The sequence below is a fragment of the Streptomyces griseus subsp. griseus genome (assembly GCF_000720255.1).
In the GTDB taxonomy this organism is placed as follows: domain Bacteria; phylum Actinomycetota; class Actinomycetes; order Streptomycetales; family Streptomycetaceae; genus Streptomyces; species Streptomyces griseus_I.
Genome location: NZ_JOJE01000023.1, coordinates 1 through 115343 on the forward strand (window position 1 = coordinate 1; position 115343 = coordinate 115343).

Below are 115343 nucleotides of genomic sequence, written 5' to 3' on the forward strand. Positions count from 1 at the left end.
CCCCCTCGCGGAACTCCGGCTCGAACTTCCGTCGCTTCTCCGCCATGACTCCCAACTTCCCCTGCAGTCACGGTCTCTACGCTACGAGGGGAGGGACATACAGACACCCGGAAAGCAGGAACGAGGACATGGCAGCGGCCGAGTCCGGGCAGCGGATCGCCTTCTCGTACGAGGATCCCGCCCAGGCCGTACGACAGGCCCTTCTGGGCCCGCTGATCCGCTGCGCCCTTCCCGCGCTCATCAGCCTCGAAACGTTGGTCACGATGCTGACGAGAGTGCCCGGAGGCGACGTCACCCCCGAGGCGCTGCGGGAGGTCCGGGCCGTGCGCACGGCTGTCGAGTCGCTGCTCCCGGAGGGCGCGGTGAGCCCACAGGAGGCGGACACCTCCCCCCGCGCCCTCACCGGCTCCGTCTCCCTCGAACTCGCCACCAGCGACCCGGTGACCGCGCTGCGCCGCGACTTCGTGGAGCCGCTGCTGCGCGAACTGAGTGCGTCCCTCGCCAACATAGAGAAGGTGGCCGCCATGCTGGCCGCGGCCTCGGACGGCGAAGACGAGGCCCACCTGGAAGCGATCCGCACCGCACTGCACGGCATCCGCGCCCACCTGCCGAACCCGGCGCCCACCGGCAGGACGACCACCGCCACGGGCACGGCCACCGTCGTCGGCCCCGGCCGCCGCCCAGCCACCGCACCCAGCATCCGCGCCGCCGTGGAGGCGGCCGTGGCCACCTTCCCCGGCCCGTTCTCCGCCCGCGACGTCCTGCGGGCGCTACCCCCCGGCGTCTACGGCGACCCGTCGAAGACCATCAGCAACGTGCTGTCGGCCTTGGTGAAGTCAGGCCGCCTGCAGCGCCTGGCCCGCGGCACATACGCCCGCACCCTCGACGTCCCCGCCCTGGTCCTGCCCGAGCAGGACGAGGCGAAGAGCGCCTGAGCCGAGCCGGAAGGAACCCCGATGACCGAAGCGACCCCGTCCCCCGCCGCACCCGATGCCGCGGCCGACGCCCAGGTGCACGTCTTCTCCCCGAACGCCGGCCTGATCGACGGCGTCCCGGTCACCGCCCCGCCCTACGGCGACATCCAGGACGTCATCCTCTCGATCCTCCAACAACGCGCCCAACAACTCGGCGCCCCCACCCCCGCGACCATCAACGACAACCGCTACGGCGGCGCGATCCGCCTCCTGATCCACCCGGACGGGACGACGGAACAGCTGGGCTGAGCATCCTCCGCCGGGTCGGCTCCGCTTGGGACCGGTGATCGTCTCACCGATCACGAACCCCTTGGCGGGGCCCTCGGGAACAATCACCTCGGTGCCGTAGGGGACACAATGAATGTCCTCCCAGTCGGCCTTCTCCGGGCGGGGCCCGGTGAAGAGGGTGACGGCGCCCTGTCTACTACGTCATCACCGCCGTCGACAGCGCGGGCGCCGAGTCGGTGCCCTCCGCCGTGGCCGTCGCCGACCGGCGCGTCCCCGCCAACGGCACGGGACCGGCCCAGCCGCGCTTGACGTCGATCTCCTCGGGCTCCACGCGCTCTCCCATCGTCATCGGCGTCCAGCCCGGGGCCGGTGACTAAGGGCGGCTGCTCCAGGGCTTCACCTGGAACATCTCCGGTGCGTGCGGCGACAGTGGTCTGGGGCGTATGACGACCACGAACACCATCGAGTGGACCCCGCAGTACAACGGCTCCTGCGCGGTCAGCGTATTCGCGGTGGGGTACTACGGAAGCAGCGGGGAACGCGGCTCCTGGCTGGAGTTCACGGTCGGGCGCTGACGGACACGAAAGGGGCCCGGAGGTTCAGGTGAACCTCCGGGCCCCTCACGTCACTCACCAGCGCGTCAGTCCGATGCCTGCTGCCGCTTCGGCCGCCACACCACCAACGCGCTCGTCTGCTGCACTTCCTGATACGGCACCAGGTCCCGCCGGTAGGACGCGTGCACCGCCGCCTCGCGCTGCCGCATCGCCGCCGCCGCGCCGTCCAGGGCGGACTGGAGTTCGGCCATCCGCGACTGCAGCGCCGCGACCTGGTTCTCCAGTTCGATGATGCGCTTGATGCCGGCCAGGTTGATGCCCTCGTCCTGCGACAACTGCTGGACGGTGCGCAGCAGTTCGATGTCGCGGGCCGAGTAGCGGCGGCCCCGGCCGGGGGTGCGGTCGGGGGAGACCAGGCCCAGGCGGTCGTACTGGCGCAGCGTCTGCGGATGCAGGCCGGAGAGCTGGGCCGCGACCGAGATGACGTAGACCGGGGTTTCCTCGGTCAGTTCATACGGGTTTCGCCGACGGCCGTCCATCCCACTCAAGCTCCCTTCGCTGCCTCGAACAGCTCCGCCCGCGGGTCCTCGTCCGCGGTCGCCTCGCGATACGCCTCCAGTGCGTCACGAGCCTTCCCCGCCAGGTCCTTCGGAACACTCACCTCCACGGTGACCAGAAGGTCGCCGCGGGTGCCGTCCTTGCGGACCGCTCCCTTGCCGCGGGCGCGCATGGTGCGGCCGTTGGGGGTGCCGGGGGGCAGCTTCAGGGTGACGGGCGGGCCGCCCAGGGTCGGGACACGGACCTCGCCGCCGAGGGCGGCCTCCGTGAACGTCACCGGGACCGTCACCGTCAGGTTGTCGTCCCTGCGGCCGAACACCGGGTGGGTGCTGACGTGGACGACGACGTACAGGTCGCCGCCCGGGCCGCCCCGCTCGCCCGGCGCGCCCTTGCCGCGCAGGCGGATGCGCTGACCGTCCGTGACGCCCGCGGGGATGCGGACCTGCATCGTGCGGGACGACTTGGCACGGCCGCTGCCCTTGCAGTCCATGCAGGGGTGCTCGGCGATCAGGCCGCGGCCCTTGCAGTCCGGGCACGGGTCGGTGAGCGAGAAGCCGCCACCCGAGCCCCGCGCCACCTGCCCGGTGCCGACACAGGTCGGGCACACGCGCGGTGTGCCGTTCTTGTCGCCGGTGCCGGAGCAGGCCTTGCACGGTGACTGCGAGGACATCCGCAGCGGGACCGTCGCGCCCTCGATCGCCTCGGTGAAGCTGAGGGTGACCTCGGACTCGATGTCCTGGCCGCGCCGCGGCTGCGTGCGCGTGCCCGTGGTACCGCCGCCGCGGTTGAACAGGCCCCCGAAGACGTCACCGATTCCACCGCCGAAGCTTCCGGAACCCCCGCCGCCCTGGGCGCCGCCTCCGAAGAGGTCGCCCAGGTCGAAGTTGAACGAGCCGCCGCCCGCGCCCGGCCCCGGGCGGAACCCGCCGTTGCCGAAGAGGGCGCGCGCCTCGTCGTACTCCTTGCGCTTCTTGGGGTCACCGAGGATGTCGTTCGCCTCGGAGATCTCCTTGAAGCGCTCCTCAGCCTTGACGTTTCCCTTGTTGGCGTCCGGGTGGTACTCGCGGGCGAGCTTGCGGTACGCCTTCTTGATCTCGGCCTCGGTGGCGTCCTTGGGGACGCCGAGGACCTTGTAGTAGTCCTTCTCGATGAAGTCCTTGGTGCTCATCCTCGACGCCCCTCCTTCCTGATCGAGTGTCTCGTCGGTTCAACGTCAGCCCTCGTCCGGGCCACCGTTCTCCTTGTCGTCGCCGGCCGGCTTCTCGTCGCCGCCCTCGGCCTTGACCGTCTGCGCTCCCGGCTGCGGTTCGGCCACGGCCACCCGCGCGGGGCGGATGGTGCGCTCGCCGATTCGATACCCGGGCTGCAGAATCGCCACGCACGTCGTCTCGGTGACGTCCGGCGCGTAGCTGTGCATCAGCGCTTCGTGGATCGTCGGGTCGAAGGGCTCGCCCTCCTTGCCGAAGTGCTGGAGGCCCAGCTTCGCCGCGACGGTCTCCAGCGACTCCCCGACGGACTTGAAGCCGCCGACGAGCTCGCCGTGTTCCCGCGCGCGGCCGATGTCGTCGAGGACGGGCAGGAGCTCGGTCAGGAGGTTCGCGATGGCGATCTCCTTGACCGCGATCCGGTCGCGCTCGACCCGGCGGCGGTAGTTCTGGTACTCGGCCTGGAGGCGCTGGAGGTCCGCGGTGCGCTCACCGAGCGCGGTGCGCACCTGGTCCAGCTGGGCCACCAGCCCGGCTGTCTCGTTCGCGTCCCCGGCCGGGGCCGCCTCCTCCTCGGAAGCGGCGGCCTTCGGCTCGGCGTCTTCAGGGGTGGCGCCGGAGGGGACGTCGGGCTTCTCCTCGAAGCCCGGGGTCTCCTCCGTCACGCGGCACCGTCCTTGCGCTCGTCGTCCACGATCTCGGCGTCCACGACGTCGTCGTCGGCGGCCTTGGCACCACCGGCGGCGGCGCCCTCGGGACCACCCGCGGCCTGCCCGGCCTGGGCGTCGGCGTACATGGCCTGGCCGAGCTTCTGGGAGACGGCCGCGACCTTCTCGGTGGCGGTGCGGATCTCCGCGGTGTTCTCGCCCTCGGCGGACTCGCCGCCCTTGAGCTTCTCCTTCAGCTCCGCGACGGCTTCCTCGACCTCGGTCTTGATGTCGGCCGGGACCTTGTCCTCGTTGTCCTTGAGGAACTTCTCGGTCTGGTAGACGAGCTGCTCGCCCTGGTTGCGCGCTTCGGCGGCCTCGCGGCGGGCGTGGTCCTCCTCCGCGTACTTCTCGGCCTCTTCACGCATCCGGTTGACCTCGTCCTTCGGCAGCGAGGAGCCGCCGGTGACGGTCATCTTCTGCTCCTTGCCGGTGCCGAGGTCCTTCGCCGTGACGTGCATGATGCCGTTGGCGTCGATGTCGAAGGACACCTCGATCTGCGGGACGCCGCGGGGCGCCGGCGGCAGACCGGTCAGCTCGAACATGCCGAGCTTCTTGTTGTACGCCGCGATCTCGCGCTCGCCCTGGTAGACCTGGATCTGCACGGACGGCTGGTTGTCCTCGGCCGTGGTGAAGATCTCGGAGCGCTTCGTCGGGATCGTGGTGTTGCGCTCGATGAGCTTGGTCATGATGCCGCCCTTGGTCTCGATGCCGAGGGACAGCGGGGTCACGTCGAGGAGCAGGACGTCCTTGACCTCACCCTTGAGGACACCGGCCTGGAGCGAGGCGCCGATGGCGACGACCTCGTCCGGGTTCACACCCTTGTTGGCCTCCTTGCCGCCGGTCAGCTCCTTGACGAGCTCGGCGACGGCGGGCATACGGGTGGAGCCACCGACGAGGACGACGTGGTCGATCTCGTTGATGGAGATGCCGGCGTCCTTGATGACGTTGTGGAACGGCGTCTTGCAGCGCTCCAGCAGGTCGGCCGTCAGCTGCTGGAACTGGGCGCGCGTGAGCTTCTCGTCCAGGTGCAGCGGGCCCTCGGCGGACGCGGTGATGTACGGCAGGTTGATCGTGGTCTCGGTGGACGAGGACAGCTCGATCTTCGCCTTCTCAGCGGCCTCGCGGAGGCGCTGGAGGGCCATCTTGTCCTTGCCGAGGTCCACGCCGTGACCGCTGGCGAACTGCTTGACCAGGTAGTCGACGACGCGCTGGTCCCAGTCGTCACCACCGAGGTGGTTGTCACCGTTGGTGGCCTTCACCTCGACGACGCCGTCGCCGATCTCCAGGAGGGACACGTCGAAGGTGCCGCCACCGAGGTCGAAGACGAGGATCGTCTGGTCGTCCTTGTCGAGGCCGTAGGCGAGCGCGGCCGCGGTGGGCTCGTTGACGATACGAAGGACGTTGAGACCGGCGATCTCACCGGCTTCCTTCGTCGCCTGACGCTCGGAGTCGTTGAAGTACGCCGGGACGGTGATGACCGCGTCGGTCACCTTCTCGCCCAGGTAGGACTCGGCGTCCCGCTTCAGCTTCTGCAGGATGAACGCGGACATCTGCTGCGGGTTGAAGGGCTTCCCGTCGAGCTCGACCTTCCAGTCGGTGCCCATGTGACGCTTCACCGAGCGGATGGTCCGGTCCACGTTGGTGACCGCCTGGCGCTTGGCGACCTCGCCGACGAGCACCTCACCGTTCTTGGCGAAGGCGACGACGGACGGCGTGGTCCTGGCACCCTCGGCGTTGGTGATGACGGTGGGCTCGCCGCCCTCCAGAACGCTGACGACGGAGTTAGTCGTGCCCAGGTCGATGCCGACCGCACGTGCCATGGTGATCTTCCTCCAGCTGACTTGAGTGGAACGGACTCAAGTGTGCATGACGGCCACCGTGCGGTCAACAGAGCTGAGTCGAGCAGGCTCAACTCTTATCCGTTCCTTACACGCAAGGGCGGCCTGACCTGCGCCGACACCTGCCTCGAAACCTCTCTCGAAACCTGCCTCGGCGCCTGCCTCGGCGCCTGCCTCGTCACTTGCGTCGACACGCCCTGCCGCCGCCCGCGAGGGGGTCCGACCGGCACCCTCATCAACCCCAGGACGACCACCGGGGTCACGCCCGCCACCCACCACAGGGCCTGCGCCCCCACGCACCCCAGATGAACCAGGACCGCGACGAGTACCCCCGCGAAGGCCGCCATGCCCAGCAGTACCGCCGCCCCCTGCCCGGTGAGCCCGAGCCTCCGCAGCCGGTGCCCGAGGTGGTCCGGCGCCCGGCGCGGCAGCGGCCGCCCGCCCAGCCGCCGGGACAGCACCACGAGGACGACGTCGGCGCCCGCGACGGCGGTGAGCGCGAACAGCACTCCCGCGTTGACCGCGAGCCCGTGCCCCGCGCGGACGGTCACCGCCACCACGGCGAGCAGGAACCCCGCGAACAGGGCCCCGCAGCCCCCCAGCGCCACCCGCGCGGGAGGCCAGTTGTGCATCAGGAACCCGGTGAGGGCGGCGGCCAGCACACTGAGCAGCCCCGCCGGTCCGTCCATGACCTCGGCGGCGGCGCAGGCGGCCACCCCGAAGGCGGTGAGGACCCCCACGGTGCCGGCGAGCCCGTCGGCGTGGTCCAGGGACCGGAAGGCGAGGGCCACGAAGGTGACCCAGCCGACGGCCAGCACCCCGCCCAGTACCCCGAGATCGGCGTACGGAACGACCCAGGCCGCCGCCACCGCCGTACCGACGACGAGGAACCGCGCCTTCAGCCGCCACACGTCCGCGACCAGCCCGAGTACGGAGATCGCGGCGCCCGCGACGAGCAGGTCGCGGACCTCGTCGTCGAGCGGGTCGGCCCCCAGCCAGTCCGCGGCGGCCATGACCAGACAGGTGACGAGCACGACGGCCACTCCCCCGGACAGCGGTACGGGGCGCTGCCGCCGCCGGTCCACGAGCCCGACACGCAGGGCCGGGACGCGGAGCAGCGCGGCGAGCACCGCGGCGAGGAGGAGGGCGGTGGTGGCGGCTGCGATCCCGTAGAGCACGTCACCAAATTAAGACGGATGTAACGATATGCGGTGAATAACACGACCTGTTCGGCGTGCCGCGCCACAGCGGTACGGACGCGCCCGCCGAGTCCGGCCCCGACGCGCCACCAGGACCGGAACCCACGCGTCCACTGAGGGCTGCCTCAGTAGCACAGATCACCGCGCCGCTGACTACAGTGCGACGCAGAATGTGGGTAGTCTCAAGGGACTGCATAAGTTACCGCTTAGTAATCTCGCTCGAAGAAGCCTCGCAGGCCCGAGGAGCCCCCAAATGCAACTCGCCGCGATCATCGTGTCGCTGGTCCTGACCGTGGTCGGCGTCGCGCTGCTCGCCCGCGCCATCGGCCAGTTCGTCCGGTATTTCAAGCTCGGCCAGCCGGTGCCCGCGGGCACCCGGACCGACAACCCCTACCAGCGCAGTGTGACGCTGGTGCGGGAGTTCCTCGGCCACACGCGGATGAACCGCTGGGGCATCGTCGGTGTCGCCCACTGGTTCGTGGCGATCGGCTTCCTGACGCTGCCGCCGACCATCATCACCGCCTACGGCCAGCTCTTCGAGGCCGACTGGACGCTCCCGGTGATCGGCGGCTTCCTGCCGTACGAGCTGTACATCGAGTTCATCGCCGCGATGACCACCCTCGGCATCGCCACGCTGATGGCCATCCGCCTGCTGAACCTGCCCTCGCGGCCCGGCCGCAAGTCGCGGTTCGCCGGCTCGAAGATGGGCCAGGCCTACTTCGTCGAGTACGTCATCCTCACCATCGGCCTCGCCATCTACGTGCTGCGCGGCCTCGAGGGCGCGATCCACCACGTGGACCACTACGAGGCGGCCTACTTCGCCTCGTATCCGCTGGTCCTGGCCTTCAAGGGCCTGAGCGTGGCGACCCTGCAGAACCTGGTCTACCTGTTCGCGATGATCAAGCTGGGCACGACCATGATCTGGATGATCACGGTCTCGCTCAACACGAACATGGGTGTGGCCTGGCACCGCTTCCTGGCCTTCCCGAACATCTGGTTCAAGCGCGAGGCGACCGGCGGGACGGCCCTCGGCGGTCTCCAGCCGATGACCTCCGGCGGCAAGCCGATCGACTTCACCGACCCCGGTGACGACGACGTCTTCGGCGTCTCCCAGGTCGAGCAGTTCTCCTGGAAGGGCCTGCTCGACTTCTCCACCTGCACGGAGTGCGGCCGCTGCCAGTCGCAGTGCCCCGCCTGGAACACGGGCAAGCCGCTCTCCCCCAAGCTCCTGATCATGTCGCTGCGCGACCACGCGCACGCCAAGGCGCCGTACCTGCTGGCCGGTGGCGGCAAGACGATGGAGGGCGAGGAGAAGGCGTCCGAGGAGCAGCTGAAGGACGTCCCCGCGGCGGCTCTCGCCGAGGCCGAGCGGCCGCTGATCGGCACCGCGGAAGAGAACGGCGTCATCGACCCGGACGTCCTGTGGTCCTGCACCACCTGCGGTGCCTGCGTCGAGCAGTGCCCGGTGGACATCGAGCACGTCGACCACATCGTCGACATGCGCCGCTACCAGGTCATGATCGAGAGCTCCTTCCCGTCCGAGGCGGGCACGATGCTCAAGAACCTGGAGAAGAAGGGCAACCCCTGGGGCCTGGCCAAGAAGCAGCGGCTGGAGTGGACCAAGGAGGTCGACTTCGAGGTCCCGGTCGTCGGCAAGGACATCGAGGACCTCACCGAGGTCGAGTACCTGTACTGGGTCGGCTGCGCCGGCGCCCTGGAGGACCGCGCCAAGAAGACCACCAAGGCCTTCGCCGAGCTGCTCCACATGGCGGGCGTGAAGTTCGCGATCATGGGCGGCGACGAGAAGTGCACCGGTGACTCCGCCCGCCGTCTGGGCAACGAGCCCCTGTTCCAGGAGCTCGGCATGGAGAACGTCATGGCGCTGAACATGGCGTTCGGCGAGGAGACGGACGACGAGGGCAAGGTCGTTCCCGAGTCGGCGAAGCCCAGGTCGGCCAAGAAGATCGTCGCCACCTGCCCGCACTGCCTCAACACGCTCGGCAACGAGTACCCGCAGCTCGGCGGCGACTACGAGGTCATCCACCACACCCAGCTGCTCCAGCACCTGGTGGACGAGGGCAAGCTGATCCCGGTCACCCCGGTCGAGGGCATCATCACGTACCACGACCCCTGCTACCTGGGCCGCCACAACAAGATCTACACGCCCCCGCGCGAGATCATCGCCAACGTCCCGGGCCTGCGCAACGAGGAGATGCACCGCCACAAGGAGCGCGGCTTCTGCTGCGGCGCCGGTGGCGCGCGGATGTGGATGGAGGAGCGGATCGGCAAGCGCATCAACAACGAGCGCGTCGACGAGGCCCTCTCCCTCAACCCCGACATCGTCTCGACGGCCTGCCCCTTCTGCCTCGTCATGCTCACGGACTCCGTGAACGGCAAGAAGAACGACGGCAAGGCGAAGGAGTCCATCCAGGTGGTCGACGTGGCCCAGCTGCTGCTGGAGTCCGTGAAGACGCCGGTGACGGACGAGGACGAGCCCCCGGCGGGCACGTCCGACGCGGAGAGCGAGCCGGAGCCCGCGCCGGTGAAGTGACCGCGGCCCCCGCGCTCTTACGGTGCCCCCCGCCCCCTCGGGCGAGGGGCACCGTTGCCGTGTCGGGGACAACTCCGTGCCGTCCCTTAGGGGATGTCACAGGTCGGCCGCAAACCCCCCGTTGGGCGGCCTTGCCCCGCACGTCACTCGGCGGGACCAGGTACGTTCGAAGACGTGGCTGGATTCAGGATCGGACGCGGCGGCCGGGACGGCCGTACCCCGCAGACGCGACCCCAACAACCTCCGTACGGACAGCAGGCGCCCCAGGGCCCGTCGTACGGCTACCCGCCGGCGCCGCCGCAGCCGTCGTACGGCCGGCAGCGACCGAGGCAGCAGGGCGGCCAGCAGCCGCCGTACGGCGGTGGAGCCGGTACCCAGTGGCCGCAGGCGCAGGGCGGCGGCGAGCCGGAGTACTTCGGCGGCGACGACCCGTACGCCCCCGGCCCCGGCGTCCCGGACCCGTACGCGGCCAACAACCCGGGTCACACGCAGGCGTTCTCGGTCGACGACCACGCCCAGTACACGGACCCGCAGGGCTACACCCAGGGCGGGACGTACCAGGCGGGCGCCGCGGCCCCGGCGGGCCCGGTCGGCCCGCGCCTGCACTGGAAGGACCTGCTGAGGGGCATCGTCACGGCCCCCAGCCAGACGTTCCTCCGGATGCGCGACTACACGATGTGGGGCCCGGCCCTGATCGTGACGTTCCTCTACGGCCTGCTCGCCGTCTTCGGATTCGACGGCGCGCGCAAGGACGCGATAAACGCCACGCTGTCGAACGCGGTCCCGATCGTCCTGACGACGGCCGTCGCCATGGTGGTCTCGGCCTTCGTCCTGGGCGTGGTCACCCACACCCTGGCCCGCCAGCTCGGCGGCGACGGCGCCTGGCAGCCGACGGTCGGCCTCTCCATGCTGATCATGTCCCTCACGGACGCCCCTCGCCTCGTCTTCGCCATGTTCTTCGGCGGCGACGCGACGTTCGTCCAGGCCCTCGGCTGGGCCACCTGGGTCGCCGCGGGCGCCCTCCTCACCATCATGATCACCCGCTCCCACGACCTCCCCTGGCCGAAGGCGCTGGGCGCGTCCGCGATCCAGCTGATCGCGCTGCTGTCGATCGTGAAGCTGGGCACGTTCTGACGGCTGCCGCTGGACGGGCGGGTGGGCGGTACGAGCTGCTGTACGGCGTTACGACGAGAAGGGCTCCCGGCGAGAACCGGGGGCCCTTGTTGCTGTCGCGGTGTCGGCATTCACCTTGGGCGCCCACCGGAACAGCATCCGGCATACGCCGATGTTCATAGGCCCAGCACCTCTCGTTTCGTTACAGGATCTGAAAGACCTTGTAGGCGATGCCGCCTTCGACCAGATATCCCGACCCGACGCAGACTGTGCCGTTGAGCCATGTGTAGGGCTCTGCCCCCGTCTCGAAAAGCGGGTTGGTCCGGAAGTAGTAGTGGGCTGGGTCGATCCGGTACCGCTCATCGGGGTCGGCCAGGGCGTCGCGCACCTCGGGCGGGGTGACCCAGCGGCCGCCGTAGGTCATGTGCAGGAGGGCGTCGTCGTGGGTGCGCAGAGTCAGGCGTACGTCCAGGGTCATCGCTCCGTCGGGGGCGAACAGCGCCCAGTCTCCCCCGCCGGGGAGGACGTCGCCGCTCAGCCTGGGGCCGTGGAACGTGCCGCCTGCCGCACCGAAGAGGACGCGCCGGCCGAACGGGCCGCTGCCGATGGGCAGGCGGGGGTTCAGGTCGACGACCATGTCGAAGAGGTGCGCTGTCCGGATCTCGCCGACGTCCTTCACACGCGGGTCTGCCGTCATGCCGCGTCGCCTCCTGCGAGCGCGGGGAACAGCCTCTGTCGGACCGCGTCCGTCGAGACTCCCGACTGTGCGCACAGCGTCGCCAGGTCGAAGAAGAAGCGTTCTCCTGCGACCAGGTCGTCTTTGAAAGTGAAGTGGATGAACACCGGTATCTCAGCACGTTCGCCGTTGGGGACAGCACCGAACCGGTTGCCCGTCATGGTCAGCCGCGCTGTGCCCCAGCACACGAGCGTGTCGCCGTTGTTCGCGTGACCGTGCAGGACGACGTCGTAGTCGGGGAACGAGGCGAAGAACCGCCGTAACGCCTTCTCGTTCTCGGCCAGGCCCCGAGCCGTCGTACCGAAGGCCGGAGTCTCGAGGACCATGTCGGGATGGAAGAGCCGCAGGGCGGCTGGAACGTCCTGTCGGCTCTTGGCGACGGCGAGCGCGTGCGCCAGTTCGAGCCTGCGTTGTTCATGCATAGGTGCCTCCTTCACAACGTGTTTGCAAAGTAAACATACGATCGGTCGTATGCTTGAGGCAAGCGCATGACAGGATGAAGTCGATGAACGAGCACTCAGGGAGCCGAGGGCGACAAGTGGCTGTGTCCACAACGGAAGCAACAGGCGCGACGGTGGCGGACCAGCGCCTTGTCCGCGGTGCCCGGACCCGGCACAAGATCACGCGCCACGGCGTCGACGTCGCCTCCCTGGAAGGGCTCAACGGGCTCAGCATCGGCCGTCTGGCCACCGACCTGGGGCTGAGCAAGAGCGGCATCCAGACGCTCTTCAAGACCAAGGAGAACCTCCAGCTCGCGGTCTCGGAGTCGGCGCGCGAAGAGTTCACCGAAGCGGTCATCCGCCCCGCACAGACCGCTCAGCCCGGCACCGCCCGGCTGCGCGCACTGACGGAACGCTGGATCTCCTACATCGAGGCGCCGTTGTTCGCCGGAGGCTGCTTCTGGGCGGCCTGCCTCCCCGACTTCGACAGCCGGCCCGGGAAGGTCCGTGACACCCTGCTGCTCCACCGCCGCACATGGCTCGCTCTTCTCGCCGGCGAACTCGACTGCGCCGTGAACACCGGGGAGATCGCCCAACTGGACGTGGGCCTCACGGTCTTTCAGATCGACGCTGTACTCAACGCCGCAAACACCGCACTGCGCCTGGGTGAAAGTGACGCGGTCTCAAAGGTTCGCCGCGTGGTCGACGGGTTCCTTGCACCCCCGCACTGACAGGCGACCCCCGCACGAGAGGCGCCTCGACGGCCAATGCGTGGCATGTCACGGCAGGGCAGTTGCAAGTTCCGGGATTGCGTCGATCATCAGCGCCCAGCGGGAGTTGACGCAGCAACAGCACAGGCACGAGATCGTTGATCACCAGGGTGTCTATGCCAGCTGATCACATCGAGGTCCCGTGCCTGCCGCAGTATCTTCCCCTATCCCGCCGTCCTGCTGAAGGTGGGTCCGCTGGACGCGGACCGGGCCGCTGACCTGCGCCCCTACTTCGACGCGGTGCCCGATCCGCGCTCGCGGTGCGGCCGGTGGTACTCCCTGGGAGACCATGCGCTCCACGATTGCCGTCGTCGCGGCTACGGCATGCGAGATGCCTGCTCAGCCACACGCTGCAGTCGGCTTCGGTAGTCCGCCCACCACGCAGAGTCGCCCGATGCCATGCCGGCGTTGCGCTCGTTCATGCCCACGGCGCCGTCGACGTGTTCGCGAAGGATGTCGGCGTGTCCGGCGTGCCGGTGTGTGTCGGCGGTCACGCGCACCAGGGCGTGGTGCAGTGTGATCTCATTGCCGTTGCTCGGCCACCAAGGCACCTTGCCTATCGCGTCGAGCGCCAGCGCGTCGATGGTCGCGTCCGAGTGGGCCCACGCTCGGCGATAGCGCGCAACGATGTACTCGCGCGACTCGTCGGCGGTGGCCCACATATGAGCGTTGGGCTCAGAGCCCGCTCCGAACCAGGGCCGCCGTTCGCCGGACGGCCGTCCGAACGTGTCGCCCAGGTAGCCCAGCTCTACGCAGGACGCGTGCTTGACCAGGCCCAGGAGGTTGGTGCCGGTCGGCGTCAACGGGCGGCGAATGTCGTACTCGGAGAGCCCTTCCAGCTTCCAGAGCAGGGCATCACGGGCGTCCTGCAGATAGAGGCGCAGGTCCGCCTTGGGATCCGGTATCGGCATGCGGCCAGTCTGCCGCACGTACGCTCAGTCGCGCGCGTGCAGGCGTGCGGGGGCGGTGTTGCTCACCTGCTGGAAGATGACCGAGGTGCGGAAGCCGGTGATTTCGCCGCGCTTGCTGAGCCGGTCGGTGAGGAAGGCGTGCAGGTGGTCCAGATCCTGAACGGCGACGTGAAGGAGGAAGTCGTCGCCTCCTGAGAGCACGAAGACGTGGAGGACTTCTGTCAGGCCACTGGCGAAGACCTTGAAGGCGTCGATGACGGCGCGGCTGAGAGGGCGTACCTGAACCGACACGAGCGCCTGAACGCCGCGGTTGAGGGCCGCGGGATCGATGTCGGCGTGGTAGCCGCGGATGACGCCCCGGCGGTGGAGCGCCCGAACCCGCTCCAGGCAGGTCGAGGGGGCGATGCCGAGCTGCCGGGCGAGTTCGCGGTTGGACTGCCGTGCATCTGTCTGGAGAAGCCGGACGATCTCCGAATCAAGTTCATCCATGGTCGGCTACCGTACCCGATCTTCAGTCAAACGTTCGGCCGAGCACCTCATCCATGAGTCAGTCATCCAGTATGACGCCATCGAAGCGGACAACGAAGGGACTGGCGGACTCATGCTCGATCATGAACAGGTCGTGATCCACACCGGTCGGCGCTCGCGGCTGCCGGTAATCGTGGCTGTCCACTCGACGGCGCTCGGTCCGGCGGCCGGCGGCCTCCGGCTCTGGCACTACCCTCACTGGCGGGACGGCCTCACCGACGCCCTTCGCCTGTCGGCGGCGATGACCGCGAAGTTCGCTGTGGCCGGGCTGCCCAGTGGCGGCGGGAAGGCCGTCGTAGCCCTGCCGGAGGGGATGGAACTCGATGCCGTCCGACGCCGCGACGTGCTGCACGACGTGGCGGACGTCATCGCGTCGCTGGGTGGTGTGTACGCGACCGGGCCGGATGTCGGGACCAGCCCCGACGACATGGCGTCGATCGGGGAAACCACCCCCCATGTGTTCTGCCGACCGGCCCATCTGGGCGGCAGCGGCGACTCGTCCCCGCACACCGCGCGGGGGGCGCTTGCCGCGCTGCGGGCCGTCAACCGGCGGTTGTACGGCACCTCGAGCCTGAGCGGCCGCGCTCTCGCCGTGGTCGGGCTGGGCCGGGTCGGCGCCGACCTCGCCCGCCTCCTCGCGGCCGAAGGAGCCGCCCTGACGGTGACCGACATCGACCCGGACAAACAGAAGATCGGCGACGAGCTCGGCGCTGTCTGGCGGTCACCCGACGAGATCCTCGCTGCGGACGTGGACATCGTGGTCCCCGCAGCTCTCGGCTCCACCCTGACCAGGCGGACTGCGGCGGAGCTCCGCTGCCGTGCCGTGGTCGGACCGGCGAACAACCAGCTCGCCACGCCGGATGTCGCAGACCTGCTGCACCAGCGCAGCATCGTCTGGGTTCCGGACTATGTCGCAAGCGCGGGCGGAGTCATCAACGCCGTCAGCATCGAGCTGCACCACGTCAGTGCCGGCGAGGCCCGCGCACGAGTCCGCGCCATCGAGGAAACCGTCGATGACCTGCTGGACACCGCGCAGCGCCACGGCCAGAACCCGGCGCAAGCGGCGAGCGAGCTGGTCCGGCGCCGCCTGCGCGTCACGTCCGACCCCACCAGCGCACCCCCGATGTCGTTGCGGTTGCGGGCAGCAGGGCCCGACGACGCCGAAACACGGCACTGCTGAACACCGACAGCCGGCGTCGGCACTACCGCGGCTGGACGTCCGCCACGGCGCCGCAGACTCCAGGGGGATGCGGATCCTCCACGCCGGGAAGCCCTGACGGGCATTCATGGCTCTCGTGCGACACACCGGCGATGACCGTGGGGTGACGACCTTGCGGACGGCCGCGGTCTTGGCACGGTGCTTTCCCGGTTGGCGAAACAGCAGGTGCCCGACGTCGGCCAGAGGCGCTGGGCGGCGGCTTCACCATGCGGTACGTGACATGGCGTTCACGGCCGCGCGAACAGCGCGCACAGCGCGCACGGAAGGGCGGACATGAGCCATCCCACCAGAAGAGCCGAACTGTTCGGTGGCGCCGACAGCGATCGCCGGTTCACCGGGCCGACCACGGGCGACGAACGGCGCATGCTCATCGACGTCCTGAGCGCCCAGCGCGCCACGCTGCAGTTGAAGTGCTCCGACCTGGGCCCGGAGTTGTCCCTGCGGTCTGTGGAGCCGTCCACGCTTTCACTCCTCGGCCTGGTCCGGCACCTCGCCGATGTGGAACGCCGCTGGTTCCGGCGGGTCCTGGACGGGCAGGACCTGCCGGCCCTCTTCTCCTCGACTGTCGACCCCGACGGGGACTTCGACGGCGCCACGGACAACCCCAGGGTCGTCGCCGCGGCATGGGAGGCGTGGCAGAACGAGGTGGCCTTCGCCGAAAGGTTCGTAACCGAGGCCCCCGACCTCGACGTTGAAGGCGACGACTCCTGGCGCGGAAGGGTGTCGCTGCGCTGGGTACTCATCCACATGATCGAGGAGTACGCCCGCCATAACGGCCACGCCGACCTGCTCCGCGAGCGCATCGACGGAGCGGTCGGCGTGTGAGGAGTGAGGGGGCGTTTTGTTCTTTCCGCCCGCGCCGGCCCAGAGCCGCTGACAGGCTTGGGAGGATGGCGTCCATGACACAGGACGGTGGGGCGGTCGTTCCCAAAAGCTCCGAAGAGCCGGATTTCCTGGTGGTCGTGGCCGCTGCGATTGTCCAGGGAGGGCGTCTTTTGGTGGTGAGCAAGAAGGTGGCTCCCGAGGTCTTCTATCTGCCCGGCGGGAAGCCCGACGTGGGAGAGAGGCCGATGGAGGCTCTGGTCCGGGAGCTCGATGAGGAACTCGGGGTTTGCCCGTTGGATCCGCGGTTTCTGGCTGAAGTCGAAGCCCTCGCGGCTCTTGAGGGCGTGCCCATGAAGATGACGGTCTTCGAGGCGAGCATCAGCCAAGTCCCCCGGCCTGCAGCTGAGCTGGCGGACCTGCGATGGATCTCCGGTGCTGAACCAGGTGTGCAGCTGGCTCCGGCGGTGCGGGACCAGGTGCTGCCACTTCTCAGGCAGAACGGCCTGCTCGCCTGACAGCGGAGCCGACGGCAGCGCACGAAGGGTATCTGTGGGGTATCTGTGGCGACGCCGCTCAGGTCAGCTTTTGGTGTTGGGCTGTTGTGGGTTGGCCTCCGGGTCGGCCGGACTGAACGCAGGGCGGAGGAAGGTCCGGTCGAAGCGACGAATGCAGCCCGTTTGCTCGCTCAGCTGCCACAGCTGACTCGCTTGGGGGTCTTGCCGGATGGCCTCGCGGTAGGACTCGTAGGCTGCGAGGCTGGGGAACGAGAACAGCGCATAGGCGATGTCGTTGGCGCCTTCGTGCGGCAGGAAGCAGCCGTGGTGGGTGCCGCCCAGCCGGTTCACGATTGGTATCCACCCCGTCACATACCTCTCGAATGCGGAGATCTGCCGGGGATCGATTTGGTAGCGCAGGTGGCAGGTGATCACGGAGCCATTGTTCCTGGCCGGGCTGCCCTCTTCGTCCATCGGGGGAGGAGCGCTTGCGAGGTGCTCATCTCACCGCTCAGGACGAGGGCGTGAAGCCGGCGGACTGGTCGAGGTGGAAGGCGGAGCCGAGACCCGTCGGAGTCCACCCCTCACGCAGGGCCACGCGAACAGCCGCAGCGACAGTGGACGACAGCACAGGCTCAGCCTCGCGGCCGATCCAGTTGCTCGAATGCGGCCGTCTGGTGGTGACCACGAGCGTCGTGCCTGGCGTGTCCGCGTGCTCGACCGCGAATGTGCACGGCGACCAGGCCAGGCCCTGGGAGTACGTCGGCCTGCCTCGCAGCCGCCAGCGGTAGGCCCTGCCGTCGACAACGATCCGTCGTGATCCCTTGCGGACCAGCGCCATGACACCCCCCTGCAACAGCGAAGATGCTAGCTGTTGCACGTCAGGGCGTTGGTGACGGCGCATAGTGGTGGGCAAGATCGGTGGCGAGGTCGCGAAGGTGAGCCCTGGCTTCGGTGGGGCCGTGCACAGTGATGGCGCTCCCGAACGGCAGTAGTGCTCGCACGTCCTCCAGATGCAGGAAGCGGATGGTCACCTTGCGGCCGGTGGCGGATTCTTCATGGTCGTCCCGGACGAGTCGTAGGCCGAAGATCCGTTGCGCTCGCTCGAGCTGGGTCTGGTCGATGGTGGCGCTGACCTCTATCGCGTGATTGTGTTCCCACTGATCAATGAGCGCTGCGGCGACCTCTGACCCGGCTCCGCACCGGCCTCTACGGCGCTGGCGACGAGCCGACGTCCGCGACCGAGGGCGGTTGACGCGTGGCTCCCTTGACGGGCTGTCGCTTGTCCTCTGCCTCACCCGTAGAGGTGCGCGCGTAAGACCCGCAGGTCAGAGTGCTTCCCTGGACGGAGTAACCGGCTCCCCCGACTTACGTACCACGGGCAGAACACTCCACGGGAAGTTGATCCACTCGTCGGTGCGCTTCCAGACATACTCGCACTTCACGAGCGAGTGGGGCTTCTCATAGATGACGGCGCTGCGCACCTCGGCGACCGTGTCGAGGCAGAAGTCGCGCACCAGCTTGAGCGTCTTGCCGGTGTCGGCGACGTCGTCGGTGATGAGGACCTTCTTGTCGGAGAAGTCGATCACGTTGGGGACGGGCGCGAGCATGACGGGCATCTCGAGGGTCGTACCGACTCCGGTGTAGAACTCGACGTTCACGAGATGGATGTTCTTGCAGTCCAGGGCGTAGGCGAGCCCGCCCGCGACGAAGACGCCCCCGCGGGCGATGCTGAGCACGACGTCCGGCTCGTATCCGTCGTCGGCGATGGTCTGCGCCAGCTCCCGCACGGCGGTGCCGAACTGCTCGTAGCTGAGGTTCTCCCGGGTGGCGCCCATGCTCACACCTGGGTCCGGTGGAAGTTCAGGTAGGAGCGGGAGGCGGTGGGTCCGCGCTGGCCCTGGTAGCGGGAGCCGTAGCGCTCACTGCCGTAGGGGTGCTCGGCCGGCGAGCTCAAGCGGAACATGCACAGCTGGCCGATCTTCATCCCTGGCCAGAGCTTGATGGGGAGCGTCGCGAGGTTGGACAGCTCAAGGGTGACGTGCCCAGAGAACCCCGGGTCGATGAAACCCGCGGTGGAGTGGGTGACGAGCCCGAGCCGGCCGAGGGAGGACTTGCCTTCGAGCCGTGAGGCGAGGTCGTCGGGAAGAGTGATGACCTCGTAGGTGGAGGCCAGCACGAACTCCCCGGGGTGCAGGATGAACGGCTCGTCGCCGTCCGGCTCCACGAGCCGCGTCAGGTCGGTCTGCTCGACGGCGGGGTCGATATGGGGGTAGCGGTGATTCTCGAACACCCGGAAGTAGCGGTCGAGCCGCACATCGATGCTCGACGGCTGCACCATCGATTCGTCGTAGGGATCGATCCGTACCCGCCCGGCGTCGATCTCGGCCCGGATGTCCTTGTCTGAGAGAAGCACGTCCCGAGGATACGCAAGGCGCGCGGAGCCCCCACAATCAGGACGACTCCGCGCGCCAGGCCGTTTCTCTCCGTATCGCTACTGCTTCTGCAGGGTCACCGGTACCACGCTGCGAAGCCGCGCACACCGAGGGCACCGGACGAGCCGTCCGGGGCCGAGTCGCTCGGCCTGCTGCATCGGGAACGAAGCGGTGGTGAACACGTGCCCATCGGCACAGCGGACGACGGTGCGCTCCATCAAGTCCTAGAGTCCCTTCCCCAAAGAGGCGAGTCTGGCAGGGATGCCCTGACGACGAAAGCCACATTACGGGACGATCAGGACGACCCTCCAGGCGGCACTCCGTCCACGCCAGAGCCTCTCCCGGGGCCCCACCGTACGCCCCAACTCCGGTGCCGTGTACCCGGATCCCACCCCTGAAACGCACACGTCCCCACGGTCTCCAGCACCGGTGGCCGGCCATGAGGTAGAGTGACCAAGCGATCGAAACCGACTCCGGTCGGTGTCTTACGCGGGTGTAGTTTAATGGTAGAACATCAGCTTCCCAAGCTGAGAGCGCGAGTTCGATTCTCGTCACCCGCTCCAGAATGAAACCCCAGGTCAGCGGCCTGGGGTTTGTTTGTTGTCTGGTCCAATTTGGGGGTGGCGCGCCCCTGCGTGCCCTAAGCCGAAGCCGGGCGCTTACCCGGAAGGACTCCAGACCCCGGATCGAGGCCAGCAGCGCCAGACCGTCCCACATATTGAGGCGCATCTTCGGTCATCTGGGTCACAAGTCGAGCAAATGGCAGTTAAGTCGCCATAGCAAATGGCGAGTTCATGGTCGCCCACTAGCCGTGCTGCCCAGGCGGTGGTCCCCGAGCCCTGGCTGGCGGTCAGGGACGTTCGTGCAGTCTCGTCCGGCGCGACTGTCGCGGCCAATAGCGAGGCGGTTCCTTGGTGGGGTCAACAAGATCGAACCGCTGCTTGGTACCGGGGTTCAGCCCTTTGATGTGAACGAGCTGCTGACTTTCCGCCGTGTCGAGTTCACGGACGATCAGAGGCATGGCGGCGATCACAGCGCCCATGGCCAGACCCAGGCCCGTCATGCCCTTGTGGTCGTGGCTGAACCGAATGTGAATGCATGCCGGACTTCTTGATCGCAGCCGTCTCCGACGGGTCCTCCAGCTGACGCCCGTCCTTGGTGAGAAAGTTTGATCTCGCTGACGTGACGTACCTCGTGCCCAGGCAGCAGTCGCCTGAGCATTTCCAGCATCTGTACCGGGACGTTCTCGTCGATGAGGATTCGCATCAGGCAGAGCGCGGTCCCGGGCCCGTCCCTACGACTACGACCGGCGCCACGAATGAGGTGACCGCGGCGCCGGTCGCAGGAACTGATCACTGGCAGGGGCTGATCAGTACACGCGGATCGTGTTGTAGTCGTCCACGGCGATGTTGTCCGACCACGATCCCCACCGGTAGTTGCCGTCCCAGTAGTACTCGCGGCCGGGGAAGTTGGGGACGCCCTGATTGCGGACGGTGCACTGCTTCCCGTTGAGTCGGAAGGCGCCGACGAAGTCACCCTTGCGCCACCGGCGTACGACGACGTGCAGGGCCTGGGCGTGCTTGCCACGGGGGACATTGACCCCCGAGGTGAAGCTGACGGTCGAGGTGGTGGTGCGGCCGAAGCTGGGGAGGATCTGGAGCAGGGCGGTCGTGGGGTTGTTCTGGCCGCCGACGATGACGCCGACCGACCACTGCCAGGTCACCGACTTCGTCTTCGCCCATGAGTACGGGCACGGGCCGGCGCTTCCCCAGTCGCAGAAGTAGATGTCGGAGGAGCGCCAGACGTAGTCCTGCCAGGTGTTGTGGGCCTGCTGCGTGATCTCAGCCCGTGTGGTGTCGCCCTTTCGGACGTCGGGACCGCCCGTCCAGCAAAAGGTGGCCTGGGCGGAGGCGGGGGACGAGCCGGCCATGATCGTGAGCGGCACGAGAGCGGCGCAGGCCGCCATGGCGAGTCGCCTCTTCAGCCGGTGCCGGGGCCTCGATGGGACGATTTCGCCGGTCCTGTTCTCTTCGCCGGCCTGGCTGTGGGCTGATGAACGTACCCATCGTGGCATGTCGGCTCCTCCTGATTTCTCCAGAAAGTCCTGAACGTGTGGGCGGATGGATCTCGCCCCGATCCGGCCCGGCCCGTGACCGGTTCGGTGATTGCGCTCGAACAGCTTCACGAACGTTCTCCTGATCGTGCGCCGGGAGCGTGCGCCCGGCGTCTGACACCGAGATTCACCGCCCCGGAGTTGTTCGGACAGCCCCTCGCCTGGGAGCAATCAATCGCCTGGTCCTCATCTACGGCTTCGTTCACCCCGCACGCCGCTGGGCAATTGCGCACTGTCCCCCCGGCGGCGAGAGTCGGATCGACCCGGCCGGTTCGATGGACACCGGGAAGGGCATCCGGGCGTCGCCGGCGGGGGCCGACGCGCCAGGCGTACGGAGATGTATGCGGGCCTCGGTCGGGTCATGCCGGATCCCGGCAGAGCGAAGAGCGGCACGCGACTGCGGCGACGGTCGCGCAGCTCACCGCGCGGCCGCCTTACGGGCCGGATGAAGAGGCCCTCCGGTCCGCGGCGGACTGGCGCGGATGGCGGCGTCTCTCACGGCGGTGGCGGAGCACCTTCCGTGAAGGCGCCCGCAGCCGTGCAGGTCGCTCCCGCCCTGGCCCAATGTGGGGCGTGCTGGAAAATGCCTCATCCCTTGGCCGTCACCGCGTGCGGTCGGCAGTGTCAGGGGGATGACGCCTGTCTGCGTCCTGCTGCCGCAGGACGACTGCACGAGATCGATGAACCTGAGCAGCGGACGCCGACCGGGACGCGGCCCTGCGCCCGGTCAGCCTGGCGAGGCTCTGCGAGTCGGCCTTCGCATGCCGTTGGAAAGCGAGCGATGCCGCACAGAAGTTCGATACGACCTGACAGTTCGAAACAGCACCGCCGCGATGACGTGACCTTGCCATCCTCGACGGGCGTCAGGGAAGCCCGCAAAGCGCTCGGACAGCCGCTTGCCGAGATCCGGCAAGCAGCCGGATCTCGGCAAGTGAGCAACCGCTGCGGCTCCCCCGCTCAGCCGTGCTTGCAGCGATTGGCCGCGGTGCACGGGCGGGTCCACGGATTCGCCTGGCCTCCGGAGCCGTCCAGGTCGGTCTGGAAGTTGAAGTGGCCGTTCGGGTCGGAGGACGGGTTGTAAGACCACACGGGGCGCGACGTGGTTCGGGTTGTTGGCGTGACCGATGGACCGGAAGGTCAGCGTGCCGAAGTCGATGCGCCCGTTCGTCTCGTGCGCCGTCGTCTCGTAGATACGGACACCGCGGATCGCGTAGTTCGGGCTGTGGTGCACGTACGCCCACTCGTCCTGGTTCTGGTACGTCCGGACCATGTCCTGACGGCCCAGGGTCGCGAGCTGGCTGGGCACGTACATCGCGTTCCGCGCCCACCTGGTGTCGATCTCGTAGATGAAGGTCCGTGCGGTGACCGTGCCGTGGACACAGCTGGACAGCAGGTAGTTCCCGAGGCCCGGGATGAGAGCGTAGAAGGCCATGCGTGCGGTGGAGCAGCGCGGCTGGCCGGCGAGCCGGTCCAGGTTGCCCATGCCCGCGCGCCTCGCGAAGGTCTCGGACACGCCCAGCGTTCCCGTGGTCGAGATGTAGTTGCTGTCGCCGCCCTGCCCGTGCACATGGGCCACGAGATCGTCGTTGGAGCCGAACGCCGTGAAGCCGTGGCTGAAGATGTCCGACGGTGAGCGGCTGTCACCGCGGTACACCGTGAGCGGCATCGTCGGCTGGTTGCCGAGGAAGCGGTTGTGCAGGTTGGGGCAGGTTCCGCTGGATGAGGATCCTTCTCCCGAGTTGCTGCCTCCCGGGCAGGTGTTGCTGACCGCGTGAGCCGCGGACAGCGTGCCGAGCGGGCCACGCAGAGTGGCACACACCGCCAGCAGGAGGACGGAGAGGACCGACAGGATCGTCGGTCTGCGAGGGAGGGACCTTGCGGTTGTCTGCATGGGGGGGCTGTTCTCCAGCTGGTGAGGCACATGATCGGTGCCACGACCGAGGCTGTCGCGCAGCACGTTGATTGGCACCCCTCCCACCAGGGGCAAACAACCCGAATAGGTGTGTCGGGTCACCGTGCGCGGTGACCGCTTGCCTTTCCCCGACACACCCAGCGGCCACTGCGCGCGTCGCGCCGGGACACGGTTTTCGGCCGGGCAGGCCCCTCGACGCCGCAGAGTGGTGGCCCGGGATTCCGTCTCGTCCCGGGCCACGGGTTCAGGGTGGGCTTCCGCCGTCTGCCGCGGTGACGGACAGTCACTGCCGCTGCCGACGACCCGGGGGCGCGGAACCCGGCCGCCGGCTCCCGCCGTCGTCTCGAAGCCGGCCGACTCCGGCCGCTCGGCGAGCCTCCCCGCGCTGCGTGTTCGAACATCACGGGCCCCGTCCGCACCATGTTAAATCGTATTCGATACGGGTCGGATGCCCTGTCCCAGTCCGGGCAGGAGCCGGATCACGTTACCCGCGCGTCATCTTGGGGTCACCCAACCGTATCCGGGCCACTTGTAGATCAGCGCTTCCAACTCCACCCGATGACGCTTTAATCGGATGACTCGCCAGATGTACGGAGGTACGAGCGCATGGGGCGTCCCGAGCGACCCGTGGACCCGACGGCCGGTCCGGCGCAGCGGCTCGCCCATGAGCTGAGGGAGCTGCGCAAGGCCGCCGGCAACCCGTCGTACCGGCGCATGGCCGTGGTGGCCGGCTTCTCGGCAACAACGCTGTCGCAGGCCGCCGCCGGGGAACGGCTGCCGTCCCTCGCCGTCGTCCAGGGGTACGTGCGCGCCTGCGGGGGCGACCCGGACGAGTGGGAGCCGCGCTGGAGGGAGGCCGAGGCGGAGGCGAGCCGGGCGCCCGCCGAGGACGTCGAGGACGGGCCGGCGCCGTACCGGGGGCTCGCCCGGTTCGAGCCGGACGACCGGGACCTGTTCTTCGGCCGGCACCGGGTGATCTCCGAGGTCGGGAAGCTGGTGTGTGAGCATCGGTTCGCCGTGCTGTTCGGGCCTTCGGGGAGCGGGAAGTCCTCGCTGCTGCGGGCGGGACTGATTCCGAGGCTCCAGGAGGAGATCGTTGCGCGAGGCTGCCCCGCGCGGCTGCGGATCCTCACCCCGGGGCCCACGCCTGCCACCGCCTACGGCCATCTCCTCGTCCCGGCCGAGGACAAGCCGGAGGGCTGGGTGGTGGTGGACCAGTTCGAGGAGGTCTTCACCCTCTGCCGCGACCAGCGGGAGCGCTCCCGTTTCATCGACCTGCTGCTCACCGCCCGTGACCCGGACTCCCGACTCCGGGTGCTCGTCGCCGTACGCGCCGACTTCTACGCCCGCTGCGCCGAGCACCGGGGCCTCGCGGACGCCCTGCACGACGCCGGGCTGCTGCTCGGCCCGATGACGGCTGAGGAGCTGCGGGAGGCGGTGACCGGACCGGCGCGGGCGGCTGGGTACCTGGTGGAGCGCACGCTGACCGCGCGCCTGGTGGAGGAGGTCCAGGGCGAGCCCGGCGGGCTGCCGATGCTCTCGCACGTCCTGCTGGAGACCTGGCGCCGCCGCAAGGGCCGCGTGCTCACGCTCGCCGGTTACGAGGCGGCCGGCGGGGTGTGCGGCGCGATCGCGGCGACCGCGGAGGAGGTCTACGGCGGTCTGTCGGTGGGGCAGGCGCGCGCCGCGCGGCATCTGCTGCTGCGGATGGTCGTGCCGAACCAGGGCACCCCGGACACCCGGCGCCCGGTCAGCCTGAAGGAGCTGGCCGAGTGGGCGGACCCGGACGTGCCCGTCATCGTGGAGCGGCTGACCCGGGCCCGCCTGCTGACCGCCGACGAGGAGGGCGTCCAGCTCGCGCACGAGGCGCTCATCACCGGATGGCCCCGGTTACACGGCTGGATCGAGGAGGACCGGGAACGGCTGCGCCACCACCGGATGCTCGCGGACGCCGCCCGCACCTGGCTGGATCACGACCGCGACCCCGGTGCCCTGTACCGGGGCACACGCCTGGCCCGCGCCGAGGAACTGTTCCCGGACCACGCGGGGGACCCGGCGCTGACCGCGCCCGAACGGGTTTTCCTCGCCGCCGCACTGGAGGCCCGTGAGGCGGAGCGCCGAGCCGCCGCCCGGACCGCGCGTCGGCACCGGCGGCTGACGGTCGCCCTGTCCGCCGTCCTCGCGCTCGCGCTGCTGACGGCCTTCGGCGGCTGGTACGAGTACGACACCAACCAGCGCAAGCTCACCCAGGACGCGGCCCGCCGGATCGCCGACGTCGCCGACGCCCTGCGCACCACCGAACCCCGTACCGCGCTGATACTCGGCGTCGCCGCCTGGCAGATGGCCGAGCTGCCCGAGAGCCGCCGGGCCCTGCTCGGCTCCCTCGCCCAGCCGGAGACGGACACCTTCACCGACCCCGCGCCCGGCGACGGCCCCCGCCGAGTCCTCGCCCCCGGTGGCCACGTCCTGCTCAGCTCCAGCGGGACCACGTGGACCACCTGGGACGTCACCAGCCACCGCCGCACCGGCACCGGCCGACTCCCGACGGGCACCGCCACCGACATCGGCGCCGACGGCCGGGTCCTCACCGTGGCCGTCGCCGGCGGGACACGGCTGTGGGACACCGCCACCGGGCGCTGGACCGGCGCCGCCGCGCCGCTGCAGACCGACGACCTCCACATCACCGGCGACGGCCGCGCCGTGCTGGCCGCCGAGGGCGACCGGCTGCGGCTCCGCTCGGTCGCCGACGGCCACGTGCTGTTCGAGACCCCGGTCCAGAACCCGGCGGTGACCGCGCTGAGCGCGGACGGACGTCAGGCCGCCGTCTGCCCCACCGGGCAGGCCCCCCAACTGTGGGACACCGCCGGCCACCGCCGACTGCCCGGCGACTGGCAGCGGGTCCGCTTCTGCGGCGCCGAGACCGCACTCCTCGCGCTCGGCCCCGGCCGCATGGCCGTCGCCCAGGGCAGCCACGTCCTCGTCTGGGACACCACGACGGGCAAGCAGATCGCCGATCTCGACGCCTTGACCGCGCCGTACGTGTCCTTCAACCCGGACGGCGCTTTCGTGGCGACGGCCGACAGCGGCGAGATATGCGTGTGGCGGCTCACCGTCCCAGGGCAGCCCGTCTTCCGGCACTCACTGAACAACCAGTACCTCTACGGCGGCCTGCGCTGGGACCCGGACGGGCACACCCTGCGCTACCTGGAGGGCGGCACCGTCCACACGCTCGACCTCGGCCCGGCCGTCACCCACACCTGGACCTCCGCCGCGCTGGACGACGTCACGATCAGCCCCGACGGCCGCATCTACGCCACCGCCCAGCGCATTGGCGACCACTACCTCTTCCGGCTCCGTTCGACGGCGGACGACCGAGTCCTGCGCACCCTGCCCCCGGTCTCCGTCCCCGCCTCGGCTGATCCCGCCCAGCCGGTGGTGCCCGCCTACACCCTGTCGCTGGAGGCGTTCAGCCCCGACGGCACCCGGTTCGCCTACGGCGTCTCGGCACCCGGACGGGACGCGGTGCACCAGCGGTTCACGGTCTGGGACGTGCCACACGCACGCGCCGTGAACTCACTGGACCTGCCCGGCAGCGCGGCGATCGGGGCGGTGCTGGGCCCGCGAGGCCGCACCCTCTACGCCGCCCGCACTGCTGACACCGGCGACATCGTGGACGAGGCGTGGGACACCGCCCGCAAGCGGCGTACGACGGTGCTCACGGGCGTGACCGCCCAGCATCTGGCCGTCAGCCCGGACGGCTCCCTGCTGGTCGGCGACGGCCGCCTCGCCCGGCTGCCCTCCGGCCGGGCCGCCGCACACGACCTCGTGCAGGGCGAGCAGACCGGCGCGCTGGCGTTCGCCGCCGACGGCTCCCTGTTCGCGGCCGGCGACATGACGGGCCGGGTCGCCCTGTGGGACGGAAGGCTCGGACGGCGCCTGGGCATCCTGCGCAACGTCTTCCCCCGCCCGCTCGGCGCCGACCCGGAGGGCGTCAGCGCCCTCGCGTTCAGCCCCGACGGCCGCACGCTCGCGGTCGCCGGCAGCGCGGGCGGGCTGCAACTGTGGGACGTGGCCACCCAGCAGCGCCTGGGCGACGAACTGACTACACCCGGCGAGGACATCGAGTCGGTGGCCTTCAGCCCCGACGGCACGACCCTGTACGCGGGCAGCGCGCACGTCCCGCTCCAGGCTTACGTCGTCGATCCCGTCCGGGCCCTGACACGGGTGTGCGCACGGGCCGGCGGCACCGGCCTGACCCCGGACCAGTGGCACACCTACGTATCGGACGCCCCGTACCGGCAGGTGTGCGACCGGGCGGCGACGGCCCGGTGAACGCCTCAACGCCGGTCCTGCACGGCGCCTCGGCTCAGACCTTCTCCGCGCTCACGCGTGGATGCTCGGCGGTGAGCAGTCCGATGTCCTCTACGTCGGACGTCAGGATCGTCACCCGGCCGGGATGTTGCAGGGCGGTCGCGCACAGCATGGCGTCAATGGCGTACTTGTGGCCGTGCAGCCCCGCTGCGCGCAGCAAATCGGCAGCGGATTGCGCGACAGTTTGCGTCACCGGCTCGACACTCAGGCGAGACAGGGTCCACTTCAGTGCGGCTTCGTTGATCTTCGGGTGGATCACCTCGACCAGCACCGCAGCCGAGGTGACCACGGGCAGGTCCGCGTCGCGAGCCGCCGTCAGCCACTCGTGGATCTCCCGATCACGCTGTACGGCCTTCGCCAGGCCCTCACTGTCCAGGACCAGGGCACCGCTCACGCGGCCGCCCCGGCACTCGAAGCGCCGCCGGTCAGCCGGGCACGCTTGGCCGCCACGGCCTCGGGGTCGGCCGGGCCGTGCACCTTGTCGAAGTCCGCGATCAGCTCGTCCAGGTTGTCCCGCTCGATCTGCCGCTGGGCCGCCTTCTCCAGGTACGCCGAGACGCCCCTCTTGCCGACCCGGTCACGGATCGCCTGCAGGGTTCCGGCGGTCAGGGTGACGGAGATACCGCTGGTGGGGCCGTCGCCGGGCGGGAAGTCCACGTCGTCATCGGTCACGCTTCGAGTATGCCATTGAATATGGCATAGCGGGTGGCGGCGCGGGATTCCAACTGGATGGCGGAGAAAGCCAGCGCCGGAGGCTGGCGGGTGCTGTGCAGCCGCAACGCCGCTTCAGGCAGCTGGTCTGCGCACGGGGCCGCCCGTGCGCAGTTGCCTCCCGGCGGCGCCGACCTCCCCCTTCTGAGATTCCGTGCCCTCCGCGTGCCCGTAAGGGCGGAGAACCACGGTCGACAGCGGTGCAAACCGGCCCCCGCGACCACCCCAAGGTACAGCTATCTGTGCTGGTCAGAGCCATGGAGCCCGTTCAAGCGCCGTCGCTTCCCAAGCTGAGAGCGCGAGTTCGATTCTCGTCACCCGCTCCATGATGAAGGCCCAGGTCAGAGACCCGGGCCTTTGTGCTGTCCGCTGTGATCACCAGCCCCGTGCCAGATTCGTTTCAGAACGGTGATCGTCGGGGTCACCGGTGCCTTCGTCCGGCACGGCCGCCACTTCCGGCGTGCCTTCGCGTACGTCCACGTCGAACCGGCGGCGACTCCCCGTTGTCGGTCGCCGTCGGCGTGCCCGGAATCAGTGCGTGCCGCTCCTGAGTCTGCCACCGCATCCGGCTCGGCCCGCCGCACAGGTCCTGCGTCCCGTGGCACGCCGGAAGAGCCGGCGCGGCATCGCGCGGGTCACGCCGCGCCGTCACGGGGCGGCGGGGCGGTCGAGTTGCGTACGACGAGCTCCGTACCCACCTCCATGTGCTCCATGAGCAGCCGCTGCCCCTCGATGACGGACAGCAGCGCGCGGGCCGCCTTCTGGCCCATGTCGTGCAGCGGCTGGCGCACGGTGGTCAGGCCGGGAAAACTCTGCGCCGCCTGCGGGAGGTCGTCGAAGCCGACGACGGAGAAGTCGGTGGGCACGTTGAGGCCGCGCGCCCGGGCAGCGTCGATGGCGCCGAGCGCCATGAGGTCGGCACCGGCGACGACCGCCGTCGGACTGTGATCGTCGATCAGACGAGCCGTGGTGCGGAAGCCGCAGGCATAGGAGAAGTCGCACGAGGCGACCAGCCGCTCGTCGACCTCCAGTCCGGCGAGCCGCATCGCGTCCTCGAAGCCCTGGAAGCGGATGGACGTGCTTTCCAGATCCTCCTCACCGCGGAGGTAGGCGATCCGGGTGTGGCCCAGGTCGATGAGGTGCTGCGTGCCCTGACGCATGCCGTGGTAGTTGTCGACGCTCAGCCGGGGCAGCGGTACGTCCAGGTGCCGAGGGTCGATGATGACGCAGGGCAGTTTCTGCCGGCGCAGCAGTTCGACCGTCTCGTCCTCCAGGACCGGCGCGATCATGAGCACGCCGTCGACGAGGCCACGCGCCAGGAACTCGATCCGGTCCTTTTCCCGCACCGCGTCGTGGTAGGTGGCGTTGACGAGCAGTTCCTGCTCGGCACTGGCGAGTTCGTCGGCTACGCCGCGCAGGATCTCCAGTCCGTACTGACTGGTCAGGTCCAGTGCTATGAGGCCGATGAGCCCACTACGGCCGGCCTTGAGGTTGCGGGCCGAGACGTTCGGCCGGTAGCCGAGCCGCCCGGCCACCTCCAGGACACGGCGTCGGGTCTCCTCTGAGGCCCCCGGCTTGCCATTGATGACGTTGGACACGGTCATCGCGGAGACGCCGGCCTCCTCGGCCACCTGCGCGATCGTCGCCCGCCCTGCCACCCGAACTCCTTCTGTCTGCCGACTTCGGTCGAACGGTGTCCGCTCGTCGGATCCCCCGGCGGACGCCACCCCTGCGGTGCCGCGCCCCCTCGGCGCGAAGCCCGCTATGTGGAGCCAGAAGGGCGCGCACCCGCTCCCCTCACCCATGAACACACGCGGGAAACTGTAACGATAAGGCAGCAGGCGCGTCAACGGAACCGCCTACTGCCGCATGGTGCAAGCCCGACATTAACGGCAATAGCGGGACATTTAGCCTGCTGCTCCCGGGATCACGACCACGCCAACCAAGCCAATCGGCCACAGAAAGTTACGTATAGATGTCAGCTAAGTTTTGCGTTACAGTCCCCGCAATCGGCATGAACGATCGCCGCAAAGTCGGGTCGACCGGTCCCTTTCCGTATGTGTCAGCACATTCCCGACACGGAAACCGACCAGCCCGTTCAAACCCCTTCAGAGATGACAAGTCGGTCCGTACCGACGATGGGTGAGGTGTGCAATGAAGCGCTCTGGGAGACGTCTCGCGGTCGCCACCACGGTCGCCGCCATGGCGATGTCGCTGGCCGCGTGCGGAGGCGGGTCGTCCGGCGCCTCCAGCGACGGCACGGTGACCATCCACGTGCAGGCGTGGAAGGGAGGCGGCGCGGAGCCGGCGAACGTCGCGGAGATCAACAAGGCGTTCGAGAAGGCCCACCCGAAGATCAAGGTCGACTTCGAGTACATCACCGCGAACGACACCTACGTCCAGAAGCTCCAGCCCGAGCTGCTCGGTGGCAAGGCCGGCGACGTGATCATGGTCGACACGGACAAGATGAAGAAGTGGGGCGCCTCCGGCTACCTCGCCGACCTGTCCGGGGAGTCGTGGGCGAGCAGAATAGCCCCGGACGCCAAGCCCTTCGCGCAGGCCGACGGCAAGACCCTCGCGATGCCGATGGAGCTGATCGGCATCGGCCTGTACGCCAACATGGACCTGCTGAAGAAGGCGGGCATCACCGAAGTCCCCGCCGACTGGCCGACGTTCCTCGCGGACCTCGCCAAGGTCAAGAAGGCCGGCATCGACCCCATCGCGCTGCCCGACAAGAGCGGGTGGACCGGCAGCTCCGTCTTCCAGGCGAGCGGTTCGACCACCGTCTACCAGAAGAACAAGCAGTGGGACGCCGACTTCCTCGACGGCAAGGCGTCGTTCAACCCCGACTGGAAGGCGTCGCTGGAGCAATTGAAGACCCTGGAGGACAAGGGGTACGTCAACTGGAAGAACCAACTCGGCATCGACGAGTGGGCACAGGGCCCGCAGGACTTCAGCGCCGGCAAGAGCGCCTTCTGGTACCAGGGCGCATGGCAAATCTCCAACATCAAGAAGGCCGGCTTCCCGGTCTCCTTCGCTCCCTGGCCGGGCGGCGCCGAGGGCACCAAGCCCAACAGCATGCTGTTCGCCGGCACGATGTGGGGCGTCAACTCCCAGTCGCAGCAGGGTGACGCGGCACGCGAGTACGTCAAATTCTGGTCGCAGAACGAGAACCTCGCCAAGTTCCTGGAGGCCGAGAACGCGGAGTCTCCGTTCACGGACGGCACCACGCCGGAAGCCACCGCGACGACGGCCTTCACCACGGCCTTCAAGGACGGCCGTTACCGGATCCTCCCGTCAAACTCCTGGTACGCCGCGGCCGCAGAGACCGAGACCGGCTCCAAGATCCAGGCCTACCTGCTGGGCAAGGCGTCCGCCGCACAGACGCTGAAGGACATCCAGACCGCGGCGTCCGCCAAGTAACCGGCCACCCCTGGTCAGCCGTGGGGGGAGCGCGATCGGCGGCTCCCGATCGCCCCCCACCACGGCCCGTCCGGGCAAGAGGAGGACCCCCGTGTTCCACCGACGGCGTGCCACCATGGCCGCCTTCCTGCTTCCGGCGATCGTCATATACGGCGTGTTCATGCTGTATCCGCTGGCCCGCGGCGTCTATCTGAGCATGACCGACAGCCTCGGCGGACCGATCGCCAACTTCGTCGGCACGGAGCAGTACCGTGCCATGGCCGACGACCCGAAGGTCACCTCGGCCCTGTGGCACACCGTGCTGTACGCGGCGGTCGTCGTGGTCTCACAGAACGCCCTCGGTCTGCTCTTCGCGAGCCTGCTCTTCCGCCGGCCCAAGGTGCGCAAGGGGCTCAGCGTGGTGCTGCTGACCCCCACGCTCGTCTCCCCGGTGATGGCGGCCTTCATCTGGTCGTACCTGTTCGCCCCGGAGGGCGGCATCAACGCGCTGCTCGGCGTGTTCGGGCTCGACTCACTGCAGCACGTCTGGCTCGGGGACACCTCCACCGCCCTGTACGCGGTCGCCGCCGTCAACGTCTGGATGTTCGCGGGCTACTCCTGCGCCATCTTCCTCGCCGGCTACATGAGCGTGCCCACCGAACTGCTCGACGCGGCCGCGGTGGACGGCGCGAGCGGCTGGCAGCGATTCCGCAGCGTGGAGTGGCCGATGCTGGCTCCCGCGCTGACCGTGAACGTCACGCTCAGCCTCATCGGCTCGCTCAAGGTCTTCGAGTTCCCCCTCGTCCTCACCAACGGCGGCCCGGCCGGTGCCACGGACACCCTGACCATGCTCGTCTACCGGAACGTCTTCGGCGGCGGGAAGTTCGCCTTCGGCATCGCGGTCTCGGTCCTGCTCCTGGTGACCGTGGTCGTCCTGTCCAGCGCCACCTCCTCCCTGCTCCGGCTCCGCGAGCGACGAATCTGACGGACGGCAACCATGATCTCCACCCTCTGGCGCCGGACCTCCGGCACCCTCGGCACCGTGCTGCTGTGTCTCGGCACGCTGACGTTCGTCCTGCCGTTCCTCTTCACCGTCGTGACCTCGCTGCGCACCGCGGCGGATGTGGCGAGGTCCCCGCTGGGCTTCCCGCATTCCCTGACCCTGCACAACTTCACCGAGGCCTTCGGGCAGATCCACTACGGGCGCAGCGCGCTGAACACACTGCTCATCACGGGTCTGTCGTGTCTCAGCATCACCGTCATCGGCTCCCTGGCCAGCTACCCGCTGGCCCGCATCACCCAGAACTGGTCGACCTGGGTGTACCGGCTGTTCATCCTGGGCACCTCGGTACCGATCTTCGTGGTGGTGGCGCCCCTGTACCTGCTGATGCGGGACCTGAACCTGCTCGACAGCTACGCTGGCGTGGTCATCATCTACACGGCCATCAACCTCCCGGTCGCTGTGTTCTTCTACACCAGCTTCGTCCGCTCGATCCCCGTCGACCTGGAAGAGGCCGCCGCCCTGGACGGCTGCGGAGCGTTCCGCACCTTCTTCGTCATCATCCTGCCGCTGCTGCGCCCGATCACCAGCACGCTGCTGACCTTCGTCGCCCTCCAGGTCTGGAACGACCTGCTGGTTCCGCTGGTCTTCCTGCAGGACCCCGACAAACGCACCGTCATGGTGAACGCCTACTCCTTCATCGACCCGCACACCGTGCAGCCGACGACCCTGTTCCCGGCCGCCCTGCTCGGCGTGCTCCCGCTGCTGCTGATCTTCGTATTCCTGCAGCGGCACGTGGTCGCCGGGATGTCGGCCGGCGCCGTCAAGTCGTAGAGCCCGGCCCGGCCGCCGAGGCCCGAACACGAACACCGTCACCGTCCAGGGCACCCCCATGCCCCGACACCCGGCATCCCCGCCGTCCCGAACATTCCGGAAGGACCATCCACCGATGTACGTGGTCTCATACTTCACCGACACCGACGAGGCGCTCCACCTCGCCTACAGCCACGACGGTGAGGAATTCTCGGTGGTCAACGGCGGCCGGCCCGTCCTGCGGGGCACGGTCGGCACCGGCAGGCTGCGGGATCCGTTCATCGGGGTGGGCCCCGATGGCCTGTTCCATCTGCTGGCCACCGACGGCTGGACGAGCCCCTGCATCGTCCACGCCACCTCGGCCGACCTGCTCACCTGGTCGGACCAGGAACTCGTCCCGGTCATGGCCGGCGTGGACGGAGCCCACAACGCCTGGGCCCCGGAGTTCTTCCTGGACCGCGGGACCGGGCTGTACCACCTCATCTGGTCGTCGGTCGTCGAGTCCGGGAGCACGCCCGAGGGCCGCGACTACGAACATGTCGGCCAGGACCACCGCATCTGGCACTGCACCACCGAGGACTTCAGCACGTTCTCGGCCCCCGATGTCTTCTTCGACCCCGGTCACTCGGTCATCGACGCCACCGTGCGGCAGCTGGACGACGGCGGGTTCCTCATGGCCTTCAAGGACGAGCGAGGCACCAACGACCTCGCCACCGCGCACAAGGACATCCACCTGACCGCCTTCGAGACCCCCGGCGGTCCGTACACCGCCGGCACCGGACCGGTCACCCCCTCGGTGGTGGAGGGGCCGTCGATCTTCCGGCGCGGAGGCGAGCTGGTCATGATCTTCGACCACTACCTCGAAGGGCGATACGGGGCGGCTCGCAGCAAGGACGGCGTGGACTGGGAGCCCGTCTCCCTGGCGCTGCCGCCGGGCATGCGCCACGCCTCCGTCCTCGAAACGCCGCTCCCGCCCTCGATCGCGCCGTGCTGAGGCCCCCCGCCCCAGCCACAGATTCCGGACGTGCCCGCTTCGGCCGACCCGCCCGGTGCAGGAAGCCCCACGTCGCATCCCGCGGCGCGGAGAACACATTCACCCAGCAAGGAGCGTCGCAATGAAGCGTCGCAGATCGGACCGCCCGGGTCTGAAGACGTCCCGCGTCCTCACCCTGCTCGCCACGCTGGCGGGCGCTCTCCTCCTCCCGGCCCCCGCCGCCATGGCGGCGGGCAGCACCCACTACGTCGACTGCTCGGCCGCGACCAACGGCAACGGCACCCAGTCCAGCCCCTGGAACACCGTCACCAGCGTCAACAACGCCACTTTCGGCGCGGGAGACAGCATCCTCTTCGCCGCCGGAACCACCTGCACCGGCCAGCTCACCCCGCAAGGCTCGGGCGCCTCCGGCTCCCCCGTCACCATGGGCTCCTACGGCACCGGCGCCAAGCCGGTCATCAACGCGGGCGGCGCCACCGGCCCCGTCATCCACCTGCTCAACCAGCAGTACTGGGAGATCGGCGGCCTGGAACTCACCAACGCGGCCTCCTCCCCCGCCTACCGCTCCGGCGTCCTCGCCGAGAACAGCTCGGGCGGCGTCCTGCACCACATCCGGGTGCACGACATGAACATCCACCACATCAGCGGCTGGTCGGGCGGCTGGTACTCCACCAACGCGGGCGTCGGCGTCCAGACCGACCACACCGCAACCGTCTCCACCTGGGACGACGTGGTGATCGAGAACAACACCTTCGACCACGTGGACCGCATCGCCGTCGCCGTCACCCCGGACGGGGACGGCCAGGGCACCGGTCAGACCACGGGCACGGTCATCCGCAACAACACCATGACCTACGACGGCGCCGACGATGTCCTCGTCGTCAAGAACGACGGTGCCCTCATCGAGGGCAACAAGGCCGGCTACGGCGGCGCGAAGGCCACCTGCCCGCCCTCCGGTCAGTACTGCAACGGCGCCTCGGCCGGCATCTGGATGTCCGGCAGCAACGACACCGTCGTCCAGAACAACGAGGTGTACTGCCACGTCAACGGCGCCGACGGCACCGGCTTCGACGTCGACTGGGGCAACCACAACACCACGTTCCAGTACAACTACAGCCACCAGAACCTCGGCGGCTTCCTGCTGGTCATGCCGCCCTTCTCCATCGCCAACGAGCCGACGTCGACCATCGCCAGTGACGGCACGGTCGTCCGCTACAACATCAGCGAGAACGACGGCTCCAACGCCGGCTGCCCCGCCTCCGGCACCGCGTCCCACGGCTCCGGCGTCTTCCACTTCGTCGGCAACGTCCCCAACAGGAGCGGAAGTCCGGTCGCCGTCCCGCGGTTCTACAACAACAGCATCTACATCAACAAGAGCGGCCTGAACACCCCGATCCTGTACTCGCGCAAGGGCACCAGCATCACCGGCAACCTGTCCTTCCGCAACAACGCGGTGTTCAACTACGGCACCGGCGGCTACTTCTCCAGCGTCAACTCCACCTACAACAACAACCTCTTCTACGGCAACCACCCGTCCTCCGAACCGGCCGACGCGGCGAAGGTCGTGACCGACCCCGAGTTCCGCAACCCCGGCAACGCGAATACCTCCTCCTCGTACACCGGCACCGACGCCTACCAGGTCCACCCCTCGTCCCCGGTGATCCGGGCCGGAATGGTCATCAGCAACAACGGCGGCAAGGACGCCTTCGGCAACACGGTCTCCGCCACGGAGGCACCCAACATCGGCGCCGACAACGGCACCGGTGGCAACCTCGTCTCCAACGCCGGCTTCGAGACGGGCGCGATGAGCCCCTGGACCAACAGCGGCGCCGCCCCCTCCGTCACCTCCTCGGGCGCCCGCACCGGCGGATTCGCCCTCACCACCCAGGCGAGCGGCAGCGGCGCCAACCAGAGCATCACCGGCCTCACCCCCAACACCACCTACCTGCTCACGGGTTGAGCCAAGGTGGCGAACGCCGGGGAGACCCTCGCCATCGGCGTCAAGAACTACGGCGGCACCGAGACGTTCACCAACGTGGCCACGACGTCGTACTCCCAGGCCGCGGTGCTGTTCACCACGGGCAGCTCCAACACCTCGGCCCTGGTCTACTGCTGGAAGAACACCGGCGGCACCGGCACCGGCAACTGCGACGACCTCGCGGTGGAACGGATCTCCACCCCCTCCAACGTGCTGACCAACGCGGGCTTCGAGACCGGCTCCCTGAGCCCCTGGACCCGCAGCGGCAGCGGCGCGCAGTCCAACGTGGTCGCCTCCAACGCCCGCACCGGCACCTACTCCCTGCAGACCGGCGCCGCCACCAGCGGTGTCGAGCAGTCCGCCACCGGCCTCACCGCGGGCAGCACCTACCTGCTGGCCGGCTGGGCCAAGGTCGCGAACGGAAGTGAGCAGGTCGCCGTCGGTGTGAAGAGCTTCGGCGGCACCGAGACCTACCTGCGCACCTCCAGCACCGCCTACTCCCAGCAGCCGATCTTCTTCACCACCGGCAGCACCAACACCTCGGCCGCGGTCTACTGCTACAAGGACGCGGGCTCCTCGGCCGGCTATTGCGACGACTACACCCTGATCAAGCTCTCCTGACGGCACACGGCCCTCAAGGAGAATCCTTTCCCCACGGTGGGCGGGCCGGGATCACCCGGCCCGCCCACCCGACCCACGTCAGGAGCACCGGTACGGAGGGCCGACCATGCGGGACGTTCCGGCGGCGAGCAGTCCTCATCGCCGCCGTCACCGGCCAAGCACTGCAGTGGTACGGCCCGGGAACCGGCAAGTGAAACGAGGCCGAGCGCCGGCCGCTCCGAGGATGCGCGACATCCCTCCCCTGGCAGGCGCGCACTGCACCGGACGTCCTGTGCGCTCGCGAAGGTTCTCCGAGCTGGATCTCCGGCCCGGTCGAGCCGAACCCAGAGACCGTTTTCACGCGCAGTGCCTGCCGGCCCTTTCTCGAAGCCGTGCCCAGAGCGTGCCCGTAAGACCGGTCAACCACGGTCAGCAACGGTGCCATCCTGTGCGCTCGGGCGCCTGGCCATACCACATACGCCCAGGCCAGAAGGCATCCGGCTCTGCAAGCGCCGTCGCTTCCCAAGCTGAGAGCGCGAGTTCGATTCTCGTCACCCGCTCCATGATGAAACCCCAGGTCAGTGGCCTGGGGTTTGTTTGTTGTCTAGATCAATTTGAGGGTGACGTGCCCTTCGCGTGCCCTAAGTCGCAGCCAGGCGCCCCCAGCGGACCCCTCGGCCGCCAATTCACACAGGACAAACGCCAGACCATCTCAAATCCTGAGACTATTCTTCAGTGACCTGGGTCGGATTCCTCCGCTGGGACATCCGTGCCGGCCGCCTCCCCCGGATGGGGAATCTGATCCTCGTCCGAGCCCAGGCGGCTGAATGAAGCCAGCGACGGGATGTCGGGGGCAGGCCGGCGGAAGTGCGCGCCAATTCAGTCCTGGAGCGTGCGCGCCAGTCGCCCGGAGCTGGGGGTGATGTCCCGCTGAGAGGCGGTCATCCTGCTCAGGGCACGGAAGCTGACCGAGTCGGCCGTCAGATCGGCGACCTCCTCCGCGCCGAAGAAGGAAGGCGGGAACTCCAGCGCTGTCGCAAGCGCCTCCAACGACGGAGGGCTAGGAGTGGCCCGTCCGCTCTCGAAGTCGGACAGCCTGCGTGGCGTCGGGCCGGCCATCTGGGCGAGTCGGGTGACGGTCAGTCCTCGGCGCTTGCGCGCCAGGACTAGCCGGGATGCCATGTCAGGGCCAGCGGCTGCGCCCGGCGCCGGCTTCCGCGGTGCTTCGACATATCGAAGTCGACGGCTCACCGCCGGTTCGTGATCTGGTCCAGAGTCGGCGTCTTTGCCGGCCACTTGCCCTTCGGCATCCCGTTTCCCCAGGTCAGCTCCCCAGGTCAGCTCCGCGGTGGAGGTCACGCACCGAAGCGGAATATCCAGCACGGAGCTACCACTTGCGGACATGCGGTTCTCATCCGCGCCGTCCCGGAACGGTCCCCGCACGGGAGCGCGATCCCGGCGCAAGCGGACTCGGACGGCGGTGCCCCTGTGCCGGGTGTGTCACTCGGCCCTGATGTCGTCCACGTACACGATGCCCTTGGTCGCCGCGCCGCTCCCGTGGACGAGGTACAGATGGAACGCCGTCACCTTGGCGAGATGAGCCGCGTCAAGCACGGCTCCGGCGTTCGCAGTGTCCCAGGGAGCGGGCCCGAACTCGCTGAAGGGTGCCCTGACCTCCTGCCCGCTCGTGTCGGACAGCGGAACCTGGTACCAGAAATCAACTCCGTCGGCGACGATCTGGAGCGCCCCGCCGTTTGCGGAACCGTCGCCCCGCAGCCACAGCGCAAGGGACGTGAAGGCGGACCAGTCCGCGTCGACCGGCTTGCCTGTGCCGGTGTACTCGGCGCCCGTGAAGTCGTACGCGTAGGCCAGTCCGTAGGAGCCCGAGGACTTGTGGTCGGCCGAGAGGCTGAGGGTGTGGGAGTTGACGTGGATGTACGCCTCGCTCAGGGCTACGTCGTCTCCGGCGTATCCCTCGAAGTCGTCGACCCAGCCGACCGGCAGCGGGGCGACCTCACCGAGGAGGACCACGGCCGAATCGGTGAGCGTCTTGCCGTCCACCCGCGCGCTCACGGTGAGGGTCACGGAGCGCTTGTTCCGCAAGGCCGGGGCGATCGACCAGTCGCCCGAGTAGAAGCCGTCGGCGTCGAGGCACAGCGCTCTGGCGCGTCCGCCGTTCACGGAGTAGGTGACGCGGCTCGCCCTCGCGGGCGTGACACGCACCCGGACGGTGGTCTCGGAGGCCGTCACGCGCTGTCGGTCCGTGGGGGTCACGAGGTGTATGAACGGGGCGTTCCTGACAGCGGTGGTGCGAGCGGAGTACACCCCTCGGAGATCGGCGGCGAACAGGGTGTAGGGATCCTGGTGGTAGGCGACGAAGTCCGGCAGCAGGACGTGGCCCGGGTACGGCACATAAGCGCGCTTGGTGCCTCCGAAGTTGGCCCAGGTGAGCATGTACGTCATCTGACGGGCCAGCGGGTCCGCCTGGATGGCCTGCGACAGCCGGGTGAACCACTGCGGGTCGCGGGCCTCGGTACCGCCCTCTCCGAACTCGGTGAAGGCCGGCACCTTGCCCCGCTCGTTCGCCAGCCGGACCACCATCGCCAGGTCCTTCACCAGCCCGTCCAGCCACGGGGTCGGCCCGGCGTTCTCGTCGTAGGAGTCGTAGCCGAGGATGTCGACGAAACGGTCGCCCGGATAGGTCTTCAGGTAGCCGGTCGGGTCGCCTCCGAAATTTGAGTTGGGCGAGTAGGCGTAGAGCAGGTTGTGGACGCCTCTGGTGTCGCGCAGGTACTCGACGGTGTAGCGGAACAGCTCGATGAAGTCGGCCGAGGTGGTGTGGCCGGCGCCCCACCAGAACCAGCCTCCGTTGTTCTCGTGGAAGGGGCGGAAAATGACCGGGATCGCGGTGCCGTCCGGCCGCCGCGCGCCCTTGACCGCCTTCGCGATGCGGTCGAGGAAGGCGTTGAAGTTTGCGTGCTTCGCACCTCCGGGGAGGATCTGGCCGGCCACCCGGCCCGTTGTGTCGTAGAAGTTCCCGCCGGTGACGAAGTTCGGCATGTGGGCGCTGAGGGTGTTGATCCCGCCGCGTGCGTCCCCCTGCCGGATGCACCGGCTGAGCGCGGCGATGTTCTCGGCTTCGGTTCCGTCCTGGACGCCGGGGCGTTCGTCGCCGTCGAGGATGAGGGTGTCCCAGCCGAAGACCGCGGGGTAGTCGCCCACCGCCGCCCTGGTGTCGGACGCCTGGCCGTCGGGAGTGGTGAAGGTGAAGCCGTAGGTGAGGTCGTGCTGGTGACCGAACAGGATGCCCTCGCCCTGCTGTCGCTTCAGGTACGCGAACAGCGCGCGGGTGGCGGGGGTCGCCTTGTCGTCGACGATCCGGACCGGCGTCGGCGTGCCGGCGGGCGCCGTGGGGGAGGTCGCCGCGGAGGCCACCGGTATTCCGGCGCCCGCTGCCATGGCGACCGTGGCGCCGATGAGGACGAAGGTGCGACGGTCCATGGGAGGGTTGGGCATGTACGTCTCCTTTGACGTGGCGATCTCTCACCAGGGGGAGCGGCTCACTGGGGTCACGTGCACCGCTCCAGGGCGGGTGTCATGGGCCGGGAGCCCCCGTCGGCTGCGCCGCGCGCCGACGGGCATGGTGGCGGTCGCCGGGTCGGCTGCGGGCCAAAGGGGCGTCCTGGTCAGGGACCTCCGCAACGCACGACACTCGTGTGATTCAAGTGACGCTACTTGACTGGAGATTCAGGAGGAAGGAAAGAGCCTGGCCCTGTCTCGACCAAGTCGCCTCATGCGGACGGAGGTTGATGATCGACCACCCGGATCCGTTCGCCGATTCACCAGGCGGGCAAGCAACAAAGGTTGGGGCCGACAGGTCAACAGGCGCTTCTTGTCTGCCATGCCTCGCGAGCACCTCGCTGCGCGCCTGGCGGGACTTCGCGGAGCCACGCGCGCACCTCGGCGCGATGCCTTGGGCCAGCCTCCGCTGGTGCTTCGCCGTAGAGTGCAGATAGATCAGCTGGGCCCGCTCCGACGACTGACCGGCGCGGACCATGGGGTCCTTCAAGCTTGGCGCCCGTGTCGGCGGCCACGGTGTTGCCGGTGTGGAGCGGGCCGCGCCCTCCGGTGACCCGCTCGACTGCAAGGCCCGTTGCCGGAGGGTGTCGTCGCCACCTCGGGCTCACCTTCTCGGGGTGCCCGCCCGACCATCGGTGTCCTGAAAGACAGTGTGCTCGCGCGAAGGCGCCCCGAGCCGGACATTCCCACGAGCCGAGCTGGGCTCAGAGCCCGTTCGCGCAAGGGCCCTGCCGGACGCTTCCTGAAGCCGTGCCCACAGCGTGCCCGTAAGAGTGGACAACAACGGTCAACAGCGGTGCGATCCGACGACAAGACCGCCCCAGCGGAACGCCATCCGCGCCGGTCAGAGCCGTAAGGCCCATTCAAGCGCCGGCGCTTCCCAAGCTGAGAGCGCGAGTTCGATTCTCGTCACCCGCTCCACGAATAAGGCCCAGGTCAGAGACCTGGGCCTTATTGCTGTCCGTCGCGATCAGCGATCGTGTGCCAGATTCGTGTCAGAACGCTGATCGCCGGGGCTGGCGGCTGGCTCTTCCGGCACGGCAGCAGCTTCCTGCTGGCGCCGGCGGCGTCCCTGCGGCGAAGGCCGGCCGGCTCTTCCGGCCGCATCGGACCGTACGCGCCGAGGGAGGCACGCCGCGACTGACAAGACGACGACGTCAACCGGCACCTGGGTGGCATGATCACCGCGTTGGACCTCCGCTACCCCATGAGCGACGACCACCCGCTGACCGGCCGCCGGGTCCCCGACGTCGATCTGAAGACCGGTGACGGCCGGCGCCGCGTCTTCGAACTGCTGCGCACCGCGCGCCCCGTGCTGCTCGACCTCCGCGGTGACACCGCACTGGCGGCCACGGCCGAGAGCTGGGCCGATTGCGTCGACCTCGTCGAGGCCCGGTCCACGACCGACCACTGGCCCGTGCGGCCGTGGATCACCTCGACCAGCACCGCCGCCGAGGTGATCACGGGCAGGTCCGCGTCACGAGCCGCCGTCAGCCACTCGCGGATTCCCCGATCACGCTGTACGGCCTTCGCCAGGCCCCCGCTGTCCAGGACCAGGGCACCGCTCACGCGGCCGCCCCGGCAAATCTGGCGACGACCCGTCCCGCGCCCCTCAGAAGACGTGGATCGGGATTTCGGCGGGGGCGTCGAGGAGTTCGGAGATCTCGTCGTCCAGGCGGACCAGGGTGATGGAGGCACCGGCCATGTCGAGCGAGGTGCAGTACTCGCCCACATAGCTGCGGTCGATCTCGATGCCTCGCTCGGCCAGCTGTTTGTGGGCCCGGCCGTACACGAGGTACAGCTCGCCGATCGGCGTGCCGCCGAGGCCGTTGACCATCAGCGCGACGTGGTCCCCCGAGGAGTACGGCAGGTCGTCCACGACCGCGCTGACGAGCTCGCTCACCATCGTGTCCGCCGACTGGAGTTTCTCCCGCTTCCGGCCCGGCTCGCCGTGGATGCCCACGCCCATCTCGATCGCGTCGTCCGGCAGGTCGAAGAGCGGGGAGCCCTTCGCCGGGGGTGTGCAGGCGGTCAGTGCCATGCCCATGGAGCGGGCGACGGAGTTGACCTTCTCGCCGATCCGCTGGACCTCGTCCAGATCCGCGCCCCGCTCGGCGGCCGCGCCGACCGCCTTCATCACGAAGAAGTTGCCCGCCACGCCTCGTCGGCCGACGGTGAACGTCGAGTCCTGTACGGCCACGTCGTCATCGATGAAGAGGGTACGGACGTTCAGCCCGTCGGCCTCGGACAGCTCCTCGGCCATCTCGAAGGCCATCCGGTCCCCGGTGTAGTTGTTGACCAGGAGCAGAACGCCCTTGGGGGAGGCGACCAGCTTGACTGTCTCGTAGACCGAGTCGGCCGGCGGCGCGGCGAACACGTCGCCGGGGCAGGCCGCATCGAGCATTCCCCTGCCGACGCTCATCACATGCGCCGGCTCGTGACCGGACCCGGAGCCCTGGACGATGGAGACCTTGTTCTCCTGCGGGGTGTCGGCACGCATGATCAGGTTGTGCTCGGGGACGTACTTCAGCGTGTCCGGGTTGGCCAGGGCCAGCCCTTCCAGCATCTGCGGAACGTAGTCCTGCGGGTCGTTGACGAACTTCTTCATGGCGTCGCTCCTTCGCGTCGCTCGTGTGCGTCCCACTCGTCGGCGATGCGCTCCGCCATGACCGCAACGGCCACCGCGCCAGGGTCCGGCGAACCGATGCTGCGCTCGCCCGTGTAGCTCTGGCGTCCGCGTCGGGCCTGCATGGGTGTCGTCGCGTCGGCCGCGGTACGGGCCGTCACGGCGGCCAGCCGGGCGAGTTCCGCCGGGCCGGACCCCGGTCCGCCCTCGGCCAACCGCTGTTCCAGGGCGTCGGTCATCGGTATCAGCGCGTCCAGCAGCGTCTTGTCTCCGAGGTCGGACCTGCCGCGCGCCTTGATGCCCTCGGCCGCGGCCCGCAGCATCGCGACCGCGTCCGTGGCGACCAAGTCCGTCCGGTCCTTCACAGCCCCGGACGCCCGCAGCAGGGCGGTGCCCCAGAGCGGCCCTGATGTGCCGCCGACACGCTTGGAGACCACCAGGGCGACCTTCTTCAGGAACTCCGCCGGCGAGTCGGACACGAGGGTGTCCCAGTCGGCGAGCACGATCTCGAAGCCGCGGGCAAGCGAGTACCCGAAGTCCCCGTCACCCGCGACGGCGTCGAGGTCACCGAAGGCCCTTTCGTTGTCCACCGCGGTCTGTGCGATGGTCCGGACGACGAAGGCGAGGTCACCCGTGGATGTCGATGGCGATGTCATGGTTCTCCTGACTTCGACGACAATGACTTCGGCGGCATCAGTCCGTACGGGAGGCCGGGCCTGCGGACGCGGTGAGCAGGGCGGCCAGGTCCGCGAGGACCACCCAGCGCCCCGGGCGGGCGCCGAGCGGATCGCTCAGCACCCTGGCGGGAACCTCCCGCGGTGCCGGATCGCCGAGCGACGTGACCACCAGCGAGGCCCCGGTGAAATCCTCCTCCCCGGTGTAGGCGCTGGTCGTGACTGCGCAGGTAAGCCCGGCGCCCAGAGCGGCCAGCAGGCCGTTGCGGCTGTCCTCGATCACGACGGCGTGCTCAGGATCGAGGCTGAGCCGGTCGACGGCGAAGGCGTAGATGTCCGGGGCCGGCTTCTTCCGCTGGACCACATCCCCGGCGAAGACGCTGAAGCCGGCGGTCAGCTCGGGTCCCATGGCGAGTTCGAGCACGCTGCGGACGGACGGCTCCGCGGAGGTGGAGGCGACCGCGAGCGTCCACCCGGCCTCGTGGGCCTCCTCGGCGACCCGCCGCACACCGGGCCTGGGCGGGATGTCCCCGTCTCGGATGATCCCGGTGTAGATCTCGGTCTTGCGGCGGTGCCAGCGGGCGACCTGCTCGTCGAGTGCCTCCTGGTCGGTGGGCAGACCGGCCGCGGCGACAAAGTCGGGGGTCAGCAGGGTCCGCATCCGTTCCTTGCCGCCGCCGACCTTCAACTTTTCCGCGTACTCCGCGTCGCTCCACCGTACGGGCAGGCCGAATTCCTCGAAGGTCTGGTTGAACGCGGGCAGGTGTCCGTCGCGTTCGGTGTCGGCGAGGACGCCGTCGCAGTCGAAGATGAGCCCGGGCATGTCTCAGCCCGCCCGCCCGGCGCTGCCGAAGAGCCTCATAAGGGAACCGGCCAACTCGATGACGTCCTGGCGGACGGCCCGGAAGAGCGACGGCGGATCCCACTTCTGCCGCTGCGCCGCCGTTTCGAGGAAGGCCAGGTTCGACTTCATGTACGTCTCCTTGAGGGCGGTCGAGATGTTGACCTTCGCGCATCCCCGGGAGATCAGGTCGTGGAACTGCTCGTCGGACAGTCCGCTGCCGCCGTGCAGCGCGATCGGCACGGGATGGGCCGCCACGATGTCGGACACGCGCTGGGCGTCGAGCACCGGCGCCCGCTTGTACGACCCGTGGGCGTTCCCGATCGCCGGTGCGAACACGTCGACCCTGGTGGTCCGCAGGAAGTCCAGCGCGACCGCGAGGTCCTGCCGCTCGGCGGCGGTGTCGGTGCCGACGCCGTCCTCCACGCCAATGATCGACTCGATCTCGCCCTCCACCGCGGCCCCGTGGGCGCGGGCTTCCGCGACGACCTCGACGGTCTGCCGCATGTTCTCCTCGACCGGGAGGGTGGAGGCGTCGAAGAGCACCGAGTTCCATCCGCGTCGCAGGCACTCGGTGATGACCTCGCGTTCCGGGCAGTGGTCGAGGTGCAGGGTGACGGGCACCTCGATGCCTGCGGTCATCGCGGTCCACATGGCGTAGAGCACGTCGCTGCCGATGGACCTGACCGTCTTCACGGAGGTCTGCACGATCAGCGGCGACGCGTTCTCCACCGCGGCCGCGAGCACGGCCTCCAGCGTCAGGTCGTTGAACACGTTGATCGCCGGTACGGCGTAGCGCTCGTCGAAGGGCGCGGAGAGAATCTCGGTCAGCGGTGTCACACCCACGGGCGCCTCCACGTTTTCCGCCCCTTCTCCATTTCACGCCCGAGGTCCGAGCCCCGCCACTTGTCACCGGAGTGCCCGCGGCCCCGACGGGACCTGTTCGGCCCGGCCCTGCTCAGCGGTGTCCGGGTGACACCTCCCCAGCCGCTCCGGAGGGGCTCAGAGCGCCTTCAGGAGGTCCTCGCGTGAGGCCGGCCACTGGTCGAAGGTGAGCCGCCCGGGGTTGATCGAGCTGACCACGTCGAGGTCCCGGCCGCAAACACCTCCAGCGCCCTCTTCTCCCAGTTCGGGGCCACGACATCGGCGGCAGCGATCAGCACCACAGGTACGCCCTCGCCGAGCTGGGCGTAGTTTCACCGACGACTATGTGCTCGAGATGCCCTACGCCAAGCCCCAGCCCCGGCGGATCGAGGGCCGAGCGGCCGCGACGGAATTCGCACGCCAGGCGTTCCGCGTGTTCCGGATCGAGATGACGATCACCGACGTGCACGAGCTGGCCGACGGGGATCTGATCGCCAACCTCGACCTCTGAGTGCCGGCACCCGGCATGTGCAGTCGCGACGTACATTCCAGATCAGCTTTTTGTTGCGAGACGGGAACAGGAGCATCCATCTCTCGCAGGGCCCCCTCCCGAGCGAGTGAAGCCGAGCGTCGGGGGAGTCGGCGGCCGACGACAACGCCGCTGGGGGTGCTCCTTTTCGAGGGGAGTGCAGGTCAGTGCCCGCAACGCCGAGGTGATCGTGCTGACACCCCCCTGACGGCGCCAGGGGCGAACCTCTCGCCCCCGGCGCTCACGGCCCGTCAGTCGTATCCGGCGTCGGCGCCTGCCGTCCCATCGTGCTCGCCCGCGGGATGAGCCGGTACGGCGCCCGGATCTCCATGCCGGGGACCGGTGTCGAGCTGCCGATCCGCTTGAGCAGGCGCTCCACGGCCGTCTCGGCTATCACGTCCTTGGCCGGCGAGATCGTGGTGACGGGCGGGTTCGAATAACGGGCGTCCTCGATGTCGTCGTAGCCGACGATCGCGACGTCCTCCGGGACGCGCAGTCCGCGTGCGGCCAACGTGTGCAGGGCGCCAAGGGCGATCAGGTCGCTGTAGCAGAAGACCGCGTCCGGCGGTTCCTCGAGGTCGAGCAGGTGTGCCATGGCGGTGGCGCCGTCGGAGCGGTTGAAGCGGGGGGTGCATATGACGTACTCCTCGCGCACGGGCACGCCGGCGCGCTCATGGGCCAGGCGGAAGCCCAGGGTGCGCAGCTGGGCGGCCTCGCCGGTGCGGTACGGCTGGTCGCCGATCGCGGCGACGCGGCGCCTGCCGAGGCCGAGCAGGTGCTCGGTGGCCTCTCGGGAGGCGGCGACGTCGTCGATGCCGATGTGGTCGAAGCCGCCGTCGCTGACCCGCTCACCGAGCACGACGAGCGGGAGGCTCGCGTCGCGCTCGGACAGGTCGGGCTGGGCCAGGCCCAGCGGGCTGAAGATGACGCCGTCGAAGAGCAGCTGCTGGGAGCCACGGGTCAGGAACGCCTTCTCGTGTTCCGCGTCGCCGTCGGTCTGGTCGATCAGGACGTTGTAGCCCTGCACCCTGGCCGCACGGATGATGCCCTGCAGCAGTTCGGCGAAGTAGGGCGTGTCCAGGTACGGAACCACCACCGCGATCTGGCCCGAGCGCCCGGAGGCGAGGTTGCGGGCCAGCACGTTGGGCCGGTAGCCGAGCTCGTCGACGGCCTGCTGCACCCGCGCGCGAGTGGCCTCGGAGACCGGCGCATAGCCGTTGACCACGTTGGACACGGTGCGGCTCGAGACCCCGGCCAGCGCCGCGACGTCGCGGAGTGTGACGCCATTCGCCATACGGTCACCTTCGTTCCGGAGGGGCAATGTGGAAAGTTTCGCTGAAGCTCTTGCAGCGTGGCAATCCCTCGGTTAACACTTTTGCAGCGCTGCAGAGCCTAGCAGGGGTGGCCCGAGTGGATGATCGGGTACTGCTCCCTCTCGCGATGGGGCGCAGTCCGTCGACGGCTGTGCCGTGCCCGGTCAAGGGTGCGTCATCGCCGGAGCCGGGCGCAGGTCCGAGGTGGCGCCGCGCCACGGACCGGATCCCCGGGAGTACTCGCGGGGAACGATCAGCAGGAGCCGCAGTGACACCAGTGACCGCTTCCCGTTCGGCAGCCGTCCTCCCCCGGACAGGGCGCCCGTCCTTACTCGCCGTACTCTGACGGCGCCCGTCTCTTTGTGTCCGGCATCTCGAACTCCGTTCGGGATACGCCGTGTTCCCGTGCGGGCCCACGGTGCCTGCCGACCCGGGCCGTACCGGCCCCTCCCCACTCCCCTCGTCGTCACGTACGCCCACCCCGCCGCGTCCGCCGACGTCCGCCCGCCCGGATCCCGGGCGGACACCACCTGAGTCCCGTCCGCCAGGCGATCGGCGGCGGCCCGCACCCAGCCGCCGCACCCGCCGGCGGCCAACGCCCCGACGCCCGGGCCTTCGTACCGCGCCGCCGTTCCCCTGCTCCGAGCCCCGCTCTTCACTCGGGAGGGCGGTACCTCCCCATACCTCCCTCTTCTGCCTGCTCTCAGGCACCTCACCCAGGAGAAAGCCATGTCGTCCACCAGAAAGCCCCGTTCCCTGCGCCGTACCGCGGTCGCGGCCACCTCCGCCGCCCTCGCCGGCGTTCTCCTCGCGGCCTGCGGCTCCGGCGGCACCAGCGGCTCCGGCGGCACGCAGAGCGGCCCCGTGCACATCAAGGTCTGGGCCTGGTACCCGCAGTTCAAGCAGGTCGTGGACCAGTTCAACAAGACGCACAAGGACGTCCAGGTCGACTGGGTGCAGGCCGGTGTGGGCCAGGACGAGTACACCAAGCTGAAGACCACGCTGAAGGCGGGCCAGGGCGCCCCGGACGTCGTGATGCTGGAGTTCCAGGAGCTGCCGACCATCCAGCTCAGCAAGGGCCTGCTGGACATGGGCAAGTACGGCGCGAACGCCGACAAGGGCAACTACGTGGACTGGGCCTGGAACCAGGCTTCCGACGGCGACCACGTGTACGCCATCCCGGTCGACGGCGGCCCGATGGCGATGATGTACCGGGCCGACCTCTTCAAGAAGTACCACCTGAAGGTCCCCACGACCTGGGCGGAGTACAAGGAGGAGGCCGCCAAGCTGCACAAGGCCGACCCGAAGGCGTTCATGACCGACTTCGGCAGCGACGAGACGGCCGGCGGCTGGCGCCAGGGCCTGATGTGGCAGGCGGGCTCCCGCCCCTACACCTACTCGGCCAGCAAGCTGCCGAACATCGGGGTCAACCTGAACGACGCCGGGGCCAAGAAGGTGTACGACTACTGGGGCGACCTGGTGAAGAACAAGCTGGTCGACACCCAGTCGTACGCCACCACGGACTTCTACAACGGCCTCAGCACCGGCAAGTACGCCACCTACATCGCGGCCGGCTGGGGTCCGGGTTACCTCTCCAGCGTCGCCAAGAAGACCTCCGGCAAGTGGCGGGTGGCCCCGCTGCCGCAGTGGACGGCGGGTGGCAACGCCCAGGGTGACTGGGGTGGTTCGAGCTTCTCGGTGACCTCGCAGACCAAGCACCCCAAGGAGGCCACCGAGGTCGCCCGGGAGCTCTTCGGCACCTCGCAGGCGGCCTGGAAGATCGGCATCGACCAGGCCTACCTCTTCCCGCTGTCCAAGCCGATCCTCAACGGCTCGTACTTCGGCGACAAGAAGTACGACTTCTTCGGCGGCCAGCAGATCAACAAGGTGTTCGTGCCCGCCGCGAACGGAATCGGGACCTTCGACTGGAGCCCGTTCCAGGACTTCGCCTACAACACCGACACCAGTGAGGTGGGCAAGGCCCTCCAGGGCCAGACCGACTGGTCCGCCGTGAACGACAACGTCCAGAGCCAGGTGACCTCCTACGCGGCCAAGCAGGGATTCAAGGTCAGCAAGTAACCGGCCCGAGTCCCCCAGTCACCACCGCCCCCGCCGGCGCCCCGCGCCTGGCACGTCCGCCGCCGGCGGGGGCCGCACGACCGCAAGGAGATGTGATGAGCCTGCTCCGACAGCAGGGATCCACCGTGACGGCGCCGCCAAGTACCGCCCCCGCGAAGGGGCTTCACGCCCCCGCTGGGGGTCGGCGCACCGGCGGGCTGTCCGCCCGCACCCGGCACAAGGGCATGGGCCTGCTGCTGATCAGCCCGTTCCTCCTGCTCTTCCTGGCCTTCCTGGTGGCCCCGCTGAGCTACGCCTTCTGGCTCAGCCTCAGGACCTCCACCCTGGTCGGCGGCGACCACTTCAGCTGGTTCGCCAACTACCAGCAGACCTTCACCGACCCGCACTTCCTCTCCGGCGTGCGCCGGGTGGCCGTCTTCGGTGTGGTGCAGATCCCGGTGATGCTCGGCTTCGCCCTGCTCGGCGCGCTGATCATCGACGAGGTCACCAGCCGCCTCGCCAAGGTCTTCCGGATGACCCTGTTCATGCCGTACGCCGTGCCCGCGGTGATCGGCGCGCTGATGTGGGGCTTCCTGTACAGCCCGACCTTCGGCCCGGTGAACTCGATCAGCAACTCGCTGGGGCTGGGCAAGGTCGACCTGCTTTCGCACACTCTGATGCTGACCTCGCTCGGCAACATCGTGACCTGGCAGTGGACCGGCTACAACATGATCGTCCTGTACGCCGCTCTCCAGGGCCTGCCCCGCGAGGTGTACGAGGCGGCGAAGCTCGACGGCGCCGGCCAGGTGCAGACGGCCCTGCGCATCAAGATCCCGATGATCTCCTCGGCGATGGTGCTCGCGCTGATGTTCACCATCATCGGCACCCTGCAGTTCTTCACCGAGCCGCGGGTCCTGGAGAAGACCGCCTCCTCGGTGATCACGCCGGACTACACGCCCAACCTCTACGCCTACAACCTGGCGTTCCAGTACTCGGAGTTCAACTACTCCGCCGCCATCTCCTTCTCCCTCGGAGCGGTGGTCTTCATCGGCTCCTACTTCTTCCTGTTCGCCACACGCAAGAGGAGCGGACTGAAGTGACGACCGCCGCAGCCCCCGCCCCCGCCGTCACCGCCCCGGCCGCCCGCCGCGAGTCCGGCGCCCGTGGACGCGTCACCGTCAACGTGGTGATGGTGGCGATGATCCTCTACTTCCTGATGCCGTTCTGGTGGCTGGTCGTCGCCGCCACCAAGGACAACGACGCGCTGTTCTCCACCGCGGCCCTGTGGTTCCACTCACCGGGCTCCTTCTTCACCAACCTCCAGCAGCTGTTCACCTACAACGACGGCGAGTACCTGCGCTGGATGGGCAACACCGCCGTCTACGCCGGCGTGAGCGGGGTGGGTGCCACCGCCGTGGCGACCCTCGCGGGCTATGCCTTCGCCAAGTACCGCTTCCCCGGCCGGAACCTGCTCTTCTCCAGCCTCCTCGGCGCCATCATGGTGCCCGCCACCGCGCTGGCCATCCCCACCTATCTGCTGCTGAGCAAGGTCGAGCTGACCAACACCATGTGGGCGGTCATCCTGCCCCAGCTGCTCAACCCGTTCGGCGTCTACCTGGTGCGGGTGTACGTGCAGGAGTCCCTGCCGGACGAGCTGCTGGAGGCGGCCCGCATGGACGGAGCCGGCGAGATGCGCGTGCTGTGGTCGGTGGCGCTGCCGACCCTGAAGCCGGCGCTCGTCACCGTGCTGCTGTTCTCCATGGTCGGCACCTGGAACAACTTCTTCCTGCCGCTGGTGATGCTCAACAACGACAAGCTGTTCCCGCTCACCGTCGGCCTGCAGTCCTGGTACGAGGGCGCGATGATCCAGTCCGGCGCCAACGCGCTGTTCACCCTCGTCATCGCGGGTTCCCTGGTGGCGATCCTGCCGCTCATCGTCACCTTCCTCCTCCTCCAGCGGTACTGGCGCGGCGGGTTGACCGTCGGAAGCCTCAAGTGAGCCCAGCCTTCCCCTTCTTCTCGCCCACCTCCCGGAGCGACCTTCATGCTGCACGCCTCCCTGACCGTCGACCCCGCCTTCCGCGTCGCCGACGTGCAACCCCGTACCTTCGGCTCGTTCGTCGAGCACATGGGCCGCTGCGTCTACACCGGCATCTACGAGCCCGGCCACCCGTACGCCGATGAGGACGGCCTGCGCCGTGACGTCCTGGACCTGGTGCGCGAGCTGGGGGTGACCAGCGTGCGCTATCCCGGCGGCAACTTCGTCTCCGGCTTCCGCTGGGAGGACAGCGTCGGCCCGGCGGCCGAGCGCCCCACCCGCCTCGACCTCGCCTGGCACAGCACCGAAACCAACGCCTTCGGTCTGCACGAGTTCCACCGCTGGGCCGAGAAGGCCGGCGTCGAGCCCATGATGGCCGTCAACCTCGGCACCCGGGGCGTCGCGGAGGCCCTGGACCTGCTGGAGTACTGCAACCACCCGGGCGGGACCGCGTGGTCCGACCAGCGGATCAAGAACGGCGCCCCCGACCCCTTCGGCATCCGCATGTGGTGCCTGGGCAATGAGATGGACGGCCCCTGGCAGACCGGCCACAAGACCGCCGCCGAGTACGGCCGCCTCGCCGCCGAGACCGCCCGGGCCATGCGCATGGTCGACCCCGGGCTGGAACTGGTCGCCTGCGGCAGCTCCAGCTCCTCGATGCCGACCTTCGGCGCCTGGGAGGCCACCGTCCTGGAGGAGGCCTACGACCAGGTCGACTACATCTCCTGTCACGCCTACTACGAGGAGCTCGACGGCGATATCGGCAGCTTCCTGGCCTCCGGCGTCGACATGGACCACTTCGTGGAGTCGGTCGTCGCCACTGCCGACCACGTACGGGCCAAGCTGGGCCGCAAGAAGCGGATCAACCTCTCCTTCGACGAGTGGAACGTCTGGTACAACACCCGTTTCGAGGCGCAGGGAAAGCCTGCCGATTGGGCCGTGGCCCCGCGGGTCATCGAGGACCAGTACAACGTCGCCGACGCCGTGGTGGTCGGCGGGCTGCTGATCAGCCTGCTGCGGCACAGCGACCGGGTCACCGCCGCCTGCCTGGCCCAGCTCGTCAACGTCATCGCGCCCATCCGCAGCGAACCCGGCGGCCCGAGCTGGCGGCAGACCACGTTCCACCCCTTCGCCCAGGCGGCCCGCCACGCGCGCGGGACCGTTCTGCGGGTCGAGCCGGTCGCGCCGACGTATGAGACGAAACGTTTCGGCGGGGTCTCGGTCGTCGACGCCGTGGCTACGCACCTCGCGGAGGCGGACGGCGCCGACGAACTCACCGTCTTCGCCGTCAACCGTCACCAGAGCGAGGACGTCGAACTCGCCCTCGACCTGAGGGCGTTCCCCGGCTACGCGCCCGTCGAGCACTCGGTGCTGAGCGACCCGGACACCCGCGCCGTCAACACCCAGGCCGACCCCGACCGGGTCCGCCCGTACGCCGCCGAGACGGGGCTCGTCACCGACGGCCTTTTCGCCGCGACCCTGCCGCCCGTCTCCTGGAACGTCATCCGGCTGCGCCGCGCCGGCTGACACCCCCGAAGCCCCGCCGCTCCCACCCCCTCCCCCAGGAGCGGCGGAGCCCGCACCACCCCCTCTTCCGGACATTCGTTGGGAGCCGCCCATGTCCACCACCAGGGAAGGCGCCATGCACCGCGCCGCCCCCCGCACCCAGGCGATCACCCTGCTGCTGGCCCTGCTCGCAGCCGCCGTCGCCCTCGTCCTGCCCGCCTCCGGCCAGGCGCACGCGATATCGCGCGCGTCCCAGACGATGTACACCTCACCGTCGACCGCCCCGTCGCCCGGCGCGCTCTACCCGCGCGCCGTGCGCCTGCAGTACAGCGGTGCGTCCAACGGCAACCTGCTGGCCACGTTCGAGCAGTACAGCTCGGGCACCCCGGTCTTCCCGATCTATCGCAGCACCGACAACGGCAACAGCTGGACGCAGATCTCCAGCATCACCGACACCCACAACGGCTTCGGCATGCGCTACCAGCCGCAGCTGTACGAACTGCCCACGCAGATCGGCAACTTCCCGGCCGGCACGATCCTCGCCGCGGGCAACTCCATCCCTAACGACCTGTCCTCGACCGAGCTGGACCTGTACGCCAGCACCGACCACGGCATGACCTGGTCGTTCGTCAGCGCCATCGCCCAGGGCGGCAGGGCCGACGTCACCAACGGCGAGACCCCGGTGTGGGAGCCGTTCCTGATGGTGTCCGGCTCCAAGCTGATCGTGTACTACTCCGACCAGCGTGACCCCAACCACGCCCAGAAGATCGTCCACCAGACCACCACCGACGGCATCACCTGGTCCTCGGTCGTGGACGACGTGGCCATGCCGACCTACACCAACCGCCCCGGCATGCCGGTCGTCGCGCAACTGCCCAACGGCAACTACGTGATGACGTACGAGTACGGGGGCGCGCCCGAAGCCAACTTCGCGGTCTACTACAAGATCTCCTCCGACCCCGAGGCGTTCGGCTCCGTCACCGGCACCGTCCTGAGGTCCACCGACGGGTACGTGCCCACCAGCGCGCCGTTCATCACCTGGCTTCCCACCGGCGGTCCCAACGGCACCCTGGCGGTCAGCGGCCAGAGCACCACCGACCTCTTCCTGAACACGCAGAACGGCGCGGCGGGCGCCTGGACGCGCATCGCCTCCACCGTCCCCCGCGGCTACAGCCGCGGCATGGTACCCCTCGCCGACGGCCACAGCCTGGAAATCTTCAGCGCGGGCGTGGTCAGCAACACCGTCGAGAACCCGGTCACCTACGGCACGATCGACCTGGGCGGCGGCATCTCCGACGGTGCCACCTACACCATGTCCAACGCCAACAGCCACCTGATGCTGACCATCGTGGGCGGCTCCACCACCAACGGCGTCAACGCCACCCAGCAGAACGCCGACAACGCCACCGACCAGAAGTGGAAGTTCGTCCAGCAGCCATCGGGCTACTTCAAGATCTTCAACGTGGCCAGCGGCAAGCTCCTGGGCGTGCAGAACGCGTCCACCGCCAACGGCGCCAAGGTCCTGCAGTGGGACGACAACGGCACCCTCGACCACGAGTGGGCCGTCGCCCCGAACCCGGCGGGCGGCTTCACCGCCACCAACCGGAACAGTGGCAAGTTCCTGGAGATCCCCAGCGCGTCCACGACCGTCGGCACCGCCGCCGGGCAGTGGTCCGACACCGGCTGCGCCTGCCAGCGCTGGAACCTCACCCAGACCGCTCTGCCGAACCTGGCCACCGGTCAGTACCGCCTGATCAACAAGAACAGCGGCAAGTTCCTGGAGATCCCCGGCGCATCCACCGCCACGGGCAAGCAGGCCGGCCAGTGGGTGAACACCGCCAACAACTGCCAGCTGTGGACCTTCACGGCGCAGAGCGGCGGGGCGTGGACCGTGAAGAACGTCAACAGCGGTCTGTTCCTCGACAACAACGGCTCGACCTCGTCCGGTGCGGCCATCGTGCAGAACTCGTCCTCCGGCGCGAGTTCCCAGAAGTGGACGCTCACGGACGCCGGCAACGGCTACTACAAGCTGGTCGACTCCGGCAGCGGACTGGTCGCGGACGTCGCCTCCGCCTCCACCGCCAACGGCGCGCTGATCGTCCAGTCCACGGACACCGGCGCCGATGACGAACTCTGGCAGATCGTCCGGGTCAACTGACCTGTTCCCGGGGGCCCGGTTACGGCCGGGCCCCCATTCTTCCGTCCAGTATTTCGAACGATGACTGTCATACCGAACAAGAGAGGTGGGGCGTCGTGCCTGAAGAACCCTGCGTTGTGGGTGTCGACTTCGGAACCCTGTCCGGCCGTGCCGTGGTCGTCCGTGTCCGCGACGGCGCCGAGCTCGCATCGGCGGAGCATGTCTATCCGCACGCGGTGCTGGACCGTGAACTGCCCGACGGCACCCGGCTGCCTCCCGACTGGGCGCTGCAGGTGCCTTCCGACTACGTCGACGTGCTGCGCAACGCCGTACCGGAGGCGCTCGCCCGCGCGGGTGTCCAGAGCGGACAAGTCATCGGCATCGGCACGGACTTCACCGCCTGCACGGTCCTACCGACGCTCTCCGACGGCACCCCGCTGTGCGAACTCCCCGAGTACACCGGCCGTCCGCACGCCTACGTCAAGCTGTGGCGCCACCACGCCGCGCAGGGCCAGGCCGACCGGATCAACGCGCTGGCCGCCGAGCTCGAGGAGCCGTGGCTGGAGCGGTACGGCGGGAAGATCTCCTCGGAGTGGGAGTTCGCCAAGGCGCTGCAGGTGCTGGAGGAGGACCCGGAGATCTACCGGCGCACCGAGCGGTGGCTGGAGGCGGCCGACTGGATCGTGTGGCAGCTGTGCGGGACGTACGTCCGCAACGCCTGCACCGCCGGCTACAAGGGGCAGTACCAGGAGGGCGTCTACCCCTCCCGCGACCACCTCGCCGCTCTGCACCCGGACTTCGCCGACTTCGTCGCCGACAAGCTGGACCAGCCGATCGGTCAACTCGGGCACGAGGCTGGTCGGTTGACGGCCGAGGCCGCCGACTGGACGGGACTGCCGGAGGGCATCACGGTCTGTGTCGGCAACGTCGACGCCCATGTGACCGCCCCGGCGGCCTCGGCGGTGGAACCGGGCCGGATGGTCGCCATCATGGGCACGTCCACCTGCCACGTCATGAGCTCGGACCAGTACGGCGTCGTGCCCGGCATGTGCGGTGTCGTGGACGGCGGCATCCTGCCCGGGATGTGGGGCTACGAGGCCGGGCAGAGCGGTGTCGGTGACATCTTCGCCTGGTTCGTACGGACCGGGCTGCCCGCCGAGTACGCCGAGCGGGCCGCCGCCGCGGGCCTGACCCCGCACGAGTACCTGACCGCCCTCGCGGCCGAGCAGAAGGTCGGCGAACACGGCCTCATCGCCCTGGACTGGCACAGCGGCAACCGGTCCGTCCTGGTCGACCACGACCTCAGCGGCGTGCTGATCGGCCAGACGCTCTCCACCCGCCCCGAGGACATCTACCGCGCCCTGCTGGAGGCCACCGCCTTCGGCACCCGCACCATCATCGACGCCTTCGAGTCCGCCGCCGTACCGGTACGGGAGCTGATCATCGCGGGCGGCCTGACCAAGAACGCCCTGCTCATGCAGATCTACGCCGACGTCACCCGCCGCCCGCTGAGCATCATCGGCTCCGCCCAGGGCCCGGCCCTCGGCGCCGCGATGCACGCCGCCGTCGCCGCAGGCGCGTACCCCGACATCCGCGCCGCGGCCCACGCCATGGGCAAGGTCCACCGCCGGGTCTACCTGCCTGACCCCCGGCGAGCGGCCGCCTACGAGCGCCTTTACGCCGAATACCGCGCGCTGCACGACTACTTCGGCCGCGGCGCCAACGACGTCATGCACCGCCTGCGCCGCATCCGCGCCGAAGCCTCCGCCTGAGCCGAACCCCTGTGAACCCCCGTGAAGAAAGGCCCCCTGTCATGACGACGTCGACACTGCCCCTCACCGGCCAGGAGATCTGGTTCCTCACCGGAAGCCAGGGCCTGTACGGCGAGGACACGCTGCGCCAGGTCGCTTTCCAGTCCCAGCAGATCGCCGAACGGCTCGACGCCGCCGACAAGATCCCGCTGCGCATCGTCTGGAAGCCGGTCCTCACCGACGCCGAGTCGATCCGCCGCCTGTGCCTCGAGGCCACCGCCTCCGACACCTGCGTCGGCGTGATCGTATGGATGCACACCTTCTCCCCGGCGAAGATGTGGATCGCCGGACTCAGCGCGCTCGACCGGCCGGTCCTGCACCTGCACACCCAGTACAACCTGTCGCTGCCCTGGTCGAGCATCGACATGGACTTCATGAACCTCAACCAGGCCGCCCACGGTGACCGCGAGTTCGCGCACATCGAGGCGCGGGTCGGAGTCAACCGCAAGATCGTCGCCGGGCACGCCACCGACCCCCGGGTCGTCCGGCGCGTCGCGGCCTGGACCCGGGCCGCCGCCGGCCGCCACGCCGCCCGCACGCTGCGGCTGGCCCGTTTCGGCGACAACATGCGTGACGTCGCCGTCACCGAGGGCGACAAGGTGGAGGCGCAACTGCGCTTCGGCTTCTCGGTCAACACCTACGGTGTCAACGACCTGGTGGCCGTCGTCGACGAGATCCAGGACAAGGACGCCGCCGAACTCGCGGCCGAGTACGTCGAGTCGTACGACGTCGTGCCGGCCCTGCGCCCCGGCGGCATCCGCCACGACTCGCTGCTCTACGCGGCCCGCCAGGAACTCGGCCTGCGCACCTTCCTCTCCGAGGGCGGCTTCACCGCCTTCACCACCAACTTCGAGGACCTGGGAGGACTGCGCCAGCTCCCCGGTCTGGCCGTCCAGCGGCTGATGGCCGACGGGTACGGCTTCGGTGGTGAGGGCGACTGGAAGACGTCCGCCCTGCTGCGCACGATGAAGGTCATGGGCGCGGGAGAGCCTGGCGGCACCACTTTCATGGAGGACTACACCTACCACCTCGGCCCGGGCACCCCCCGCATCCTCGGCGCGCACATGCTGGAGGTCTGCCCCTCGGTGGCCGCCGCCCGCCCCCGCTGCGAGATCCACACCCTCGGCATCGGGAACCGCGAGGACCCCGTGCGCCTGGTCTTCGACGCGGCGCCCGGCCCCGCCGTCGTCGTCGGCCTCTCCGACCTCGGCGACCGCTTCCGGCTCACCGCGAACGCCGTGGATGTCGTCGCCCCCAGCCAACCACTGCCCCACCTCCCGGTCGCCCGGGCCGTGTGGAAGCCGCGCCCCTCGCTCGCGGCGTCCGCCGAGAGCTGGCTGCTCGCCGGAGCGCCGCACCACACGGTGCTGAGCTCGGCCGTGGGCACCGAGACGCTGAGCGACTTCGCGGCCATGACGGACGTGGAACTGCTGACGATCGACGAGAACACGACCACCGACCGACTGGCCAAGGAGATCCGCTGGAACGCGGCCTACCACCGCCTGGCCCAGGCACTCTGAAGCTCTCCGGAAAAGGAAACGATCATGACAGCAAATGTCCGGGCGGGCCTGCGCCACGAGGTGCTGGAGGCGAACCTCGCCATCCCTCAGGTCGGTCTCGCGACCCTGACCTGGGGCAATGTGAGCGGAGTCGACCGCGGGGCGGGGGTCTTCGTCATCAAGCCGTCGGGCGTACCGTACGAGGACCTCACGGCCGGTGACCTGGTGACGGTACGGCTGTCCGACGGTGCGGTGGTGGACGGTGACCTGCGGCCGTCCACCGACACCGAGACGCATCGCTGCCTCTACCTGGCGTTTCCGTCGATCGGCGGGGTGACCCACACCCACTCCACGCACGCCGTCGCCTTCGCCCAGGCCCGTCGGGACATCCCCGTCCTCGGCACCACGCACGCGGACACCTTCAACGGGCCCATCCCCGTCACCCGCGACCTCACCCCCGAGGAGTGCGCGGCGGACTACGAGTACAACACCGGCCACGTGATCGTCGACCTGCTCGCGGGCGACGACCAGCGGGCCGTCGAGGTGCCCGCCGCGCTCGTCGCCGGCCACGGCCCCTTCACCTGGGGCGCGTCGGCCCGCAAGTCCCTGGAGCACGCGATCATCTGCGAGGCCGTCGCCGACATCGCCCTCCACACCCTGTCCCTCTCACCGACCGCCCCACCCCCACCCCACCTCCTGAACCGCCACTACACGCGCAAGCACGGCCCAGGCGCCTACTACGGCAATCCGGACACCGCCGTCGCCGCCCACTGAGCAGCTGGAACGCGGACGGCACCCCGGCCGTCCTCGGTACGTCGCCGGCGGAACCGTCCGGCGAGACCGGGACCCCCCGGCGACGTACGCGCTCGTCAACAAGCACAGCGGCGAGTGCCGGGTGGTCTGCGGTGTCAGCACCGCCTGCGGCGACGGCCACTTCCTCGCCCAGTCCGTGCTGTCCACGCCCGCCGGGACCGGCACGCAGCAGTCCTGGGTGCCGCTGCTCATGTACGTCCTCGGGGCGATCGTGTTCGCCACGGTCTGGTCCCGCTTCTTCCGCCGCGGCCCCCTGGAGCACCTGCTCAACACCGCCACCAAGCCCGCCAAGTACGTCCGGTGAGATCCGGCCGGTGTGCCTCGGCTTCCCGCCCCATCCCGGCCTGACCTGGCCGGTCCGCCCAGCCCGCAAGAGGATCGCCCTTGCGGGCTTCGGCCGTGGTCCTTGGCCGACTGATGTCAGCTCCACCCGGCACCGACCGGCCGGGGGCGGTGGCTGTGCGCTCGCGTCGGCCTGGGCCGACTGTCGGTACGAGGAGGGCGCGCAGGGAGCGTCGTGGTGTGACGGACCCGCAGGCCGAGCTCGGTGAGGATGCGCACGCGACATCAGATCGCCGGGCTGCATCCGGTCCACCTTCGCCGGCCGCAGCCGCAGCCGCAGCAACCGTCCGATGAGGCTGCGGCGGGCGGCGAGCACCACCGACTCCGCCGGCGGGTGCGGTGTTCACAGGATTCCTTTCCTACGTGGTCGGCCGCGCACCGCGTCAGCGGCGGCAGCACGGAGAGGGACCGACCGGGCGGGTGAGGCGGGACCGCCGGCGGAGAGATCCGCGCCGGTTCAGTGGACCAGTGAGGCCGCCCGCGTGGCGACGATGTGCACCCCTGCCTCGTACCACTCGGGACGGACGACGAACAGGACAGCGGCGCCCGCCACCAGCGTCAGGCCGAGAAGTTCCCGCGGCCCTCCCCTGCCGGGTGTGACGCCGCGGCCCGGCATGCCGGTGTCGGCCGACGCCCCGAGGGTGGTCTCGGGCTCCTTGTCACGAACGTGCTGTGTCATGCCTCCACCCTGGACGCCGGGCCGCGCTGCGCACATCCGGCGACTGTCGGGTCCGCCCCCGCCGAGTGGCTGGAGAAGACCGGCCTGGGGTAGGAGCCGTCAGGGCCGCGCCACCGCGAGACACGCGGCACCGCCGGGCACGTCAACTCCGCACGGCGACGTCCGGTGAGTCCGACGCGTCGGTCCCCGGGGAGCCGGGGCCGTCGGCCGCCGACGGGGGCGGGCCGGTCAGGGACCGGGCGATGGCCACCGAACCGGCGCCGTGGAGCAGAACGCTGCCGAGCACCGCCAGGGTCATGGCGTACAGGGCGGTGTCGGCGTACAGCCCGTCCGGCAGAGCGTTGAACGCGAGCAGGCCGAACACGATGGAGGTGGTGCCGCGTGGTCCGAGCGCGCCGACCATGAGCCTCTCTCGCCAGGTGAACCTCGACCCGAGGAAGGCGAGCATGATCGGAAGGATGCGTACGACGGTGAGCGCGGCGACGCAGAGCACGACGGTGGGCCAGTGGACGCCCTCGCCCATGGCGAGCACCACGGCGTTGCCGAAGAAGAACCACATGCACATCGTCGCCATCGAGTTGGTGTCCTCGATGAGCTGGAAGTCCGAGGCGTGGGGAGCCGAAGCGCCCCGTCGGCGGACCGGCGCCTGCCTGACGTAGCGGAAGGCGATCCCGCACACGAACGAGGCCACGAAGCCGTTGCCTTCCATCGCCGTGGTCACGGTGTAGGCAAGCAGCGGTGTGACCAGCACGACGATCCGCCGGGACTGCTCCGTCATCCACTCCGCGCGGTCGGCCAGATTGATCAGCCACGCCACCAGCGCCCCCACCACGAAGCCGGCCACGAGGGCCTTCAGCGCGAACGGCACGGCCGTGCCGAGGGCCTCCATGGGCGTTCGGGTGACGGAGTCGGTCCCGACGAGGATCAGGGCGAACAGGAAGAGGGGCGAGACGATGCCGTCGTTGTAGCCGCTCTCCACGTTGAGCACGCTGCGCACCCTGGCCGGGATGCGCCGGTCACGGACCAGCGTCTCGGCCGGGGCGAAGTCGGTCGGGACGACGATGCACGCGATGAGCAGCAGCAGCGCCACCGGCAGCCCGGGCAGCAGCAGCGTACCCAGCAGCACCATCGTGATCAGGCTCAGCGGCAGGGCCACCAGCAGTGCCCGGGCGGCGGAGCCGGGGTCGTTGCCGAACAGTCGCCCGCCCGGCAACTCGGTGGCGTCGACGAACAGCAGGACGGCCAGGATGACCTCGGCCACGTGCTGAGCTACTTCGGAGTTCAGGGTGACCGCGATATGGCTGTGGGTGAACACGCCCGTGACCACGCCCGCGAGCACCAGCACCAGAGGAGCCCGCACATGCCGTTGCTCCAGCCAGCCGGCGACCAGCGACCACCCGGCCACCACCGTGGTGATCACAATCAGGACAGGGATCATGTGCATCCGCTTCAGAACTCGTAACAGGCCGGCGGCCGCCCCACCGGGGCCATCCGCAAGGGCGTCGACCGGTACGAGCGCAGGCAGACCGTACAACGGACGAGACCCGGCAAACAGCACAGGGCCCTTACCGCGGTCAGAGGCGGCGGGCCCCGCGCAGCCCTTGGGCGTAGTAGCCGTCACCGTCGAGCCGTGAGGTGCCGCCCTTGTCGCCCATGGTGGGGCCGTCCGCGTTCTTCCGGCTGGAGATGAAGCGCGGGGGCACGGAGTCTCGGGTGGTGGCCGCAGACCCAACGGCCCCGGCCTTGGAAGCTACCGTTGACCTGCGGCTCAGCGGTTCACGTTCCGCACGAACCCCTCAGTCCACTCGTCTTCATCAAGTGCGTGCGCGTCTATGACGAAGCAGTCCGGCTCGTCGGAGAAGCCGGGAAGGAGCCGCGCTCGGCGCATGCGCTCCTCGGCCTTGTCCTGGGTGGAGTAGACGCCGAGCATCTTGACGTCGTCGCCGTCCTGCTCGTCGACGTACACCGTCTCCCCGTCGACGTGCAGGGTGGCACCCTCGGCACCGGCTTCGTTCTGGTGCCCGATGTGCCACAGCAGATAGACCGTCATGCGCTGGAGGCTACGGCAGAACCCAGTGCGGGGCGGTGGCATCATCGTGGGCCTTGCCCCGCGGCCGGCGCCGACCGTCGAGGTCGCCGGTGAGACGCTTCAGCTCTTTGCAGGAAGACGGGAGTACGACGACACGGGCGCCCGCGTCGGACGTGGTCGGTCCGGGAGCGTGCTTGCCGTAGGTCCGCTCGGGCTCGGCGAGGCGAACGCGGATGTCCGCAACGCTGTTGTCGTGACCGCTGCCGTCCACTGAGAGTCCCACCGCGCCCGTGGCGCCACCGAGTTCGGAGTTCCGGCAGTGTTTTTCGACGTCACCCGCAGCGAACTCGTCGACATCTTCGGCGAGGACCGGCTCGCGACCCTGCCCGCCACCGCCTTCCCGACTTCCCTCGCGGACACCGAGGGCGCCCGCCTCCTGCAGACCGTCGGCGTCCCCGCCGGGACGCTCCGGTTGCGTGAGCCCGACGAGGGCTCCGGCCGGCTTCCCCTCGTCGAGGACATCGTCGACGCGGAGGACTTCGAGGGCGCCTCGGAAAGCGCGGGCGAATGGCCCGTCATCGGGTGGCTGCTCAACGCCCACCTCGCCCTCGACGCCGGTTCCGGCAAGGTGCACGCCTTCGACCCCGACGAGGAGACCGTGGTCGAACTCCACGCGGACGTCTCCTCCCTCGTCCAGGTCGCCCTCCGGCTCCAGCGCCTGCTCGAGGAGTTCACCTTCAGCGGCGACGAGGGCGAGGAGGAAGCCGACTTCGAGCGCCTGGAGCGCGAGGTCGAGCGCATCCGTGAGGAGACGAGCGGCATTGACCCGCTCCCCTTCCAGGACGACGAGACCGTCTGGTCGGTGGTCGGCGAGGAGATTGCCGCGGGCCGGCGCTTCAGGGGCAACAGCCCGGGAGCCCGCTCGCTCTACGGTGATCGCTGACTGATGTCGCCCACGCAGCACGCGGTCTGCACGGTGCGCAGACCGCCTGTCCCGCCGGCTGGTGCCGCCGCCTGGTGGACGGCGACGGCACCGCCCACCAGATCGCGTCCGAAGCGTTCTCGGTCAGCCTGTCCATGGCTGTTTGCCAGAGGACCGCGAGGTGAACAAGCTGTGCCGGGCTGCCGTGGCGACGGTGTAGGTGGCTACGGCCGTCGGCGTCGTGCGCCCTTCCGGGCCGATGTGATCTTCCTCGCGGTAGAGGGGTCTCGGCGGGGTGCCCGTTGCCCCGTCCGTCAACGCCGATGGCAGCGGCACACGGCGCATCGACCGAGGTCGTAGCGCTGTGGACGGAAGCGTTCGACAGGAACGCTTCATCCGCGCGGATCAATATCTGCATCCGCGAAGTGAGAAATAGGCACGGTACACGGAGAGTATTCCTCGATCGCCGACCCGAGCAGAATCACTGACCGAACAGGGTCGCTCGCACCGTGCTAACGTCGTTCCCAGTTGCAGGTGTGGTTGCCAGAAGGTTCATTTCCCGACGGTCCAATCAGCACGGCGACGCAGAATCCGCACAGGGCGGATTCCGAGCATCGTCTCCGAAGGAGAAATGACATGGCTACTGGCACCGTGAAGTGGTTCAACGCGGAAAAGGGCTTCGGCTTCATCGAGCAGGACGGCGGCGGCCCCGACGTCTTCGCCCACTACTCGAACATCGCCGCCCAGGGCTTCCGTGAGCTGCAGGAAGGCCAGAAGGTGTCGTTCGACATCGCGCAGGGCCAGAAGGGCCCGACGGCCGAGAACATCGTTTCCGTCTGACACCGGCAACGCATACTTCGCAGCTGGGGCCCGCACCTTGGGGTGCGGGCCCCAGCTCGCTGCATTTCAGGGCGCGTGACGGGAAGGCCCCACCCACATCACCGAACGGGGACGAACTCCCCGTCGACCGACTCGACGCCCATCGTCTCCGGCTCGTTCTCGCGATTCTCTGCGCCTTTCATTTCGCTGCGGAAATTCCTTGCTACGTGCCTACGTGCCCACATCGAGGAAGGTTCCGCTTGAACCGCGCACGCACCGCACGCACGACCCGTACCTACGACCGCTCCCCGGGTTCTGCCGCCGAGCGCTCGAGGCCTCCGCGGCGTACCAGGGACTACGGACGTCGCCCGGCCGCACCCCAGGGCGAGTTCGCGCTGCCGGTGACGATCACGCCCGCGCTGTCCGCCGTCGAGTCGTTCGCCGACCTCGCCCTGCCGGCACCGTTGTTGGCCGCGCTCGGCCACGAGGGCGTGACCGTCCCGTTTCCCATCCAGGGGGCGACCCTGCCCAACTCCCTCGCCGGACGTGACGTGCTCGGCCGCGGCCGTACCGGGTCGGGCAAGACCCTCGCCTTCGGCCTCGCGGTGCTGGCCCGTACGACGGGTCGGCGTGCGGAGCCACGACGGCCGCTCGCCCTGGTCCTGGTCCCCACCCGCGAGCTCGCCCAGCAGGTGACCGACGCACTGACCCCATACGCCCGTTCCGTGAGGCTGCGACTGGCGACCGTGGTCGGCGGGATGTCCATCGGCAGGCAGGCCGGTGCGCTGCGGGCCGGCGCGGAGGTCGTCGTCGCGACGCCGGGGCGGCTCAAGGACCTCATCGGCCGTGGCGACTGCCGGTTGGACGACGTCGCCATCACCGTCCTCGACGAGGCCGACCAGATGGCCGACATGGGCTTCATGCCGCAGGTCACGGCCCTGCTCGACCAGGTGCGCCCCGAAGGGCAGCGGATGCTCTTCTCCGCCACCCTGGACCGCAACGTCGACCTGCTCGTCCGCCGCTACCTGACCGACCCGGTGGTGCACTCCGTCGATCCCTCCGCGGGAGCGGTCACCACGATGGAGCACCACGTGTTCCATGTGCACGAGGCGGACAAGTACCGGACGACCACGGAGATCGCGGCACGAGACGGCCGGGTGATCATGTTCCTGGACACCAAGCACGCCGTGGACCGGCTCACCGAGCACCTGCTGAACAGCGGCGTCCGCGCGGCGTCCCTGCACGGCGGCAAGTCCCAGCCGCAGCGCACGCGGACCCTCGCCCAGTTCAAGACCGGACATGTGACGGTACTGGTGGCGACCAACGTCGCGGCGCGCGGGATCCACGTCGACAACCTCGACCTGGTCGTCAACGTCGATCCGCCCACCGACCACAAGGACTACCTGCACCGCGGCGGCCGAACCGCCCGCGCCGGAGAGTCCGGCAGCGTCGTCACCCTGGTGACTCCCGGCCAGCGCCGCAGCATGAACCGACTGATGGCCGCGGCCGGGATCACCCCCCGGATCACCCCGGTACGTTCGGGTGAGGCGGAACTGAGCCGCATCACCGGCGCCCAGGCCCCTTCCGGTGTTCCCGTCGTCATCACCGCGCCCGTCGTGGAACGCCCCCGCCGCGCCGTGACGTCCGCGGCTTCCTCGTCCCGGAGCCGCCGCGACCGCCCCGCCCAGGGGCGTGCCACCGGACGAGCCGGGCGGCGCAGGGCGCAGCGGCCCGCTTTCGACTCGGCTGCCTAGAGGCATCGACCCGAAGCTCACCCATCGCTCATCCGTCTCACTGGAGGCAGCTTTGACACCGGTTCAGACGCAGCCACAACCGGCGGTTCGCTCCACCATGAGCGCAGTCGACGACATGGACGCGGCCGGGCCCCGGGTTCGGGACGACATGACCGTCGAGGTCGCCCTGTCCCTCATGGCCGGTGCCCGTGTCGAGTTCCTGCTGCTGTGCGACGGGGACGATCAGTGCACGGGCTCGGTCACCCGGGCCGAGCTCGCCGTTCACCGCAGCGGTTCCACGTACACGGACCGGCTCCGCCTACGGGACGTCGTCGACGAACCGTTCGCCTCGCCCGTCCCTCGGCCCGTCGCCGGCGGGGCACACGGCCGGGCCCCGGGCGTCCTCGCCCTCTCCCGCTGATCCGCCTCACCCCGATCAGCCCGTTCTTCTTCTCTCTGTGAGGGCAACATGCGCTGTGTCATCGCCCGGTACCCGTTCGACCTGAGCAAGAGCGGAGTGCTGGCCTCCATGAAGGGCGTCACGCCCGAGATCGTCACGGGTGAGTCCGTGACCATCGGCCGCCGCCGCTACCCCGTCAAGCAGGTGGGCGAGGTCGTCACCCGACAAGACCGCCGCGACTTCACCGGCGGCGAAGTCGTCCGAGCCATGACCCGCCTCGGCTTCACCTGCCATGCCCGCCCCGACGCCGCGCCCGAGCGGGTCTCCGCTCCGCTCCAGGCCTCGTCGGCGCTGCTCGGCGCCGCCGCCTGCCTGGACGGATGAGGACGGGCGGCAAACCCGCCATAAAGGATCCCGGTGAGGGCCCTGCCGACACGCGTCGGCAGGGCCCTCACGGCTGTCCCGCCGTCCGTTGTCCGCGACTGGACCGCCGACCAGGACGGCTGCGGCACCCGTTGTTGCAGGTCACAGGCTATCTGTTCCTCCTGGTAGGCGAAATCTACTCTTGCCAGAGTAGACATTGGGCTCTGACACAGTTAAGCTTTTCTTCGTCGACAGAGGTCAAGCGAAACCCGGCAGACACGAACTGGCGGGTTGCAGTACACGAAGTTCGCAGAGCAGTGCAGTTCTGGTTCAAAGGAAGGACGGAGGACACAGACGCCATCAGGATCGCCCGGCCCGAGAGGCGCTCGGCCGGGTACCGCAAGACCCCGGATTGGAAGGTGGTCCCCGGTCACGCAGCCGCGATCCCCGCACCCCCCTTCTGCAGGGCTGGTAGCGGAAAACAGAAGGTCGGCAGAGCATTAGGGCCGACAGATGGTGTTGAATTTCCTTCGGGGCCCTGGTGCCGTACGGCACCAGGGCCCCTCGACGCGTTGCACAACGAGGTGACATGACAGCAGACAACCCCCTCAGTGATCGTCTGGACGACGATGACTACCCCGCGTACACCATGGGGCGGGCCGCCGAGATGCTCGGCGCCACCCCGGCTTTCCTCCGAGCCATCGGTGAGGCTCGTCTGATCACTCCGCTTCGCTCGGAGGGCGGACACCGCCGGTACTCCCGCTACCAACTGCGGATCGCCGCGCGCGCCCGCGAACTCGTCGACAGGGGCACCCCGATCGATGCCGCTTGCCGCATCGTCATCCTTGAAGACCAGCTCGAGGAAGCTCAGCGCATCAACGCCGAGTACCGCCGGCGTGCCGAGCAGGAAGCGCCCGACGCTCCCCTTCGCTCTTCCGGGTGATCACGCGGGCGCGCGCCGGTCGGCTCGCACATGCGCGACGCCCGACCGCTCATGAGCGCCCGCCTGGGGCAGCAGGCCGTGCCGCGGTCAGCCTCCCGGGTGCGGGCGGCGGCGCCTGCGCGGTCCACGGCCTTGACGCAGACGAAGATCATCAGTCGACCCGGGCGTCGACGTCCACCACGGTTCCATGGCGCGAAGACCGTTTCGTCGCCGACCGGCCGGACCACGGCATGCGCGAGGGCACCGGCGAGCCGACGTCACCTTCCGGGGGCCCTTCACCATGACCTCGCCCGGGTGGAAGGTTGCTGACGGCCGAGCTGCTCGATCGGCTGTCGGTGGAGCACGACCGCCTTGCCGCGCAAGCGGCCTGTGCCCGGAGAGCTTGGTCAGGCCAAGGAGAGGTGGGAACGCCTCTGCCTCCTTCGGCGCACTTGAATTGCGCTAGGAAGTCAGGCCCTGCACGAACGACCACGTCGAAACGGCGCCTATGAGGACTCCGACGATCCTGATGACGAGCGGACTGAAGCCGGGGCCAGGAGCGAATGGGCCGCGGTTCGTGGCGAACTCGTAGATCCGGTAGGCGGAGTCGCCGACATTGAGGGCGAGCAGGAATCCGAGGATGCCGAAAATTCCCTTCCATGCCAGGTAGAGGAAGCCGGCAGCTCCCTCAGGGGCGGCTGTCATTATCGCGCTTCCCGGCATTTCTTCTCCAGCTGTGCGAAGTGAACAAAGGGCACGGACACTGCCGCGCCGCATTCTACATCAGCGGCGCGGCAGCGATTTCTCACCAGAACTTCAGGAAATCCCCGACTTCCCCGAACACGGTACTCGCGCTGGCTATCTTGGTGTTTCCGGCGCCGAAATTGCCGCCGAGTCCGCCGTAGGCTCCGAAAGACGTCGTGACACTGTGGACGATATCGCCCCGGCTGTTTCTGGTTCCGAAGGTTCCGCGGTGGCTCAGGCTGAACGGTCCGGCGCTTCCGCCGATGCCCGCCGACTCACCCCGGACCTGGTCGATCGAGTCCGCGTTGCTCCAGACAAGGCCGGCGGTGACACCGATGGACGCCTCGCCGCCGGATTGCTCCTCCTCGACCCAGGCGAACGCGTATTCGTCGCCGACCCGCATGAAGCATCCCGAGTACTCGGCTCCGGCGCCGAACATCGCGCTGCCACTCACGCACACGCCGGATGTCTTGCTGTACGACATGACGTAGTCGAAGCCGTCTTTGACGTCCCCCCATGAGGGCACCCAGTCCGTCGCTTTCTCGAACCAGTTCTTGTTGGCTTCGGCCTTCGGCTTGGGACCGGGGTTGGGCGGGGGCACAGTCCTCAGCCATCCCGTGGGAGGCGGCGTCGAGGGCAGCGTGATGTTGCGTCGGCCCGGGGTGCCTCCGAGGCCGGTGGGCTTCATTCCCTTGACCAGCGGGGGACGCTTTCCGCAGCGGCAGGCTCGGACAGGGCCCTCACCGCTGCTGCTGGTCTTCTTGCTGGTGCTGACCGGAATGCCGCCCCGGCACGTGATGCCATACTTCTGCGGCTCGTTGCACTCGGGGACGCCGAGGCCGGAGGGGTCGGCGATGGTTGCCGGGTTCTGGACGGCGTAGCTGTAGCCGTTGAGGGTCTGGCCGACGTTCGTCTGCAGGAGCGGGTCGACGCTGATGAACTGGCCGATCTCCGGGTCGTACTGGCGTGCGTCGACGTGGGTGAGACCGGTGCCGGTGTCGGTGGTCTTGCCGAGAAACCCCTTGTCGTCGGGCCAGGCCGCTCCGGTGGTGGTGCCCCTCGGCGCGCCGAACGGGGTCGAGTAGCGCCGGGAGTACTCCTGGTTCGTGGCGTCGATGGCGAGGCTCGCGGTGCCGTGCTGGTCGGTGACGAGGTAGCTCAGCTCGTTGCTGCCGCTCTCGTTGGAGCGCACGGCGACGGTCAGACTGCCCGATCCGTAGTGGCGCTGGGCCCAGGTGCTCCCGTTCGCCCGCAGGTGCAGCTCGGTGGACCCGAGGTACAGGACGCGCTCTCCGCCCTCGGTGGCGCGGACCAGGAGGGTGCCGTCGGCACCGTAGAGGTAGCTGGTCGTCTTTCCTCCCTCGGTGAGGGTGGCGAGCCTGCCCTCGTCGGACCAGTCGAGGTCCTGGGTGGCCGCACCGTCGGGCCGGCTGGTGGTGTTGCCGGTGCTGTCGAGCTCGTAGGAGCGGTCGGGGGCAGCGCAGTCGGCCTTGGTGCTGGTTCCGGTCAGGGCGTGGGGCTGGTCCGTCTTCTCGTAGCAGTACGTCGTGGTGGTGTCGCCGGTGCCGGTGTGTCCGGTCTCGGTGACGCGCTGGCCGGCGTCGTTGTAGGTGTAGCCGGTCCAGTACGGGACACGGCCGCCCAGGCTGTTCGTGCTGCGGGGGTCGGAGCACTTCTGCGAGGCGGGTGTCCATGCCTCGGTCAGGCGCCGGTGTCCGTCGTAGGCGAAGCACTGGGTCTCGGCCGACGCGGTGCCGCCCAGGGTGCTGGTGTCGGCGATGGAGGTGATGTTGCCGGCGTGGTCGTAGGTGTAGCCGAGTGCCTGGAGCTTGTAGGGGTGGGTCTGGTCCGTGACGTGGCTGCCGAGGAGGCGCCCGGTGCCTTCCTCCCAGGTGTTGGTGACGTACGCCTTCTTGTGTTCCTCGGTGTTCGCGGTGCCGAGGACGAGCTGCTGGGCCTGGCCGAGGGCGGAGTAGTCGACGTCGAGGAGGTAGCCGGTGCTGCCGGCGATGGACGTGACCTGCCCGAGGCCGGTGTAGCCGTAGTCGACGATCTCCGAGGGCAGGCCGCCGACGGCCGGCTCCTTGGAGCTCTGCAGCGTGCCGTCGAGGTTGTAGCGGTTCTCGAACGCGAGGGTGGCCGGTGCGCCCGCCTCGACGAGCGGGTCGGAGGCCGGCAGGGTCAGCTCGGTGATCGTGGGCCGGGACAGGCTGTCGTACTCGGTGACAGTCCTGGTGTACGCCTTGCCGGACTTGCCACCGACGTAACGGGTGCTCGCGTCCGGCAGGCCCTTGAGCAGGGAGTCGTAGGTCAGGGCGGTCAGTTGGTTGGCGTCGGTCTTCGAGCCGGTCCAGGTGCCGGTGATGCGGCCGATCGTGTCGTAGCCCGAGAGAACGGTACGGCCGAAGGAGTCGGTGGTCCTGGTGAGCCGGTCGAGGCTGTCGTACCCCAGCTCGGTCAGGCCCTTGTCCGGGTCGTCGGCGCTGGTTCTGCGCCCGAACAGGTCGTAGCCGTACGTCCACGCGGCGCCGTCGGGGCCGGTGACCTTGGACTGTTTGTCGTCCAGTGTGAGCTGGAACCTGGTGGAGGCGTACGAGGCGGTTCCCGAGCCGCCGCCGAACTCCGGGTCGGCCGGGCTGGTGCCCGCGTACTGCCGGGTCTCGACGGTCCGGCCCCGTGCGTCGGTGATGGTACGGGTTGCCGAACCGCCCTGGAGGGCGGTGGTGGCGGTGGAGTCACCGGTGTGGGTCGTGGTGGTCGACCACTTCTTCACACCGTACGAGTAGAGGGTGCTGACCGTGGCCCGCTCCGCGCCGTCGTACACCGTCTCGGCCTGTGCGGGCGCCTCGCCGTACTCCCCTCGCGTGTAGGTACCGTTCGGGGTGGCGGTGCTGTCGAAGATGTCCTCGTACTTCTCGTAGGCCAGGCCCCGGGTGTCGTAGCGGGTGTCGGTGAGCACGCGGCCGCCGAGCGGAGTGGGGGTCTGCGTCTGCAGCGGGCGCATCATCGAGTCGTACAGCTCATAGCTGGTGTTGTACGTCTCGCCGTCCTTCTTCAGGGTCGAGGTGGACACCCAGGACGGTTCGGTGCTGCTGATCCGGTAGGCGAAGGTGGTGCCGGCGCTGTATCCGGCCGCTTTGTTGCGGTTGGGCTGCCAGACCGCGGTCAGCCGGCCGAGGGCGTCGTAGGTGGACTCGGTCTTCTTCAGGTTGGCGTCGTACATGCGCAAGGCCTGGCCGTGTCTGGGGTCCAGGAAGCTGGTCACCTTGTGCCCCATGGGGTTGGTGACGATCGTCTTGGTGAGCGGACCCGCGGCGACGGGGGTGTAGGCGGTGTTGGTGGTCCGGCCGTCGGCGTCGGTGACGTCGACGGGGCGGCCGAGCGTGTCGTAGGTGGTGGCGGTGACCCGCTGCCAGCCCGATGCCGCGCGCAGTCCGTCCGCACCTGCCGTGGCGTTGTAGCCGGTGGCGCGTCCGGCCCAGGTGGCGGCTCCCTTGGTCGGGGTCTGGGTCGCCGACCATGTGGTGGCGGTGGGGCTGTCGTAGACGGTGGCGGTGTCGGAGAGGACGTCGCCGCGAGTCTTCGGGTCCGTCGGCAGGCTCAGGCTCGCGTCGGTGACCGAGCACGACCGGCCGACTGTGCGCTTGCGCGAGACGAGGTCGTTGATGCCCACGTCGGCGTTGCGCGCGTACCAGGTGCGGGTGCAGGTCTGGTCGCCGTCCTTGCCGACCTCACCGGAGTCGTCGACGGCCACCGGCATGCCGTGGTCGTCGTAGGTGGTGGCGATCGCGCGGGCCCGCCAGGTCTTCGCGGCGGTCAGGTACGCATAGGTGGTGGTCTTGTCCGTACGGACATAGCGGGCGACGTGGTCGGGGGCGCCGGGCGCGCTCTGGCGCGCGGTCTCCTTCGACCAGGGGTCGTTGACCTCGACGGTGATCGGTGTGGCGCCGTCGTAGGTGACGTGCTGGCGGCGGATGCCCGCGTACTGGTCGCTGTCGGTGATGCCCGCGACCCCGATGGCCGGTGAGGACAGCGGCGTGAGCGTGACCGATCGGGTGGTGCCGTCCTTCTTCTTGTCGCCGTGCATGCCCTGCAGGTACAGCGAGACGGTCTTGGAGCGTGTGGTGCTCGTGGCGCCCGTGTGGACGATGACCTGGCGGTAACCGCGCCACTCGGACCAGGTGCGCTCGGCCTGCGGGACGAAGGGGCTGTCGCTGTGGTGCCAGGCGGCGCCGCTGTAGTCGTAGGCGTACTCGACGGCGTCGTTGTGGCCCGCCGGGTCGGTCACGACGACGGCCTCGACCCGGTACTTGTGGAACCAGTCGACCGACGCCTCGGCGGCGCCGTTGATATTCCAGTAGACCGGGTAGCAGGAACGGGTGTTGGTGTCCTCGGCCGCGCCCAGCACCTCGCTTCGCACGCACTCGGGTGCGGACAGGGTGACGGTGGTGATCGCCCCGGTTTCCGAGGTGACCGTGGAGACGCGGGGGCGGGTCAGGGGCAGGATGTCGTCGGTGCCGTCGACCCGGTTCTCCCGCCACTGGTACGTGAACGAGACCGGGTTGAGGGCGATGCTCGTGCCGCCGGCCTTGCCGGTCCGCTTGATGGACTTCAGGGTCAGGACGTGGTCGGAGGTGTCACCGATGTCCCCGCCGTCCAGGTACTCCTGGGTGAAGTCGTAGGAGTCCACCGGGTCGTGGGCGCTGCTGGTGGCGTTCCACGAGAAGGTGTCGATGCCGGTCAGTCGCTTGCGGGAGAAGAACGACGGGCCGGTGCCCAGACAATCGTCGTCGCCGTCGGTGCAGATCGCGTCGAAGGGGACGTCGGGCCAGTTCTTGGCGGTGTCCTTGGTCAGCTGCGAGCAGTCGGAGACGGTGCACCGCTCGGCGTGGGTGAAGGTGACCTTGGCGTCGGCGTCGTCGGTGAACAGTGCCCCCTTGCGCAGGCCGTACTTGATCTCCTTGAGGTAGCCGCCGCGTGTGTAGGAGGCGTTGGCCGTGGTGGCCTTGTTCTTCTTGTAGTGGTTGGTCTCCTTGGCGTACCAGTACGTCGAGGCGTTGCCGTGGGTGTCCTCGACGTAGTCCAGGTTCCACCGCCATGCCTGGGTGACGGCGCGGCCACCGAAGGAGGTGCCGTCGGAGTAACCGGGTTCGCCGGAGTCGTCGCCGAAGACGGGCACGGTCCAGGTGGAGTCGGTGCGCTGCTCGCCCGCGCCGGCGAGCTTGTTCAGTCCGAAGACGTACTTGGTGCCGTCTCCGGTGATGACCGTCCAGTACTCGCCGTTGTTGTCGCCGTTGTCGGCGTCCGTGGAGCGGGTCACGGTCGAGGCGTCGTCGTTCGCCAGCCGCCAGGTGCTGTCCCAGGTGCCGGAGACCTTCACCAGGCGGGTCGCCTTGCCGTTCAGGACCAGTTGGGCGTTGTCGTACTTCCAGCAGCTGTCGAAGACGTCCTCGTGGCCGTCGTCGTCGCACGAGCCGTAGGCACGCTCGATGTGGGACTCGGTCAGGCTGAAGCCCTCACCGACCGCGCTGCCCTGGTTGTTGGTGGTGGCGGTACGGCCGTCGACACTGGCCGAGTCGTACGACAGGGACAGCTCCGGCGTCGGGCCGGCGGCCGGGGACGGCACGTTGACGTCGTAGTTCCAGTGGAACGAGCCGGAGTTGTCGCCCGCCTCCCAGGAGGACGACTCCGACAGTTCCGTGGCCGAGTAGTCACCGGTGCCCGAGGGGGACTCGCCCGAGCCGGGGCCCGTCGCGGTCACCGCGAGGACGGTCGTCCGCGCGGACGCCGCCTTGGCCGACTGGGCCGACTGGGCCGACAGGCCCTCGCCCGACGTGTCCAGCGCGACGGTCGCGGTGACGGTCCGGCCGGCGGGGTCGTTGCGGGACTCCACCGGGGTGATGGTGCGGCACTCGGCCTTCTCGGGCGTCGTCAGCGCACAGGCGGGCAGGCGCACCAGGCGCAGCCGGGAGGACCAGTCACCGCCGACCGCCGAGGCGAAACCGCTGTAGTCGACAGCGATGTCGGCCCGGCCCGCACGGTCCGCCCCGGCGGTGAGCAGGACACCGGTGATCCCGGCACGCCGCGCCGCCTTCTGGCCGAGCACCGTGATGCCGGCCGTGGTGCCGTCCTCGGCAGCGCCCTTGCCGGCGGCCGGGGCGATGGTGACGGGGAGCCCGCCCGGCTTCGCCGTGGCACGCTTGTTCACGTCCAGTTCGACGACCGCGTCGCCCTGCGTGGGCCAGGCCGCCTGCTGCTCGGCACGCGCCTTCCGTGCCCGTTTCGCGTCGGCCCTCTTCTCCTTGGCGACCTTCGCACGGGCTTCCTCGGCGCCGGGCCCGTCGACCGCTTTGACCTTGCTCACGCGTTGTTCGGGGACGTCCGGCCGGCCGAGTCCCTGGTCGGCTGCCTGCGCGACCGGGGTCAGTCCGGTCGGGACGACGAGCGAGAGGGCCAGCGTCGCGACGACCGCGCCGACGCGCCGTCCGCCCCCACTTCGCATCCTTTTTGGTGTGTATCTGCCAGAAATCATGGTTGTTGGATCACCCCGTTGTTCTGAGCCGTGAAAGCCGGCAAGTGACGTGCCGGTGACCGGTGATGTGCTGAGTGACAGGCAATGTGCGGGGCAGGTGGTGCGGCGCCGCCGTCGCGGCACCGCACCGTTCCTCCCGCGCGGATCGGTTCGCGGGGGACCGGATCAGTCGCCCACGCGGACCTCGACCTGCTCCGGGCTCGCCATCGCCCCTGCCCACAGGCGGACTTCGGAGACGCGGGCGGGCAGGTAGTGCTTCCACGCGCCGTTGGTGAAGCCCTTGCCGATGGCGAAGTCGCCGGTGCCCATCTGGACGGTGAACGCCTTCGCGTCGCCGTTCTGCCCGTAGCCCAGGTAGAGGCTGATCGTGCCGTAGAGCGAGTCGTAGATACCGGTCAGCCGCACCGGGCTGTCCAGAGCCGCCACTTCGTCGGAGACCACGGAGGAGAAGGTGCCGTCGGCGTTCAGGCGGCCGAAGTGCCAGACGCCGACCGGCTTCGTGATCTCCTCCAGTGTCTCCTCGTCGAGGACGGTGTCCTTGCCGGTGAGCTCGTACCAGAAGCCCCAGGCGGATCCGTCTGCCGTCCGCTGACCCAGGACCTGCCCGGTGTATCCGATGTCCTTGCTCACCAGTTTCGCGGAGTCCAGCTCGACGAGCGTGGACACGGTGAAGGGTGCGTGGTCGTAGACCAGCGGGCCCGGGGCTGTGGCCGCGTCGTCCACTCCGTCCAGGACGATGGCCTCCTCGCTGATGGAGGCGCCGCCGGACAGGGTCAGGCTCCTGCCGTAGCCGGACGTGGTGTCCGCGATCGTGGTGCCGCTTCCCCGAGCGGCGTTCCAGTCGGCCACCATCTCGACTCCGGCGAAGTTCTCCGAGAGCAGCAGCCGGGTCTCGTCGGCGACCTCTTCATGGGTCAGGACCCGTTGCCAGACGGCGACTTCGTCGATCGAGCCGGGGAAGTGGTACGTGGAAGCACCGCTCGGGAACTTGTAGCGGCCGAACTGCAGCCCTCCGGTGGACTCCCAGGAGCCCGCACCGGTCGCCAGGGGCTGGCTCTGCCGACGGCCGTCCACATAGAAGATCAGCTCCTCCGTGGCCGGGTCGTAGCTGCCCGCCAGGTGGGTCCACACCCCCGTCTGGGCGGCGTAGACGGAGTACTTCCCCCGGAGGGTGGAGCCGTCCTGGTCGAGCACGCCGAAGAACCACTGCTTCACATCGGCGAGGTACCACAGGACGAACGTGTTTCCCTGCCCCCCGGGCTGTGCGAGCACGGAGGCGTTCTTGCCGCCCTCGTCCAGCCGCGCCCAGGCGGAGACCGTGTAGGCGGAGCGGGTCTCCAGCACCGGCGCGCCGGTCTCCGCGTAGGCGGTGGTCCCGTTCAGCGACAGCCCCTTGTCCGTGACCGCCTCCGCCAGGGGCAGGCCCTCGGCGTCGTGCGTGACCAGCCCGCGCCGGCCGCGGTCGTCCCGGGCCGCGCCCCCGGCCAGTGTCGCGTTGTCCGCCCCGTCGGCGGTGGCGGAGTCCACTGCGATGCCGTCCGGCTCGTCGAAGTGCCAGCGGCCGACCGGCCCTTCGCCGGCGGCGACGAGGAAGTCCACCACGTTCTGCGCGCCCCAGCGGCCCACCGAGTCCTTCGCCCGCACGTACACGCTGTACGTGCCGGAGCTGTTGGGCGTGATGTCCTTCGACACGGTCGATCCGTTGACGGGCGTCGACCAGGCGTCCGCGGAGGACAACTTGTACTGGTAGGCGACGTTCGAGTCGCCCGTGGCGGGGCCGAAGGTGAAGGTGGCCTTCTGGCCGGGGCCGCCTCCCGCCGGGCAGGCCGTGTCGGTGCAGGCGGAGTAGGGACTGCCGACGGTGATCTTCGGGGCCTTGGGAGCGGTCGGGTCGACCTTGAAGTAGCACCAGCCGGTCGTCGAGGCGTTGGAGGGCCCTGAGAGGTAGCTGCCGCCGCTGTTGTAGTACGAGCGCACCCACGCCCGGTACCGGTAGAGCTTCCCCTCGGTCAGCGTCGACCAGGACTTGGTCAGCTTCACACCGTCACCGACGTACCCGCTGGACGGGCTGAGATCACCGTTGCCTGCCGTGGTGTCCGACCAGGTGTTGTCGCTGTTCTTGTGGTCGAGGTCGAAGTAGACGCGCAGCTGTGCGTCCTTCTCCCCGCCGGCGGCGGTCTGCGCCGTCGCGGTCAGGGCCGGGGTGGGATCGGAGACGATCGCCGGGTCCGACTCGGTCTTCTCGCACACGGTGCCGGACCCGGTCACCAGGCCGATGCCGGTGGGCTTGGCGGGCAGGCCCACGAAGTCGACCGCCAGCACGGCGTCGTTCTTGAACCGCTTCCAGGCACTGGTGTCACTCTCGTCGTGCGCCCGGATCTCCAGCGTGAGCCGGGAGAAGCCGCCCGCCGCGAAGCTCCGCACCGTCGGCGTCAGGTTCTCGTTCGTCTCCTCGGGGTTGTCGTTGAACTCGATCGGCGCGTCCGGGGAGTTCGGATCGCACAGCGAGCCCCGTCCCGCCGAGACATGCCGGTCACCCATCAGATCCAGCGCCTTGGGCCGCGAGGACCAGGTGGTGGAGGAGGAGATGTTGTTCGTGCGCACCAGGTCCACCCAGCGCGGATCGCACTGGAACGCCCACGGCTCGGTCACCCGGAACGTGGCGTCCAGGACCTGCTTGCCCTTCAGGCTCGCCGGCGAGAACTCGAAGTACAACCGCTGCACATAGCCCGGCCCGCAGTAGTAGTTGTTCCAGGTGCCGCACTTGCCCGCGCCCTTGCCCAGGCCGTCGTCGCCGTTGCCCCAGCCGTACGACTCGTAGCCGTCACTGCGCAACAGGGTCCGCTCGGACTCATCCCAGGTCACCGTCGGGTCGATGTACAGCGGAAACGCCGACGCCTCCGTCTTGGACAGCATCTCCGCGTCCGGGATCACCGTCAGCGCGTCGTCGGAGACCTTCACGTCCATGGTGGTGACGGTGTCCCCCGCGCCGGGCTCCGCACCCTGCGCGGGGGCCGCGCCCGTCTCGGCCGGATCCGAGCCCTCGTCCTCCGCGGCATCCGCCGGGGCCGCCGCCAGGGACATGGTCCGAGCTCCGGACGCCGTGCCGGCGGAGTCCCACATCTGCGCGGGCGGGGCCCGGAAGACCCGGTTGCCGTCGTCGTCGATCGCGGTGAGGTTGCCCGCCTTGCCCTTGAGCAGGCTCAGGCCGGTCGCCTTCAGCGCGTAGTCGATCTCCTTCAGTTCCTCCTGGGCCGCGGCCTCGGGAGACTTGACCACCAGCACATGGCGGAACCCCTCCACGGAGGCCGTGATCACGAGGTCGACCCCCGGAAGCACTTCCGGGTACACCGCGTCGGCCCCGTCCAGCTCCGGCTCGGGAAGCTTGCCCGGCCAGCCGATCCGAAGCGAGCGCCCCGCGTCGGAGATCTCCACCAGCGGATCCTTCGCCCCGCCGCCCGAGAACTCCATCTCCACCGCCGCGGCCTTCGGCACCACCGTTCCGTCCGCGCGGACCTCCAAGGTGGCGTCCGGCGCCTGCCAGCCCCCGTCGGCCGTGGGCACCCGCACCGGAACTGCGGATTCCTCCAACGTGAAGGTGTAACCGTCCGGGTTGGCGAAAACCGTCGTACGCTCCGAACGCTCCCCTACGACCTCGACCCGCTTCCCGGACTCCTGGGCCTCGGCGAGCGCCTTCTGCCCCTCCGCCGGCGGGCGCTCCGCTTCGTCCGCCACCGCTCGAGAGACCGGCACCCCGGCGCACAGTGCTGCCAGAACCGCCACAGCAGTCACAGCGGACCCCAGGGGCCGCGTCCGTCTTACCTGCACGCCGACGGCGCGGCGCCCCGGTCTCCAACTCACTCCGACCCCCCGTGTTCACGACCGAATCATGGCGATTACTTGGCGCAATCTTTGCCATGGGCGTGAAACGAAAACGTCCCGTGATGAAAATGTGACTCATGAGGTCGCGGGAGTGTCTCCCGGGTGGCGTGGCTGTCTTGCCGTTCGGCGTCGGAGCCCCGTGCCGTTCGGCGTCGGAACCCCGTGTCGTTGTGCGCCTGATCAGCGACCGCTGACTTCAGGGTCCTGTTCCGTTGAGGCGGCGACGTGCACGGTGACGCGGCGGTAGGCGGCCCGGGCGTGGTGGATGCGGGCCATTGCCGTGCCCAAGAGGGCGGCGGTGACCAGGCAGGTGAGCCAGAAGGTGTCGCGGTGCGCGGCCCAGGTGAGGGTGCCCGCGGGTGGGATCGCAAAGCCGTTGAGGAACAGCCAGCACAGAACGGCCGTGCCCGGTGCGGCGGTGAAGCGGGCGCACAGTCCGAGCAGGGCGGCCAGCAGCGACAGCGCGGCCAGCGCGGGCCCGGGGCGGTCCGATCCTATGAGGGTGTTGTGCAGCGCTACCAGGGTCAGGGCGCCGCCGGCGGCGGTAGCCCATACCCACAAAGTGGCGACGGGGCGGGGAACGGGCCTAGCCTCGGCGCTGAGGGACACCCACTCGATCATGCTGACGGTTCCTTCCGCTCCTCCCCGGTATTTTGCGGGACGCCGACCGCTTCGTCAGCGCGGACCCCGGACGTGGATTGTCCCACTCGGTCCCCGACCGCACTTCCGTTTGGGCAGGTTGGCCTGGACGGGCCGTCGGACTCACAGGGGTCTGGTCGGCCAGTTGAGCAGGCGGGCGCCGATGACCGCGGTCTGCAGGGTGTAACGGTGCGCGGGGTCGGTGGGGTCCGTGCCGGTCAGGTGGTGGATGCGGTCCAGGCGGTAGGTGAGTGCCCTCACGCTCAGTACCAGTCGGCGGGCGGTTTCGGCGGCCACGCAGCCGGTGTCGAAGTAGGCGGTCAGGGTGTCGAGGAGCGGCTGGGCTCCGCCGCGGGCCTGTTCCAAAGGGCTGAGGGTGCTGCGTACCAGGTCCAGAAGCGCCTGCCGGTCGCGTGCCAGGACAGGGAAGACCAGCAAGTCGGCGGCGTGCAGCACGGGGTCGCCGAAGCCCATGCGTTGGGCGACGTCGAGGGCGTTGAGGGCCTCTTCGTAGCTGTGCCCGATCCCCACGGCGCCATCCCGGGGGCGGCCGATCGCGACCTGGCCGCCGTCGGTCGCGGCGTGGGCCTGCTTGGCGAAGTGCATGAGGACGTCGTCCTCGTCACCGGGGGCGACGCAGACCATCCGGCCGTCCTTGGTGGTGAACAGTATCCGGCGGTTCTCGAAGCGGCCGAACAGGGCGTCCTCCACCCTGCGGGGGACGGGGTCGGTCTCGTCGTAGCCGGCCGGGCCCTCGGCGACGGCCACGGCGTGGACGCGCGACAGGCGCAGCCCGAACCGTTCGGCACGAGCGGCGAGATGACCGGGGTCGCCGCGTCCGTGGAGCAGGTCGTCGATGAACTCGCGTCTGGCCGCTTCCTCTTGCCGAATGACGAGACGCTGGGCGCGCTCGTACCCATCGGCGAAGGCGTCCATGGCCTGTTCGATGACGGTGAGGACGTTGTCGGGGCTCGCTGTGCGTGGCCAGGCGGCGCGGGCGGTCGCGAGGTGTTCGCGCACCAGCACGCGCCAGCCGTGGCCCGATGCCGCCGCTCGGGCGCCCAGTTCGCGGCGGGAGTCGAGTTCGTGGCGAGTGAGGTGGCGGCCGGTGGAGGCGGCATCCGCCACGATCTCGGCATACCCGTCGACGAATCGGCCGGGTGTGTCGTGTGCGGTCACTGTGCCTCCCCCTCTGTCCGGTGCGCCTGGGCCTCGGCTCCTCGGACCGGCTGGTCCCGGGTCAGATGTTCACATGTACGGGTTCCACTCGCTCCGCGTCCACCCGGACGAGCTGTGCTGAGGCAGTGGACAGGCGACTTGGTCGGCGGGCCAACGGCTCGGTACGGCGCGCGGTGAGCGGGCCGACGACGACAAGGATCAGGACGTACGCGGCGGCCAGGGTTCCGATGCGCGGCTCGACGCCGACGGCGAGTCCCGCGATGACGGCGGAGAACTGCCGCGGGCGACAGGGTGCTCCCGGCCCGCCGACGGACCGCCCCCGGATTCCGGCGCGGCGTGCCGCGCGACAACCGGTGGCGATCCTCGTGAGCGCGGTGCCGATGGCCATGACGACGGCGGGGACAAGGACGACCGCACAGGTCGACCTGCCCGTTCTGTCCGGCGTCCGAGATGCCACGGATACGGCATCGAAGACGCGTGAAGATTGCCGGAACGCGGCAATGAACCCCTTCGCCGCTCCGTGTGAGGATCCCGTCGAGCCGGAGACCGGCGACGGGGCGAGAGGGGGACGGTACGCATGGCCTTGTACCTCGGACTCGGCATCACGGGGGTCGTACTGCTCGCCTTGTCGCTGGTCTTCGACGGAGTCCTGGGGGGAGCACTGGACGGGGTCCTCGACGGTGCCCTCGACGGACTGCTGTCGCTGCCGGTGGTCGCGGGCTTCGTCGCGATGACGGGCTTCGGCGGGGCCATCGCCCTGGGCACCACAGGCTCGGGTCCCGCGGCGGCCACCGGTGCCGGCGTGCTTGCCGGACTGGGGACGGCATGGCTGACGTACCGCTTCGGTCGTGTCCTCATGCGCGACCAGACGGCCATCACGCCCAACGGCGACGACCTCGTCGGCACCGCGGGGAACGTGGTGACGGCCATCCCCGCCGACGGTTTCGGTGAGGTGCTGCTCCGACTCGCCGGTCAGCCCGTGAAGTTCGCGGCCCGCTGCGCCGAGCCGGTGGCGCGGGGCGCCGAGGTGTGGGTGGAGTCGGCGCCGACCGCCACATCGGTCGTGGTCCGTCCGGTGGAGCGCTGAGCCACCCGCCTCACCTGTCTTTTCCTTTCCTTCTATTCCTCACGTTTGATTCGGGGGCATTGCCATGAGTCCTGTCGTCGTCGCAGTGGTGGGAGTCGTCGTACTCGTCGTGCTGCTGGCACTCGTCGTGATCACTCGCTACAAGGTGGCCGGACCGAGCGAGGCGTTCATCGTCACCGGCCGGCGCGGCAAGAAGGCCACCGATCCGGAGACCGGCCGGGTCTTCACCGACAACAGCGGCCAGAAGGTCGTGGTCGGTGGCGGTGTCTTCGTCGTGCCCTTCGTGCAGCAGAAGTTCACCCTCGACCTGTCCTCCCGCCACATCCCGGTGGCGGTGCGCGGCGCGGTCACCCTGCGCGGGGTGAAGGCGAACCTGGACGGCGTCGCGATCGTCAAGGTGGGCGGCACGGAGGACTCGATACGCGCGGCGGCGCAGCGGTTCCTGATGCAGCAGGACGGCATCGTGGGTTTCACCCAGGAGGTGCTGTCGGGCGCCCTGCGGGCGATCGTCGGCCGGATGTCCGTGGAGGACGTCATCCGCGACCGGGCCGCGTTCGCCGGGCAGGTCGCCGAGGAGGCGGAGGCGAGCCTGTCCGGGCAGGGGCTGGTGCTGGACGCCTTCCAGATCCAGGACATCACCACCGAGGGCTCGTACCTGGAGGACCTCGGCCGCCCGGAGGCCGCGCGTGCCAGACAGGAGGCCGACATCGCCGAGGCCGTGGCCCGGCGGGCCGCCGAGCAGGCCCGGCTCAAGGCGGAGGAGGAGATCGCTGTCGCCCAGCGGACCTTCTGCCTCAAGCAGGCCGAGATCAAGGCCGAGACCGACGAGGCCGCTGCTCGTGCCGCCGCCGCGGGCCCGCTCGCCGAGGCGGCCCGGCAGCAGGACATCCTCGCCGAGCAGGAAAAGGTCGCCGAGCGGCAGGCCGCCCTGACCGACCGGCAGCTGGACACCAAGGTCCGCAAGCCCGCCGACGCCCAGCGCTACGCCGCCGAGCAGGAAGCCGAGGCCAAGCGGGTCGCCCGCGTCAAGCAGGCAGAGGCCGAGCGGCTGGCCGGTATCGCCGCGGCCCAGGCCGAGGCGGAGCGGGCCCGGCTCACGGGTGAGGGTGAGAAGCAGCGCCGCAGCGCGCTGGCCGAGGCCGGCGCCATCGAGGGGCTCAAGCAGGGCGAGGCCGAGCGGTCCCGGCGTGCGGCGATCGCGGAGGCCGTACGGCTGGAGGGCGAGGCCGAGGCGGCGTCGATCGGCGCCACGGGCGCGGCCGAGGCCGAGGCGATGCGCAAGAAGGCCGACGCGTTCGCGCAGTACGGCGACGCGGCCATCCTGCAGATGCTCGTCGAGGTGCTGCCGCAGGTCGTCGCCAAGGCGTCCGAACCGCTCAGCGCCGTGGACAAGATGACCGTGATCTCCACCGACGGCGCGGGCCGGATCCCGCGTGCCGTGGCCGACAACGTGGCCCAGGGCCTCGAACTCCTCAGCTCCACCACCGGAGTCGACCTCGCCGAGTTGCTGAAAGGCGTCACCCGCGGGGCAAAAGACCCACGCCCCGAATCCACCACCGCGAACGGGAAGGTCGAGATCACCGGTTGAGCCGACGGCGAGGCGGCGAGGGGGCTGTCTGCGCGTCTTCCAGAACGCCGCGGATGTCCGTGGCGGGCAGTGGAGCGGACAGGAGCTGCCGGGGGGAGTGCCGGGTCCGCGCGAGATCGGTGAAGAACGAGGTGACGCTCGGCAAAGCGGGTCCCTTCGAGAGTGTTCGGTCCGGTGCCGCCGCATCGCCGGTCGGCGCGTAACGGCGGTCCACGGCAGGCGTCTTCACCGGTGGGCGGCGCGGTTCATCTCGACGGCGTCCTCCAGAGTGGGATCGGCGCCGAGGGCGGCGAAGCGCTCTGCCATGCTGTCCCGGACGGCCGCGTCCTTGACGCGATCGGCCGCGGCCAGGGCCGCCGGCAGCTCCTCCAGGGTCAGCTCGGTGCAGTAGGCGGGGCCCATCGGCTGCCAACGCCAGGAGTCGGCCAGTGCTCCTGCGTCGTAGGGGTCGAACCCGGTGTCGTCCACCAGGCGCATGGCCACACGCTTCGCTTCCCCGGAATCGCCGGCGACCGGGATGGCGATGCGGCCCGGAGGGCCCGCAGGGACACCCTTCGTTCGCTGGGTCTCGGCCAGGGCGGCGTTCCACGCCTTGACCACGGGGCGTCCGAGGAGCTCGGGGGTGTATACGCTCTCCACCACCCCGTCCTCCACTGCCTCGATCCGTCCGCTGAGGTGCGGGTAGCAGTTGGAGGTGTCGATGACCACCGTCTCGGCGGGGACGTAGGCGAACAGTCCGGCCAGCTGTCCCGCCCCCCGAAGGGGATGGCCAGGATGACGGCGTCCCTGTCCTTGACGGCGTCCTCAAGGGCCACGGCACGGGCGCCGGTCCCCAGCACGTCGGGCGCGACGGCCTCGGGCCCGCGGGCGCCGGCCACCTGGACGTCGTGACCGGCCTTCGCCGAGCTTGCGCGCGAGGTTGCCGCCGATCGCTCCGGCGCCGATAACGGAGATTTTCATGATGTCCTTTCGAAGCCCCGATCCGGGACGGCCGGACGGGGTCGGGGAAGACCTGCTGTCGGGCGGAAGACGATGCTGGTCGACCACAGGTCCACGACGTGCTCGGCGACGGTGTCGTAGCCGTCGCTCTCCTCGCACGTGAACGGCTCCCACCCTGGGGTCACGCCACCGCGGTCAGCAACTCGGCCAGCACGTCGGGGCGTTCCAGGGCGATGAAGTGGCCGCTCTTCGGAACCTGGGTGAACTCGGCGGCCGGAATCAGCCGCTTGTTGGCCTCCCGGTCCGAGGGGCGGGACCAGTCCTTCTCGCCGTAGACGAGGTGGACGGGGGCCTTGACCTCGGGGTAGCGCGAGCGGGCCGCGATGAGGCTGGGCAGGGCCTGGTACACGGCCCGGGCGACGGTCGGGTAGCCGGGACGGGCGCCCACCTGAAGGAGCTCGGCCACGTAGTCCTCCCGCAGCGCGCCCTTGTCGCCGAGGCCGCCCTGAAGGATCTTGCGGAGGGCGGGCCTGGGCTCCACCCCGGCGATCACCGGGCCCACTCCCGGGGCGAGGACACCGCTGACCACCAGGCGGGCGAGGAGGCTCGACCGGGCGATTCCGCCGCGGAAGTCGTAGGTGTTCACCGCGACGACGCGTCGTACCCGCTCCGGGAGATCGGCCGCGGTGGTCAGGGCGAGCACCGCCCCCATGGACTCTCCGACCAGTGTCACGTCGTGGAGGTCGAGTTCGGTGAGGAGCCGCTTGACGCCCGCGCGCATGGCCGGCTCGTCGTACGACGCCCCCGGCACGATCTCGGAGTACCCCATCCCCGGCAGGTCGAGGGCGTACACGGTGTAGTGCTCCGCGATCAGCGGGATGAGGAGGCGGAAGTGCTCGGCCTGGGTGCGCACGGTGTGCAGCAGGACCAGGGGAGCGCCGGTGCCCGCCTTCAGGTAGCGCAGGGTCCCCTCGCGGCCGTCGGATCCGGCGTGCGGGGCGATGGTGTGGCTGGTGGTCCCCGGAATGTGGATCGTGGGACGCGACTCGTGGACAGGCATCTCGCCGACTCCTTTGGATGTGAAGGGGTTACTTCGCCAACTGGGCGTACAGTCCTGCCAGATCGCCGGCCAGGCCCGCCTTGACCTGCCGCGAGATGTCGTCGGCGAGCACTTCGTACGCGCCCGTCTCGACGCCGTCGAGGGCGAGTGCGGCGACGTCACGCGGGTCGGACTTGGGCGCGTCGACGCCCGCCGTCAGGTCCGTGTCTACGTAGCCGACGTGCAGTCCGGTGACGGCGATGCCGCGGGGCTGGAGCTCCAGGCGCAGGGAGTTGGTCTGCGACCACAGGGCGGCCTTGGAGGCGCTGTAGGAGCCACCGAGGGCCAGCCAGGAGAGGACGGAGTGCACATTGAGAAGGTGGCCGCCGCCGTTGCGCTCGATGACCGGCACGAAGGCCCGGGTGACCAGGAGGGGGCCGTAGAAGTTGGTCTCGAACTCCCGGCGTACGTCGTCGACCGGGGAGTCGAGGAAGGACGCGCCGACCGAGGCACCGGCGTTGTTGATCAGCACGGTGACGTCCCCCGCCTCCGTGGCGGCCGCCGCCACGGAGGCCGGGTCGGTGACCTCCAGCGCCACCGGGACGGCGTCCGGGTGGGTCACGCCGCGCGGGTCTCGGGCCGTCGCGTAGACCTTGCCGGCACCGCGCGCGTACAGCTCCTCCACCAGCGCCTTGCCTATGCCGCGGCTGCCGCCGGTGACGAAGACGTTGGCGCCCTTCAAAGCGGTCATGACTGTCTCCAGAGAATGAGAAAACGATCGGTTTCCACTAAGGTAAACCGATCGGTTTCCAAGCGCAAGCCCGACAGGGCCCCCGCTTCAGCGGGGCGTCCCGTACCCGTGGATCCCTGGGATGACGAGCTCTCCACCTGCCTGTCCGGCCTGGTCGATGTCGGCGTCGTTCAGGCCTGGCTGGAGCTTGAGGTCAAGTTTCCCGACCGTGCCATAGAGCCACTCCGGGACGGTGCCGGGCGTGAGGTGGAGGCGGAGGACCGGGGGCAGAGGGATGCCTTCGACGCCGGAGAGGGTGCCCGTCAGACTCTCGACGTACATGGTGACGCGGTCGCCTCGCAGCGCGGATGTCGAGCCGGGCGCTCCTCGATGTGCTGGATCTGCGGGCCGACGGGTACGGCCATCTTCAGGTCGCGGATCGTGACGGCCGCCGCGGTGAACTTGAGCACCCGCTTGGACCCGGCGACCGTGTCCACGGTCACGACGCCACCGAAGACGAGGTCGCGCAGTTCGAGGCGGCTTCCCTTCATGTTCCAGGACTCGGCGGCGAATCGACCGGCGCTCGTGTCCTCGGGAGCCTTGAGAACGCTGAGCCGGTCGTCAGGCTGCTACGGCGGCTGACCCAGGAGGACGCGAACCATCGGCGCCACGACCGCCGTACGTGCGGGCGGGGGGAGCCGCCGACGGAGTGAGTCCCCCGGCGGGGTGCCGACGGGGCACCGGCATCCCGCTCGCAGGATTGCGCCCAGCGGCGCCGCGCTCACGACCAGGCGACCGATGGACCGCGGCCCGGTCGCCACGGCTTCCGCGCTGTCGCCCCACTCCCACATCCGGGAGGCCGGCAACGCCCCACAGTCCGGGCGACCCTCCCGGGCCGGGGGCGACCCGCTCACTTGCACCGAGGAAACCGATCTGTTTTTCTTGCTGGAAACAGATCGGTTTCCCAACCGATGGCCAGCCCATGACCAGCGACCAAGGGGAAAAGTGAGTACCACCTTCGACCGCGGGGCGCCCGCCTCCGGGAAAACAGACTCGGGCCGCCGCGGCTCACACGCCGTGCGCTGGTGGGTGCTTGTCGTGCTGGGCACGGCGCAGCTGATGGTCACGCTCGATGCGACCGTCGTGAACATCGCGCTGCCCGCGGCACAACATGACCTCGGTTTCAGTGACGGCAGCCGGCAGTGGGTCATCACCGGTTACGCCCTGGCGTTCGGCAGCCTGCTGCTGCTCGGCGGCCGGCTCGGTGACCTGTTCGGCCGACGCACCACGTTCCTGACCGGCTTGGTCGGTTTCGCGGGCGCGTCCGTCCTCGGCGGCGCGGCCACCAGCTTCGAGATCCTCGTCACGGCACGTGTGACCCAAGGGCTCTTCGCCGCGTTGCTCGCGCCTGCGGCTCTCTCGCTGCTCAGCGTGACCTTCACCGACCCGACCGAGAGGCCGAAGGCGTTCGGCATCTTCAGCGCGCTGGCCGGTGCGGGCGGCGCGGTCGGGCTGCTGCTCGGGGGCATGCTCACCGAATGGGCGTCGTGGCGCTGGGTGATGTACGTGAACGTCGTGTTCGCGGCCGTAGCGTTGGCCGGTGGGGTGCTGCTGCTGGCCAGGCCTGCGGTCACCGAGCGACCCGAACTCGACATTCCCGGCACCGCCGTGGTGAGCGCGGCGCTGTTCGCCATCGTCTACGGGTTCGCACACGTCGAGTCCACCAGTTGGACCGACCCGGTCGCCCTCGGCTCCATGATCGTCGGCGTGGTGCTGATCGCGGTGTTCGTATGGGTGGAGTCCAGGGTCGCCCATCCGCTGCTGCCGCTGCGACTCGTGCTGGACCGGACCCGCGGTGGTTCGTTCCTGGCGGTGTTCGTCATAGGCATGGGGATGTTCTCGATCTTCCTGTTCCTCACCTACTACCTGGAGGCCAGCATCGGCTACTCGCCGATCAAGACCGGTCTGGCGTTCCTGCCGATGGTCGCGGGCATCGTCGCCGCGTCGACCACGGCGCCCTCGCTGCTGCTGCCCAAGGTCGGCCCGAAGATCGTGATCAGCGCCGGCTTCCTGGTCGCCGCATCCGGTATGGCCCTGCTGACCCAGCTCAAGCTGGACAGCACCTACGCCGCCCACATCATGCCGGGTCTGATCCTGCTGGGGCTCGGCCTCGGCGGAGTGATGACCACGGCGTTCCAGGGCGCGACCGCGGGCATCCATCACGAGGATTCGGGCGTCGCCTCGGCGCTGATCAACACCGGCCAGCAGGTGGGTGGCTCGATCAGCACGGCGCTACTGACCACCGTTGCCTCCTCGGCCGCGACCGACTACCTCTCCTCGCACAAGCCGGGCGCACTGACCATGGCCCAGGCCGGGGTCGAGAGCTATACGGCCACCCTGGCGTGGGGCGCCGGGTTCTTCGTGGTCGGCGCCGTCCTTTCAGCGCTCCTGATACCGAGTGCGCCTCTGGCGCCGTCGGAGGGCGAGCCCGTGATCGCCCACTGAGCCCGAATCCACCGAGCGATGCCGGGCGCGCCAGACGCGGCAAGGAGGGTGAGCGCACCGATCGTGGAGAACGCGATGCGCCGCCCACGTCCGGTCGCCACCCCCACCACGGCGTCGCCCGGCGAGATCACCTGGACAGGCATCATAAACCGATCGGTTTCAACGGGCCGGAATCGAGTTACCCTCGCAATATGACCACCGAAGCAAAGCCAAGTTCCCGAGAGCGACTGCTGGAGGCAGCGGCCACACTCACCTACCGAGACGGCGTCAGCATCGGCGTCGACGCGCTGTGCAAGGCGGCGGGAGTGTCGAAGCGCTCCATGTACCAGCTGTTCGAGAGCAAAGGCGAACTGCTGGCCGCGAGCCTGGAGGAGCGCGCCTCGGCCTATGTGACGACGCTGCTTCCCGCGGCGGACGACAACCGTCCACCCCGCGAGCGGATCCTGCACGTCTTCGAACAGGCGGAATCACAGGCGGGCACGCCCGACTTCCACGGCTGCCGGTACCTCGTCGTGCAGATCGAGCTCAAAGACCAGAGCCACCCCGCGAGCCGGGTGGCCCACCGGGTCAAGGAGAACCTGACAGCCTTCTTCCGCGCCGAGGCCGAACAGGGCGGGGCGAGCGACCCGGACCTGCTGGCCCGGCAGCTGATCCTGGTCTTCGACGGCGCCAGCGCCCGCGCGGGAATCAAAGCCGACACGCCGACCGGGCTCATCGCTCCCACCGTGACCGTCCTGCTCGATGCGGCGGGCATGCGCTGACGCATCGCGTCACGAGCAGTCGCGGCGACCGACTGCTCGGCGAGTCGCAACCGAGCTCCGGCGACTCGTCTCTTGGACTTGCACAAGGAAACCGATCGTTTTATGGTGGTGAAACTGATCGGTTTCTCGCTGTGGTGGCGAGCCTCGAACCCGCATCCCCAGGAGCACGGATGACTGCCGCGCGCGACGCCGAGGGGCAACCAGCAGCCCCGGCCCCGGCCCCCAGGCTTCCGACGAAGCTGGCCACCCACCCGTCGGTGCAGGCCGTCCTCGCCCGGCGCAGAGCCGGCGACGCGGTGAGCCCGCCGAAGGTGATCGACGCGGCATGGCTGCGCGAACTCTGCCTCGCGGCCGGTGCGGACGACGCGGCCGCGGTCAGCCTGGACCACCCCGACCTGGCCGGTGAGCGCGAGCACGCGCGGTCCGCGCTGCCCGGCACCCGCACCCTGATCGCCATGGCGGTCCGGATGAACCGCGACAACTGCCGCTCCCCGGCCCGCAGCGTGGCCAACCAGGAGTTCCACCAGACCGACGAACAGGCCAACCACGCCGCCCGCGGCGTCACCCAGGCCCTCCAGGACGCCGGCTACCGCGCGCTCAATCCCTCCGTCGGCTTCCCCCAGGAGATGGACCGCTTCCCCAGGGAGCGGATCTGGGTGGTGGCGCACAAGACGGTCGCGGTGGCCGCCGGGCTCGGCGTGATGGGCCTGCACCGCAACGTCATCCACCCGAAGTTCGGCAGCTTCGTCCTGCTGGTCACCGTCCTGGTGGACGCGGAGGTCAGCGCGTACGGGCAGGCGCTGGACTACAACCCGTGCATCGACTGCAAGTTGTGCGTCGCCGCCTGCCCGGTCGGCGCCATCGCCAAGGACGGCTCCTTCGACGCGCTGGCCTGCACCACGCACAACTACCGCGAGTTCATGAGCGGGTTCACCGACTGGGCACAGACCCTGGCCGACAGCGAGGACGCCGCCGACTACCGCTCCCGGGTCACCGACTCCGAGAGCGCCTCCATGTGGCAGAGCCTGAGCTCACCCCCCGGCTACAAGTCCGGCTACTGTCTCGCCGTCTGCCCCGCCGGCGAGGACGTCCTGGGCCCCTACCTGGACGACCGCAAGACGTTCATGGACACCGTGCTGCGCCCGCTCCAGGACAAGAAGGAAACCCTCTACGTCCTGCCGGGCTCGCACGCGCAGGAGTACGCCCGGCGCCGCTTCCCCCACAAGCCCGTCAAGGAAGTCACCGGCGGCTGGCAGCCCCCGGCACCACGTTCCGCGTCCACCGGCCGAGAGACGGGCACGTCATGAGCGGCGGGCTGGGTGATGACGGCCGCCGGCCTCGTGACGGCAGCGCTGTTCGGCTTCGGCGTGCTGGGGTGGTACGACCGCACCGCCGTCCCGGCGTAGCGGCAGGTCACCCATGACGGGCCATTACTCGGCGCCTCCGCCCGGAGCCCCTAGAAACCGATCGGTTTCTATTTAGTCCGCTTCGGGTTAACCTCGCGGTATGACCACCGAAGTGAAACCGAGCCCCAGGGAGCGACTGCTGGAGGCGGCGGCCACCCTCACCTACCGAGACGGCGTCAACATCGGCGTCGAGGCCTTGTGCAAGGCGGCGGGGGTGTCGAAGCGCTCCATGTACCAGCTGTTCGAGAGCAAGGACGAACTCCTGGCAGCAAGCCTGAAGGAGCGCGCCTCCGCCTACGTGGCGACCCTCCTGCCCGCGGCGGACGACGGCCGCTCGCCCCGCGAGCGGATCCAGCACGTCTTCGCGCAGGTGGAATCCCAGGCAGGGGCGCCCGAGTTCCGAGGCTGCCGGTACCTGGCCGTGCAGATCGAACTCAAGGACCAGAGCCACCCCGCGAGCCGGGTCGCCCATCAGATCAAGGCGAACCTGACGGCCTTCTTCCGCGCCGAGGCCGAACAGGGCGGGGCGAGCGATCCCGATCTGCTGGCCCGGCAGCTCAGCCTGGTCTTCGACGGCGCCAGCGCCCGCGCGGGAATCCAGGCCGACAACCTGACCGGGCTCGTCGCACCCACCGTGACCGCCCTGCTCGACGCGGCAGAGGTGCGCTGACGCACCAAGTTCCAGGACCCTCCCCCTCACCGCCCAGCAGCCGCGGGAAGCCCGCTGGCCGCAAGCGTGTTGCCCAGCATGCCGCGGGCGAAGAAGCTTGCGGTCCTGTCGGCATCAGCACCCAGCGACAGGTGCACGGTTTCCCAGATCCTCACCCAGCCGACCCGGACGACCTCACCGATCAGGTCATCACCCTGCGCCTCGGCGGCCGCCACAGTGACGTATCCCTGCATCCGCATCAGGAGCGTTTCGGGGCGCGTCGAGATCAGCCGCGCGTAGGCGTCCGCCATCACCTGCCGGGCCCGCTCGCCGCCCTCCACCCCGTCCACCGCCCTCTCGAAAGCCGGGCGGGTGTCTTCCATACTCCGCGCCAGAGCGGCGACGAAGATCGCCTCCTTGTCCGGGAAGAGCGGGAAGAGATACGGCCGCGTGACGCCGACCCGCTCCGCGATCGCCGCGGTGGTGGTGCCGCGGTAGCCGGTGATCGCGAACTCGGCGATCGCCGCGCGAATGACGCTCTCCCGCCTCTCCTGCGCACTGATCGCGCCCATGTCCTCATCTCCTGCTTGAACTTGCACATGGAGACCGATCGGTTTACCGGAGCGGAAACTGATCGGTTTCGATCCACGCATCCGGAAGCCGGCGGCTGCCTGAGCCACGGTCCGGACGGGCGGCATGTACCGCCGTCAGGAGCCGGCGGCGGACACGTGGCGAGCCAACTCGGTGGCCAGGCGCCGCATGACCGTGCGGTTGGCGTGCCGCATCGTGGCCCGCACGACAGGGGCCAGCAGCCGGTCGGCGAGAGGGGCCCGTACCCACGTGTAGGTGAACGAGATGCGGGTCCCACCGGTGGGCAGCGGTTCGAGGGCGTAGGTGCCGTGGGCCAGTCGCCGCCCGGCCGCGCTGACGTTGTGTTCCACGATGCGCCGCGGCGCCTCGGCCTCGATGACCTCGATGGTGACATCGGTCTTCGTGCCGCCCAGCGCGGCGGTGACCGTGGCGCACGACCCGATGCCCCGGGCGGGGCCGCTGTAGCGCCAGTTGGTCAGGTAGTGGTCGGTGAACCGCTCGTGATGAGCCATGACATCGAGGAAGCCGTAGACCTGTTCGGGCGTCTGAGGTACATCGGTCGACACGGTGACAGACTTCATGTACCACACGGTACATGCAGCATGTACCAATTGGTACAGTCATGACGTGGTGACCATGGATGACTCCCGTCCCGAGGGCGAGGCCGAGCAAGGTGCGCACGGGGACCGGCGCGCCCAACTGGTGGACGCGGCTGTCGACCACGTCGCGGCACACGGCATCGCGGACCTGAGCCTGCGCGGCCTGGGCGCCGCGATCGGCGTCAGTCACCGCATGCTGATCCACTACTTCGGCTCCAAGGAACAGTTGCTCGTCGAGATCGTCCGGACGTCGGAGCGGCGTCAGCGCGATGTGCTGTCCCGGATCCGCCTGGAGCCCGGTCTCTCGCCCGCCGATGTCGCGCGGCTGCTGTGGCACCAGCTGACGGACCCTCGGCTGGCCGGTCAGGAGCGGCTCTTCTTCGAGATCTGCGGGCACGCACTGCGCGGCCGCCCGGAGGCCGTCCCGGTCCTCGAAGGGCTGGTGACGGACTGGCTTGAGCCGCTCGTGGCCGCTGAGGTCGCCGCCGGGGCGGAGCCTGCCGCGGCCCGGAACCGGGCCAGGCTGGGACTCGCCACCGTCCGCGGCCTGCTGCTCGACCTGCTCGCCACCGGTGACCGCGCCGGCGTCGACTCGGCGATGGAGGAGTTCCTCCGGCTGTACTACGGCTCGCAGTGACGAGTCACCGATCAGGCAAAGCGGCTGCGCCGGGCACCCAAGGCCACTGCGGCGGCGTCACCCGGTGGAAGCCGCCACCAGCGTCCGCACCGTCACGGGCTCGGCCAGGACGAGGTCGACCGGGCTCGTCGCGCCCACCGTGACCCCGCTGGTCGACACGGCGGGCGTGCGGCATCACCTCGTTCCCGCTCAGGGCGCGTAGCGCTCGCGGTACCAGGCGACGGTCTCGGCGAGCCCGGACAGGAAGTCGCGCTGCGGTTCGTAGCCGAGTTCCCGGCGGATCTTCGACCAGTCCACGGAGTAGCGGAGGTCGTGGCCTTTACGGTCGGCGACCCAGTCCACCCGGTCCCATCCGGCGCCGCAGGCCTCGAGCAGGGCGCCGGTCAGTTCCTTGTTGGTCAGTTCCGTACCGCCCCCGATGTTGTACGTCTCGCCCGGCCGGCCCCGGGTGAGGACCGCGATGAGACCGCGGCAGTGATCGTCGACATGGAGCCAGTCCCGGACGTTCTCACCGTCGCCGTACAGCGGCACGTTCTCGCCGCGCAGCAGTCGAGTGACGAAGCGCGGGATCAGCTTCTCCGGGAACTGGTAGGGGCCGTAGTTGTTGGAGCAGCGGGTGACGCGCACGTCGAGGCCGTGGGTGCGGTGGCAGGCGAGAGCCAGCAGGTCACTGGATGCCTTGGACGCGGAGTAGGCCGAACTGGGCAGCAGGGGGTCCCGCTCGGTCGCGCTGCCGAACGGCACGGAACCGTACACCTCGTCCGTCGAAACGTGTACGAAGGGCTGCGTGCCGTGCCGCAGCGCGGCGTCCAGCAGGGTCTGTGTGCCCAGCACATTGGTGTGGACGAAAGGGGCGGCGGCGGTGATGGAGCGGTCCACGTGGGACTCGGCCGCCAAGTGGACCACGGCGTCGTGCTCGGCCATCAGCCGGTCGACCACCACCGCGTCGGTGATGTCTCCGTGCACGAAACGGAATCCCGGATGATGCCGCACGGTGTCCAGATTGTCCAGGTTTCCGGCGTAGGTCAGGCTGTCCAGTACGGTCACGTGCACGGCACCGAGCGGCCGGTCCGGTGCGAGCACCGTGCGGACCAAGTGCGAACCGATGAAACCGGCACCGCCGGTGACCAGGATTCTCCTCATGACGGGATCTGCACCTTGCTGTGGTCACCGAGCAGCAGCCGGTGGGCGTGCGGGGCGCGGGTGGTGGGCACGATCTCCACGTTGCGGCCGATCACCGACGCCTCGATGCGGCGTACTCCATCGATGATCGCACCGGGCAGCACAATGGAGTACTCGATCTCACTGCCGGAGATCGAGCAGTTCTCCGCGATGGAGGTGAAGGGCCCGACGTACGAACCGGTGACAGTGGTCCCGGGTCCGATCACTGCCGGTCCCACCACGCGCGAGCCGCGGACCGTGGCGCCCTCGGCGATGACGACCCGGCCGACGATCTCGCTGTGCGCGTCGACCGCACCGTCGCAGCGGGACGCGATCCGGTCCAGTACCAACCGGTTCACCTCCAGCATGTCCATGGCGTTCCCGGTGTCCTTCCAGTAGCCGGACACGATGGAGGACCGGACATCGGCGCCGTCCTCGATGAGCCGTTGGAGGGCGTCGGTGATCTCCAGCTCGCCTCGCGCGGACGGCCGGATGGCGGCCACCGCCTCGTGTATCGCCGGGGAGAAGAAGTACACGCCGACCAGAGCGAGATCGCTCTTGGGAGAGTCGGGCTTCTCCTCAAGCGCGGTCACCCGGCCGGCCTCGTCCAGGGTCGCCACCCCGAACGCGCGAGGATCGGCCACCTGGGCGAGCATGATCTGCGCATCCGGCCGGGAGGCCCGGAACTGCCGTGCCTGCTCCGCGATCCCGCCGAGCAGGAAGTTGTCACCGAGGTACATGACGAAGTCGTCGGAGCCGAGCCAGGGACGGGCTGTGGCCACGGCGTGCGCCAGGCCCAGGGGCCGGTCCTGACGGATGTAGGTGACGTCCAGGCCCCATCGCGATCCGTCCCCGACCGCGGCGCGTATCTCCTGCTCGGTGTCCCCGACGATGACGCACACCTCGGTCACCTCTGCCTCGGCGATCCCTTCCAAGGCGTAGAACAGGACAGGTTGGTTGGCCACGGGCACCAGCTGTTTGGCTGACGTGTGGGTCAGGGGACGCATCCTGGTTCCGGAGCCTCCGGAGAGGACGAGCGCCTTCACGAGGACTCCTCGGGGTCGGTCTGGAGAGGGCGCACCGTGCCGGTCCGGACGGTGACGCACGTGTCGTAGGCGGGCAGCAGCCCGGCCGCCTCGGCGGCGGCGAGGCCGGGGGCCGCGGCGTCCTTCGCGGACAGTACCGGCGGGATGTCACTGTCCCAGGCGATGCCCAGACGCGGGTCGAAGGGATCCACGGCGTGTTCGCGGGAGGCGTCGTAGCCGGACGTGGTGAGGTAAACCAGCGTCGCGTCGTCCGTCAGCGCCTGGAAGCCGTGCCCCAGTCCTTCGGAGAGGAAGACCGCGCGCCGGTTGTCCGCGTCCAGCTGGACCGCGTCCCACACGCCGAAGCTCGGCGATCCGGTGCGCAGGTCCACCACGACGTCACGCACCGCACCGCGCACACACGTCACGTACTTGGCCTGCCCGGGTGGCACGTCGGCGAAGTGGATGCCCCGCACCACACCACGCCGCGACACCGAGCAGTTGGCCTGGGCCAGGTGGAAGGGGCGTCCTACGGCGGTGCGCACCTCCTCGCCCCGGAACCATTCGTGGAAGGAACCCCGGTGGTCGGTGAACGACGGGGGATCGGTCACCCAGGCGCCGGGCACCTTCAGCGGCCTCATGCGGCTTCCTCCTGCCGCCCCGGCCCGCACGCTTCGGCCAGCGCGGTGCGCCAATCCCGCGGAGCGGACAGCCCGGCCTCGGTCCAGCGGCGGTGACCCAGGACGCTCCAGTACGGTCGCCGAGCGGGACGCTGCATCCGAGAACCGTCGGTCGGCCGGACCCGGTCCGGGTCGGCGCCCCGCAGCCGGAACACCTCCCGAGCCAGTTCGTACCGGCTGGCGCTGCCTGCGTTCGTGGCGTGGAAGACGCCGCTTACCGCGCGGGCGGGCAGGTCGGCCAGAGCGATCAGCCGCGCAGCCACGTCCACGGCGTTCGACGGCTGGCCGTACTGGTCGCGCACCACGTCCACGGTGCCGTCGCACCGGGCCGCGCGGGCCATGGCCCCGACGAATCCGTCCAGGTCCCGGCCGTACAGCCAGGCGGTTCGCACCACGGTGGCGGCATCCGGCAGTTCCCGGAGCACCGCGCGCTCGCCGGCGCGCTTCGTGCGGCCGTAGGCCGTGCCCGGCGCGGTGGGCGTGTCCTCGGAGTACGGGGTCCCGAAGTCCGCCAGGGCGCCGGGGAAGACGTAGTCGGTGGACACGTGCAGCAGCCGGGCACCCTGGGCGGCGCAGCTCCGAGCGAGATGACGCGCACCGTCGGCGTTGACTCGCCGCGCCTCCTCCTCGTGGGACTCCGCCGCGTCCACGTCCGTCCACGCGGCGCAGTTGACCACGATGTCAGGGCGCCAGTGCCGCAGGGTCTCGTCGACGGCCCGGGCGTCGGTGACGTCCAGGCGGTCCCGGCCGAGTGGCACGCACTCCGTGCCCTGAGCGGTCAACTGGGTGTGCACTTCGCGTCCGAGCCGCCCACCGGCGCCGGCGATGAGCCATCGGCCTTCCGGTACCGGGGAATTCATGAGGCCGTCTTTACTCAACACGCGGTGATGTTAGCCCGGAGTGCGACTGCTCCGTGCACCAGTTCGGGGCGTACTCCGTCCGAGCCCGGCATTTAAGCCCCAGGCTCACCCGGAAAGGGACATCAGCTCACGAACCACCCTCCGACCGGAAGGCGAATTACAAATACGGCTTATCGGTGGATCGGGCGGGAAGCAGAATTGCCGCACAATTGGCCACCGGCCCGGCCCGATCACCGACTTCGCCGACGCGTGTATGGAACCCCAGCTTCCTGTTGCCCGTCTCTCTCTCGAGAGGGGGATCCCATGACTGAGGATCTGACGATCGGCGAGCGGATTGTGCTGCTCGCACTGGACGAAGAGACCGGCACCCTGCGCGAAGCGCCGCTGCGGGTGTCTCTGGCGGTTTCGGCGGCCGCCTTACTGGAGCTGGGCACGGCCGGGTACCTGACCGAGCGTGACGGCGCACTGGTCGTCGCCGGCGCGTCGACGCCGGCGGATCCGGCGGCCGCGGCCATGGCGGCGCACCTGCGCAGCCATCCCGAGGAGACGCCCAGGGAGTGGCTGCTGGCCGTGCGCGAGCAGGCACTTGACACGGCGTACAAGGGGCTGTCGGAGAAGGGACTGGTGCGGGAGCAGGGACGACGGGTCCTGGGCGCCTTCGGATCGGTGAAGTACCCGGTCACGGGCCTGTCGGAGCTCGAGGCGCTGCGAGGCCGGCTGACAGCCGTCCTGGAGGGCCAGGAACCCGATGAGCGCACGGCGGCGCTGATCACCGTGCTGCACCACGCGGGCCTCCAGGCCGTCATGCTGCGGGACTCCGGGGCGGAGGCACCCGAGTACCGTCTGAGCGCGATCGCCGAGGGGCAAGGCACGGCCGCGGCACTCGGAGACGCGATCCGCACCACGGTCGCCGCTCTCACCGCGGTCATCGCCTCGTCCGCTCTGTAGGAAGGCGCCTCCCGAGGCGCCGGCGGACCCGCCGGCCGGGTCCGCCCGCCGGGCGACTATTCGCTCATTCGCTTGAATATTTGACAGTTCTACGAACTGATGTTCGAATAAGGGCCATGGGGGAAATGACCTTGACCGCTTTGGGCATGCTGAGTTTCGACGAATTGGTGTACAAGGCCCTTTTACAAGGAACAGAGTCGGACGTATCCGGCCTGTGTGTGGCCCTCGACCGTAACGACGAGGACATCCGCGCCTCTCTGCGAAGACTCGCCAAGCAGGGCATGATCCGCTTGGATAAACACGGCGAGCCGACCGCCCTCGACCCCGACGAGAGTGTCGGACGACTTCTGGAACAGCGACTCAAAAGGCTGCACGCGGAGCAGCAGGAAGTACTGTCGTTCGGTTACTCACTGATCAGCCGGCCTCTTGCCTGGCGTTCTCCCGGAGCGCTTCAGGGGAACGACAAGGGCGTGTGCGACCGGGCCGAGGAGTTCACCGCCCAGGCCCGGCGTGAAGTGCTGACGATGCAGCCGAACTGGACCCTGACACCACAGACGATCCTGGCCACGCGTCGGGCCGGGGTGGCCTGCCTGCGACGTGGAGTGACCGTCAAGGCCCTGATCCACAAACGGGCCCTGGAGGACGAGGCCACCTCCACACTCCTCACGGAGATGATCCGGCACGGCGCGCAGGTACGCCTCCTGGACGGAGGGTTCGAGCGGGTACTGATCGTCGACCGGGAGACCGCCCTCGTGCAGGCCGAGCGGGGCAGCTCACCGAGCACGACGCTGGTGGAGCAGGGAGCGCTGGTCGACACCCTCCTGTCGTTCTTCGACCGGTGCTGGTCCCAGGCGCTCGACGCCGCGGCCCTGCTGTCGCCGGGGAATGGCCCCGCCCCACTGAACGAGATGCAGCTGAAGGTGCTCCAAGCCATGGCGCGCGCCGACAAGGACGAGGTCGCAGCACGTGAACTGGGCATATCCGTACGCACCTACCGGGGGCGGGTCGCGGAGCTGCTGAAGCACCTCCACGCCGCCACCCGCTTCCAGGCGGCGCTACGGGCCAAGGAGAAGGGCCTCATCTGACCGGTGCGGCCGCCCGGGCCCGCCCTCGGCCAGGCTCCTGACGAGCCGGAGCACACGCGGCTGGACGGAGGGCACCAGCCGGGCGGCGCGGCGGGCGTGCTCGATGCGGGAACAGAGCAGGTTCCGCGCGATGGCGTACCGCCCCTGCTCGGGCACCAACACGAGCTCCTCGAAGAGCTTCACCTCTCCCGAGACCACGCGTTCGATCTCCTCGTCAAGGTCCCCGCTCCAGTCGAGGGGCCGTACCAGCGCGCCGGAGTCGTCCATCTGCCGGTACCAGTCCCTCATGTCCGCCAGGACGGCGGCGCGGAACAACTCGTCGTGCCGGCCGGCCTGGAGTTCGCACAGCAGCGCGTGGGCGGTTCTCGCGTCATCGAGGACGACCAGGGGCAGCCGGTGGGGGCGCGGCATCCGGTTCCTCCGGGTGCCGCTGTCCATCAGCAGGGCCGCGGTCGGTTCCACGACGGTGCGAAACGTATGGCCCGCGTCGGCGACCCGCAGCCACAGATCCCAGTCCTCCAGGCCCGCACCACCGCGCCAGCCGCCGACCCGCTCCACGACACCGCGACGATGGCCCACCCTCGACGGCTCGAACATCGGTCCGAGCAATTGAAGTTGGGGGTGCCAGAAGGCCGACAGCGGCGAGAACTCGGCGGCCTCCTCGCCGTCGGCGTCGTGGTACGTGCAGCCCGTCACCGCGAGGTCCGCGTCCGCCCGCAGCATGCCGAGCAGGACACGAAGGTGATCGGGCCGCCAGACGTCGTCATGGTCCAGATAGGCGATGAACTCGCCCCGGGCAAGGGCCAGTCCCTCGTTGCGCGGCCCGCTGGGGTGGCCGCTCCGCTCGATGCGGTGGAGCCGGACGCGAGGATCCTGCCGCGCGGAGCGGCGCACCCAGTCCTCGGTGTCGTCGTCGCACCCGTCCGAGACCACGAGCAGTTCCCACTCCTGGAGGGTCTGCGCGCGGACGGAGTCGATGGTCTCCGTGATCTTCCGTGACCTGTTGTAGGTCGGACAGATCACGGACACCGCCACTGTGTCGTCGCCGTTCATGGCCCTTCATCGCCTCCGTCGTCTAACCGGTTCACAAGAACGCCAGAGCCCCCGGAGCGGCGTTCGCGGCGCTCAGGGCGAGCAGCATGCCTGCGGCTCCGGTCGCCAGGTCCGTCGTGAGGCGCACGTTCTCCAGGCCCAGGAACGCCGGCCTGCCCTCGTGGGCGACCTGGTACAGGCCGACCGTGGCGGCGAAGCGCTCGACCGCGGCGGCTTCCGCCGGGCCGGCCAGCCGGGTGGCCGCCAGCATCACGCCGGCGAAGCCGTGGAAGAGCCCCGAGGTGTGGGGAACGCAGTCCAGGGCCGCCCGCAGGACGGTTTCGCAGGCCAGGGCGAAGCGCGGCTCGTGGCGCTGGGCGAGGTACTCCCTCAGAACCATGGCGGTGCCGCCACTGCCGGCGGCGAACGTGGGACGTGCGCCGACGGCACCTTCCGCCCAGCCTTCCTCCGCACCCGGCTCCACCGTCCACCCGAGGGCGCGCAGATCGCTGTCGAGCAGCTCACGGGCCCCGTCGAGCAGGCCGGTGTCGGGCGTGTGGGCGTACAGACGCAGCAGGAGCAGCGCGCCACCGGACCTGCCGCGCAGCAGACCGGCCTCGCCGCGGCGGGGAGATCGGGTCGCCGCGCTCTCGGCCACCTGCTCCGCCAGGAGCGTGGCGTGCTTCAGGGCGGCGTCGTCCCCCGTGGCTCGTGCCCGGTACAGATGGGCGAGCCCCAGCCCGGCCCGGCCGTCCAGGAGGCTGTCGTTCGCGGGTTCCACCCCGGACGCCTCCTTCAGCAGAGCCTCGGCGGCATCGGTCCGGCCGAGGCGCTGCAGCGCGCATGCGACACCGGACGTGCCGGTGTAGAGCCCCGGGGACGGGTCGGTGGACCGGCGCGCGGACTCCTCGAGCCAGTCGACGTGGGCAGCGGGTATCTCCGTCCCCGCATCGCTGAGGGCCCACAGCACCCCTGCGGCTCCGTAGGCGAGGCAGGTTCCGCCCTCCGGCAGGATGAACTGGGCCGTGTCACCGGGAAACAGGCGGTCCTCGCGTCCGGGCGTGGCCGTCGCGAGAATGCCTTGCCCCACGGCGGCCGGGTCCCGTCGGCCCGTGGTGAGCTGCTCGGCCGCGGCGCTGGGCAGATCGCCGGACACCGTGTCCGCGTGGCCGTCCCGCGCGCCCGCACCGTCACCGGTCGTGAGGGGCGCGAGGTCGGCGCGGACCTTGGCCCCGTAGTCCTCCGGGACCGGGTAGCGGGCCTCCACGAGCTCGATCAGTTGGTCCAGCTTGTCCGCGTCCCACGACAGGAGATTGGTGAGCGGGGCGAACAGGGCGATGCGCAGGCAGCCCAAGGCGTACCTGTCGATGTCCTTGCCCCGGTAGGTGGGGGGCGCGGCGAAGCCCGGCGCCGCGTGGATCTGGCGCGCGGTGAGGTCGGTCGACGCAGTCTCCAGGTCGATGAACGCGACGGAGCCGTCCGGGCGGACCATGACGTTGCCGGGGTGCAGGTCGCCGAAGACGACACCCCGCTCGTGCATGGCCCGCACGCCCTGCTCGATCTGGTCGAGCACCTCGAGCGCCCATCGGGTGTACGTGGCGGTCCGGTCCGGATCAGCGTCCGGAGACGACGGGTTGTCCCTGGTGGTCCGGATCGCGAGCGTCTCGCCCTCCACGAACTCCCGCACGAGGAAGTGGTGTTCGTGCCCCACACGGGCTTCGATGAGTTCCGGCACCCACTGGAGGCCGGCGAGCTTGCGCAGGCAGTCGCGCTCGCGGACGAGTCGGGCGACCGCGTCCTCACCGTTGGTGTCGATCCCGGCGAGCGGTCTCGCCTCCCGGAGCAGGACGGGCGCGCCCGTGCGCACGTCGGTTCCGCGGTAGACGCCCCCGCCGTTGGAGAAGTGCAGGGCCTGTTCGGCGCGGTAGGGGAAGTCGCGCAGGGTGCCCGCGTTGCGCGCCTCCACCGCTTCCGTCAGACAGTCGGGAATGGTCACCCACTCCGGGGGCCGGAACGATGGACCGCGCCGGTCCGGTACCAGCCTGCCCTCGGGATCCTCGATGCAGGGGACCGTCTCCCCCCTCTCCGACTTCATCGTGCGCGCGACGAACCCGCCGTAGCGCACGTAGAGGGGACCGGAACGCCATCTGAGGTCACTGAGGATGTAGGGACCCCGCTCCCCGTCGAGGACGGCTCCCAGCTCGTGCAGCACGGAGGCCAGGCGGGTCTCGTCCTCGGGATAGATGGTGATGAACTTGCCGCTGGCTCCGCGGTCGCCGTACTTGCCGTTGCGTCGCAGCAGCACCTGCCTGCTGCGGATGAACTTGAACGCCATGCGGCGGGCGACCAGCCACTCCCAGGACCGGGCGAGGATGCTCTGCGCGTTCTCGGAGGTGGCCGACACATGGATCTTCCAGCCCTGAAGCGGCATCCGGAACCCGTGCGGGGTCAGCATGGTCCAGTCGGGCCCCGTATGGCACGACCAATCGTCAGGCGTCTCGGACGTCAGGGCACGGAAATCGTCGTCCGCGTCGCCGGTTTCGGGCTCGACCCGGTCGAAGAAGGGCGTGCCTGGCGCCAGGAACATCACACGCCTATGAGCATCCATGACAGATTCAACCGCCTTCAGGAGTACGAGAGATCAGAAGTGGCGGGTGGGAATCAGCGCCAGAAGGGCGCCAGGTACTTGAGGTAGAGCCAGTCGCCCAAGCGCCGCTCGCCCGCGCTCACCACGGCTTGGCCCGTGGTGCCCGGGGCCGCCCGTCCGCCGTCGAGGACGATCCCGGAGGCCGGCACCCGTACCGAATCGAGGCCCTTCACGGGGACGAAGGCGGAGATCGGCACCGACAGGTCCGTGAAATCGGTGGACGCCACCGTAGCCGTGCCCAACTGCTTCTGGAGCACGACACCGCCGCTCAGCAGACGCACCTCGGCGCCGGGCTCGATGGCGCTCCGGTCGGTCGTCCCGGTCGACACGAGCACCGTCCGGCCCTGCTCCTCGACGAAGCCGCCGGTGACGGTGTACGGCACGGAGACCCCCAGCATGACCGCCGCGACAGCCGCGATCCCCACCACGGAGACAGTGACGCGCCGCCACAGGGGCGCTCCGGCGGTCCGGGCCTCCGAATGCAGCTTGAGGGCGGCGGCGTAGACGCGCAGCATCAGGTACCCGAGAGCGACGGAGACGATGACAGCGCCCACCAGGCCGGCGCTCTCGAGGACCGAGCCCCACAGTGTGAAGGCCATGCTCAGGACGTACAGCGGAAACAGCATGCACGCCAGACCGAACAGGGGCGCCCAGTCGACCCCGGGCAGCGCACGCTCATGGCGTCCGCCGAACAGCAGCCTGGCGACGAGCCGACGCGCGTCCGTCATGGACCGGTCCCGCAGGTGGGAGACGTCCAGATGGCTCATGAGCGCCAGGTAGCCGTCCAGCTTGACGAACGGGATGGCGTTGAAGAACCCGGAGACGTAGTTGGTCACCGTCAGGAGCAGCAGGAAATCACGCAGCGCGGGGCTGCCGCCCGCCGCCGCCACGACGACGGAGCCGACGCCGGCGAGACCGGCGATGACCGCCTGGGTGGCGATACCGGCCAGTGCGACCCGTACGCGCTGACGGTTCTTCGGCAGCCGCCACCCGTCGGTCACGTCACAGAAGAACGCGGGCGTCAGGTAGAAGAACATGAAGCCCATGCGGCTGGGCCGGCCACCGTAGTGGCTGAGCACCAGACCGTGCGAAAGCTCGTGCAGCATGGTGCCGCAGTACGTGACGACCATCAGCGCGATCAGCGCCGGCATGGAGATCGGCTCGGCCAGGGCGTCCAAGGTCGCCGGGGCCTGGGCGACGAGACACAGCAGTCCTGCCGCGGCGAGGACCGCGGCTACGACCGCCCAGCCACGGTGCGCGAGACGGGCGGTGAGCGGACGGAACCTGCTCAGCATGCGTTCCGGACGCACCAGGGTGAACTGGACGGTGAGCGGCGGGACGAAGGTGATCCTCCGGTCCCCGCGCGGTTTACGGTCCGCGTCCTCGAGGAGCTGGGTGCGCTGAGCACGCAGCAGGCCCTCGGCCACCAGCTCGACGTTCCAGGGATCGCCGAGCTCCCTCGCCATGTCCTCGGCGTCGCGGGTGCCGTCGGCGAGGCTCAGGAGCCTCGCCATGCCGGCGGCCACCCGCAGGTAGCGCTGCGCGCCGGACTGGACGAGCCAGGGGGCGCCGTCCTCGATCGGCTCGTGAACCCGAACGTCCGGCGCCAGGCGCGGAAACTCGGGCAGGGGTGCCGGAGTCGGGTCCGCCTGTGGCCGGTTCAGGGTCAGTTTCACGGCAGGTCCCTGCGGAGGAACAGGGTCCGGGTGGCGATCGTGCCCGCGCCGATCCACACCGCGAGGACCACCAGGGCCCACGGGATCGACAGCAGATGGTCATTGCCGCCCCGGTACACGGACGCCATGGCCTCGTCGATGGTGAACCTGCCGATCTCCGGGATCAGCCGCAGCAGCCCCTCCCCGACCAGCCAGGTGCTGATCAGCAGGACGAGAATGGCGGCGACCTGCTGCCGGATCAGCAGCCCGAGCAGGGCACCCCACACGGCGCCCACCACGATGACCAGCATCACCCCGAGCAGCGTCCAGGTGGTGGTAGCCGTCCACTCGGGCTCCTGCGCGCGCCCGGCCAGGAACACCCACGGGCTGGCGGCGGCCAGCACACCGGCCCCCAGCGCGAACACCGAGCCGCAGCCGGCGACGGCGATCAGCTTGGCCGCGAACAGCCGTCCTCTGCCACCGCTCAGCAGAACCGACCGGCTGATGGCGCCGTTTCCGAACTCCCTGGTCACCGCGAGCATGGCGACCACCGCGGCGGCGAGTTCGACCATGAACCAGCCCTGCACCAGGGTGGATGTGATCTCGCGGGTGCTGCCGAGCTCCGGAGTCCTGGCGAGCTCCTGCTGCAGGAAGCCGGCGTCGGCCATCACACACATCAGCACCGCGGCGGCGGCCACGCCCCACCAGGCACGCCCGGTCCAGATCTTGCGCCACTCGGCTCCGATCAGGTCACGCATGAGCGTTCTCCTTCGCCGCGGGCCCCACCAGGTCGAAGAAGCGGCTCTCCAGGCTGACGTCGCCGTTCTGCGTGAGGTCGGCGGCCGTGCCGCTGTAGCGCAGCGTCTTCTGCAGGATGACGATGTCGTCGGCCATCTGCTCGACCTCCGCCAGGATGTGGCTGGAGACCAGCACGGTGCGCCCTTCATCCGCGAGGGACCGCAGGAGCTCCCGGAGCCAGCGGATGCCGTCGGGGTCGAGTCCATTGGCGGGTTCGTCCAGGATGAGCAGTTCGGGGTCGGCGAGCAACGCGGTCGCCAGGGCGTGCCGCTGCCGCATGCCCTGCGAGTAGTCGCGGAGCCTGCGGTGGGCGTCCTCGGCGAGCCCCACCTGTTCGAGGACGTCGTCCACCCTCGTACGAGGCAGACCGATGGTCTTCGCCCAGATCCCCAGGTCGGCTCGTCCGGAGGCCGCGCCGGACGGACCGATTCCGTCGATGCTGACTCCCACCCGGTGCGCCGCGCGGGGCAGTTGTGCGTACGGATGACCGAAGATCGTGGCGCGGCCCGAGGTCGGACGCGCGAGACCCAGCAGCATCCGCAAGGTCGTCGTCTTTCCGGCCCCGTTGCGTCCGAGGAGTCCCACGACCCGACCCGACCGGACGGTGAAGGACACGTCCTCGACCGCGGTCAGTTCGCCGTAGCGCTTCGTGAGTCCCGTGATGTCGACGATGTCGGTCACGCTCCGCCCCTCCCCCTCGCACGGAGGTACAGGCCGACACAGACGATGAGCGCCAACTCCACCCCGATGCAGATAAGCAGCCCTCTGGTGCGGGCCGGGCCCTGAGTGATGGCGTACACCACGCCTGGGGCGGCCACGGCAGCGACGAGCCCGAAGGTCATGAGGGACCAGACCAGGCCGCGAGAAGATGCTTGAGGCATCAGGTATCTCTCCCCTGCGGCTCGGGGCCGCACGTATATTCATCGGTGCGGCCCTGTTCCGGATGCTAATGGCCAGCATCCGGAACAGGGCACTGTCCGTCAGGCGGCGACCGGTCAGGTCGCGATGACAGAGGTGACGGCGACAGTGCTGTAGGCAGCGCTGACGCCGGCCGAGATGGCGGCGCTTGCGAGGAAGCTGTCCCACCAGTCAGGGGCCTCCATGCCCTCCAGCTCCTCCATGGCCAGCTCCTGCATGGCCAGCTCGAGAGCGGGGTTGGTGTTCTCGTTCATTTCTTTCACCTCCTTCAAGGGGTCTTCGACATCTGCTTCCGGAGGTCGCCCCCGCTCAGCGGCGGCGGCCCTCCAGGTCAGGTAGCCAGCGTGACGATCGAGACGTAGGAGATGACGCCTCCTGCGCTCAGGCCACCGACGGCGCTCAGCGCCGCACTCCAGCTGAAGTCCGGAGCGTCGAGCGCCTCCAGCTCCTGCATGTCCAGCTGCTGGGCCTCCAGCTCCTGGAGAGCCAGCTCCAGAGGTGCGGACACGGCGCTGTTCTTGTTCGCGGTCTGCATTGTGTTTCCCCCCTCCCGTGGTGTTGCGGGCCGTCCGTCGGCGGACGCCGACGGAAGTCTGTGGTGTGTGATGGCGCCCTCTCGGTACGCCGTCACCGTGCCGCGGGCTCCGGCTGCCGGACAGCCTCGGCCATCACCCGCCGGACGTCGGCGAGAGCGAGGGCACCCAAGGTGGGCAGGCCGTCACCCCACGCCCGCATCGTGGACCGGGCGATCCGGTCCGTCCGCTCCGTGGTCGCGTCGATGTCGCGCTCGATCCCCCAGGCGTCCAGCAGGCCCACGACACCCTCGACCGGGTCCGTGGGCAGCGCCGGCCGGTGGACCTGGGCGACGGCCTCCCAGAGCCGCCGTAGCCGAGGGGCGGAACCCCACCGGACGTCGCCTTCCACGACCCGCTGCCACAGGGGTGGCAGCACCGCGGCCGCAGCCGTCATCTTGCGCAGGCCCAGACCGGTGGAGAGCTCGTTGGCCAGGTACCAGCCCTTGCAGGCACACGGGTCGCGGCCCAGATTGAACCACTGGCTGTGGCTCACACCGCTGAGCTTGGCGATCTCCAGGCGCAGCCGGTCGCCAGGGGCTTCGCCTGCCCGCCGGACGGACGCCAGCTCGGCGCCCAGAACGACCAGTCGCTCGACGAGCGTCAAGGCGAAGGCGTCCTCCGAGGGGAGGTCCTGCGGATCCCCCACGTACATACCGGCCACCCGGAAGAACACCTCGAGGACGCCTTCCGCGAGGAGTTCCACGGGCAAGGTCCGGGTGGCGACAGGGTCGAGCACCGCCACATCCGGCTGCAGCCCGTTACCGAGCACCAGGCGTTTGCCCTGCGGGCCGGCGAGGCAGGCGCCGCCGCTCAGCTCACTGCCGGTGCCCACCGTGGTCGGCACGGTGATCAAGGGGATCCTGGGTTCCGCCTCGGCCGGGAGCAGCACCAGACCGCTGCGCTGCCGCACCGCCAGCCTGTCCCGCACCACGGGGGCCGCGCTCATCAGCACGGCCAACTTGGCCTGGTCGAGCAGTGTTCCCCCGCCGACCGCCAGGACGAGTTCGCTGTCGCGGAGCCGCTCGGCCAGTGCCGTCACGCTCTCCAGCGTGCCGGAGCCGTTCAGTACCAGCGGCTCCACCGACCGTCCCGCCCACGCCGCGCACGCGGACACCTGGTCCACGGCCTCCGAGTCGGCGACAGCCGGGTCCGCGAGCAGGGTCATGGTCCGTCCCCCGTGGAGGGGCAGCCACTTGGCCAGTCCACTGATCCCGTAGGACACCTGGGTGAGGCGTCGACCGCTCAGGTTCCACACCGTGTCCACTCAGACCGCCCCGGCCGCACTGCCGAGCCCGGCCCGGTCCCGGGCGTGTGTCCTCACCCCGAGGCGCACGCAGTCCAGGAGTTCGGTGAGTTCGTCGTCGGTGTAGATCAGCGCCGGGAGGATCTGCACCCCGTTGACGCTGGGGTGGACCACCGCTCCGGCCTTGCGAATCGCGGCGACGACCTCCGGGACCTCCCGCTGCGGCAGGGGGTCTCCCTCGGGCGTGCGCAGCCGGATGGACCGGAAGCAGCCGACGCCGGTGGTGGTCGAGACCAGCGATTCGGTGGCGACCAGGTCCTCCAGCGCCTTGTCCAGAAGGGCTGACAGGCGTCGCGCCGAGGCGACCGCGTCCAGCCGTCGCATCTCCTCCACCGTGGCGAGGATCGCCGCGCAGGTGACGGGCGTCCCGGCCTGGGTCTCCCCGTGGACGAACACGTCACCCGCCGCGTCGAAGGGTTCGGCGAGCGCCTGGGGCATCAGCACGGCCGCCGCGGCGTGCGTGCCGTTGGTCAGCCCCTTCGACGTGATCAGCAGATCCGGTGGCGCCGGCCACCGCTGTGAGGCGAAGAAGTCACCGGTGCGGCCGAAGCCCGTGGCGACCTCGTCGGCGACGAGGAGGAAGCCGTGCCGGTCCCGGAGTTCGAGCAGCGTCCGCACGTACTCGGGCGTGAGGGGCACCGCCCCGCTGCCGAGCACGGGTTCCACCACCACCGCCGCGACCCGGCTTCCCTGCTGGGCCGCCAACTGGGCTATCTCGTCACCGGCGTTGGGGGTCACATGCCTGACGAGCCGCTGGTCGACGCCGTAGACGGACTGGCCGAGGTTCTCGCCGGTGAGCGCGAACCCGCCGAACGTCAGCCCGTGGTAGCTGTCGCGGAGGCCCACCACGAGCTTGCGCGTACCGTCGCCGCGCAGCGCGTGGTAATGCCTGGCCAGCTTCATCACCAGGTCGTTGGCGGCACCTCCGGAGGTCGAGAAGACCACCCGGCCGTAGTGATCCGCCCCTGCCGCTTCGACCAGCGCCCGCGCCGCACGCCTGGCGTAGACGTTCTCGTAGCGGAACACCGACAGATAGGAGGCGTCGCGCAAGGCGTCCGCACAGGCCCGGGCGATCGCCTCGTTGCCGTAGCCGAGGTTCGCGTTCCACAGGCCGCTGGCGCCGCAGAGCAGTTCGCGGCCGTCCTGGAAGCGGATCCTGACGCCGTCCGCCGACACGGCGCACAGTTCGTCGGCTCCGTGCAGGCGGGGTTCGAGCAGCGAGGGCCAGAGTTCGGTGGACATCAGACGGCCTCCGCCTCGAGCAGCACACCGGTATGGCGGGGGGAGGCGGCGGGCAGCGGATGACGAGCCACGACGCGCAGTCCCGCGGAAGCCAGTTCCCGCGCGAGGTCGTCGGGGGGCAGGACCCGGATGGACGTGGTGAGCGCCAGTACCGGTCCGTCCTGCGGCGTTTCCCGCTCGGCCGGCAGGATGGTGACCTTGCGGACCTCTTGGCCGGCCCGCCAGTGTTCGATCATCCGGTAGCGCCGGCCGCTGGCACCCACGGCCTCGAGGTCCAGGTCGTCCTCGTCGGCGCCGGTCACGTCGACGGTGGAGAACAAGAACCTTCCGCCGGGCCTGAGATGGGTCCGCACAGCCGCGTAGAGTCCGGCCCTGCCCTCGGCGTCGAGAAGTGAGATGGATGTGGTGCCGAGCACCACGACGGCGAAGGTGCTGCCGAGCTCGAACGCGGACATGTCGCCCCGCACCACGGTGCACCGTCCCCCGATGCCCGCCGGGGCCTCGGTGAGCCGCTCCTGGAGCAGCGTCACCATGCTCTCCTTGAGCTCCAGGGCCGTGACCTCCCGGCCCAGCGCGAGCAGCGGCAGCGTCAGCCGGCCGGATCCGGCGGCGAGTTCCAGCACCGGGCCGGGAACGGCACGGACGGACCGCAGCAGTTCCCTGATCTCGGTGGTGTCGATGGCCGCCAGGTCGTGGTAGACCGAAGCACCCGCCTCGTCGTACAGATCGTGCACGCTGACCCGGTCCCCGTACCCGGCCAGGATCCGCCCGGCCAGCCCCGGGGCCGCCGCGGCTTGCGTCGTCGTCACGCGGTCGCCTCCAGCACGGGGGCGCCCGGAAGCAGCGGGACTCCCTTGTCGGCGAAGAACGCGAGTACCCACTCGACCGCGGCCCGGTCCACCGATCCGCCCTCCGCGTTCACGGCGTTCCGTTCCGCGTGCTCCAGCACGGCTTCGGCGCTGCCGAGGACCAGCAGCATCTCCGTGATCGCCGCCGCTCGTCGGCCGAGCTGGAAGGTCCGGTCGAGAGCCGGAACCCTGACGTACGCCTTCTCCGACGTCCAGCAGAGGAACGGCGCCTGCGGATCATGGGCGTCCAGGGCGCCGTCGACCGCCTCGAGCCCGGGCACGAGCCGGTGGCCGAAGCCCGAGACCCTGGGCTCCGTGATCCCACGCGTCTGAAGGTCGCGCAGCACGTCCAGCGTGGTCAGATAGCGGGCGAGCCAGGGCCGTCGGCTCAGGGCGGGGCCGCGCACCTCCTCCGACACCGCCGCTCCGAGCGGCACCGCGCCACCCACGTCGCTTGCCGCGTTCAGGCGCTGCCATTCCGCGTGCAGGGCCGCGGCCGAATCCCCGGCGGTCCCCAGCCGCAGGCCCTGCGGCGAGACGGAGACACCCCCGTCCCGGTCCACGTAGAGCCTGGTGCCCGGTCCGTCACCCGGAACATGACCTCCGAGTGCGGAAAGGTCGGCGATCTGTACGGCCGGGCTGACCGCGAACGGAGCGAACCTGCCCTCTGCCCTGGCGGCGTCGGCGTCCGCGAGGAACATCTCGAAGTCCGTGTCGCCGGCCATCCGCACGAGCGTCGTGCCGAGCAGCGACATGTAAGGGCTGACGCCGTAGTCCTGGATCTGGAGGAACAGAGCGTCATCGACCGACGCGTCGCCCTCCGACCCGCTCAGCGATCCCTCGTACCCCACGACGGTGGCACCGGACCCGCCGTCCTGGCCGTCCCGTGCGCCCGGCACGAGGACCAGCGTCCGCGGGCCCACGGCATCGGAGCCGAGCACCGCGTCCAGAAAGGCCGAGTCCTCCAGCACAACGGTGGCGGCCTCCGGCCCCGGCGTGTCACCGACCGGCGGGCGTCCGGTGACCCAGGAGCGCAGATGGCGCCCCACCCGGGCGATCAGTTCCTCATTCACCGGAGTCCCTCCGATCCGCGCCGACCGCGGCGAGAATCTGCTTCAAGTCGTCCATTGCGGCATTCACGCCGTGGAGTCGGCATACGCCCGTGAGATTCAGCACGATTTCATCGACCCCGGCGTCACGATACTCATCGAGACGCTTGACGATCTGATCGATGTTTCCATACAGGAATGCACCGGAATCCGCCATGAGCCGTGCAGCCGCTCGCTGGTCGAGCTCGGAGAAATCAATTCCTGCCTTTCCGAGCATGTCAAGGTAATGCGGCGCCTGCATATGGGCGGAATTGCTCGCCAGCACGAAATCGGAGACATCCCGATCGGAGCGCTCCAGGGCCACAGGCACCATCGCGGTGATCCGGGGCACGGGCCGACCCGCGATGTCCGCCCCCTCCCGCATCGCGGGACGGACGACACCGTCGAGGTAGGCCGCCGGCGTGAGCCAGGTGACCGCCACATCGGCGACCTCGCCCGCGAGACGGGCCATGCCGGGGCGCAGCACTCCGAGTCCGAGGCGCACGGGAGGCGACATGGCCGGGCCCATCCCCGCGTGGCAGGAGTAGTACTCGCCGTCGAAGTCGACCGGGTCGCCGCTGAGCAGCCCTCGAACCACCGTCATGTATTCACGGACCGCCGTGAGCTGGCTGCGGTACGGGGCGCCGAGCAGGCTCTGCTGGAACGTTTTCGCGCCCGGCCCGAAGCCGGCCACCACGTCGTTGCCCGTCGCCATCGCCAGGGTCTTGACCTTGTGAGCCGCCTCGAACGGATGCCGCAGCGGCATCAGGGTCACCCCGAGCCCGGTCGGCACCCGGAAGCCCGCGCCCGCCACCGCGGAAAACGTCTGGAAGGGTTCCATCAGCAGGCTTTGTCCCTGCCAGAGCCTGGCCGCCCCCGTCCATTCGACGAGCGCCGCGAACGGAAGAACCTGCTCTGGTCGGCGCGGCAGGAATGGCACCAATATCGAGTAGTCCACATTTCCCCCCGGACCGCGACTTCTGACGTCGTGAATACTTGCAGGGAGATCATCGGCAGCGCAAGGACGCTCGCTGCAACTTGATGCAGGCACAACTGCAGAAAACTGCACCCCGGAATTGGCGGACGAGGAAGCGGACACAGGACCACTCGCTCGCCAGCGGCCCGCGAGGGCCCGGCAGCCACGGGCAAGGTCATCATGGCCGCGGCGACCATCATGATCGTGGTCTGCTGCTCATTCGATTCCGTCTGTGTTCAGGAACATCAGGTCCAGAGCGTCGGACAGCTGATCCTTCCGGCTGTCCGGGCCGATCAGGGCCTGTTCGGTCCAGATGCACTTGCCCTTCTTCGTGTAACGCGTGCCCCAGCGTTGCGAGAGTGCCGTGATCAGCTGCAGCCCGCGGCCTCCCTCGTCGGTGTCCGTGGCGCGGCGGATGCGGGGCATCGTGAGGCTGCCGTCGAAGACCTCGCAGATCAGGTTGACGTCCTGGAGGAGGCGCAGCCGGGCCGGTCCCTTGGCGTGGCGTACGACGTTGCCCACCAGTTCGCTGGCCAGGAGTTCCGTGGTGGGTGTCAGGTCCTCCAGGCCCCAGGCGAAGAGCTGCTCCCGGACGTGGCGGCGGGCCTGGCCGGCGGCCCGGGGGTCGTCGGGCAGGGACCAGGAGGCGACCTGGTCGCCGGCCAGGGCGTGCAGGCGGGCGACGAGGAACGCGGCGTCGTCGGCGGCCTGCTGCTCGGCGGGCAGCAGGCCGGCCGTCATCACGTCGCAGAGGCGCTCCAGGTCCCCGCTCGTACCGTCCTGGTGGGCGGTGTGCAGCAGCCGGGCCAGGTCTGTCATGCCCTCATCGATCTCACGCTTCGCCGACTCGACCAGACCGTCCGTGTAGAACACGAGCAGGCTGCCCTCGGGGACACGGACCTCGACCGTCTCGAAGGGGGGCTCCGCGGCGCCCAGCGGCGGGTCCGCGGCCAGGTCCGGGAAGTGCACTGTGCCGTCGGGGCGGAGCAGCGCGGGGGGTGGGTGCCCGGCTCGGGCGATGCTGCAGATCTGGGTGGTGGAGTCGTAGAGCGCGTACAGACAGGTGACGTACGACTCCTCGCTCATGCCGCTGACGATGTCGTTGAGGTGGGTCATGATCTCGTCGGGAGGCAGTTCGAGGTCGGCGAGGGTGTGGACGGCGGTGCGCAGGCGGCCCATGGTGGCTGCCTCGGGCAGTCCGTGGCCCATGACGTCACCGACGACCAGGGCGACCTGGCAGCCGGAGAGCGCGATGACGTCGTACCAGTCGCCGCCGACGTCCATGCCCCGCCCGGCGGGCAGATAGCGGGCGGCGGACTCGCACGCGCGCAGGGCGGGCAGGTCCCTCGGGAGCAGGCTGCGCTGGAGTTGGCGGGACCGGGTGTGCTCGGCGTCGTAGAGCCGGGCCCGCTCCAGGGCCTGGGCGACGAGGGCGCTGATCGTGGTCAGCAGGGCGCGTTCCTCGTCGCTGAGGCGGCGCGGGTGGTCGAAGGTGACGGCGCAGATTCCGAACGTGCGGCCGGAAGCGGTGAGAGGCAGGAACGCCCAGGCCTTCTTGTCGGCGCGAGCGGGTACGTCGGCGAGCTCGGGATAGCGTGCGGTGAACTCCTGCGGAGAGTTGAGGAACAGCGGCGTGCCGTCACTGATCGCGTCCCAGACCGGGTCGCCGGACGTGCGGGGACGGCCGTCGGCGAGGGCGAGGAAATCGTCCGAGTAGGCGACGGCTCCGACGTTGTGGAGCCTGTCCTGCTCGATGACCTGCATCAGGAGCCCGGTGGCGGCGAACGGTGGCAGCACCCGGCGGGCGACCGCGTCCACCACGTCCCGCGAGGTCGTCGCCGTGGCGAGCGCCGTGGTCAGCTCCGCGATACGGGCCGCCCGCTCGGACGCGAAGCGCTCGGCCGCCCGGCTCTCCTCCTCCAGACGCCGTTTCTCGGTGACGTCGGTGAGGTAGATGGTGTGGCCGCCGGGCCCCGGGACCAGCCGCAGGTGGTAGCGGCGCCCGGTGTCCGGCATGTGGACGTCGAAGCCCGCGGACCGCTCCTCGGCGGCGGCCCTGCGGCAGCGGCTCTCCAGGCCGGGGACCTGCCGGACAGCGGGGAGCTCCCACAGCAGGCGCCCGAACATCTCCTCCTCGGAGAAGCCGAGGGTGCGTTCCGTCGCCAGGTTGGCGAAGGTGATCCGCCAGTCGTCGTCCACCGCCAGGAAGCCGTCGCTCATGTGGCGCAGGGCCCGGCTGAGCGCGTCACGGGCGGAACGGGACTCGTTGCTGTCCCATCCCATACCGATCATCCGGTGCGGTTCACCGTTCTTGTCGTACGTGGCCTTGGCGCGGGCCTGGGTCCAGCCCCACGTATTGTCCTGTTTGCGCACCCGGTACTCGGCCTCGAACACACCGCGGTCCCGGATCGCCCGCTCCACCAGTGCCAGGGTCGGCGCGAGGTCGTCGGGGTGGACGCACCGCATCCAGTCCTCGACCCTGCCGGTGAAGTCGGCTGGCCGTGTGCCGTAGAGCTCCAGGGCCGCATCGTCCCAGATCAGGTCGCCGGTCTGGATGTTCCAGTCCCACGAGCCGACGCTGACCTCCTTCAGGGCCTGCCGCAGGCGCTCACCGCTCGGCTCCGTCTGCGAGGGCCGGGACGGCGGCGGGGCCTGGACCATACGGTCCTCGATCCAGGCGATCACGGCCCCGAGGAAGTCCCAGTGTTCCGGGGTCGGCTCGCCCCCGTCGCCCATCAGGACCGTGAGTGCGCCGATGCTGCGGTCTCCGCTGAACATCGGCAGCGCGGTCAGGCCGGTGCCGGGCCAGGTGGGGGCCGCCGTGTCCGCCCGCTCCGGCGTGCGGAACGGCACCCATACGCCCCTGCCCTGCTGCAGGGCGCGAGCCGGGGCCAGCGGGCCCTCCTGGTCGACGATCTCCCAGGAGCGGGTGAGGGCGGGAGGCAGGCCGGTCACGGAGACCAAGCGCAGCGCGGACATGGGACCGCGCAGATGAATCGTTCCCCCCAAGGCTTCCAGTTCGGCCACCGCGTGCTGCAGTGCCAGCCGGAACACTTCACTTTCCGCGAGGCCTGGATCCGCCCTGTTGAGCAGGGCCAGCCGTGCGCTCATACGAGAGATTTTAGGTCGCCGACGGACGAGTCGCCCGGGGACCGACGTGGCGTTTTCCCAGGGCGATGAAGTGGCCGGCCTCCCCTCGGGGTGGCGCGAGCGGACCGCCCGGCACGGCGGGTGCTGCTGGACCCCCGACTGCGTGCTTCGGTGCCCGTGAGGTGTCGCCGCCGCGCTGTGTGCGCGGCGGCGGTCCCACCCGTGG

General features: G+C 69.5%; 101 protein-coding genes, 1 tRNA gene and 5 pseudogenes. 44 read left to right on the plus strand and 63 right to left on the minus strand.

From position 1 onward, the window contains the following. Nucleotides 1–128 precede the first annotated feature (128 nt). Nucleotides 129–935 carry a type IV toxin-antitoxin system AbiEi family antitoxin domain-containing protein gene (locus IG99_RS27410; RefSeq protein ID WP_051865938.1) on the plus strand — a complete coding sequence of 269 codons (807 nt, stop codon included), beginning with the start codon at nt 129–131 and terminating at the stop codon, nt 933–935. Nucleotides 936–956: 21 nt separating this feature from the next. Then, entirely contained in the window at nt 957–1223 is a 267-nt protein-coding gene (locus IG99_RS27415; protein WP_037678162.1) for a hypothetical protein, read from the plus strand. Between the two features lie 175 nt (nt 1224–1398). Here IG99_RS27415 and IG99_RS49000 read toward each other — a convergent pair whose 3' ends face one another. Continuing rightward, nucleotides 1399–1545 carry a hypothetical protein gene (locus tag IG99_RS49000; RefSeq protein WP_158973249.1) on the minus strand — a complete coding sequence of 49 codons (147 nt, stop codon included), beginning with the start codon at nt 1543–1545 and terminating at the stop codon, nt 1399–1401. A gap of 100 nt (nt 1546–1645) precedes the next feature. Here IG99_RS49000 and IG99_RS51430 point away from each other — a divergent pair, with 100 nt between their 5' ends. Beyond that, on the plus strand, nt 1646–1777 hold the full coding sequence (locus IG99_RS51430) for a hypothetical protein (protein WP_267882565.1): 132 nt from the start codon (nt 1646–1648) through the stop codon (nt 1775–1777). A 65-nt stretch (nt 1778–1842) separates the two neighbouring features. On the opposite strand, the gene IG99_RS27420 is transcribed toward IG99_RS51430, so the two are convergent. The 5 genes from IG99_RS27420 to IG99_RS27440 all read right to left on the minus strand — a co-directional run bounded on the left by IG99_RS27420 (nt 1843) and on the right by IG99_RS27440 (nt 7245). Further along, entirely contained in the window at nt 1843–2295 is a 453-nt protein-coding gene (locus IG99_RS27420) for a heat shock protein transcriptional repressor HspR (protein ID WP_037678165.1), read from the minus strand. A gap of 5 nt (nt 2296–2300) precedes the next feature. Beyond that, on the minus strand, nt 2301–3482 hold the full coding sequence (dnaJ, locus tag IG99_RS27425; RefSeq protein ID WP_037678168.1) for a molecular chaperone DnaJ: 1182 nt from the start codon (nt 3480–3482) through the stop codon (nt 2301–2303). Between the two features lie 45 nt (nt 3483–3527). Beyond that, nucleotides 3528–4184: a nucleotide exchange factor GrpE gene (grpE, locus tag IG99_RS27430; protein WP_037678171.1), complete on the minus strand. Its 657-nt coding sequence runs from the start codon at nt 4182–4184 to the stop codon at nt 3528–3530. Then, on the minus strand, nt 4181–6049 hold the full coding sequence (gene dnaK, locus IG99_RS27435; RefSeq protein WP_037678174.1) for a molecular chaperone DnaK: 1869 nt from the start codon (nt 6047–6049) through the stop codon (nt 4181–4183). The genes grpE and dnaK overlap by 4 nt, the downstream gene beginning before the upstream one ends. A 95-nt stretch (nt 6050–6144) precedes the next feature. Beyond that, entirely contained in the window at nt 6145–7245 is a 1101-nt protein-coding gene (locus tag IG99_RS27440) for an MraY family glycosyltransferase (protein ID WP_037678177.1), read from the minus strand. A gap of 274 nt (nt 7246–7519) precedes the next feature. Between IG99_RS27440 and IG99_RS27445 the strand changes: the two genes are divergently transcribed. After that, nucleotides 7520–9817: a (Fe-S)-binding protein gene (locus IG99_RS27445; RefSeq protein WP_037678179.1), complete on the plus strand. Its 2298-nt coding sequence runs from the start codon at nt 7520–7522 to the stop codon at nt 9815–9817. A 93-nt stretch (nt 9818–9910) separates the two neighbouring features. Further along, nucleotides 9911–10951: a Yip1 family protein gene (locus IG99_RS27450; RefSeq protein WP_078947934.1), complete on the plus strand. Its 1041-nt coding sequence runs from the start codon at nt 9911–9913 to the stop codon at nt 10949–10951. Between the two features lie 181 nt (nt 10952–11132). On the opposite strand, the gene IG99_RS27455 is transcribed toward IG99_RS27450, so the two are convergent. Both IG99_RS27455 and IG99_RS27460 read right to left on the minus strand, forming a co-directional pair. Next, nucleotides 11133–11627, minus strand: a complete 495-nt coding sequence (locus tag IG99_RS27455; protein ID WP_037678184.1) for a DUF3237 domain-containing protein — start codon at nt 11625–11627, stop codon at nt 11133–11135. Next, nucleotides 11624–12088, minus strand: coding sequence for an ester cyclase (locus IG99_RS27460; protein ID WP_037678187.1), 465 nt, complete (start codon nt 12086–12088; stop codon nt 11624–11626). Before IG99_RS27460 ends, IG99_RS27455 begins: the two co-directional genes overlap by 4 nt. Before the next feature lie 116 nt (nt 12089–12204). Between IG99_RS27460 and IG99_RS27465 the strand changes: the two genes are divergently transcribed. Beyond that, complete coding sequence (locus IG99_RS27465) at nt 12205–12837, plus strand: TetR/AcrR family transcriptional regulator (protein WP_051865940.1); 633 nt, start codon at nt 12205–12207, stop codon at nt 12835–12837. A gap of 356 nt (nt 12838–13193) precedes the next feature. Here IG99_RS27465 and IG99_RS27470 read toward each other — a convergent pair whose 3' ends face one another. Together IG99_RS27470 and IG99_RS27475 are read right to left on the minus strand one after the other, a co-directional pair. Continuing rightward, nucleotides 13194–13787, minus strand: coding sequence for a DinB family protein (locus IG99_RS27470; RefSeq protein WP_037678193.1), 594 nt, complete (start codon nt 13785–13787; stop codon nt 13194–13196). Nucleotides 13788–13811: 24 nt separating this feature from the next. After that, nucleotides 13812–14276, minus strand: a complete 465-nt coding sequence (locus IG99_RS27475; RefSeq protein ID WP_037678196.1) for an Lrp/AsnC family transcriptional regulator — start codon at nt 14274–14276, stop codon at nt 13812–13814. 112 nt (nt 14277–14388) lie between these two features. Here IG99_RS27475 and IG99_RS27480 point away from each other — a divergent pair, with 112 nt between their 5' ends. The 3 genes from IG99_RS27480 (at nt 14389) to IG99_RS27490 (ending at nt 16874) form a co-directional block, all read left to right on the plus strand. Beyond that, nucleotides 14389–15495 (plus strand): Glu/Leu/Phe/Val dehydrogenase dimerization domain-containing protein, encoded by a 1107-nt coding sequence (locus IG99_RS27480; RefSeq protein WP_051865958.1) that lies wholly within the window; start codon nt 14389–14391, stop codon nt 15493–15495. Nucleotides 15496–15807: 312 nt separating this feature from the next. After that, nucleotides 15808–16359: a DinB family protein gene (locus tag IG99_RS27485; RefSeq protein WP_037678199.1), complete on the plus strand. Its 552-nt coding sequence runs from the start codon at nt 15808–15810 to the stop codon at nt 16357–16359. A gap of 74 nt (nt 16360–16433) precedes the next feature. Continuing rightward, nucleotides 16434–16874 (plus strand): NUDIX hydrolase, encoded by a 441-nt coding sequence (locus IG99_RS27490; RefSeq protein ID WP_051865942.1) that lies wholly within the window; start codon nt 16434–16436, stop codon nt 16872–16874. A 63-nt stretch (nt 16875–16937) separates the two neighbouring features. Here the strand turns inward: IG99_RS27490 and IG99_RS27495 are convergent, their stop codons facing one another. The 4 genes from IG99_RS27495 to dcd all read right to left on the minus strand — a co-directional run bounded on the left by IG99_RS27495 (nt 16938) and on the right by dcd (nt 19269). Further along, nucleotides 16938–17288 (minus strand): NIPSNAP family protein, encoded by a 351-nt coding sequence (locus IG99_RS27495; RefSeq protein WP_051865962.1) that lies wholly within the window; start codon nt 17286–17288, stop codon nt 16938–16940. Nucleotides 17289–17364: 76 nt separating this feature from the next. After that, a complete protein-coding gene (locus tag IG99_RS27500; RefSeq protein WP_037678202.1) occupies nt 17365–17694 on the minus strand; it encodes a hypothetical protein in 330 nt (109 codons plus the stop codon). A 487-nt stretch (nt 17695–18181) separates the two neighbouring features. After that, the gene (locus IG99_RS27505) at nt 18182–18691 is read right to left on the minus strand and encodes a phosphoribosyltransferase (RefSeq protein ID WP_051865944.1); all 510 of its coding nucleotides are present in this window, start codon (nt 18689–18691) and stop codon (nt 18182–18184) included. Between the two features lie 2 nt (nt 18692–18693). Beyond that, nucleotides 18694–19269, minus strand: a complete 576-nt coding sequence (dcd, locus tag IG99_RS27510; RefSeq protein WP_037678206.1) for a dCTP deaminase — start codon at nt 19267–19269, stop codon at nt 18694–18696. A gap of 508 nt (nt 19270–19777) precedes the next feature. On the opposite strand from dcd, the gene IG99_RS27515 reads away from it, so the two are divergent. Then, nucleotides 19778–19851, plus strand: a tRNA-Gly gene (locus IG99_RS27515). A 287-nt stretch (nt 19852–20138) separates the two neighbouring features. Here IG99_RS27515 and IG99_RS49675 read toward each other — a convergent pair. The 3 genes from IG99_RS49675 to IG99_RS27525 form a co-directional block, all read right to left on the minus strand. Beyond that, nucleotides 20139–20351, minus strand: coding sequence for a hypothetical protein (locus IG99_RS49675; RefSeq protein WP_199815607.1), 213 nt, complete (start codon nt 20349–20351; stop codon nt 20139–20141). Nucleotides 20352–20657: 306 nt separating this feature from the next. Continuing rightward, on the minus strand, nt 20658–21254 hold the full coding sequence (locus IG99_RS27520; protein WP_037678207.1) for a hypothetical protein: 597 nt from the start codon (nt 21252–21254) through the stop codon (nt 20658–20660). A gap of 874 nt (nt 21255–22128) precedes the next feature. Beyond that, nucleotides 22129–23358, minus strand: coding sequence for a hypothetical protein (locus IG99_RS27525; RefSeq protein WP_158973250.1), 1230 nt, complete (start codon nt 23356–23358; stop codon nt 22129–22131). A gap of 561 nt (nt 23359–23919) precedes the next feature. On the opposite strand from IG99_RS27525, the gene IG99_RS27530 reads away from it, so the two are divergent. Further along, nucleotides 23920–27645, plus strand: a complete 3726-nt coding sequence (locus IG99_RS27530; RefSeq protein ID WP_037678210.1) for an nSTAND1 domain-containing NTPase — start codon at nt 23920–23922, stop codon at nt 27643–27645. A 34-nt stretch (nt 27646–27679) separates the two neighbouring features. On the opposite strand, the gene IG99_RS27535 is transcribed toward IG99_RS27530, so the two are convergent. The 3 genes from IG99_RS27535 to IG99_RS27545 form a co-directional block, all read right to left on the minus strand. Further along, on the minus strand, nt 27680–28078 hold the full coding sequence (locus IG99_RS27535) for a type II toxin-antitoxin system VapC family toxin (RefSeq protein ID WP_037678212.1): 399 nt from the start codon (nt 28076–28078) through the stop codon (nt 27680–27682). Next, the gene (locus IG99_RS27540; RefSeq protein WP_037678214.1) at nt 28075–28356 is read right to left on the minus strand and encodes a hypothetical protein; all 282 of its coding nucleotides are present in this window, start codon (nt 28354–28356) and stop codon (nt 28075–28077) included. The genes IG99_RS27535 and IG99_RS27540 overlap by 4 nt, the downstream gene beginning before the upstream one ends. Nucleotides 28357–29030: 674 nt before the next feature. Continuing rightward, nucleotides 29031–30053: a LacI family DNA-binding transcriptional regulator gene (locus tag IG99_RS27545; protein WP_037678216.1), complete on the minus strand. Its 1023-nt coding sequence runs from the start codon at nt 30051–30053 to the stop codon at nt 29031–29033. Between the two features lie 496 nt (nt 30054–30549). Here IG99_RS27545 and IG99_RS27550 point away from each other — a divergent pair, with 496 nt between their 5' ends. The 6 genes from IG99_RS27550 (at nt 30550) to IG99_RS50520 (ending at nt 37203) form a co-directional block, all read left to right on the plus strand. Next, the gene (locus IG99_RS27550; protein ID WP_037678217.1) at nt 30550–31818 is read left to right on the plus strand and encodes an ABC transporter substrate-binding protein; all 1269 of its coding nucleotides are present in this window, start codon (nt 30550–30552) and stop codon (nt 31816–31818) included. Between the two features lie 91 nt (nt 31819–31909). Further along, on the plus strand, nt 31910–32782 hold the full coding sequence (locus IG99_RS27555; RefSeq protein WP_051865945.1) for a carbohydrate ABC transporter permease: 873 nt from the start codon (nt 31910–31912) through the stop codon (nt 32780–32782). 12 nt (nt 32783–32794) lie between these two features. Next, entirely contained in the window at nt 32795–33631 is an 837-nt protein-coding gene (locus tag IG99_RS27560) for a carbohydrate ABC transporter permease (RefSeq protein WP_051865947.1), read from the plus strand. A 115-nt stretch (nt 33632–33746) separates the two neighbouring features. Further along, entirely contained in the window at nt 33747–34604 is an 858-nt protein-coding gene (locus IG99_RS27565; protein WP_037678220.1) for a glycoside hydrolase family 43 protein, read from the plus strand. 121 nt (nt 34605–34725) lie between these two features. Then, a complete protein-coding gene (locus IG99_RS27570) occupies nt 34726–36564 on the plus strand; it encodes a carbohydrate binding domain-containing protein (RefSeq protein ID WP_234311972.1) in 1839 nt (612 codons plus the stop codon). A gap of 6 nt (nt 36565–36570) precedes the next feature. Further along, nucleotides 36571–37203, plus strand: a complete 633-nt coding sequence (locus IG99_RS50520; protein WP_234311973.1) for a carbohydrate binding domain-containing protein — start codon at nt 36571–36573, stop codon at nt 37201–37203. 858 nt (nt 37204–38061) lie between these two features. Here IG99_RS50520 and IG99_RS49005 read toward each other — a convergent pair. Continuing rightward, nucleotides 38062–38364 (minus strand): helix-turn-helix domain-containing protein, encoded by a 303-nt coding sequence (locus IG99_RS49005; protein ID WP_158973251.1) that lies wholly within the window; start codon nt 38362–38364, stop codon nt 38062–38064. On the opposite strand from IG99_RS49005, the pseudogene IG99_RS50525 reads away from it, so the two are divergent. Next, nucleotides 38362–38469, plus strand: a pseudogene (locus tag IG99_RS50525) (IS5/IS1182 family transposase); the annotation flags it as partial. The gene IG99_RS49005 and the pseudogene IG99_RS50525 sit on opposite strands and share 3 nt — an antisense overlap. Nucleotides 38470–38682: 213 nt before the next feature. On the opposite strand, the gene IG99_RS27580 reads toward IG99_RS50525, so the two are convergent. Continuing rightward, complete coding sequence (locus IG99_RS27580; protein ID WP_037678227.1) at nt 38683–40698, minus strand: glycosyl hydrolase; 2016 nt, start codon at nt 40696–40698, stop codon at nt 38683–38685. A 1270-nt stretch (nt 40699–41968) separates the two neighbouring features. On the opposite strand from IG99_RS27580, the pseudogene IG99_RS51700 reads away from it, so the two are divergent. Beyond that, nucleotides 41969–42115: pseudogene (locus tag IG99_RS51700) on the plus strand (aromatic-ring hydroxylase C-terminal domain-containing protein); the annotation flags it as partial. A 65-nt stretch (nt 42116–42180) separates the two neighbouring features. On the opposite strand, the pseudogene IG99_RS51705 reads toward IG99_RS51700, so the two are convergent. From IG99_RS51705 to IG99_RS27605, 5 genes and pseudogenes are all read right to left on the minus strand, one after another. Further along, nucleotides 42181–42330: pseudogene (locus IG99_RS51705) on the minus strand (DNA-binding protein); the annotation flags it as partial. A 43-nt stretch (nt 42331–42373) separates the two neighbouring features. After that, the gene (dhaK, locus tag IG99_RS27590; protein WP_037678234.1) at nt 42374–43369 is read right to left on the minus strand and encodes a dihydroxyacetone kinase subunit DhaK; all 996 of its coding nucleotides are present in this window, start codon (nt 43367–43369) and stop codon (nt 42374–42376) included. After that, complete coding sequence (gene dhaL / locus IG99_RS27595) at nt 43366–44043, minus strand: dihydroxyacetone kinase subunit DhaL (RefSeq protein ID WP_037678237.1); 678 nt, start codon at nt 44041–44043, stop codon at nt 43366–43368. The genes dhaK and dhaL overlap by 4 nt, the downstream gene beginning before the upstream one ends. A gap of 37 nt (nt 44044–44080) precedes the next feature. Further along, entirely contained in the window at nt 44081–44884 is an 804-nt protein-coding gene (locus IG99_RS27600) for an HAD-IA family hydrolase (protein ID WP_037678241.1), read from the minus strand. 3 nt (nt 44885–44887) lie between these two features. Further along, entirely contained in the window at nt 44888–45748 is an 861-nt protein-coding gene (locus IG99_RS27605; RefSeq protein ID WP_037678363.1) for a class II fructose-bisphosphate aldolase, read from the minus strand. Nucleotides 45749–46112: 364 nt separating this feature from the next. On the opposite strand from IG99_RS27605, the gene IG99_RS49010 reads away from it, so the two are divergent. Continuing rightward, nucleotides 46113–46277 (plus strand): hypothetical protein, encoded by a 165-nt coding sequence (locus IG99_RS49010; RefSeq protein WP_158973252.1) that lies wholly within the window; start codon nt 46113–46115, stop codon nt 46275–46277. Between the two features lie 259 nt (nt 46278–46536). On the opposite strand, the gene IG99_RS27610 is transcribed toward IG99_RS49010, so the two are convergent. Next, the gene (locus IG99_RS27610) at nt 46537–47589 is read right to left on the minus strand and encodes a LacI family DNA-binding transcriptional regulator (RefSeq protein WP_037678244.1); all 1053 of its coding nucleotides are present in this window, start codon (nt 47587–47589) and stop codon (nt 46537–46539) included. A 748-nt stretch (nt 47590–48337) separates the two neighbouring features. On the opposite strand from IG99_RS27610, the gene IG99_RS27615 reads away from it, so the two are divergent. The 9 genes and pseudogenes from IG99_RS27615 to IG99_RS27655 form a co-directional block, all read left to right on the plus strand. Beyond that, entirely contained in the window at nt 48338–49687 is a 1350-nt protein-coding gene (locus IG99_RS27615) for an ABC transporter substrate-binding protein (protein ID WP_037678245.1), read from the plus strand. A gap of 95 nt (nt 49688–49782) precedes the next feature. Then, nucleotides 49783–50766 carry a carbohydrate ABC transporter permease gene (locus IG99_RS27620; protein ID WP_234311974.1) on the plus strand — a complete coding sequence of 328 codons (984 nt, stop codon included), beginning with the start codon at nt 49783–49785 and terminating at the stop codon, nt 50764–50766. Then, nucleotides 50763–51665, plus strand: coding sequence for a carbohydrate ABC transporter permease (locus IG99_RS27625; protein ID WP_234311975.1), 903 nt, complete (start codon nt 50763–50765; stop codon nt 51663–51665). The genes IG99_RS27620 and IG99_RS27625 overlap by 4 nt, the downstream gene beginning before the upstream one ends. A gap of 45 nt (nt 51666–51710) precedes the next feature. Further along, nucleotides 51711–53231 (plus strand): arabinosylfuranosidase ArfA, encoded by a 1521-nt coding sequence (arfA, locus tag IG99_RS27630; RefSeq protein WP_037678247.1) that lies wholly within the window; start codon nt 51711–51713, stop codon nt 53229–53231. A 91-nt stretch (nt 53232–53322) separates the two neighbouring features. Next, on the plus strand, nt 53323–55368 hold the full coding sequence (locus tag IG99_RS27635) for an RICIN domain-containing protein (protein WP_037678252.1): 2046 nt from the start codon (nt 53323–53325) through the stop codon (nt 55366–55368). Nucleotides 55369–55463: 95 nt separating this feature from the next. Next, nucleotides 55464–57119 (plus strand): ribulokinase, encoded by a 1656-nt coding sequence (araB, locus tag IG99_RS27640; protein WP_037678255.1) that lies wholly within the window; start codon nt 55464–55466, stop codon nt 57117–57119. Nucleotides 57120–57160: 41 nt separating this feature from the next. After that, entirely contained in the window at nt 57161–58678 is a 1518-nt protein-coding gene (gene araA / locus IG99_RS27645) for an L-arabinose isomerase (protein WP_037678258.1), read from the plus strand. Between the two features lie 24 nt (nt 58679–58702). Beyond that, the gene (gene araD / locus IG99_RS27650; protein WP_037678260.1) at nt 58703–59431 is read left to right on the plus strand and encodes an L-ribulose-5-phosphate 4-epimerase AraD; all 729 of its coding nucleotides are present in this window, start codon (nt 58703–58705) and stop codon (nt 59429–59431) included. 151 nt (nt 59432–59582) lie between these two features. After that, nucleotides 59583–59774, plus strand: a pseudogene (locus IG99_RS27655) (DUF418 domain-containing protein); the annotation flags it as partial. A 495-nt stretch (nt 59775–60269) separates the two neighbouring features. Here the strand turns inward: IG99_RS27655 and IG99_RS27660 are convergent. From IG99_RS27660 to IG99_RS49680, 5 genes are all read right to left on the minus strand, one after another. Continuing rightward, the gene (locus IG99_RS27660; RefSeq protein WP_037678265.1) at nt 60270–60491 is read right to left on the minus strand and encodes a hypothetical protein; all 222 of its coding nucleotides are present in this window, start codon (nt 60489–60491) and stop codon (nt 60270–60272) included. Nucleotides 60492–60633: 142 nt separating this feature from the next. Then, nucleotides 60634–61929 carry a cation:proton antiporter gene (locus tag IG99_RS27665; RefSeq protein ID WP_051865968.1) on the minus strand — a complete coding sequence of 432 codons (1296 nt, stop codon included), beginning with the start codon at nt 61927–61929 and terminating at the stop codon, nt 60634–60636. Nucleotides 61930–62065: 136 nt separating this feature from the next. Continuing rightward, nucleotides 62066–62194, minus strand: coding sequence for a hypothetical protein (locus IG99_RS51435; RefSeq protein WP_267882566.1), 129 nt, complete (start codon nt 62192–62194; stop codon nt 62066–62068). Between the two features lie 65 nt (nt 62195–62259). Then, nucleotides 62260–62541, minus strand: a complete 282-nt coding sequence (locus IG99_RS27670; RefSeq protein ID WP_037678266.1) for a DUF7336 domain-containing protein — start codon at nt 62539–62541, stop codon at nt 62260–62262. A 10-nt stretch (nt 62542–62551) separates the two neighbouring features. Beyond that, nucleotides 62552–62803 carry a hypothetical protein gene (locus IG99_RS49680; protein ID WP_199815611.1) on the minus strand — a complete coding sequence of 84 codons (252 nt, stop codon included), beginning with the start codon at nt 62801–62803 and terminating at the stop codon, nt 62552–62554. A gap of 36 nt (nt 62804–62839) precedes the next feature. Here IG99_RS49680 and IG99_RS27680 point away from each other — a divergent pair, with 36 nt between their 5' ends. The 6 genes from IG99_RS27680 to IG99_RS27705 all read left to right on the plus strand — a co-directional run bounded on the left by IG99_RS27680 (nt 62840) and on the right by IG99_RS27705 (nt 67700). Next, nucleotides 62840–63463 (plus strand): SUKH-4 family immunity protein, encoded by a 624-nt coding sequence (locus tag IG99_RS27680; protein ID WP_037678271.1) that lies wholly within the window; start codon nt 62840–62842, stop codon nt 63461–63463. Nucleotides 63464–64078: 615 nt separating this feature from the next. Beyond that, nucleotides 64079–64282, plus strand: a complete 204-nt coding sequence (locus IG99_RS27685) for a cold-shock protein (protein ID WP_037678274.1) — start codon at nt 64079–64081, stop codon at nt 64280–64282. Nucleotides 64283–64521: 239 nt separating this feature from the next. After that, a complete protein-coding gene (locus IG99_RS27690; protein ID WP_199815608.1) occupies nt 64522–66015 on the plus strand; it encodes a DEAD/DEAH box helicase in 1494 nt (497 codons plus the stop codon). A 97-nt stretch (nt 66016–66112) separates the two neighbouring features. Beyond that, nucleotides 66113–66415 carry a CBS domain-containing protein gene (locus tag IG99_RS27695; RefSeq protein ID WP_037678280.1) on the plus strand — a complete coding sequence of 101 codons (303 nt, stop codon included), beginning with the start codon at nt 66113–66115 and terminating at the stop codon, nt 66413–66415. Nucleotides 66416–66463: 48 nt separating this feature from the next. Beyond that, nucleotides 66464–66778: an SCO5918 family protein gene (locus tag IG99_RS27700; RefSeq protein WP_037678283.1), complete on the plus strand. Its 315-nt coding sequence runs from the start codon at nt 66464–66466 to the stop codon at nt 66776–66778. Between the two features lie 568 nt (nt 66779–67346). Beyond that, nucleotides 67347–67700, plus strand: a complete 354-nt coding sequence (locus IG99_RS27705) for a MerR family transcriptional regulator (RefSeq protein WP_037678286.1) — start codon at nt 67347–67349, stop codon at nt 67698–67700. A gap of 441 nt (nt 67701–68141) precedes the next feature. Here the strand turns inward: IG99_RS27705 and IG99_RS27710 are convergent, their stop codons facing one another. The 6 genes and pseudogenes from IG99_RS27710 to IG99_RS27735 all read right to left on the minus strand — a co-directional run. Beyond that, nucleotides 68142–68384: a hypothetical protein gene (locus IG99_RS27710; RefSeq protein ID WP_051865948.1), complete on the minus strand. Its 243-nt coding sequence runs from the start codon at nt 68382–68384 to the stop codon at nt 68142–68144. A 100-nt stretch (nt 68385–68484) separates the two neighbouring features. Next, nucleotides 68485–74925, minus strand: coding sequence for an RHS repeat-associated core domain-containing protein (locus IG99_RS27715; protein ID WP_107056038.1), 6441 nt, complete (start codon nt 74923–74925; stop codon nt 68485–68487). 195 nt (nt 74926–75120) lie between these two features. After that, nucleotides 75121–78690 (minus strand): LamG-like jellyroll fold domain-containing protein, encoded by a 3570-nt coding sequence (locus IG99_RS27720; protein ID WP_234311976.1) that lies wholly within the window; start codon nt 78688–78690, stop codon nt 75121–75123. A gap of 327 nt (nt 78691–79017) precedes the next feature. Then, on the minus strand, nt 79018–79458 hold the full coding sequence (locus IG99_RS27725) for a hypothetical protein (protein WP_037678292.1): 441 nt from the start codon (nt 79456–79458) through the stop codon (nt 79018–79020). Between the two features lie 141 nt (nt 79459–79599). Beyond that, a complete protein-coding gene (locus IG99_RS27730; protein WP_037678293.1) occupies nt 79600–80655 on the minus strand; it encodes a PucR family transcriptional regulator in 1056 nt (351 codons plus the stop codon). 61 nt (nt 80656–80716) lie between these two features. Beyond that, nucleotides 80717–81064: pseudogene (locus IG99_RS27735) on the minus strand (cation:proton antiporter); the annotation flags it as partial. A gap of 168 nt (nt 81065–81232) precedes the next feature. Between IG99_RS27735 and IG99_RS27740 the strand changes: the two are divergent. Both IG99_RS27740 and IG99_RS27745 read left to right on the plus strand, forming a co-directional pair. Beyond that, nucleotides 81233–81742 (plus strand): hypothetical protein, encoded by a 510-nt coding sequence (locus IG99_RS27740; protein ID WP_037678297.1) that lies wholly within the window; start codon nt 81233–81235, stop codon nt 81740–81742. Between the two features lie 64 nt (nt 81743–81806). Then, nucleotides 81807–83330: a flotillin family protein gene (locus IG99_RS27745; protein ID WP_037678300.1), complete on the plus strand. Its 1524-nt coding sequence runs from the start codon at nt 81807–81809 to the stop codon at nt 83328–83330. 225 nt (nt 83331–83555) lie between these two features. Here IG99_RS27745 and IG99_RS27750 read toward each other — a convergent pair whose 3' ends face one another. The 5 genes from IG99_RS27750 to IG99_RS27770 form a co-directional block, all read right to left on the minus strand. After that, on the minus strand, nt 83556–84038 hold the full coding sequence (locus tag IG99_RS27750; protein WP_234311977.1) for an NADPH-dependent F420 reductase: 483 nt from the start codon (nt 84036–84038) through the stop codon (nt 83556–83558). A 412-nt stretch (nt 84039–84450) separates the two neighbouring features. Beyond that, entirely contained in the window at nt 84451–85329 is an 879-nt protein-coding gene (locus IG99_RS27755) for an alpha/beta fold hydrolase (RefSeq protein ID WP_037678301.1), read from the minus strand. A 28-nt stretch (nt 85330–85357) separates the two neighbouring features. Beyond that, on the minus strand, nt 85358–86059 hold the full coding sequence (locus IG99_RS27760; protein WP_037678304.1) for an SDR family oxidoreductase: 702 nt from the start codon (nt 86057–86059) through the stop codon (nt 85358–85360). Between the two features lie 87 nt (nt 86060–86146). Continuing rightward, a complete protein-coding gene (locus IG99_RS27765; RefSeq protein WP_037678307.1) occupies nt 86147–86380 on the minus strand; it encodes a hypothetical protein in 234 nt (77 codons plus the stop codon). Beyond that, nucleotides 86362–86589, minus strand: a complete 228-nt coding sequence (locus tag IG99_RS27770; RefSeq protein WP_037678313.1) for a hypothetical protein — start codon at nt 86587–86589, stop codon at nt 86362–86364. The genes IG99_RS27765 and IG99_RS27770 overlap by 19 nt, the downstream gene beginning before the upstream one ends. 454 nt (nt 86590–87043) lie before the next feature. Between IG99_RS27770 and IG99_RS27775 the strand changes: the two genes are divergently transcribed. The 4 genes from IG99_RS27775 to IG99_RS27790 all read left to right on the plus strand — a co-directional run bounded on the left by IG99_RS27775 (nt 87044) and on the right by IG99_RS27790 (nt 91380). Then, on the plus strand, nt 87044–88543 hold the full coding sequence (locus IG99_RS27775) for an MFS transporter (protein ID WP_037678314.1): 1500 nt from the start codon (nt 87044–87046) through the stop codon (nt 88541–88543). A 191-nt stretch (nt 88544–88734) separates the two neighbouring features. Continuing rightward, nucleotides 88735–89304 carry a TetR/AcrR family transcriptional regulator gene (locus IG99_RS27780; protein ID WP_037678316.1) on the plus strand — a complete coding sequence of 190 codons (570 nt, stop codon included), beginning with the start codon at nt 88735–88737 and terminating at the stop codon, nt 89302–89304. A 170-nt stretch (nt 89305–89474) separates the two neighbouring features. Then, nucleotides 89475–90611, plus strand: a complete 1137-nt coding sequence (locus IG99_RS27785) for a 4Fe-4S binding protein (protein WP_051865950.1) — start codon at nt 89475–89477, stop codon at nt 90609–90611. Between the two features lie 199 nt (nt 90612–90810). Continuing rightward, nucleotides 90811–91380, plus strand: coding sequence for a TetR/AcrR family transcriptional regulator (locus tag IG99_RS27790; RefSeq protein ID WP_037678318.1), 570 nt, complete (start codon nt 90811–90813; stop codon nt 91378–91380). 26 nt (nt 91381–91406) lie between these two features. On the opposite strand, the gene IG99_RS27795 is transcribed toward IG99_RS27790, so the two are convergent. Both IG99_RS27795 and IG99_RS27800 read right to left on the minus strand, forming a co-directional pair. Then, nucleotides 91407–91931 carry a TetR/AcrR family transcriptional regulator gene (locus IG99_RS27795; RefSeq protein WP_037678320.1) on the minus strand — a complete coding sequence of 175 codons (525 nt, stop codon included), beginning with the start codon at nt 91929–91931 and terminating at the stop codon, nt 91407–91409. Nucleotides 91932–92066: 135 nt separating this feature from the next. Next, nucleotides 92067–92531 (minus strand): SRPBCC family protein, encoded by a 465-nt coding sequence (locus tag IG99_RS27800; protein ID WP_037678374.1) that lies wholly within the window; start codon nt 92529–92531, stop codon nt 92067–92069. A 55-nt stretch (nt 92532–92586) separates the two neighbouring features. Between IG99_RS27800 and IG99_RS27805 the strand changes: the two genes are divergently transcribed. Then, nucleotides 92587–93186, plus strand: a complete 600-nt coding sequence (locus tag IG99_RS27805; RefSeq protein ID WP_051865952.1) for a TetR/AcrR family transcriptional regulator — start codon at nt 92587–92589, stop codon at nt 93184–93186. Nucleotides 93187–93375: 189 nt separating this feature from the next. Here IG99_RS27805 and rfbB read toward each other — a convergent pair whose 3' ends face one another. From rfbB to rfbD, 4 genes are read right to left on the minus strand one after another with little or no spacing between them, the layout of a single operon-like run. Continuing rightward, nucleotides 93376–94329 carry a dTDP-glucose 4,6-dehydratase gene (rfbB, locus tag IG99_RS27810; protein WP_037678324.1) on the minus strand — a complete coding sequence of 318 codons (954 nt, stop codon included), beginning with the start codon at nt 94327–94329 and terminating at the stop codon, nt 93376–93378. Further along, nucleotides 94326–95393 (minus strand): glucose-1-phosphate thymidylyltransferase, encoded by a 1068-nt coding sequence (locus tag IG99_RS27815; RefSeq protein ID WP_037678326.1) that lies wholly within the window; start codon nt 95391–95393, stop codon nt 94326–94328. The genes rfbB and IG99_RS27815 overlap by 4 nt, the downstream gene beginning before the upstream one ends. Further along, nucleotides 95390–96013: a dTDP-4-dehydrorhamnose 3,5-epimerase family protein gene (locus IG99_RS27820; RefSeq protein WP_037678329.1), complete on the minus strand. Its 624-nt coding sequence runs from the start codon at nt 96011–96013 to the stop codon at nt 95390–95392. Before IG99_RS27820 ends, IG99_RS27815 begins: the two co-directional genes overlap by 4 nt. Next, nucleotides 96010–96912, minus strand: coding sequence for a dTDP-4-dehydrorhamnose reductase (rfbD, locus tag IG99_RS27825; RefSeq protein WP_037678331.1), 903 nt, complete (start codon nt 96910–96912; stop codon nt 96010–96012). The genes IG99_RS27820 and rfbD overlap by 4 nt, the downstream gene beginning before the upstream one ends. A 303-nt stretch (nt 96913–97215) precedes the next feature. On the opposite strand from rfbD, the gene IG99_RS27830 reads away from it, so the two are divergent. Both IG99_RS27830 and IG99_RS27835 read left to right on the plus strand, forming a co-directional pair. Continuing rightward, nucleotides 97216–97860, plus strand: coding sequence for a GOLPH3/VPS74 family protein (locus tag IG99_RS27830; protein ID WP_037678333.1), 645 nt, complete (start codon nt 97216–97218; stop codon nt 97858–97860). 116 nt (nt 97861–97976) lie between these two features. Next, a complete protein-coding gene (locus IG99_RS27835; RefSeq protein ID WP_158973254.1) occupies nt 97977–98945 on the plus strand; it encodes a hypothetical protein in 969 nt (322 codons plus the stop codon). On the opposite strand, the gene IG99_RS27840 is transcribed toward IG99_RS27835, so the two are convergent. From IG99_RS27840 to IG99_RS27900, 13 genes are all read right to left on the minus strand, one after another. After that, nucleotides 98916–99998: a glycosyltransferase family 2 protein gene (locus IG99_RS27840; protein WP_037678338.1), complete on the minus strand. Its 1083-nt coding sequence runs from the start codon at nt 99996–99998 to the stop codon at nt 98916–98918. The two genes, IG99_RS27835 and IG99_RS27840, sit on opposite strands and share 30 nt — an antisense overlap. Nucleotides 99999–100029: 31 nt before the next feature. Beyond that, a complete protein-coding gene (gene lanKC, locus IG99_RS27845; RefSeq protein WP_234311978.1) occupies nt 100030–102564 on the minus strand; it encodes a class III lanthionine synthetase LanKC in 2535 nt (844 codons plus the stop codon). A gap of 74 nt (nt 102565–102638) precedes the next feature. Then, nucleotides 102639–104300, minus strand: a complete 1662-nt coding sequence (gene mpaP / locus IG99_RS27850) for a daptide biosynthesis intramembrane metalloprotease (protein ID WP_051865953.1) — start codon at nt 104298–104300, stop codon at nt 102639–102641. Continuing rightward, nucleotides 104297–105037, minus strand: a complete 741-nt coding sequence (locus IG99_RS27855) for an ABC transporter permease (protein WP_037678341.1) — start codon at nt 105035–105037, stop codon at nt 104297–104299. The genes mpaP and IG99_RS27855 overlap by 4 nt, the downstream gene beginning before the upstream one ends. Further along, nucleotides 105030–105758, minus strand: a complete 729-nt coding sequence (locus IG99_RS27860; protein ID WP_037678344.1) for an ABC transporter ATP-binding protein — start codon at nt 105756–105758, stop codon at nt 105030–105032. The genes IG99_RS27855 and IG99_RS27860 overlap by 8 nt, the downstream gene beginning before the upstream one ends. A 314-nt stretch (nt 105759–106072) precedes the next feature. Next, nucleotides 106073–106249, minus strand: coding sequence for a hypothetical protein (locus IG99_RS49015; RefSeq protein WP_158973255.1), 177 nt, complete (start codon nt 106247–106249; stop codon nt 106073–106075). A 77-nt stretch (nt 106250–106326) separates the two neighbouring features. Beyond that, the gene (locus IG99_RS27870) at nt 106327–106530 is read right to left on the minus strand and encodes a daptide-type RiPP (protein WP_037678348.1); all 204 of its coding nucleotides are present in this window, start codon (nt 106528–106530) and stop codon (nt 106327–106329) included. A 92-nt stretch (nt 106531–106622) separates the two neighbouring features. Continuing rightward, a complete protein-coding gene (gene mpaC / locus IG99_RS27875; protein ID WP_051865955.1) occupies nt 106623–107834 on the minus strand; it encodes a daptide-type RiPP biosynthesis dehydogenase in 1212 nt (403 codons plus the stop codon). Beyond that, entirely contained in the window at nt 107835–109115 is a 1281-nt protein-coding gene (gene mpaD, locus IG99_RS27880) for a daptide-type RiPP biosynthesis aminotransferase (RefSeq protein WP_051865957.1), read from the minus strand. Continuing rightward, entirely contained in the window at nt 109115–109924 is an 810-nt protein-coding gene (gene mpaM / locus IG99_RS27885; protein ID WP_037678349.1) for a daptide-type RiPP biosynthesis methyltransferase, read from the minus strand. The genes mpaD and mpaM overlap by 1 nt, the downstream gene beginning before the upstream one ends. Continuing rightward, a complete protein-coding gene (gene mpaB / locus IG99_RS27890) occupies nt 109921–111036 on the minus strand; it encodes a daptide biosynthesis RiPP recognition protein (protein WP_037678350.1) in 1116 nt (371 codons plus the stop codon). Before mpaB ends, mpaM begins: the two co-directional genes overlap by 4 nt. Further along, nucleotides 111029–112009: an LLM class flavin-dependent oxidoreductase gene (locus IG99_RS27895; RefSeq protein WP_199815609.1), complete on the minus strand. Its 981-nt coding sequence runs from the start codon at nt 112007–112009 to the stop codon at nt 111029–111031. The genes mpaB and IG99_RS27895 overlap by 8 nt, the downstream gene beginning before the upstream one ends. A 234-nt stretch (nt 112010–112243) precedes the next feature. Then, entirely contained in the window at nt 112244–115138 is a 2895-nt protein-coding gene (locus IG99_RS27900; RefSeq protein ID WP_037678351.1) for a SpoIIE family protein phosphatase, read from the minus strand. Between the last annotated feature and the right edge of the window lie 205 nt (nt 115139–115343).

Excerpts from the sequence above, each read along its gene's own strand:
- IG99_RS27410 (WP_051865938.1), top strand. The coding sequence starts at position 129 with ATGGCAGCGGCCGAGTCCGGGCAGCGGATCGCCTTCTCGTACGAGGAT.
- IG99_RS27415 (WP_037678162.1), top strand. The coding sequence starts at position 957 with ATGACCGAAGCGACCCCGTCCCCCGCCGCACCCGATGCCGCGGCCGAC.
- IG99_RS49000 (WP_158973249.1), bottom strand. The coding sequence starts at position 1,545 with ATGGGAGAGCGCGTGGAGCCCGAGGAGATCGACGTCAAGCGCGGCTGG.
- IG99_RS51430 (WP_267882565.1), top strand. The coding sequence starts at position 1,646 with ATGACGACCACGAACACCATCGAGTGGACCCCGCAGTACAACGGCTCC.
- IG99_RS27420 (WP_037678165.1), bottom strand. The coding sequence starts at position 2,295 with ATGGACGGCCGTCGGCGAAACCCGTATGAACTGACCGAGGAAACCCCG.
- dnaJ (WP_037678168.1), bottom strand. The coding sequence starts at position 3,482 with ATGAGCACCAAGGACTTCATCGAGAAGGACTACTACAAGGTCCTCGGC.
- dnaK (WP_037678174.1), bottom strand. The coding sequence starts at position 6,049 with ATGGCACGTGCGGTCGGCATCGACCTGGGCACGACTAACTCCGTCGTC.
- IG99_RS27445 (WP_037678179.1), top strand. The coding sequence starts at position 7,520 with ATGCAACTCGCCGCGATCATCGTGTCGCTGGTCCTGACCGTGGTCGGC.
- IG99_RS27450 (WP_078947934.1), top strand. The coding sequence starts at position 9,911 with ATGTCACAGGTCGGCCGCAAACCCCCCGTTGGGCGGCCTTGCCCCGCA.
- IG99_RS27455 (WP_037678184.1), bottom strand. The coding sequence starts at position 11,627 with ATGACGGCAGACCCGCGTGTGAAGGACGTCGGCGAGATCCGGACAGCG.
- IG99_RS27460 (WP_037678187.1), bottom strand. The coding sequence starts at position 12,088 with ATGCATGAACAACGCAGGCTCGAACTGGCGCACGCGCTCGCCGTCGCC.
- IG99_RS27470 (WP_037678193.1), bottom strand. The coding sequence starts at position 13,787 with ATGCCGATACCGGATCCCAAGGCGGACCTGCGCCTCTATCTGCAGGAC.
- IG99_RS27475 (WP_037678196.1), bottom strand. The coding sequence starts at position 14,276 with ATGGATGAACTTGATTCGGAGATCGTCCGGCTTCTCCAGACAGATGCA.
- IG99_RS27480 (WP_051865958.1), top strand. The coding sequence starts at position 14,389 with ATGCTCGATCATGAACAGGTCGTGATCCACACCGGTCGGCGCTCGCGG.
- IG99_RS27485 (WP_037678199.1), top strand. The coding sequence starts at position 15,808 with ATGAGCCATCCCACCAGAAGAGCCGAACTGTTCGGTGGCGCCGACAGC.
- IG99_RS27490 (WP_051865942.1), top strand. The coding sequence starts at position 16,434 with ATGACACAGGACGGTGGGGCGGTCGTTCCCAAAAGCTCCGAAGAGCCG.
- IG99_RS27500 (WP_037678202.1), bottom strand. The coding sequence starts at position 17,694 with ATGGCGCTGGTCCGCAAGGGATCACGACGGATCGTTGTCGACGGCAGG.
- IG99_RS27505 (WP_051865944.1), bottom strand. The coding sequence starts at position 18,691 with ATGGGCGCCACCCGGGAGAACCTCAGCTACGAGCAGTTCGGCACCGCC.
- IG99_RS49675 (WP_199815607.1), bottom strand. The coding sequence starts at position 20,351 with ATGACGGGCCTGGGTCTGGCCATGGGCGCTGTGATCGCCGCCATGCCT.
- IG99_RS27520 (WP_037678207.1), bottom strand. The coding sequence starts at position 21,254 with ATGGCGGCCTGCGCCGCTCTCGTGCCGCTCACGATCATGGCCGGCTCG.
- IG99_RS27530 (WP_037678210.1), top strand. The coding sequence starts at position 23,920 with ATGGGGCGTCCCGAGCGACCCGTGGACCCGACGGCCGGTCCGGCGCAG.
- IG99_RS27550 (WP_037678217.1), top strand. The coding sequence starts at position 30,550 with ATGAAGCGCTCTGGGAGACGTCTCGCGGTCGCCACCACGGTCGCCGCC.
- IG99_RS27560 (WP_051865947.1), top strand. The coding sequence starts at position 32,795 with ATGATCTCCACCCTCTGGCGCCGGACCTCCGGCACCCTCGGCACCGTG.
- IG99_RS27565 (WP_037678220.1), top strand. The coding sequence starts at position 33,747 with ATGTACGTGGTCTCATACTTCACCGACACCGACGAGGCGCTCCACCTC.
- IG99_RS27570 (WP_234311972.1), top strand. The coding sequence starts at position 34,726 with ATGAAGCGTCGCAGATCGGACCGCCCGGGTCTGAAGACGTCCCGCGTC.
- IG99_RS49005 (WP_158973251.1), bottom strand. The coding sequence starts at position 38,364 with ATGGCATCCCGGCTAGTCCTGGCGCGCAAGCGCCGAGGACTGACCGTC.
- IG99_RS27580 (WP_037678227.1), bottom strand. The coding sequence starts at position 40,698 with ATGCCCAACCCTCCCATGGACCGTCGCACCTTCGTCCTCATCGGCGCC.
- dhaK (WP_037678234.1), bottom strand. The coding sequence starts at position 43,369 with ATGAAGAAGTTCGTCAACGACCCGCAGGACTACGTTCCGCAGATGCTG.
- dhaL (WP_037678237.1), bottom strand. The coding sequence starts at position 44,043 with ATGACATCGCCATCGACATCCACGGGTGACCTCGCCTTCGTCGTCCGG.
- IG99_RS27600 (WP_037678241.1), bottom strand. The coding sequence starts at position 44,884 with ATGCCCGGGCTCATCTTCGACTGCGACGGCGTCCTCGCCGACACCGAA.
- IG99_RS27610 (WP_037678244.1), bottom strand. The coding sequence starts at position 47,589 with ATGGCGAATGGCGTCACACTCCGCGACGTCGCGGCGCTGGCCGGGGTC.
- IG99_RS27615 (WP_037678245.1), top strand. The coding sequence starts at position 48,338 with ATGTCGTCCACCAGAAAGCCCCGTTCCCTGCGCCGTACCGCGGTCGCG.
- IG99_RS27620 (WP_234311974.1), top strand. The coding sequence starts at position 49,783 with ATGAGCCTGCTCCGACAGCAGGGATCCACCGTGACGGCGCCGCCAAGT.
- arfA (WP_037678247.1), top strand. The coding sequence starts at position 51,711 with ATGCTGCACGCCTCCCTGACCGTCGACCCCGCCTTCCGCGTCGCCGAC.
- IG99_RS27635 (WP_037678252.1), top strand. The coding sequence starts at position 53,323 with ATGTCCACCACCAGGGAAGGCGCCATGCACCGCGCCGCCCCCCGCACC.
- araA (WP_037678258.1), top strand. The coding sequence starts at position 57,161 with ATGACGACGTCGACACTGCCCCTCACCGGCCAGGAGATCTGGTTCCTC.
- araD (WP_037678260.1), top strand. The coding sequence starts at position 58,703 with ATGACAGCAAATGTCCGGGCGGGCCTGCGCCACGAGGTGCTGGAGGCG.
- IG99_RS27660 (WP_037678265.1), bottom strand. The coding sequence starts at position 60,491 with ATGACACAGCACGTTCGTGACAAGGAGCCCGAGACCACCCTCGGGGCG.
- IG99_RS27665 (WP_051865968.1), bottom strand. The coding sequence starts at position 61,929 with ATGATCCCTGTCCTGATTGTGATCACCACGGTGGTGGCCGGGTGGTCG.
- IG99_RS27670 (WP_037678266.1), bottom strand. The coding sequence starts at position 62,541 with ATGACGGTCTATCTGCTGTGGCACATCGGGCACCAGAACGAAGCCGGT.
- IG99_RS27685 (WP_037678274.1), top strand. The coding sequence starts at position 64,079 with ATGGCTACTGGCACCGTGAAGTGGTTCAACGCGGAAAAGGGCTTCGGC.
- IG99_RS27695 (WP_037678280.1), top strand. The coding sequence starts at position 66,113 with ATGAGCGCAGTCGACGACATGGACGCGGCCGGGCCCCGGGTTCGGGAC.
- IG99_RS27700 (WP_037678283.1), top strand. The coding sequence starts at position 66,464 with ATGCGCTGTGTCATCGCCCGGTACCCGTTCGACCTGAGCAAGAGCGGA.
- IG99_RS27705 (WP_037678286.1), top strand. The coding sequence starts at position 67,347 with ATGACAGCAGACAACCCCCTCAGTGATCGTCTGGACGACGATGACTAC.
- IG99_RS27710 (WP_051865948.1), bottom strand. The coding sequence starts at position 68,384 with ATGACAGCCGCCCCTGAGGGAGCTGCCGGCTTCCTCTACCTGGCATGG.
- IG99_RS27715 (WP_107056038.1), bottom strand. The coding sequence starts at position 74,925 with ATGCGAAGTGGGGGCGGACGGCGCGTCGGCGCGGTCGTCGCGACGCTG.
- IG99_RS27725 (WP_037678292.1), bottom strand. The coding sequence starts at position 79,458 with ATGATCGAGTGGGTGTCCCTCAGCGCCGAGGCTAGGCCCGTTCCCCGC.
- IG99_RS27740 (WP_037678297.1), top strand. The coding sequence starts at position 81,233 with ATGGCCTTGTACCTCGGACTCGGCATCACGGGGGTCGTACTGCTCGCC.
- IG99_RS27745 (WP_037678300.1), top strand. The coding sequence starts at position 81,807 with ATGAGTCCTGTCGTCGTCGCAGTGGTGGGAGTCGTCGTACTCGTCGTG.
- IG99_RS27755 (WP_037678301.1), bottom strand. The coding sequence starts at position 85,329 with ATGCCTGTCCACGAGTCGCGTCCCACGATCCACATTCCGGGGACCACC.
- IG99_RS27760 (WP_037678304.1), bottom strand. The coding sequence starts at position 86,059 with ATGACCGCTTTGAAGGGCGCCAACGTCTTCGTCACCGGCGGCAGCCGC.
- IG99_RS27765 (WP_037678307.1), bottom strand. The coding sequence starts at position 86,380 with ATGTACGTCGAGAGTCTGACGGGCACCCTCTCCGGCGTCGAAGGCATC.
- IG99_RS27770 (WP_037678313.1), bottom strand. The coding sequence starts at position 86,589 with ATGAAGGGAAGCCGCCTCGAACTGCGCGACCTCGTCTTCGGTGGCGTC.
- IG99_RS27780 (WP_037678316.1), top strand. The coding sequence starts at position 88,735 with ATGACCACCGAAGCAAAGCCAAGTTCCCGAGAGCGACTGCTGGAGGCA.
- IG99_RS27785 (WP_051865950.1), top strand. The coding sequence starts at position 89,475 with ATGACTGCCGCGCGCGACGCCGAGGGGCAACCAGCAGCCCCGGCCCCG.
- IG99_RS27790 (WP_037678318.1), top strand. The coding sequence starts at position 90,811 with ATGACCACCGAAGTGAAACCGAGCCCCAGGGAGCGACTGCTGGAGGCG.
- IG99_RS27795 (WP_037678320.1), bottom strand. The coding sequence starts at position 91,931 with ATGGGCGCGATCAGTGCGCAGGAGAGGCGGGAGAGCGTCATTCGCGCG.
- IG99_RS27800 (WP_037678374.1), bottom strand. The coding sequence starts at position 92,531 with ATGAAGTCTGTCACCGTGTCGACCGATGTACCTCAGACGCCCGAACAG.
- IG99_RS27805 (WP_051865952.1), top strand. The coding sequence starts at position 92,587 with ATGGATGACTCCCGTCCCGAGGGCGAGGCCGAGCAAGGTGCGCACGGG.
- rfbB (WP_037678324.1), bottom strand. The coding sequence starts at position 94,329 with ATGAGGAGAATCCTGGTCACCGGCGGTGCCGGTTTCATCGGTTCGCAC.
- IG99_RS27820 (WP_037678329.1), bottom strand. The coding sequence starts at position 96,013 with ATGAGGCCGCTGAAGGTGCCCGGCGCCTGGGTGACCGATCCCCCGTCG.
- rfbD (WP_037678331.1), bottom strand. The coding sequence starts at position 96,912 with ATGAATTCCCCGGTACCGGAAGGCCGATGGCTCATCGCCGGCGCCGGT.
- IG99_RS27830 (WP_037678333.1), top strand. The coding sequence starts at position 97,216 with ATGACTGAGGATCTGACGATCGGCGAGCGGATTGTGCTGCTCGCACTG.
- IG99_RS27835 (WP_158973254.1), top strand. The coding sequence starts at position 97,977 with ATGGGGGAAATGACCTTGACCGCTTTGGGCATGCTGAGTTTCGACGAA.
- IG99_RS27840 (WP_037678338.1), bottom strand. The coding sequence starts at position 99,998 with ATGAACGGCGACGACACAGTGGCGGTGTCCGTGATCTGTCCGACCTAC.
- lanKC (WP_234311978.1), bottom strand. The coding sequence starts at position 102,564 with ATGTTCCTGGCGCCAGGCACGCCCTTCTTCGACCGGGTCGAGCCCGAA.
- IG99_RS27855 (WP_037678341.1), bottom strand. The coding sequence starts at position 105,037 with ATGCGTGACCTGATCGGAGCCGAGTGGCGCAAGATCTGGACCGGGCGT.
- IG99_RS49015 (WP_158973255.1), bottom strand. The coding sequence starts at position 106,249 with ATGAACGAGAACACCAACCCCGCTCTCGAGCTGGCCATGCAGGAGCTG.
- IG99_RS27870 (WP_037678348.1), bottom strand. The coding sequence starts at position 106,530 with ATGCAGACCGCGAACAAGAACAGCGCCGTGTCCGCACCTCTGGAGCTG.
- mpaD (WP_051865957.1), bottom strand. The coding sequence starts at position 109,115 with ATGTCCACCGAACTCTGGCCCTCGCTGCTCGAACCCCGCCTGCACGGA.
- IG99_RS27900 (WP_037678351.1), bottom strand. The coding sequence starts at position 115,138 with ATGAGCGCACGGCTGGCCCTGCTCAACAGGGCGGATCCAGGCCTCGCG.